Genomic DNA, 110,839 nt, shown 5'->3' with positions numbered 1-110,839 from the left:
CATCACCACCAGCGTTGCCGGGATGATCGTGCCGTCCATCAGCTCGACGCCCTCGACCTTGCCGTTGCCAACAATGGTCTTGGTGTTGGCCTTGGTCATGACCTTGATGCCGCGCGCCTCGACAGCCTTCTGCAAGAGGTAGCCGGCGGCGGGATCGAGCTGGCGTTCCATCAGGGTCGGCATGACGTGGAGCACGGTGACGTCCATGCCGCGCTCCTTCAGCCCGGCAGCGGCTTCGAGCCCGAGCAGGCCGCCGCCGATGACGACCGCTTTGGCGCGCGACTGCGCGGCAAGCAGCATGGCGTTGACGTCGTCGAGGTCGCGGTAGCTGAGCACGCCGGGCAAGTCCTTGCCCGGCACCGGAATGATGAAGGGCACCGAGCCGGTGGCGATGACCAGCCTGTCGTAACTCTCGGTCACGCCGTGGTCCGAGGTGACGGTCTTCGCGTCCCTGTCGATGGCGACGATCCGGTGGCCCTTGTAGAGGGTGATGCCGTGCTTGATGTACCAGCCGTCACCATGGATGACGATTTCCTCGAACTCCTTCTCGCCCGAAAGCACCGGCGACAGCATGATGCGGTCGTAGTTCACGCGCGGCTCGGCGTTGAAGATGGTGACGGCGTAGCGGTCGGGCGCGGCTTCCAGCAGGTGCTCCAGCATCCTGCCTGGCGCCATGCCGTTGCCGATGATGACGAGTTTCTCGGTCATGTCCGGTCTGCTCCGATCTATTCGGCGGCGTAGGATAGGGACGGGCTCTTGACCTCGGCCGCGCGCTCCATCCGGCGGACGGTGACGTGCATCCAGATCAGGCAGGAGACGACGATGAGGAAGAGCAGCATGAAGCAGCTCGACCAGACCCCGGTGAGATCGTTCAGCGCGCCGAAGGCGATCGGCAGAATGAAGCCGCCGAGGCCGCCGATCATGCCGACGACGCCGCCGACCGCGCCGACGCTCTGCGGATAATAGACGGGGATGTGCTTGTAGACGGCGGCCTTGCCGAGGCTCATGAAGAAGCCGAGCACGCAAGCGACGGCGATGAATGCGAGCGGGCCGATCTCGACATGGAACGGGATCGGCCCGCTGATGCCGCGCACGACATAGTCTGCCGAGGGGAGAGACAGAGTGAGTGTCGCGACGGCACAAACGCTGAAGGTCCAATAGAGCACGGCGCGGGCGCCGATGCGGTCGGAAAGCACGCCGCCATAGGCGCGAAAGATGCTGGCGGGGATCGAATAGGCGGCGCCGATCATGCCGGCGGTAGCGATGCCGAAGCCGTAGACGCCGATGAGGTAGCGCGGCAGCCAGAGCGACAGCGCCACGAATGCCCCGAAGGAGAAGAAATAGTAGAAGGCGAAGCGCCAGACCTGCAGGTTCTTCAACGGCGCGAATTCCTGCCAGAAGCTTCTTGCGGGCATCGCCTTGCCGGCGCGGCGCTCGCGGATGACCGGATCGTCGCCCGTGGTGAACCAGAAGATGACTGCCATGACGACGAGCGCCGCCGCCCAGACCAGCGCCACCGACTGCCAGCCCCAGGCGAGCAGCACGAGTGGCGCAAGGAACTTGGTGACCGCAGCGCCGACATTGCCGACACCGAAAATGCCGAGCGCCGTGCCCTGCTTTCCGGCCGGGAAGAAGCGCGAGACATAGGCGACACCGACGGCGAAAGAGCCACCGGCAAGGCCAACGCCAAGCGCGGCGATCAGCATCTGCTCATAGGTGTGCGCAAAAGCGAGCAGGAAGGTGGCGACCGCCGCCGCGAGCATCGTCATGGTGTAGACTAGGCGTCCGCCATAGCGGTCTGTCCAGACGCCGAGCACCATGCGCACGAGTGAGCCGGTGAGGATCGGCGTGCCGACGAGTAGGCCGAACTCGGTCTCGTTCAGCCCAAGCTCCTGCTTGATGCGTACGCCGATGATGGAAAAGATCGTCCACACCGCGAAACAGACGGTGAAGGCGATGGTGGACATCACAAGTGCCTGCCTGGGAGCATTATCCTGGCTGGGCGCGGCTGGGAGGTTTGCGGTCATGGTCGGCTCCGGTTTGCGGCGTGGGAGGCACCGCGTGTTGTCTTGATCAGAGGCGCGGCATCGGTCAGCGCCGCGAGACCGGGACTTGCGCGGTCACCTGCGGGCTTTTGCCTTCGGTTTCGTGATTGGCGGGAAAGAGCAGGAGCGCGGCAGTGAAGAGAGCTGCGGTCAGCGCGCTGCTCGCCAGGAAATCGCGACGGGTGAAATCCTTGAGCAATGTCGTTGCGATCCGTTTGGTCATCGTCGTCTCCGGTCCAAAACGAAAAAGCCGCCGTCCAGGCCTCGCGCGTCCGTATATCCGGGATCGCGTATTGACCTGAGCGGCAGCTTTGCCTGTGGCGCCCGCCATTGGACGCCTGTTCCATTGCCCGCGAACGGGCTCGATTATTTCAAAGCACGAAGCGTGCCAGTTTCGCTCGGAAGCTGAATTTCAAGGAAAATCAACGCAGTGGGAGCTTTGGCCTTCGGCCGGGCCGAGCGGCGGCGCGGTCAAACATTGATCAATGGCATAAACATGCAGCATAAATTTTGTGCAATGCACAAGATTGGCGCGCAAATGATCAGGCGCGTTTCTGGCCGGCGACGTAGGCGTCAATCCGGTCCGGATCGAAGATCTGGCCGTCGAAAAATCCGTCCGGGCCAAGGACAAGACTCGCGCCGGCCGAGCCGACCGGCGTCGCCGCCTTCAAGGCCCCTTCGACTTTGGCATTGGCGCCGGGCAGCGCCACGCCGAGCGGCTTCAGCGCCGAGCGATAGAGGTCGGGCCGGTAACAATCGCGCGCGATGGCGAGGTTTTGCGGCGTATGCGGCAACTGACCCCAGCGCACCATCTGCGTGTAGAACCACAGCGCATGGCTCTTCCAGGGAAAATTCGCCGCCTTGTCGAAGGGCAGGAAGAAATCCTCGACGTTCCGTTCCACGCCTCCACCGAGTTGAAGGCGTCCGGTGAGTGCCGGCATCTGGATCGCCTCCGGCTGGCCGAGAAACTCAGGCCTCGCCATCAGCGCCGCAAGGTCGCCGCGGTTTGCCGGATCCTGGCACCAGCGTGCGGAGTGATGCAGTGCCCTCAGCAGTGCTGCCAGCGCGTCCGGGTTTTCTTCCGCCCAGACTTTGCGCACGCCGATCACCTTTTCCGGACTGTTGCGCCAAAGCAGCGCCTTGACCGTGACGATGCGGCCGATGCCTGCCGCGACGGCCGCGCTGTTCCAAGGCTCGCCTACGCAATAGCCGTCGATGCGGCCGGCCGCCAATGCATCGGCCATGAAGGGCGGCGGCACAATGACGATCTCGATGTCACGGTCGGGATCGATGCCGCAGGCGGCGAGCCAATAGCGCAGCTCGTAATTGTGCCCGGAATGCGGATGCACGACGGCGAAGCGCAGCGGCTCGCGGCCAGCGCTCGCTCGCTCGTGGATCAAAGCGCCGAGCGCCTGCCCGGCACGCGCCGGGTCGAGATCAGGCGACGCGCCATGCGCCGCCATGCCCTCCCATACGGCGTTGGAGACGGTGACGCAATTGCCGCCGAGGCCGAGCGAGAAGGGCACAATGGTTTCGGAAGCGAGCGGCGTGAGGCCGAGGCTGCAGGCGAGCGGCATCGGCCCAAGCATATGGGCGACATCGAAGTGGCCGATGGCGATGCGGTCGCGGATATTGGCCCAGGAGGTCTCGCGCTGCAGCTTCAGATCGATGCCCTCACGCGCGGCAAAGCCCATCTCACCGGCCGCGACCATGACGGCGCTGTCGAAGAGCGGCATGAAGCCGGCGGTGATTTCGTGCGCCATGCTCATTCGCCCTCCTGCGGCCCCAGCAATCCCGCCGCCGTCACCAGGCTCTGGGCGATATCGGCGATCTTGCGGTTCTGGTTCATGGCGGTCTTGCGCAGCAGCACGTAGGCCGCCTCTTCGTTCAGGCCGCGCGACCTCATCAATATGCCCTTGGCCCGGTCGATGACCTTGCGGTTCTCGAGCTCGCTGCGCGCCTCCTCCAATTCGCGCGCCATGCGCGAGAAGGCGTTGAAGCGGCTGATCGCCATGTCGAGGATCGGCTTGATGCGTTCCTTCTTCAGCCCGTCGACCACATAGGCAGACACGCCGGCATCCACGGCCGCCTCGATCGAAGCCTGGTCGGAGCGATCGACGAACATGGCGATTGGACGTTTTACCGCGCGCGACAGCTGGAACATGTTCTCCAGCATATCGCGGTTGGGATTTTCGAGATCGATGACAATGACGTCCGGCTCGATCTCGGCGATGCGCTTGGCGATGCCGGCCACGTCATGGACCACCGTGACTTCGCGATGGCCGGCGTCCCGCAATCCGGCCTCGATGATCGAGGCGCGGATGCGGTTCTCGTCGATAACAAGGATGGTCAACGAACCGGCGGACATGCGTCTATTGTGCAGCCGGATGGAGATTGTGCAATGCGGTAATCCACAGGGATGGTTTCCGGCCGCTCTCAGGGCGGGGCTGCGACGCTACCGCGCCCAACCCTGCGTTGCCGCTATGGGCCGGGACACTATAGGTGTCCCATCGTGCGCCGCTTCGCGATATCGCACAATCGAACTGCAGCCGTGATCACGCCCCCAGCCTGTCCTGCTCCGCAGCATTCGGATCGCCCGGCGCCGTCGCCCAGGCGAGCTCGACAAGCGTCACCGTTCGCCGGCCGACGCCGTCGACCTGGCAGACGATGAGCCCCTGCTCCTCGATATAGTCGAGCAGCCGGCGCGCACGGCGCAGAGAATGCGAGCCATAGGCGCGGGCAATCGCGGCATCGCTGGGACAAGGCCAGCCCTCCTTAGCGGCGCGGGCGATCATCATGAACACGCCTTGCATGTCCTCGGGCAACAGCGATGCGCGCACCGAGACGTCCCGCCATGCATCGTCCTCGGCCATGTCGGAGCCGACGCCCGCGCGGGCGCGCGTCAGCATGCGGCGGAATTCCGATAGGTCGGGCACGACCGAAGCGAGGCCCTCGATGCGGCAGCGGACCACGAATTCCTGGTAGAGCACGCCAATGACCCGAAAACCCGCATCGGGCTCGGCCAGGATGGCGCGCAGAATGCGATCCATCCGTTCGCGCCGCTCCGCCAGGTCCTCGGCGCTTGGCTGCGGCTCCATCGGCTCGGGGCGGATGTCCAGCGGCGCGGCCTTGGCCGCCATCAGCTGGTCGAGCAGGTCGGGCGAAGGCCGGCGTTGCGGCCGTACCGTCTCCGGCGGCGGCGCGGCAAGAATGATCGCGCGCGCATCTTCGAGCGCGGCTCCCGGCATCGGCATCAGCCGCGGCGTGCCGTTGCGCGGGCTGGTTTCGGTCTGGCCGATGCGCAGGCCGAGCGGGCGGCGGGACAGCGCCGGGCCGAGCGCCATGAAATGCCCGCGCTCCAAGTCGCGGAAAGCTTCGGCCTGGCGCCGCTCCATGCCGAGCAGGTCGGCCGCGCGCGCCATGTCGATGTCGAGGAAGGTGCGGCCCATCAGGAAGTTGGACGCTTCCGCCGCGACGTTCTTGGCAAGCTTCGCCAGCCGCTGCGTGGCGATGATGCCGGCAAGCCCGCGCTTGCGGCCGCGGCACATCAAATTGGTCATGGCCCCCAGCGAAAGCTTGCGCGCCTCGTCCGAAACCTCGCCGGCGGCGGCGGGCGCGAAGAGCTGCGCCTCGTCGACCACCACCAGCATCGGGTACCAATGGTCGCGCGCGACCTCGAACAGCCCGCCGAGGAAGGCCGCGGCGCGCCGCATCTGGTTTTCGGCGTCGAGCCCTTCGAGGTTGAGGACTGTCGAGACGCGATGGATGCGCGCCCGCTCGCCGGCCGCCTGCAGGCCGCGCTCGGTATGCTCCTCGGCGTCGATCACCAGATGTCCAAAGCGTTCGCCAAGCGACACGAAGTCGCCTTCGGGGTCGATGATGGTCTGCTGAACCCAAGGCGCGCTCTGTTCGAGCAGCCGGCGCAGCAGATGCGACTTGCCGGAGCCCGAATTGCCCTGCACCAGCAGGCGGGTAGCCAGCAATTCCTCAAGGTCGAGGGCCGCCGGCGCGCCTGCCGTCGTCTGCCCCATCTCGATTGCAACGGTCATATTTCGACTCGGATCGTCTCCCTGCGCGCGACGGGCTTATCAACCTGAGCGCGGTGCGTCGAGCTTGCCGGCCGTCGGCCAACCGATGTCCACATCTAAGGGCGGGTCAGCCCGTCCCTAAGGGCGGAGCCCGTCCCTACGGGCGCACCCCGTCCCTAAGGGCCGAACTGGCGGCAGGCTGTCGGCAATCGCACTGGTCGGACCACCATTTTGCTGGCGCAATCCAACCATTGGCGTATCATCCTTTCAGAGAGGGTTCATGGCAGGAGGAGGCCAATGAACATCGCTGCGGAAGTGCCGGTCCCGGACCTGACGGTGCAAGACCTTGTTTCGTCTGCTCTTTCGAACTTTCGCGCCGGCGACACCGTGTCCACACGCGCCATGCTCGATGCCATACGCCACGCCGACCCCGCCTGCGTGGACAGCGACGACCATCTGGTCGAGCTGATCGTGATGGCCGCCGTTGGTAAGACCATGGGCGTGGTCTTCGACCACCGCTCGCCCGATGAGCGGTTACCACGGCTGTCCTAGCGAGCCCCGTCGGCTGAAAGCTCGCTGACATCGTCAATGACGAACTAAACGGGCGTTTCGGCTACGCTCACAATGGTCGATTTTGCCAACACAGGCGGCGTCCGATAACCTCTCCTAGCTTCCCAGCGGATGCGGCATGTAGCCGACGAAGCCCGCGATCTTCCAGCGGCCGCCGACCTTACGGCAGAAGTAGAGCGTTTGCCACTTCAGCCGATCGACGCCGCCATCCGCCTTGGCGACCGAGCCGTCGAACTTCTTGTGCAGCACCGCGCGGTCGCCGTCCACGTCGATGTCGCGCATGTTGGTGACGCGAAACAGCGCTTCGCGCAACGGCTCGGCGAATTTCGTCGCCGCGGTTTCCTTGGCCTGCCGCAGCCATTCGTCGCGATAGACTTCGAGCCTTGGGAATTGAAGTCGCCAGGCGTCGGCGTTGCTGAGGAAATGCGCATGCATGCCGAAGAAACTTTCGGCGATGAAATCGTCCTCGACCATCGACCAGTCCTGTCCAAGGAAGGCATCGATGTCGCGCCGCACCAGCATTTCCCAAAGCGCGTGGCGGTCGGCATCGCCCTCGGGAAACGGATTCTTGTCGAAGGTCATGCTGGATCTCCCCTCACAATGCCGCAACCGACCGGAAACGGCGTCGAGCGCAACATGCTCAGGCTTCTGTAATAAAGCAACATGGATTTCGAAAAGATGTTGCTTTCCGACATCGGCTCTATGAGGATCATGCCGACCAGCGTAGACGGCTCTATAGCAGTCCCGCTCAATCGCAAAAAGGAGGCTCAGTTGCCCAAGCAGTGTTTTGGAAAATCGCATGTCCCACTCTCGCCGGCCGTGCGCGCCGGCGATTTCGTCTATGTCTCCGGCCAGGTGCCGGTGGGCAGCGACGGGCTGGTGGTGAAGGGCGGTATCGCCGAGCAGACCGAGCAGGTGCTGCAGAACGTCAAGGCGGCGCTGGCGCTCGCCGGCTGCACCATGGACGATGTGGTGAAGACCACAGTGTGGCTGGAGGACGCGCGCGATTTCGGCACATTCAACACCGTCTACGCAAAGCATTTCTCGAAGGATCCGCCGGCGCGAACGACGGTCGAGTCACGCCTGATGATCGACATCAAGATCGAGGTCGAGGCCGTCGCTTACCGGCCGGTCTGATCGCCCGGTCGGATCGCTTGCAGCAATTCCAGGAAAAGTGTCTAGCGGTTAGGTTCGGCGACTTCGCCGTAGCCTTCCGTCCGGAATTGCGTGAAACAAACAAAGGGAGGGCACCGATGCAGTTCGATCTCCTGATCAAAGGCGGCCGCGTCATCGATCCCGCATCGGGCCTGGACGCGCAACGCGACGTCGCCATCGCCGATGGTCGCATCGCCGCGATCGACGCCGCGATCGACGCCGAGCATGTCACGCAGGTGGTCGACGCCAGAGACTGCATCGTCGCGCCCGGTCTCATCGACCTGCACAGCCACGTCTATTGGGGCGGTACCTCGCTCGGTGTCGACGCCGACCGGCTCGCCGCCAAGAGCGGCACCACCACCTTCATCGACGCCGGCAGCGCCGGCGCGGGCAATTTCTTGGGTTTTCGCCGCCATGTCATGGAGCATTCGAAGGTTCGCATCCTAGCTTACATCAACATCTCCTTCGCCGGCATTTTCGGCTTTTCCAACACCGTATCCGTCGGCGAATGCAGCGATCTCAGGCTCTGCGAGCCGCGCGAAACGGTGGCGGCGGTGCGCGAGCATGCCGACGTCGTCGTCGGCGTCAAAGTCCGCTCCGGCAAGCATGCCGGCGGCTGGAGCGGCATCGCGCCGGTCGACCTCGCGCTGGAAGCCGCCGACAAGGCCGGCCTGCCGCTGATGGCGCATATCGACGAGCCGCCGCCCGGCCGCTCGGAAGTGCTGCCCAGGCTGCGGGGCGGCGACGTCCTCACCCATTGCTTCCGGCCGTTCCCCAATGCGCCGGTCTTCGCCTCCGGCGCGGTGCGGCCGGATATGCGGCTGGCGCGCGAGCGCGGCGTCATCTTCGACATCGGCCACGGCATGGGTTCCTTCGACTTCGAGGTGGCGAAGGCGATGCTCGCCGAAGGACTGGCGCCCGACGTCATCTCCAGCGACGTGCATCTCTACTGCGTCGACGGCCCGGCCTTCGACATCCTGGTTTGCATGTCGAAGCTCATGGCGCTCGGCATGCCGCTGATCGAGGTGCTGCGCGCAGCGACGCAGCGGCCGGCGGAGGCGATCGCCAGACCGGAACTAGGCGCGCTGAAGGTCGGCGGCACCGGCGATGTCGCGGTGCTGAAGCTCCAACCCGGCCGCTTCACCTTCGTCGACGCCGTCGGGGCGTCATTGGTCGCGGATCAGCGGCTGGTCTCCAACGGCATCGTCATCGGCGGCAAATGGTGGCCGAACGAAGCGCCCGACCACAACGAGACGGAGCGCTTCGAAGCGCATGCGAATCACACGCATGTGGATGTGGCGGCGAGGCATTTCGGGCGGGGGTGATCTCCCCCCTCGAGGGGGAGATGTCGCCGAAGGCGACAGAGGGGGTCGCCGCGCGTGAAGCGCCAACGCCGTCCGCGACAGACAAGAGAGGAAGTCGGCGTTCTACGTGAGACGACCCCCTCTGTCCTGCCGGACATCTCCCCCTCGAGGGGGGAGATTGCAGTTTCACCGCCTTGCGTTGCTCGGCTCCCCATACACCGGCGTCGCTATTCCCTCCATGCGCGCCTTGAGCTGCAGCGCAACGAACTTCGAGTAGAACCTCGACAGCGCCAGATTGCCGCCGTGGAACCACAGCGCTTCCTGCGCCGTCGGCTTCCACATATTGCGCAATTCGCCCTGCCAGGGACCGGGATCGCCCTTCACGCCGGAGCCGAGGCCCCAGCACGGGCCGACCTTGTCGGCGACCTCGCGCGAGACGATTCCCGCAACCGTCTCGTTCATCGACTGGTAGCCGGTGCAGCAGACGATTGCGTCGACGGCGAGTTCGCTGCCGTCTTCGAACAGGATGCCGTCCGGCCTCAGCGACTTGATGCCGGCGCCGCTTTTGACCTTGATCTCGCCGTTCAGGATCAGCTCGCAGGCGCCGACATCGATGTAATAGCCCGAGCCTGTCCGATAGGCCTTCATCAACAGCCCTGTCTCGTCCTCGCCGAAGTCGATGGCGAAGCCGCTGTCGCTGAGACGCCGGTAGAAATCGGCGTCGCGCGCCCGGATCACATCGTAGAGTGCGCGCTGGCCCTTCGGGACCAGCGCGAAGGGCGTCGAGGCGACGATCATGTCGGCCTTGTCGGTGGTGATGCCGCGCGCCAGCGCCTTCTCCGAGAAGATCTCGAAGCCGACATCCATCAGCGTATCGGATTTCACAACCGTCGTCGGCGAGCGCTGCACCATGGTGACCTTCGCGCCCGCTTCCCACAGATCGACGCTGACATCGTGGCCTGAGCTTGCAGCGCCGATCACCGCGACGCGCTTGCCGCGGAATTTCTCGCCGGTGGAATATTGGCTGGAATGCAGCAGCTCGCCCTTGAAGTTATCGGCCCCCGGCAACTCGATCTGCCGCGGCGGCCCATAAGCCCCGGTAGCGAAGACGATGTGCTTCGGCTTCAGCGTGACACGCTGGCCGACGCGGTCGACCACCACGGTCCAGACTTTTTCGGCCTCATCATAGGCGGCGCTGACGCATTTGGTGGCGACCCAATAGTTCAGCTCCATGACGCGGGTATACATCTCCAGCCAATCGCCCATCTTGTCCTTGGGCGTGAAGACCGGCCAGTTTTCCGGGAACGGAATGTAGGGCAGATGATCGTACCAGACCGGATCGTGCAGCACGAGCGAGCGGTAGCGGTTGCGCCAGGAATCGCCGGCGCGCGCATTCTTCTCGATGACGAGCGCCGGCACGCCGAGCTGCCGCAGCCGGGCGCCGAGCATGATGCCGCCCTGACCGCCGCCGATCACCAAGCAGTAGGGCTGCTCGTGGACGCCGAGATCGCGCGCCTCGCGCGCCCGTGCTTCCGCCCAGGTCTCGCGCTTCGGGTCGGCCTTGTGGCGGATGCCGAGCGGCCGCGCCGGGCCTTTCCGCTCCTCGAACCCCTTGAGCTCGCTCATCGCCGTGAACAGCGTGCGGCAGCGGCCGTCTTTGAGCCGCATGATGCCCTCGCCGCGCGCCACCGCCGTCTCGAATGTGAACCAGGCTTCGACTGTGCCGTCATCGACACTGGGCTCCCCAGACATCCGCCAGTGCGATGGCTGCGCCGATGGCAGCGTGGCCTTCAGCATGTCGCGGATGGCGGCCTGTCCTTCCATGGTCTTGATGTTCCATGTGAAGGTCAAAAGATCACGCCAGTAGCAATCCTCGACGAAAAGGCCGGTCGCCGACTCGATATCGCCGGCCTCCAGCGCCCGGCCGAATGAGCCGAGCCAGGTTGCCGCCTGTTGCGATGGTGCGATGTCGAGCATTCTTCTTCGTTCCCTTCTTCAGTTCGAATTCCTTGGCGGCGGCGCCTCCCCCTTCTCCCCTTGTGGGAGAAGGTGTCGCCGAAGGCGACGGATGAGGGGTGCTCCAGGGAAAGCCAGCGTCTCACTCCGCTGGAACACCCCTCATCCGTCTCGGCGCTGCGCGCCGATCCACCTTCTCCCACAGGGGGAGAAGGGACTCTGCTAATCTCCCAATGGCTCCATCTCCTTGCCTGTCCGATGGATCTGGGCGTTGTACTTGATGCGGCGCACCGTCTCGCGCGCCGGGCCGTCGATCCTGTAAGCGGTCGCCACCGCCAGCAGGTCGATGGCGGCCAGGAAAGCGTAGCGCGACGCTGTCGGCTTCAGCGTGTCGGGGTATTCGGGAACCGCCATCGTCAGCCGCACGTCGCAGACCCGCGTCAGCTCGGTGTCGGGCGCCGTCACGCAGATCGCGTTGGCGCGGTAATGCTTGGCGAGCTCCACCGCTTCGATCACCTCGCGCGTGCGACCCGTTGCCGAGATCGCGATGACCAGATCGCCGGGCTTCAGCGTCGAGGCGGTCATGCGCATCAGATACGGATCGCATTGCGCGCTGATGGTGATGCCGTAGCGGAACAGCCGGTATTGCGTTTCCTGGGCCAGCGCCGACGAACTGCCGCCGAGGCCGAACACCGTCACCTGCCGCGCCTTGGCGATCAGTTCCGCCGCCTTCTGCAGCTGGCCCGGATCGATCTGCCGCTCCGCCTCCTGCAGCGCGCGCCGTGCCTCGCCAAACACCGCGTTCCAGAACGGCATGCCGCTGTCGCTGTTCGCGGGTTGCGGCTTGGTGGCGAGATAGAGCGCGCCGACGACCAGGCTCTGCGCCAGCTTCAGCTTGAAATCGCGCACGCCCTCGCAGCCGATGGCGCGGCAGAAGCGGGTGACCGTCGGCTCGCTGACCCCGGCGCGCTGGGCGAGCGCGGCGTTGGAAGCGTCGACCGCATATTTGACGTCGTCCAGCACGACATCGGCGACGCGGCGCTCGGCCGGCCGCAGCTCCGCATAGCTGTCCTTCACCTGCGAGATGATATCGGGAATGCGCCTGACATGGTCGTGCCGATCGCCGTCCTCGTCCGCCGTTCGCAACGCCTGGCTGTCAGCTTCGGTCATTGGCCAGTCCTCCCCCGCCCGCTTCGGGCCCTATCATTCTCGCGATTATCCGCCTGCTAACCATAGGCAATCAACCGAGACGAGTATGTAGGAAAGTAACACGCACCGCAAGCGATCATAAAACTGATAGAAATCAGACGATTACATAGGATCCGATTGAACCTGATTGCTTCCGCCATCTGTCGCCGCTTGACAGTAAAGTAGGATAGTTACAGACTGATTTTCGCGGACAGATGGGCCTCCGGCAACGCATCGCGCAGTCTCCGAGGGGGAGCATGAGTACGGCAAGCGCAAAAACGCCGAAGCTCGGCGTACAGGCAGCGACGAAGGTCTACCAGACGGGCTCCGGCGATCTTCTGGCGCTGGATCGCTGCAGCCTGGATGTTCAATCCAACGAGATCGTTTCGATCGTCGGTCCCTCCGGCTGCGGCAAGACCACGCTATTGTGGTCGATGTCGGGCCTGCATCGGCTGACCGCGGGCGCGATCCTGCTCGACGGCAAGGAGATCACCGGACCGCGCCCCGAGATCGGCATCGTTTTCCAGGAAGCGAACCTTTTGCCCTGGCGCAATCTCGACGCCAACATCAACTTCCCTTTCGAGATCAAGGGCGAGAAGCCGGATCGCGCATGGATCGCGCATCTGCTCAACCGGGTCGGCCTCGACGGGTTCGGCGGCAAGTTCCCGCGCGAGCTTTCCGGCGGCATGCAGCAGCGCGCCGCGATCGTGCGCGCGCTGGCGCTGAAGCCGTCCGTGCTTTTGATGGACGAGCCCTTCGGCGCGCTCGACAGCTTCACTCGCGAAGAGATGAACCGCCTCGTCGAGGAGATCTGGCTCGACACCAAGACCACCATCGTCTTCATCACCCACAGCATCGAGGAGGCGATCTTCCTGTCGGACCGTGTCGTGGTGTTGACGACACGGCCCGGCCGCGTCGCCAAGATCTACGACGTGCCGTTTCCGCGGCCGCGTTCGCTGGAGATCATGGCGACAAAAGAGGTCTTCGACCTCACCAACAAGATCAAGATGGATATCGTCGGCGAGCGCGTGCGGCCAAAGACGCCGGAACGACCATCGGCTGAGATCGTGAGGATCAGGCCGTGAGTGGAGGCGACGCCATTCCGGAATTCTCCAAGGCCAAATCGGGAGATGGGCAGGACGTCAGCCTGACCAATCTTTCGGCCTTCGCCAGCGGTCCCGGCATCAAATCCGGCGCCGAGGTGGCGGCGATCCTTGCCGTGGCGGTGGTGATCATCGGCGGCATCGAGCTGGCGCTGCGCATCTTCCATGTGCCGCAATATATCATGCCGCCGCCGAGCTCGATCGTTTACGCCTTATTCGACGAGTTTCCGCTGATCGCGCCGCATCTCGGATACACGCTGGTCGAGCTTGTCTCGGGCTTCGCCATCGGCGCCGTCGTCGGCTTGGTGATGGCGGCGGTGATCACCCAGTTTCCCTTCGCCGAGAAGATCGTCGCGCCCTATATCCTGATCCTCGTCACCACGCCCATGCTGGCGCTGGTACCGTTGCTCATCCTGCGCTTCGGTTTCGGCTACACGCCGCGCATCATCGCGGTGGCTTTGGCAGCCGGCCCGATGGTAATGATCAACGCTGCTACCGGCTTCCGCCGCGTCGACAGCGCCAAGATCGCTTTAGCCCGCTCCTATGGCGCCAGCACGCTCCAGATCTTCTGGAAGATCCGCGCGCCGATGGCGCTGCCGATGATTCTGGTCGGTCTGATGATCGGCGCGATCTTCGGCCTGCTCACCGCCGTCGGCGCCGAGATGGTCGGCGGCGGCTTCGGTCTCGGCAACCGGCTTACCTCCTATTCCTCGATGATCCAGATGCCGCAATTCTTCGCGGTGGTGCTGATCCTGTCGACGCTCGGCATCCTGATCTACGCGCTGTTCTTCCTGATCGGCAAGAAATGGGCGAGCTGGGAGACATGAAGACGACCAAATGAACGCCCGGGAGGCGGGCAAAGGCAAGGCAGCGATCGATAGAAGGCAATCAACAAAAGGGGAATGCCATGACCAATGAAAGCTCATTCGACACAAGAGCAGGCATCAGCCGCCGCTATTTCCTGCAGGTGACGGCGGCCGGCGTCGTGACCGCCACCGCGCTCGGCGCATCGGGCCTTAGAGCCAGGGCGGCAGCCTATGAAAAATTCACCTGGATCTCGCCGCGCGGCACGCTGGAAGTGCTGGACGACTATCCCTACTGGTCGGCGAAGAAGGCAGGCTATTTCGGCGACCTCAACACTGACATGCAGCCGGGCCCGTCGGACGGCACCGCGACGGTGAAGTTCGTCGATGTCGGCCAGGCCGACATGGGCTTCCCCTCGCCCGGCGTCTTCTCCTTCGCCATCCAGAACGGCATGAAGCTGAAGTCCGTCTTCCACATGGGCGCGCGCGACACGTTCAGCATCGCCTTCCGCAAGGGCCAGGGAACCAAGAACCTCAAGGACCTCGAAGGCAAGACCATCCTGCTCGGCTCCGCCGCCTGGCAGTCGATCGTCGATCCGCTGCTTGCCGCGCAAGGCGTCGACATCAAGAAAGTGAAATATGTCGAGGCCGGCTGGCCGACCTGGGGCACCGCGCTCGCCGGCGGCCAGGGCGACGCGGCGCTGTCATGGGAAGGCTTGCGCGCCGAATGGATCGCCAAGGGGCTCGACTTCGAATACTGGCTGGGTGTGCAGAACTCGAAGCTGCCGGCCAACACCTTCGTCGTGCGCGCCGCCGACCTCGAAGACGCTGACAAGAAGGCCTTCCTGGAGAAATATCTGCGCGGCTGGGCGATGGGCCTCGAATTCGGCTACCAGAACCCGCGCGCCGCGGTCGAAGCCGTGTTCGAGCAGTTCCCGACCTTGGCCAAAAACCTTGGGCCGGAACTCGGCACCACCTCGATCCTGCAGCAGATCAACGTCTTTCGCGGCGACATGGACAAGCGCGGCGGCTGGGGCTCGCACGACATGGCGAGCTGGCAGGGCTTCTTCGACGAGATTCTGAAAATCGGCCAGATCACCGCGCCGGTGAAGGCGGAAGACGTCTGCACCAACGACCTGATCAAGCCAGCCAACGACTTCGACAAGGCCAAGGTCAAGGCCGATGCCGACGGCGTGAAACTGTCGGAAGGCTTTGCTGCGCTCGATGTCGACAAGATCAAGGCGCACCTGTTCGACTCCGCCGTCAAATAGGGCAGACCGACCGACCAACGGGCGGCGTGATGCGCCGCCCGAATTAACGTTCAAGCATCGAGGAGGCTTCGATGGCCGGCAAAGTGAGAATCCTGGTGGTTGGTCTGGGCAATATGGGCGCCTCCCATGCCAGCGCCTATCACCGCTCCGACGGCTTCGAGATCGTCGGCATCATGAGCCGCTCGATCAACAGCAACAAGAAGATCCCGAAGGAGCTCGCCGGCTACCCTCTCTACGAGGATTTCGACCTGGCGCTGAAGGAGACGAAGCCGGACGCCGTCTCCATCAACAGCTGGCCCAACACACATGCCGAATATGCGCTGAAGGCGATCGCCGCCAACTGCCATGTGTTCATGGAAAAGCCCTTGGCCACCAACATCGCGGATGCCGAGAAGGTTGTGGCCGCCGCGCGCTCGAAGAACCGCAAGCTGGTGCTGGGCTACATCCTGCGGGTACACCCGTCCTGGATCAAATTCATCGAGGTCGGCAAGACGCTCGGCAAGCCGCTGGTGATGCGCCTCAACCTCAACCAGCAGAGCAGCGGCAGTGCCTGGCACTGGCACAAGAACCTGATCGACTCGCTGATCCCGATCGTCGACTGCGGCGTGCACTATGTCGACGTCATGTGCCAGCTGACCGGCGCCAAGCCGGTGCGTGTGCACGGCATCGGCGCAAAACTCTGGGCCGAGGCCGACAAGCAGAATTACGGCCATCTCCACGTCACCTTCGATGACGGCTCGGTCGGCTGGTACGAGGCGGGCTGGGGTCCGATGATGAGCGAGACCGCCTATTTCGTGAAGGACGTGGTCGGTCCGAAAGGCGCCGTCTCGATCGTCGCCGGCCAGTCGGGGAGCAGCGCCAAGGAGGCGGAGGAAGTCTCGGACTCCGCCGACATCGACCGCCACACCAAGACCGACGCGTTGAAGATCCATTATGCGCAGGTCGACGGCGACAAGAATTTTACCAAACCCGACGAGATCGTCAGCATGGAGGATGAACCCGGCCACCAGGAGCTCTGCGACCGCGAGCAGGCTTTCTTCCTGCGCGCCATCCGCGAGGACCTTGATCTCAGCGAGCAGATGGATGCCGCGGTCAACAGCCTGCGCATCGTGCTGGCGGCCGAGCAGAGCATCGCGGAGAAGCGGACCGTCGAGCTGACCTAGAGCAACTCCAGGAAAAGTGCGTAGCGGTTTTCCGCCAAAAACAAAGACGCCGCGCCAGCCCTCTCATCCGGCCGCTTCGCGGCCACCTTCTCCCGGTGGGGAGAAGAGGTTGGAGCCGACGCTGACGATCTCCTGTCCCCGCCGGGGAGAGGTCAGCCGAGCGAAGCGGAGGCTGGGTGAGGGGAGCCGCCGGGCCATTCTCAGCCTCCGGCAAGAACCTGACGGGAGGAACACATGGCTGCGATTTCGGAGAGCCTGCTCGATACCTACACCAACTCCGATGCCCTGGGCCTGGCCGACCTGGTGAAGCGCGGCGAGGTTTCTGGCATCATCACCGAGACCGGCGTCGGCTATCGGTTGCGCGAAGTCGATTGGAACGAAGGGGGCGACAGGCATCCGCCGGTCGCCCTGAGCCATTCCAGGAAAGGTATGTAGCGGTTATCCGTCCGGAATTGCGTAGAACAGCTCTAAGACGAATACGCTTGGTTCGCCGGTCAGTCCGCAGACAGGTCCGCCGTCCGCGCCAGGGCGCTGCCGAAGCCGTTGAGCGAGATGGTGAAGGAGATCGGCTGCGTCGTGTCGGCCGCCGTGGCGTTGACCTTCAGCGTGGTGCCATTCTGCAGCAACGGCGTGATATTGGCATCGAACGTCACCGGCACCAGGCAACCTACCGCCTGGCAAGTGTTGAACTGCAACGTGCCATCCAGCTTCTTGTCGTCGATTTCGAACGAGATTCCGTTGGCCAAGGCAAGCCCGAAGGGCAGCGCCAGCGTGCCGGCGGCGTCCTGGCCGGTCTTGGTCGTCAATTCGATCGCCAGCAGCCGCTGGCCGCTCTGTTTGTTGAACTGCTGGTGCGACAGGCTGCAGACCTTGTTGGTGCCGGTGACCTGGCAGTTGACCGTCCAGTCGCCATGCGTTTCCGATAGCGCCGAGGCGCCGCCCGGCAGTTGCGGCTTGGCCGCCGCGTCGGTGGGCTGGGCCGCTGGAGCCATTTTGTCGGTCTTGTTCTGCGCGGCAAGTCCCGCCGCCGGCACACCGGCAATGCAGGCGGCTGCCAGCATCGCTGCGAGATACGCGTACTTCGTCCTCATAAGATCCCTTCTTGGCCGTCGCCCCCGCGTCAGCTGGAAGCTGACCTTCAGAGGCGCGCTGACCGCGTTCTGCTTGATCGTTTGTCCGAAAGCGCCGTTGTACCTGACAGCCAACCCGGACGCCGTTAACGCCATTGAGCTCCAGCCCGGCGCCGACCGGATAGAGCGGCGAATCGATGGCTTCCGTCAAGTGCAATGCCGGATTGCCGGGCAGATTCTCGGCGGCGGCGGGATGTCGGCCCCGACCTCCAGCGCCGGCGTCACGGCCTAGTCGAGCGCGCAGCTTCCCTGAGCGGCATCACGTTTCGCAGTTGCCCATAGCGTTATTGGCCGTCCGCACTATATGAGGCGCATGGTTTTTCGTATGGGAGCCTTGCGAATGCTTCGTCTGGCTGTTCTATCAGGCGCCGTGCTGGCGGCCTCGGTTTTTGTGATTGCGCCCTCTTATGCGCAAATCGTCATCCCGACGAACCGCAACGCATTGGTGCAGCAGAATGAGCTGCAGCAGTTGCAGAACCGGTTGCAGCGGCAGCAATACCAGCAGCAGCAGCAAATCTATCGCGAGCTCGACCGGCCAGCCCTGCCCAGGAGCCAGCCCGATGTGCCGGTATTTGACAAGACGTGCCGGATGGAAGCAGTCGGCAACACGATTTCCAGGGTTTGCCGCTGACATTTTTGTTTTTTCAGTTTATTAGCCGACTTACTTGCTGGCGAAATGCCGGATTGCAAGGGCGGTGGTTCTAGAGCAATTCCAGGAAAAGTGTGACACGGTTCTCCGTCAGGAACTGCGTCAAAACTAAAGAGATAGAGCGTTTCGCCGTTTCCGTGAAACGGCGAAACGCTCTAGGGTTTGCAGGAGGACAGGTTTTTTGCGACGCGGATAGCATGCGGCAAGACGCTGCTCTCACCGAAACTTGGGATGACAACGATCAAGAAGAAAGCAGTTCGCAAAGCCAGGAAAGGCCAACGGATTCGCCAGGTGGCGGCCATTCCGTATCGGCTGCGAGAGGACGGCAGCCCCGAAGTGTTGCTGGTCACCTCACGCACCACGCGGCGCTTCATCGTGCCGAAGGGTTGGCCGATGAAGGGCAAGAGCGGGCGCAAGGCGGCAACGATCGAAGCCCAGGAAGAAGCCGGCGTTCTGGGCAAGGCGCTGAAGCAGCCTGCCGGCACCTATTCCTATTGGAAACGCATGACCGACGGGTTCATTCCCGTCGACGTTGTGGTCTATCTGCTCGAGGTCACCGAGGAGCTTGCCGACTGGCAGGAAGCCGCGAACCGGCAGCGCGCGTGGCTGCCGGCGGGAGACGCCGCATTGCTCATCGACGAGCCTGAGCTTTCGACGCTGCTGAGGGATCTGACGGTACCGACGGCGGCATAAGCCATCTCCTGTTCAGTGTCGTTCGGAAGGGTTCGCGGCGTGCCGGCCAGCGCCCAGAGCCACTCCCCCGGCAGCGGCTCGTGTTTCATTCGCTTTCCGCGATTGTTCCGAGGCGGACGCATCTTAGGCGTTGCGATTCGAGTGGGCCCCCATTCGCTGCTTGACTCATACATATCCCAGTGGTTATACGCTAATCAATAGCCAACGGGTTATTGATAAGAATGACGACCGCTCATGACATGCTGTTCAGGACGCTTGCCGATCCGACGCGGCGCGCCATCTTCGAACGTCTGTGCCGTCAGGGCGAGCAGACGGTCGGAGCCCTCACCGCGCAGGCCGGCGTATCGCAGCCGGCGGTGTCGAAGCATCTGGGCGTGCTCAAGGAGGCGGGTCTGGTGCGTGACCGTCATGAAGGGCGCCAGACCCATTACAGCGCGCAACTCAAGGCGCTTGCGCCCTTGATGGACTGGACGCGCGACATGGCGGGGTTTTGGGAAAGCCGGTTCGACGATCTGGAAGACCTGCTCAAAAGGATGGATCAATGAATGAAGCCGCAACGCGCTCCGTCATCGTCGAGCGCGAGATACCTTTTCCGCCGGAAAAGATCTGGCGTGCGCTCACCCAACCGCATCTCATCGAGGAGTGGTTGATGAAGAACAGCTTCAAGCCGGTCGTGGACCATCGCTTCAGCCTGAGCGCGGAATGGGGAGGCGTCGACTGCCAGGTGCGGACGGTCGAGCCAAACAGGACGCTGTCCTACAGCTGGGACACCAAGGATCTCGAGAGCGTCGTCACCTGGACGCTCACCCCGACGGGCAGGGGCACGCGTCTGCGCATGGAGCAGGTCGGTTTCCGCACCGACCAGGAGCCGTACTACCGCGGCGCCACGGTGGGCTGGAAGCGCAACTTCACGGCCCTGGAGCAGCTGCTTTCGCGGATCGATTGACGTCCGCCGAAGCTTCAAAAGACAGACACGGCCCTGGCGGGGCGGCAAACCGCAGGCGTAAGCAGTGGAGGCACCAAAATGAAGATCAAGCTGACCAGCATCTATGTCGACGACCAGGAAAAGGCCCTCGGCTTCTATACCGACGTGCTGGGCTTCACCAAGAAGGCCGACTTCACCAACGGGCCGTTTCGCTGGCTGACTGTCGTCTCGCCGGACGATCCTGACGGCACCGAGCTGCAGCTGGCCCTGAACGACAATCCGGCGGCAAAGACCTATCAGCAGGCCATCTTCAAGCAGGGGCAGCCGGCGCTGATGCTGTTCACCGACGACATCAAGGCAGATCATGAGCGCATCAAGGCCAATGGCGGCAGCTTTGCCATGGCGCCGACAGCAGTGACCGGCGCGACCATCGCACAGCTCAACGACACCTGCGGCAACCTCATTCAGCTTTCGCAGTTGGCGCGCTGGTAGGCCGCTCGATCCGTCTCGTCATTTGCAAGGGAGGTTGGAATTGAACTGGAGCAAATGGATCAGGCAGCTTCACCGCTGGCTTTCGATCATCTTCACCGTCACCGTCATTGCCAATTTCGCCGCCATGGCCATGGGCCCGCCGCCCGCCTGGATCGTCTATTCGCCGTTGATCCCGCTTTTCCTGCTGCTGTTCAGCGGCCTCTATATGTTCGTGCTGCCCCTATGCCGTCAAATGGCGCGGGGAGCCGGCGGGCGAGCGCACGGGATCGGTCTGATGGCGCAGGCGAAATCGAAGGCCGCCGCGTCTCCGGACACGAAGCCCGTCCTGCTTTCCGGCGGCAACCCGCAGATCGCCAAGGGCTACGGCGATGCTCCCGTGCAGGCTTATATCGCGGCGATGCCGGGCTGGAAGAGCGAAGTCGGGCGCCGGCTCGACCGGCTCATTGTGCAGACCGTTCCTGGTGTGCAAAAGGCCGTCAAATGGAACTCTCCCTTCTACGGCATGGAAGGCGAGGGCTGGTTCCTCGGCATCCATTGCTTCGCCAAATACATCAAGATGGCGTTCTTTCGTGGCCTGTCGCTGAAGCCCGTGCCGCCTGTTGAATCCAGGAGCAAGGACACACGCTATTTCCGCATCCATGAGAACGACCGGCTCGACGAGGAGCAATTCGTTTCTTGGGTGAAGCAGGCGAGCCAGCTGCCCGGCGAACGGATGTAAGCGCACGAAAAATTAAGCGCCGTCTCCCGAAAGGGCCATGGTGGCGATCTCTTATCCAGCATCGAGGAGAACCGGACATGCAACAAGGCGACGTACAGGATGGCAAGTCTGCGTCCGAGCTGATCGACGGACGGATCAAGGAGCTGGGCGACTGGCGGGGCGAGACGCTCGCCCGGCTCCGCGCTCTTATCAGGGAGGCTGCCCCCGAAGCCGTCGAGACGTGGAAATGGCGCGGCGTGCCCGTCTGGGAGGATGCCGGCATGATCTGCACGGGCGAGACCTACAAGGCCGTCGTCAAGCTGACTTTCGCCAGGGGCGCGGCGCTGCCCGATCCCAAGAAGCTCTTCAACTCCAGCCTCGAAGGTAATACGAGGCGCGCCATCGATTTCAAGGACGGCGACACGATTGACGCCGATGCCCTGAAGGCGCTCGTCCGCGAGGCCGTGGCCCTCAACAAATCCAAGACCAAGCGCTGAGGCGCGGCTGCCCGGGTTCTATCGGATTGATGTTGCCGGCTTTTCTTCCCCGCCCTCGCACTGTGGATCGATACTATGCGCCAAATGTCGCGATCACGCGACGTAAGCATCCTTCTGTTGCTTAGCAATAAGTCATGAAACAAATACTGGACAAATTTATCGGCCGTTAAGCCAGGCGCGCTATCTGGATCGATGTCGCCAGTAACCGCGCGACATGCGGGGAAGACTATCGTCTCAACCGACGGATGAGCCGGTCGGACAGACACTGAGGGAGCCAGCGCTAGCTCGATGGGAATGGGATGAAGCTCTCATCGACCGACGCCGCCCCGCGTCTCATCGGACTGGTCTGGCCTTTCGTCGCGGTCGTCCTGATCCAGGCGCTGGTTGCGACGCTCAGCCTCCACACGCTGTCTGCCGTCCGCGCCTATGTCGGCGGCGAAAGCCAATGGTCGAAGGGGCAGAAGCACGCCATCTATTTCCTCAGCCTTTATGCCGACACCGGTCGGGAAGAGTATTTCAACGAATATCGTCAGGCCATCGCCGTGCCGCTCGCCGATCGCGCGGCGCGGCTTGCGCTCGAACAGGCCGAGCCCGACGCGAACGCGGCCAGGCTTGGCTTTCTTGGCGGCAACAACCACCCAGACGATGTCGCCGGCCTGATCTGGCTGTTTCGGAATTTCCGCGGCGTCAGCTATCTCGACACCGCGATCCGGCACTGGACGGATGCCGACGAGATGATCCTCGCCATCGAAAGACTTGGCGACGACATGCATCGCAGGCTCGAGAACGGGCCGGCCTCGCCGACCGAGACCGGTCTCTGGAAAGCGGAAATCCACCAGCTCGACCGCCGGATCGGGCCGCTCGCCAAGGCCTTTTCCGACAGCCTCGGCGAGGGATCGCGCGTCATCAAGATGGCGCTAACGGCGGCCAATCTCGCCACCGCTGCCCTGCTTATCCTGCTCGCCGTCTGGCGCACGCGCAAGCTGATGAAACAGCGCCAGGCATTTCAGACGGCCCTCAATGCCGAGCGCGAGCGTGCTCAGATCACATTGGCCTCGATCGGCCAGGCGGTGATCAGCACCGATGCCGAGGGGCGGCTGGACTATATGAATGCCGGGGCGGAAAGGCTGCTCGCCTGCCCGCTTGCCGCAGCCAGGGGCAGACCGGTCGCCTCGTTGTTCCGGCTCGTCGACAAGGACAGCGGCGTCGAGGAGACCGATCTGATCACGCGCCTGCTCGCAGGCGAGCCGCGCCGCTCCAACGTGCGCCCGCAGCTTCTGGAGCGTTCCGACGGCTCGGTCGTGCCGGTGGCGCTGAATGGCGCGCCGCTGATCGTTTCCGGCAAGGTCCTCGGTTGCGTCCTGGCCCTGCACGACATGACGCGCGAGCAGGACTATATCGAGCGCCTGTCGTGGCAGGCATCGCATGATGCGCTGACCGGTCTCGTCAACCGTCGCGACTTCGAGAACCGGCTGGCGGACGCGATCTCCGGAGCGCCGGAAAGGCCGCGCCGGCACGCGCTGATGTATCTCGACCTCGATCAGTTCAAGCTGGTCAACGACACATGTGGCCATGCCGCCGGCGACCAGTTGCTGCGCCAGATCTCGGTGCTGCTCGCCAACGAGCTGCCGCCCGGCGACATCCTGGCGAGACTGGGCGGCGACGAGTTCGGCGTGCTGCTCTTCGATTGCGATGCCGACTGTGCCGCCGCGACCGCCGAACGGTTGCGCGCCACGGTCCAGGATCTGCATTTCTCCTGGGATGGACGTCCCTTCAACATCAGCGTCAGCATCGGCATGGTCGAGGTCGCCAATGCCGGCATGACGCTGGAAGAGGTACTGCGCGCCGCCGACGTCGCCTGTTACATGGCGAAGGAAAAGGGCCGCAACCGCGTCCAGCTCCACAGCGACGGGGACACCGCACTTCGCGAGCGCTTCGGCGAGATGGCCTGGGTGCAGCGCCTGCATGCCGCGCTGGATGAGGACCGCTTCAGACTGCACGCGCAGGAGATCGCGCCGTTGCGCGACGATATTGCCGAGGCAGGCGCACATATCGAAATCCTGCTCAGGCTGACCGATGTGGACGGCAGCTTCGTCACCCCGCAGAGCTTCATTCCGGCGGCGGAGCGCTACGGATTGATGCCGGCGATCGACCGCTGGGTAGTGCGCAACACCTTCGCCACATTGGCGGCGAGGCTCGCCGATCCGCGCGCTGTGCCGATATCCACCTGCGCGATCAATCTTTCCGGTGCAACTTTCGGCGACGAGACATTTCTCGGCTTCCTGCGCGAGCAATTCGCCGAGCACGCCATCGCGCCCGAAACAATCTGCCTGGAGATCACCGAGACCAGCGCCATCGCCAATCTGACCGAGGCGATGCGCTTCATCGCCGACCTGCGCGGGCTGGGCTGCCGCTTCGCGCTCGACGATTTCGGCTCCGGCATGTCGTCCTTCGCCTATCTGAAGCATCTGCCGGTCGACTACCTCAAGATCGACGGCGGCTTCGTCAAGGACATGCTCGACGACCGCATCGACCGCGCCATGGTCGAGATGATCCATCACATCGGCAAGGTGACGGGAAAACGCACCATCGCCGAATTCGTCGAAAGCGACGGCATCGTCGAAGCCTTGATGGCGATCGGCGTCGACTATGCGCAGGGCTATGCCATCGCGAGACCCCAGCCATTCGACGCGACGACGGTTCTGCGCAGCCGGCCGGGTGCAAGGGCGGACGCGTGGGAAGGCGTGGCGGGGCCCTTGCGCCGTAAGACGGGTTAAGCGTTTCCCTTTCCGGATCCGGCCTGCCGCTCCAACAGGATCGTCGGCTTCTCGTGATAGGTGGTCCGCAAAATCTCTCTATAGCCGTTCCTTTCGGCCACCTTCTGAGAAGCGCCGTTTTCCGGATCGATGATGCAGACGGTTCTCGCCTGTCCGAACGTCTCGTCACTCCAGGCGACGATCCGCCCGACGACCTCGCTCGCAAGCCCTCGGCCGTGCGCCTCCGAGGCCAAGGCCCAGCCGGCTTCCGGCACGCCTTCGATCGACGGTTCGATCTCACGCTTCAGGTCATGGAAGCCGGCCTCGCCGATGAAGCGCCCCGTCGCCTTGTCCTCGATCGCCCAGAACCCATAGCCGATCAGCGACCACAGGCCGGCATGGCGCAGGAAGCGCATCCAGCTCTCCTCGCGCGTGCGCGGCTTGCCGCCGATGAAACGGGTGACGGCGGGCTCCGCCCACATGGCGGCATAGGTCTCGAAATCGTCCAGCCTGTGCGGCCGCAAAACGGTGCGCGCCGTTTCGAGGATCGGCACGCCGGCTTCCGTTTTGATGCTCATGGCATTGCCCTCCATTGACGCGTCAGTGCTTAGCAAACCAGGGGGCTCGATCAAGGGCCAGGACAATGCGTTGGCTCTTCCAGCCATGACAGCCATGGCAGGGCTGCATCGCTATGGGCTTTTCGCCTGGCGATGCTAGTTTGCGCCCGAAGCCGACCCGGAAATGCAAGTCTACCGAAGGAAGAACCATGGACACCACAGACCTGTTGCTGGCGATCGCGCATCACCTTCTGGTGTTCTCGCTGGCCGCCATCATTGGTGCCGAGTTCGTGCTGGTGCGCGGCGATCTGGGCGCGGCGACCCTGAAGCGCCTTGCCGGCATCGACCGTCACTATGGCATCATTGCAGCGCTGATCGTCATCGTCGGCATCTGCCGGGTGTTCTTCGGGCTGAAGGGCTGGGAATTCTACGTCTACAATTGGGTGTTCTGGGCAAAGATGGTGGCCTTCATCATCGTCGGCCTGCTGTCGATCGTGCCGACCATGCGCTTCCTCTCCTGGAACAGGCAAGCGAGCGGCAATCCGTCTTTCGCCGTGCCGGCGGCGGAACTGGCATCGGTGAAGAACTATGTCCGCGCCGAGGGCTTCATCTTCCTGCTCATTCCGGTTCTTGCCGCGGCGATGGCGCGCGGCTACGGCTATTAGAACACCACTCTAGGCCTCGACCGGAAACGTCTCATCCAGCGGCGCGATCGGTACCAGCGCGGCCGGCACGTCGGTGGTCTTTTCCTTCGACTTGCAGATATCGGCGATGACGCAGACCGGGCAATCGGGCTTGCGCGCCTTACAGACATAGCGGCCATGCAGGATCAGCCAGTGATGCGCGTGGCGCATATATTCGGCCGGAATGACCTTGAGCAGCCCTTGTTCGACCTGTTCCGGCGTCTTGCCGGGCGCCAGCCCGATCCGGTTGCCGATGCGGAAGATATGCGTGTCGACCGCCATGGTATGCTGGCCGAAGGCGACGTTGAGCACGACGTTGGCGGTCTTGCGCCCGACGCCCGGCAGCTTCACCAGCTCGTCGCGATCCTGCGGGACCTGGCCTGCATAATCGTCGATCAGCGTCTTCGACAGCGCGATCACGTTCTTGGCCTTGTTGCGCCACAGACCGATGGTGCGGATATAGTCGCCGAGCTTGGCCTCGCCCAATGCCAGCATCTTGGCCGGCGTGTCGGCCGCCGCGAACAGCGCCTTCGTCGCCTTGTTGACGCCGGCGTCCGTCGCTTGCGCGGACAGCACCACCGCGACCAGCAGGGTGAAGGCGTTGACATAGTCGAGCTCGCCTTCCGGCTCCGGCCGCTGCACGGAAAAACGCCTGAAGATCTCGCGCACCTCGGCGGGGCTGTAGAGCGATCGGGAAGCGGCTTTTCGTGGCCGCGCACCGGCCGCCCGGCCGCTGCCGGCAAGGGCGGGATAAGGTCTTTCGACAGCTGCGGATTTTTTCGACTTGGGGGGCGCCATTTCCTTCCTATAATATTCCCTCATGAGCGACACAAACGCCTCGTTCCGGGCCGACGAGCCATTTTTCCAGGCCTTGCTGACGCCGCACCGCTCGCTCGGCCGCACCGGCTTCCTGATCCTGATGGGAGCGCTTCTGTTCGGCTGGGCGGTCACCGGCGCGTTCTTCCTGGCGCATGGCGCCTGGCCGGTGTTCGGCTTCTTCGGCCTCGACGTGATCGCCGTCTACATCGCCTTCCGCGCCAATTACCGCGCCGCGCGCGCCCGCGAGGAAATCTCGGTCTCGCGCACCAGCCTCGACATCCTCAAGACCGCACCGTCCGGGCGATCCGAAGCGCATCATTTCAATCCGTTCTGGACGCGGTTTTCGATCGCCCGCCATGCTGAGATCGGCATCACCAAAATGGCGGTGGAAGCGCAGGACAGGAGCGTGGCGATCGGCGGTTTCCTCAACCCCGACGACCGCGAAAGTTTCGCCACCGCCTTTTCGCGCGCGCTGGCGACCGCCAAGACACGCTGACACACAGTTCCTCAGAACCGGTAGCGCAGCAGCCTGCCGACCTTGCGCATGGCGGGATGAGCTTCCAGAGGCCAACGAACAACCGCGCGGACCAGCCCAGGCGCGCCCCTTGCTCCGGCTTGTAGGACGGAACCTCGCTGATGAAGCGAAGTTTCGGGATGGCTCGCTCCAGTTCGCGCGGATCCTCAATGGCCCAATGAACGTCGGCGCCCATCGCCTTCAAGGCCGGACTGAGGCGCATCAGCTTCAGCCCGAAACGGCTATAGGCATCGAACATCAGCTCGCCGCCAGCCAGATGCTCGACAAGCCGCGCAAGCAGCAGCGGTCCCTCGTCGGCAGCGAGATACGGCGTCAGCCCCTCGGCCACGACCATCGCCGGGCAATTGCGCGGCACCTCGGCCAGCCAGCCCGGTTCGGTCACCGACGAAGCAATCAGATGATACTGGTCCCTGGGCGGATAGAGCCTGCGCCTGAGCGCGACGACGTCAGGATAATCGACATCGAACCAGTCGACGCCTGGCAGTGGGTCGACCCGGAAGATCCGAGTGTCGAGCCCGCATCCCAGATGCAGCACGATCGCGTCCGGATATCGCGCAAGGAAATCCCGGATGCTGACGTCCAGCGTTTTCGCCCTGATCGCAAATCCCAACCCGAGATTGCCGTCGACCTTGAGCCTTGAGAAATCATAGTCGATCTTGCGCACCGCCTCGTCGGCGAAGCGATCCTGGAGCAGCGAATTGGGCAGCCGGCTCTCCAGCGCCTTGCCATAAAGCGTCATCGCAAGGTTTCCTTGGCCCCGGTCAGATCGACCTTTTCGCCGGCCATGATTGTCCTCTTCGTTCCGAAGCTGACTCTATCTGGGTGCCGACGTCAGGAAGGCAAGTTTCGGGTGGTTGCAAAGCTCTGGAAGACCGATATTCGCGACCAAGGAGATATTGCTATGAACGCTCAGATGACCATGAATACGCGGATGAAACCGACCGCGGTCCTTGAGAACGACATCACGCCGGAAGGCAGCGACTATGACGTCGTGCGCCGCGCCATCGAGAAGATCAGCCTCGACTATCGCGACCAGCCCTCGCTGGAGGTGCTGGCCGAGGAAGTCGGCGAGACGCCGACCGGCCTGCAGAAGCTGTTCACGCGCTGGGCCGGCCTGTCGCCCAAGGCCTTCCTGCAGGCGGTGACGCTCGACCATGCGCGCAGGCTGCTCGATTCGGGCATGCCGCTCCTGGAGACCTCGTTCGAGCTCGGCATGTCCGGCCCCGGCCGGCTGCACGACCTCTTCGTCACCCATGAGGCGATGTCGCCCGGCGACTACAAGACCCGAGGCGCGGGTCTCACGATCCGCTACGGCTATCACATCTCGCCTTTCGGCATCGCGCTCATCATGGTCACGGACCGCGGTCTCGCGGGCCTCGCATTCTGTGACGCCGGCGGCGAGCGGACTGCCTTCGCCGACATGTCAGGCCGCTGGCCGAACGCGACTTATGTCGAGGACATGTCCGCCACCCAGGCTTACGCCGCGCGGGTCTTCGACCCGACGAAGTGGCGCGCCGACCAGCCGCTGCGCGTGGTGATGATCGGCACCGATTTCCAGCTTCGCGTTTGGGAAGCGTTGCTGCGCATCCCGATGGGCAGGGCCTGCACCTATTCCTCGATCGCGGCAAGCATCGGCGCGCCCAGCGCCAGCCGGGCCGTTGGCGCGGCGGTGGGCGCCAACCCGATGTCCTTCGTGGTGCCCTGCCATCGGGCGCTGGGCAAGTCCGGCGCGCTCACCGGCTATCACTGGGGCCTGACGCGCAAACGCGCCATCCTCGGCTGGGAAGCGGGACAGGTGGCTTCCTGAAATCGGTAGTCTGCTCTAACTATTTGTAGTCACGCAGCTTCCGTACGAAAAACGCCTTTCCCGGAATTGCCCAAGGCAGGCTTGCACCGCCGCTATTGCCCGCGCTGACGGCGCAAGGTGCCTGCCTTGGCGGCAAATCTGCCAACCTCATTCGCATATGCCTCGATCGGATGAGGACGTCCGATCAGATATCCCTGAAGCGCGTGACAGCCCTCGTCGCTGAGAAAGCTCAACTGCTCGAGCGTCTCGACGCCTTCAGCGATGATATCCATCGACAAGCCCCTGCCCAGTCCGACGATGGCGCGGATTATGGCGGCCGTCTGCGGATTCTTCTGGATCATTCCGACAAAGGACTTGTCGATCTTGATCTTGTCGAAAGGAAAAGACTGGAGATAGGAAAGCGATGAGTAGCCGGTCCCGAAATCGTCCAAGGCGACCTTCACGCCGAGCGATTTCAGCCGCCTAAGGATCGAACTTGCCCGCGAAAGGTCGTCGAGCAGGACGCTCTCGGTTATTTCAAGTTCAAGCCTTTTCGGATCGAGTCCCGATTCGAGCAGGATTTGGTGCAGCAGACTCGGAAGATCGCCCTGGCGAAATTGTACCGGAGACAGGTTGACGCCAACCTGAACCGGGTTGGGCCAAGACGCTGCCTCGCGGCATGCCTGCCGCAGCACCCATTCTCCCAAGGATATGATCAGTCCGCTCTCTTCGGCCACCGGAATGAACTCGGCAGGCGGGATTATTCCTCGTTCCTTGTGGGACCAGCGGACCAAAGCTTCGAAGCCGACAATCTCGCCGGATACGTTCGCCTGCGGTTGGTAATGCAGGAGCAACTCGCCGCTTGCCAGTGCCGAGCGCAAGTCTTGCTCGAGGACACGGCGTTCGCGCAGCTTGCGATCCATGTCGGCCTCAAACATCCGGAAAACGCCGCGGCCGTCGGCTCTTGCGCGATCAAGCGCCGCACGAGCATTGCTCAAGAGCGCCGCAACGTCTGTCGCATCATCGGGGAAGAACGTGATGCCGATGCTGAGCCCAACCCGCAGCGCACGGCCCTCGACATCGAAAGCGTCGGCGATTGTCGCCAGCAGACGGTCTGCCAATTCGATGGCTGTTGCTGGATGCGGGCCCTCGCTGACGATTATGGTGAACCCGCTGCCGCCTGTCCGCGCAAGGAAGTGCTTGCCAGCAACTCCTGCAAGGCGCTTCGCTGCCTTGCCAAGCAGAGTGTCCGCGACCACCGGGCCGTAGACGTCGTTGACCTCCTTGAAACCATCGATGTCAACACGCATGACGGCGAAAGACTCACGCCCGGACGTCGCCCGCTCGAGCGTGAATTCGAGGCGCTCGACAAGCATCGTTCGGTTAGGAAGATCGGTCAACGCATCATGGGTGGCCATGTGGGCGATCCGCGCGGCATCTCGCTTGCGGTCCGTGATGTCCTCGGCGACTGCAAGCACATATTTCGATTTGCCGTCGTGGCTCTCTACGGCCAATCGCCGGGTAATGAGATCGCGTACGCCCTTGTGCCGCGTGGGGATCTTCTCTTCCGCCGCGATCTGTACGGTATCGCAACGCAAGGCCTCCTGATCACGTGCCAGAAAGGACTCCGCATCCTCTGGCGGAAACAGCTCGGCATCGGTCTTTCCGATCAGTTCCTCTCGAGGGATGCCGAGCAGCCCCTCGCCCGCCCGATTCATCAAAACGTAGCGCCCGGCCTCTTTGGCGAAGAGCATGACCGGAATGTTCTCTATCACCGTGTCCAGGAACTCCCTCGCGCGGCGCATGCCGTCTTCCGCGAGCTTTCGCTCCGTCACATCTATGATGGCAGTCATGAAGGAGGCACGGCCATCATATTCGATAGGCTTGGAGTAGGCGACGATGTGGATCACGCTGCCGTCTGCCTTTATGTGACGCCAGCTGCGTCCGCTTCTGTCCGAGCCCTCGCCGGCATCCACGATCCGGCGGAACGCCTCGACGTCTTCCGGGGGCCTGATGTCGAGTATCGATTTTGAAAGGAACTGCTCGCGCGAGTAACCATAGCGCTCGACGGCGGCATGGTTGACGGCCAAAAAACGCAGACTATCCCGGTCAAACACCCACATCGGAACCGGGTTCTCCTCGAACAGCAACCGAAGCGAGGCCTCGTGCTGTTTGAGCGGCGTGATGTCCGAAATGCAACCGACGACGAAGCGAGCGCCGTTCGGCAGCAATGCGCGGGCTTGCGTGTCATCAACGTGCGGACTTTGCCGTCGGGGCCCCGAATGATCTCCTCATTCTCGTTGACTTCGCCGGTGTCCAGCACCAGCCGGTCGATCCGGCCGAACACATCTGCATGTTCCTTGGGGACGAAATCATAGTCGGTGCGGCCGGCCAGTTCCTCGAAGGATCGGCCCATGAAATCGCACATGCTTCGGTTCACCACGAGGAAGCGGGATTGGCTGTCCTTCACGAATATTGGGTGCGGAACCGCGTCCAGCACGAGCCGCACGGCGTCGGCATCATCGGTGGAAAATGACTTTGCGAGTTGGTCGAGCGGAGACTCTGAGCTGGGCATTCTTGTCTCGCGTTGCAGCCAGGAACCCAGCGGAAACGTTTACAGCTATAACTCTTACTTATTAGTAATCATCAAAACACTGTTCGTAACCAGAATTTAGGCCTCGTACAGACCGTCATCGGAACACTGGTAACCGCGTGCCTTCCGGAGTAGCTTCCCGCGCATCAGCAGGAGGCCCTTCTTGATTATCGTCGTCGGCTCGATCAACCTCGACCTCATCGCCAATGTCGACCGCCTGCCGGAACCCGGCGAGACGGTGCGCGGCTCCGGCTTCGCCACCGCGCCCGGAGGCAAGGGCGCCAACCAGGCGCTGGCCGCGGCGCGCGCCGGCGCGCAAGTGCGCATGGTGGGCGCGGTCGGCAAGGATAGCTTTGCCGCCGAGGCGCTCGCCCTTCTCAAGGCCGGCACTGTCGATCTGTCCGGTGTCGGGGAGAGCTTCGCCTCCACCGGCACGGCCTTGATCCTGGTCGGCGCCGACGGAGAAAACGTCATCGCCGTCGTGCCGGGCGCCAATGATTCGGTGGTGCCGGGCGATGTCGCCAAGACCTATCTCAAAAAGGGCGACGTCGTGCTCTTGCAGCATGAGATCCCGCTGCAGACGGTCGAGGCTACGCTTGACGCGGCGCGCGCGGCGGGCGCCGTCAGCGTGCTCAATACCGCACCCTTCCGTGCCGAAGCTGCCGGCTTCATCGGCAAGGCCGACTATGCCGTCGCCAACGAAACCGAGTTCGATCTCTATGGCGAGGCGCTGGCGCTTTCCGGGCGCGACCGCCCGGCCCGCATGCGCGACTATGCCCAAAAGACGGGCCACGCCATCGTCGTCACGCTCGGCGGCGACGGCGTGCTTGCCGCCACGCCCCACGATTTCCTCACCGTTCCGGCGCTGAAGATCACGCCGGTCGACACGGTCGGCGCCGGCGACACATTCTGCGGCTATTTCGGCGCCGGCCTCTCGTCCGGTCTCCCGCTTCAGGATGCGCTCAGCCGCGCCGCCGCGGCCGGGTCGCTCGCCTGCCTGAAGCCAGGCGCGCAACCGGCGATCCCGCTGGCCAAGGATGTCGACGCGGCTTTGGCGGGCACCCGTTAAGCGATGCGACCCGTCACAAAACATGCCGTGCCGCCGGCCGGCGATATCTGCCGCCTCTCCGCCGTCGAGCTCAATGAGGGGATCAGAAGGCGTCGCTTTTCGGTTCGCGAGGTGGTCGGCGCGTTCCTCGACCGCATCGAGGCCGTGAACCCGCGGGTCAACGCCATCGTCTCGCTACGCGAGCGCGCCGACATCCTGGCCGAGGCCGACAGGGCCGATGCTCATCTCGCCCGCGGCGGCGAGGCCGGATCGCTGTTCGGCCTGCCTATCGCCATCAAAGATCTTGCCCTGACCAAGGGGCTCAGAACCACCTTCGGCTCGCCGATCTTTGCCGATTTCATTCCAGACACGGACGACTTCTTCGTCGAGCGTATCCGCAAGGCCGGCGCTATCATCATCGGCAAGAGCAACACCCCGGAATTCGGGCTGGGTTCCAACACCTATAATCCGGTCTTCGGGCCGACGCTCAACGCCTTCGACCCCGCACTCACCGCCGGCGGCTCGAGCGGCGGCGCGGCCGTGGCGCTGGCGCTCGACATGATGCCGCTCGCCGACGGCAGCGACTTCGGTGGCTCGCTGCGCAATCCGGCGGCCTACAACAATGTCTACGGCTTCCGCCCGTCGCAGGGGCTGGTGCCTGCGGGCCCGGACGTCGACGCCTTCCATTCGCAGATGGGCGTCGAGGGCCCGATGGGCCGCAGCGTGCGCGACATCGCGCTGCTGCTCGATGAACAGGCCGGCTATCACCCGCACGCGCCGCTGTCATATGTCAAGGAGGGGTCGTTCCTCGACGGTTTAGGGGCGAAAGCGTCCGGCGGCCACATTGCCTGGCTGGGCGATCTCGGCGGCCACCTGCCGACGGAGCCGGGCGTGCTCGACCTCTGCGAGGCTGCGCTTGCCCGCTTCGCCGATGCTTTCTTCCACAGCGAAGCCTTGGTTCCGGATGTCGATTTCGAGGCGCTGTGGCAGGCTTTCGTCACCTTGCGCCAGGCAAGCAGCGGCTGCGGGCTTAAGGCGCATTACGACGATCCGGCAAAACGCAGCCTTCTGAAGCCCGAGGCTGTCTGGGAAGTGGAGCAGGCGATGCGCCTGACCGCGCCGCAGATCCATGCCGCGAGCGTCCGGCGCACCTCGTGGCACCGCACGCTGCTGTCGCTGTTCGAGCGCTTCGACCTGATCGCGCTGCCCACCGCGCAGATCTTCCCGTTCGACGTGACCACCCATTGGCCGCGCGAGGTCGCGGGGCGGGCCATGGACAGCTATCACCGCTGGATGCAGGTCTCCGCTTTCGCCACGCTGGGCGGCTGCCCGGCGCTCAACGTGCCGGCCGGCTTCGACGAGAGGGGCCGGCCGATGGGCATGCAATTGATCGGCCGCCCGCGCGGCGACCTCGCCGTGCTCAAGGCCGGCGCAGCCTATGAGGCGACACTGCCATGGGCGGTGGGGGCTGCGTGACGGGCCGCCCTGCCCGACTAGCTTGCGCCGGCGTCAATCCCGTGCATTGATCGCGGTCCGCCCAAGTCGGCGCTGTCCTGTTCGAGGGAAATGATGTCGCTGGAACTCTACGCCACCTATGTCGTCGCCTGCATCGTCATCATCCTGGTGCCGGGACCCACGGTCACGCTGATCATCGCCAACAGCATCCGCCATGGTTCGCGCGCGGGCTTGGCCAACGTCGCCGGCACCCAGGCCGGCCTTGCCATCATGATCGCCATCGTCGGCATCGGCCTCAACACGCTGATCGCCGGCATGGGCCACTGGTTCGAATGGGTGCGGCTGATCGGCGCCGCTTACCTGATCTGGATGGGCGTGCAGATGTTCCGCGCCAAGGGCGCGCTGAACCCCGACGGGTCGGCGAAGAAGCCGCGCGGCGGCTTCTTCCTGCAAGGGTTCCTGGTCGCCGTCAGCAATCCGAAGACCTTGGTGTTCTTCGGCGCCTTCTTCCCGCAGTTCATTTCACCGCAAGGCAATTATACGCTGCAGATCGTCGTCATGGGCCTGACCGCGATGATCTTCGCCGCCATGTCGGACTCGACCTATGCCTTTGCCGCCGGCCGAGCCGGCCGGCTGCTGTCGGCCAGCCGCGTCAGGCTGATGTCGCGCATCAGCGGCAGCTTCCTGGTCGGCGGCGGGCTGTGGCTGGCGTTCTCGAAGGCGAAGTAGAGGCGCCGGAACGGAAAGCATGAACGGCAATCTGCTGGGGTGAGCGGACGGGTTGAAAGTTTCCCTTCTGTCCGCCACATGAATCTATAAGTGGGGACTCATGCCAGTGTCCTGGACCTTTGAGGGTGTGAAAAGGAACGCACCCGGCGTCACCCTGATCATTGCTTTGTTCGCGTCGATCTTCGCTCTTGATCCGCATAAATGGGCGAATGACGCCAGCCCGATCCGTTTGGTCGAGCCAACGAACGCGACGGTCAAAAGCGCGCACTGGGACAAAGGCAGTCCGAGCACCTACATGCTTGTACTGGACGACGGCTCGTCTGTTTTCATCGACGATAACCGGCCGCACCTGATCGGTTCGCGCGTGACTCTAGAGCGCGTCACGCGCGACAACGGTTTTATCTTCTACCGGTTTCCGGAGTGAGTTGGGTGGATCGAACAGGCAGGCGGGTTGGAATATAGGAGCCTGCCGTCAAATGAGCTATAGCCGCCCGAGCCGCTCCACCAGCAGCGCGAAGAAGCCGTCATGGTCGATGTCGCGCATCACCATGGCGTTCTTTTCCCGCTTGGTGACCGCCCACCAGTCGATGACCGTCATGCCCATGGTGAGCTCGGACGCGGTCTCGACGCTGACATTGCAGTGGCGGCCCTTGAACAGCTCCGGCTTGATGAGATAGGCGATCACGCACGGGTCGTGCAGCGGCCCGCCATCGGTGCCGTATTTTCCCTCGTCATAGCGCTCGAAGAATTCCAGCATCTCGGCGGTCGCTGTGCCGACCTTGGTGCCGAGCTGGCGGAAAGCCTGGATGCGCTTGGAGGTGGTCAGCGCCTTGTGGGTGACGTCGAGCGGCATCATCACAATCGGAATGCCCGATTTGAACACCAGATCGGCGGCCTGCGGGTCGACGTAGATGTTGAATTCGGCGGCCGGCGTGACATTGCCGCCCTCGAAGAAGCCGCCGCCCATCAAGACGATTTGCTTGATGCGCGGCGCGATCCTGGGCTCGCGGATCAGCGCCAGCGCGATGTTGGTGAGCGGTCCGAGCGGGCAGAGCGTGATCGTGCCGCTTTCCTCGCGCATCAGCGTCTCGACGATGAAATCGACGGCGTATTGTTCCTGCAACGACATGGTCGGCTCCGGCAACTGCGGGCCGTTCAGGCCGGTCTTGCCGTGCACTTCTTCGGCGGTGACGAGTTCGCGCGCCAGCGGCCGGACGGCGCCGGCATAGACCTTGATGTCGGGCCGGCCGGCCAGTTCGCAGATCTTGCGGGCGTTGTTCTGGGTCAGTTTCAGCGGCACGTTGCCGGCGACCGCAGTGATGCCGACGATCTCCAGCTCGGAACTGCCGAGCGCCAGCAATATGGCGACGGCATCGTCCTGGCCGGGATCCGTGTCGATGATGATCTTTCTGGACTGGGGCATTTCAATTCCTTTTGGGAAGTCTTTTTGGGCGGGTTTTAGAGCATGGTTCCCGAAAAGTGGGAACCGATTTTCGGACGAAATCATGCTCCAATGAAAGGCTGGATGAAGGTGACGGTTCGACGAAACGTCATCCTGATTTGGCGGCTTGAACTTGATCGCGCGACGGACCATATCAAGACCATCGGGAAAAATGCCATCCGGGTTTTTCCAGTTTGTGTCGCTCTTCAGAGGACAGTGTAACAATGAGTCGAATGACGCCCTTCTCCAGCCCGCTTCTCCTGGGTTTTGATGCCATGGAAAAGACGCTCGAACGTCTGGCGAAGTCCGGCGACAGCTATCCTCCGTACAATATCGAGCGCCTCAGCGCCGCCGACGGCAAGGCCGAGAGGCTGCGCATCACATTGGCCGTTGCCGGTTTCGCAGAAAGCGACCTCGATGTGACCACGGAGGAAAACCAACTGATCGTGCGCGGTCGTCAGACCGACGATACCGAGCGCGAATTCCTGCACCGCGGCATCGCTGCGCGCCAGTTCCAGCGCTGCTTCGTGCTGGCCGACGGCATGCGAGTGATCGCGGCGGAACTGAAGAACGGTCTGCTGTCGATCGATCTCGACCGGCCGGAGTCCGAGCGGATGGTACGGAAAATAAACATATCGGTGAAAGACTGACCTTTGCCGATGGCTCTATGCGAGGCGGCCGATCCTGGCGTCCTCGCGCCAAGGAGGCTTGAAATGACCAGACCTGACGAAACGATCACCATGACCAGCGGCGAACTCGCCCATCTCGGCGAAGGTTCTGTCGCCTATCTCAGGAAAGTGTCGAGCGACGACCTGCGCGGCCGCTTCCCCGGCCTTCAGGAAATCGCGCCCGGCCTGGAGCTGTGGGCGCTGTTTGCCGCCAACGGCCAGCCGATCCTGCTTTCGGATGCCCGTGACCGGGCGCTGGCGGGTGCGTTGGAGAACGATCTGACCACCGTCGCGATCCACTAAGATTATGATCGACTAAAATAGCGATTGTGACGTCTTGAATCGAAAGGGCCGCCACGCGGCGGCCCCTGAAGGTTTTAATCCAAAGACAGGTCTTGATCCAAAAAACTTCAGGCCGCGTGCGAGGCCTGCGTATCGGACAAGAGCGCGTGGATCGCCACCGCGTCGCGCGTACCTCTGATCTTGGCCACCGTGTCGGCATCGCGCAGCACGCGCGCGATGCGAGACAGCGCCTTGAGATGGTCGGCGCCCGCCCCTTCCGGCGCCAGCAGCAGAAACACCAGGTCCACCGGCTGGTCGTCCAGCGCCTCGAAATCGATCGGCGTTTCCAGCCGGGCGAAGACGCCGGCGATCCGCTTCACGCCGGCGAGCTTGCCATGCGGAATGGCGATGCCGTTGCCGACGCCGGTCGAGCCCAGCCGTTCGCGCTGCAGGATGGTATCGAACACCTCCCGTTCCGGAATCCCCGAAATCGCCGCCGCCCTCTCCGACAGCAATTGCAGAAGCTGCTTTTTGGAATTCGCCTTCAACGCCGGCATGATCGCCGGAACGCTGATGAGATCGCTGAGATCCATGCTTGAAAAATCCCTTGCTCGCCTGCCGCGCCAGTCGTCGCCCCCTTGCGCGGCTGGCTTTTTATCCTTGCGCGACTTTGGTCGTCGACGGATCGATCCAGCCGATATTACCATCCGGCCGGCGGTAGACGATATTGAGATGGTCGGTTCCGGCGTTGCGGAACAGGAAGACCGGGCTGTCGCTGTTGTCGAGTTCGATGACCGCCGAAGCCACCGACATGGTCCGCAGCGTCACGCTTGATTCGGCGACGATAACCGGAGCGAAGTCCTCCGGAATGTCTTCCTCGTCGTCGGTGAGGGGAGCCATCACGGTGTAGGCGACGTCGGTCGGCGCTTCGCCATTGCCGTTGCCGGTATTGCGGGATTTCAGCCGGCGCTTGTAGCGCCGCAGCCGTGTTTCCAGGCGGTCGGCGGCCGCTTCGAAGGCGAGCGTCGGGTCCTGGGCGTCGCCGGTCGCCTGCAGCGAAGCGCCGGAATCGAGCCGGACCATGCAGTCGGCAGAGAAGCGCGATCCCGATTTGATGACCGTGACATGTCCTGAAAAACCCCGATCGAAATATTTCTCGATCGCCTCGCCGACCCGGTCGTTGATGCGCGTACGGAACGCATCGCCGATGTCCATGTGTTTTCCCGAAATGCGTAGATTCATCTGAAAACTGACCTTCCTTGCTCAGGCTTCAAACTGTTCCCGAGTTTATACCCGTGGCGCGCGCGCACAAGCTTCGCAGCGGCATGCGCGCCGATTTTAGACCCGAACTTTCCGGTTGATCACAAGTCGCCTTCTTGGCCGTCCATGGCCATGTCTGACAGACCCATTCGCAAGCGGGCATTACGCCCTGCTCCATGCGGGCGGGCTTCTAGACACTTCATTGCGGCTTGTCAATCAAGCTTGGGAATTGTGGGAAAGCAGCCTGTCTCGCATTGGCCAAGGCTGTCGGGATTCCGGGCCGGGCCTAGCGGCCGACGTTCGCGAGCGCCCGCTTTTCCCGCCGCCGCTGCACCGACGATGGGATATTCATGCCTTCGCGGTATTTCGCGACGGTGCGGCGGGCGATATCGACACCGCTCTCCTTGAGCATGTCGACGATGGCGTCGTCGGAAAGCACGTCGGCGGGTTTTTCCTCGTCGATCATCTGCTTGATGCGGTCGCGCACGGCCTCGGACGAATGCGCCTCGCCGCCTCCGGCCGAAGCGATCGACGCCGTGAAGAAATAGCGCAGTTCGAAGACGCCGCGCGGCGTCAGCATGTATTTGTTGGCGGTGACGCGGCTGACGGTCGATTCATGCATGCCGATGGCATCTGCCACAGTGCGCAGGTTGAGCGGCTTGAGGTGGCGCACGCCGTGGACGAGGAAGGCATCCTGCTGCCGCACGATCTCGGACGCCACCTTGAGAATGGTCTTGGCCCTCTGGTCGAGGCTGCGCGTCAGCCAGTTGGCGTTCTGCAGGCATTCGGCGAGAAAATCCTTTTCCGCCTGGTCCTTGGTGTGGCTTGAAACGCGCGCGAAGTAGACATTGTCCACCAGCACGCGCGGCAGCGTGTCGGCGTTGAGCTCCACCGCCCAGCTGCCGTCATTGGCCGCGCGCACCTCGACATCGGCGACGATCGCATCGCTCGCGCCGCCTGAAAATGCCAGGCCGGGACGCGGATCGAGCGCGCGGATCTCGGCCAGCATGTCGAGGAGATCCTCCTCGTCGACGCCGCAGATGCGTTTCAGCGTCTGGAAATCCCGCCGCGCCAGAAGCTCGAGGTTGGCGACCAGCGCTTTCATCGCCGGATCGAGCCGGTCGCGCACCGCCAGTTGCAGAGACAGGCACTCCGCAAGGTCGCGCGCGAAAAGTCCTGAAGGCTCGAAGGTCTGGCAGAGGCCAAGCACGCGCGCCACCGCCGCTTCGTCGGCACCGAGCCGGGCCGCGATCTCCACAAGGTCGGTGCGCAAATAACCGGCTTCGTCGAGCCCGTCGGCGAGCTCACCCGCGATCAGGCGTTCGCCAGGGCTGAGGGACGCAAGCGCGATCTGCTCGCCGACATGCTCACGCAGCGTGGCGACGGCCGCCGCCATGTCGCCGACGTCGAAACCTTCCGATGACGCCGTGCCGGCGCTGCCGGCGGCCGATTTCCACTGCGCCGTGAGATCAGGCCCCAGCCTCTCATGGGTACCGGGATCGTCGGGAAACAGATTCTCCAAGGAGGAATCGAGCTTTTGCGAGATCGCTTCGGCGCTCCATTCGGTCTCGCCTTCGAACCAGTCGCCTTCAGGATCCCGCTCCGGCGCCGCCTCGCTTTTCTGGGCTTGGTCGCCGGCGGCATCGTCTTGCGGTTCGGCCCGCTCCAACAGCGGGTTGCGCTCGATCTCCTCGTCGATGAAGCGCTCGAGCTCGACATGGGTGAGCTGCAGCAGGCGGATCGACTGCATCAGTTGCGGCGTCATCACCAGCGACTGGGACTGTCTGAGCTGCAGTTTGGCTGCCAGCGCCATGGTGGGATTCAAACGCCTCGTCTACGCGTCGTACAGTTGCTTTCGGTCGGGCATTGAAACTGGCCCGGCTTTTGCCTGTCAAGGAAAACGCTAGCAGCTGCGGCTTACCGGAGCGTTATCGAGCGCTAAAAAGCGAAAAACCGCCACGCGATGTTCGAAGATCGCGCCACGACCCGAAAACCGGGGATCAGAGTGTGAAGCCCTCGCCGAGATAAAGACGCCGCACATCGGCATTGGCGACGATCTCGTCGGCCCGGCCATGCGTCAGCACCTGGCCGGCATGGATAATATAGGCGCGGTCGATCAGGCCAAGCGTCTCGCGCACATTGTGATCGGTGATCAAGACGCCGATACCGCGGGCCGTGAGGTGCCGGACGAGCTGCTGGATGTCGGCGACGGCGATCGGGTCGATACCGGCGAAGGGCTCGTCGAGCAGCATATAGGCCGGCCGCGTCGCCAGCGCCCGCGCGATTTCGAGGCGACGCCGTTCACCGCCCGACAGCGACATCGACGGCGCCTTGCGCAGATGGCTGATGTGGAATTCCTCGAGCAGCTCATCGAGATTGCGTTCACGCGCCTTGCGATCCTTTTCGACCACTTCCAGCACGGCGCGGATGTTCTGTTCGACGTTGAGGCCGCGGAAGATCGACGCTTCCTGCGGCAGATAGCCGATACCGAGGCGGGCACGCCGGTACATCGGCATTGACGTGACATCGAAGCCGTCGATCTCGATCGAGCCTTCGTCGACCGGCACAAGGCCCGTGACCATGTAGAAGCAGGTGGTCTTGCCTGCGCCATTGGGCCCGAGCAGGCCGACGGCCTCGCCGGCGCGCACGCCAAGCGTCACCCCGCTCACCACCTTGCGGCCCTTGTAGCTCTTGGTCAGGCCCTTGGCGATCAGGGTGCCCTTGAACTTCGCCTTGTCGGTGCCGACTGTCGCCGGCGCAGCCGGTTTTGCGGCCGCCAGTCCCGGAAGACGGGCCAGCAGCGAGGTTACGCCGGCCATTACTTGCCCGACGCTCCCTGCTGCTGCGCGCCCTGCTTCTGGGGCGTGAACGACATCATCACGCGGCCGCCGCAGCCGTCGACATTGGCGAGGCCGCTCTTCATCTGCACGGTGAGCTTGCAGCCCTTGAGCACATTGTCGCCTTGCGACAACACCACTTCCTTGCCCTTAAGCACCAGCACCTGCGTCTTCATGTCGAATGTGCCGCTGTCGCCCGTAGCGACTTGGTCGTTTGATTTGACGTAGACTTTGTTCTCGACCTCCAGGTGGTCGATGTTGGCCGACCCGGTCATTGCCGACGCGCCGGCCGCGGCGCTTTTGCCGGCGTTGGCATCCTTGACGTAGTAGACCGTCATCTTGCCGGCCTTGAGCAGGGTCGGCCCCTGATTGACGGTGACGTTGCCGCTGAACACGGCCATGCTCTCGGCCTGGCGGACCTCAAGCTTGTCGCTTTCGATCTGGATCGGCTGGTCGCCCGACAGTTTCAGCCCCGGAATCTGGCTGGTCGCGCTCGATTGCGCGAAGGAATGCGCCGTTGCCAAAAGCAGCAATGCGGAAGCAGCGCCCGGAAGCCATGCCGATTTACTGCGACGCATTCTGTTCTCCACCGTTTACCCCCGCCGCCTTCAGCGCGGTTGGATCTATGTTGACGCGAACCCGGTTCTCGAAGACCACGAGCCTGCCATTGTCCTCGACCGCCATCGAGTCCGCGGTAATGCGCGACCCGCCGCGGCTGACGTCGACCGGATTGCTCGTCTTCATAGAGCCTTTGCTCATGTCTAGGAAGATCGATTTGAACTTCGCCATCAGACCGTCTGTCGTCGTCACGCTGACCTCGCTGGTCAGGTCCATCGTGTTGGCGTCGCGATTGTAGATACCGTGCGCGGCATCGACCGACACGATGTTGTCGTTGGCGACGGGCAGTTTGGCGTTGATGCCCTCGAGATTAATGACGGCCTGCTGGCCGACATCCTGCGTCGCCCTGGTCGCCGTCAGCGAGTATGGCAGCTTCTGCTTGGTGAAGCCGTTGAGCTTCGGATTGGCCATCACCAGCTTTCCGTTGGAAAACGCCGTGCCGTCGGCCTGCACCGAGACGGACAGCGGCGCCTTGAGGTAGGAATAGACAGGAAAGGCGACGGCGATCACGACCGCGAGCAGCGGCACCGCGAATTTCAGCACGCGCACGCGGCGCGAGTGCCGCTGCGCGCGGTTGAAAGCATCGCCACGCGTGCCGCCTTGGGCCGCGGGAGCCGATGCCTCGCCGGCATGGCTCGTTTCGTCAGATCGCGCCAACATGACTTTCTAATGGACCTTTGCCCGCCCAAACACCGCCTATAGGTGGTATGCCGGCACCTACAAGCAAGCACAAGCCGAGGAAAACTGCAAAAATGTGACAACTGGCCGCCCGCAAAATCGAGAGGAATCCGGCGCGACGACCTATACTTTATAGCAGATAGGGACTTGGTTGCGTTAATTTTTCGTGAGGTCGGCGTCAACGCTTCACGGCGGAGCATTTTCAGGAAACGGTAGCCGTGTGCCGAGGCTTGCTTTAAAAGCGGGCTTCCCACCGATCCATGAGGCTGATGATGGCAATGAGAGCCGACGACCTGATCGACCGCCGACGCTTGCGCCGCAAGCTGACCTTCTGGCGCGTGGTCGCGTTTCTGGTTCTGGCAGCGGCAATTATCGCCTTCTCGACGTGGGTCTATGACGACAACTTTACCGGCAAGGCGGTCCCCCATATCGCCAAGGTCAAGATCGAAGGCACCATCACCGAGGATGAGGACCTGCTCAAAAGGCTGGACTCGATCCGCAAGTCGCCGGAGGTGAAGGGCGTCATCCTGTCGATCGATTCGCCCGGAGGCACCACGGTCGGTGGCGAGTCGACGTTCGACGCCGTGCGCAAGCTTGCCGGCGACAAGCCAGTGGTAGCCGAAGTCGGCACGCTGGCCGCATCGGCCGGCTATATGATCGCCAGCGCTGCCGACCACATCGTCGCCCGCAAAACCTCGATCGTCGGTTCGATCGGTGTGCTGATCCAATACCCTGATGTCAGCGGCCTCATGGACAAGCTCGGCATCAAGCTGGAAGAAGTGAAATCCTCGCCGCTCAAGGCTTCGCCCTCGCCCTTCAAGCCGACCAACGACGATGAGCGCGCCATGGTGCGCAAGCTGATCCTCGACAGTTACGACTGGTTCGTCGGCACTGTCGCGGAGCGCCGCAAAATGACGCATGAGCAGGCGCTGGCGCTGGCTGACGGTTCGATCTTTACCGGCCGCCAGGCTTTGGCCAACCATCTGGTCGACGCCGTCGGCGGCGAGCAGGAGGCGATCGACTGGCTGGCGACGAAGGGCGTGGACGCCAAGCTCAAGGTCGTCGAGTGGAAGGACAGGGACAGGCGTGGCGGTTTCCTGTTTTCCCAGTCCATGGCAAAACTGGCGGCCAAGGCGCTCGGCCTGCCGGATGCCGGCGGCGATGTCATTCACGAGCTCGGCGCCGACCGCTTGTTTCTTGACGGTCTCGTTTCGGTCTGGCACCCTTGACATCTCGCTGGGGCGAGCCAAAAAAGCAGTAAAATCATCCTGATAATCGACTGCAGTGGTTTACGGGGAACGTTCTATGATCAAATCCGAGCTTGTGCAGATCATTGCCGCGCGCAACCCGCACCTTTTCCTGCGCGATGTCGAAAACATCGTCGGCGCGATCTTTGACGAGATCACCGATGCGCTTGCCGAGGGCAACCGGGTCGAGTTGCGCGGTTTCGGCGCCTTTTCGGTGAAAAACCGTCCTGCCCGCACCGGCCGCAATCCGCGCACCGGCGAATCCGTCGAGGTCGAGGAAAAGTGGGTGCCGTTCTTCAAGACCGGCAAGGAGTTGCGCGAGAGACTGAACGGCGGCAAATAGGCGCCGCGCCGGCGGGTTGAATCGGCATCTTGGCGCTTAAAAGCATGTCTCCGAAAGTGAAGACCGGTTTTCGGGACAAGGACATGCGCGCTTCAAGAAGTCTCTCCATGGAGATCTGATGTTCAATCGCTTCATCCTCGTCGTGGTCTTCGTGCCGCTGGCTATCATCCTGATCGCGCTCGCCGTCGCCAATCGCGGCCCTGTAGCCTTCACGCTCGATCCATTCCATCCCGGCAATCCCGCGCTGACGCTGACCCTGCCGCTTTTCATCTTCCTGTTCCTTGCCTTGGCCGTCGGCATGGTCGTCGGCAGCATGGCGACCTGGGTGAAGCAGGGGCGCTACCGCAAGCTCGCGCGCCAGCGCGGTCTGGAAGCCGAAAACCTGCGCCAGGCTGTGAGCCGCCCGCCAGCAGCGCCCAAGGGTCCGGCGCTGCCCAAGCCTACGGACTAGAGAATGATGTCGAAACATGTGAAGCGGTTTTCGGGCGACATCACGCTCTGTCTCTGAGCAACAATTTACGGAGCCTCCGATGCTGACCATTTCGGCCGCCGATGTCGACCGCGCGTTGACCTTTCCCGGCCTTGTCGAGACATTGCGCACGGCTTTTCGCGATGGCGCCGTGCAGCCGGTTCGCCATCATCATGGCGTCGAACGGCCGGACGGCGCCGCGTCGACCCTGCTTTTGATGCCGGCCTGGACTGATTTGAACGCCGCCGGCACCTCGGCGGGCGGCCATATCGGCGTCAAGATCGTCACCGTATCGCCGGACAACAACGCCATCGGCAAGCCGGCAGTGATGGGTCTCTATCTGTTGCTCGACGGCGTCACCGGCGAGCCGCAGGCGCTGATCGACGGCCAACGGTTGACGCAGTGGCGCACGACCTGCGCCTCCGCGCTCGCCGCCTCCTATCTCGCGCGCAAGGATGCCTCGCGGCTTCTGGTGATCGGCGCCGGCGCGCTGTCGCCGTTCCTTGCCAAGGCGCATTCGGCGGTCAGGCCGATCACCTCAATCCGCATCTGGAACCGCACGCCGGCCAATGCCGAAAAAGTGGCGGCCGGCTTGCGCGTAGAAGGCCTTCCGGCAAGTGCCGCCGGCGATCTCGATACGGAGCTTGCCGAGGCCGACATCGTCGCCTCGGCGACCATCTCGAACACGCCGCTGGTCAAGGGCGCGCTGCTGAAGCCGGGCGCCCATGTCGATCTCGTCGGCGGCTTCACGCCGACGATGCGCGAAAGCGATGACGACGCGATCAAGCGCGCCCGCGTCTATGTCGACACCCGCGCCGGCGCCACCAAGGAAGCCGGCGACATCGTCCAGCCGCTGGCCTCAGGCGTACTGAAGCCGGACGCCATCGTCGCCGACCTGCAGGAGCTTGCGCGCGGCGAGAAGCAGGGACGGCAAAGCGACAGCGAGATCACGCTTTTCAAGTCGGTCGGCGCGGCGCTCGAGGACCTCGCCGCAGGCATCGCCGTCTACAAGGCGCTCCAATAGGCAGTAGGGATTGGGCAGTAGGCAATTAGGGAAGGTAAACCTAGTGCCTACTGCCTACTGCCTACTGCCCACTGCCTACTGCCCATCCGGCCAATAGACGCGCAGGCGATGATTGTCCGGATCGAGCGCCACGAAGGTGCGGCCGAAATCCATATCGGTCGGCGCCTGCAGGATATTCAGGCCGCGCCCCGCCCAGTCCGTATGCGTCGCATCAACGTCGCCCGCATCCGCGGCCGCGATCACGAGCTCGCTGCCACCGCCCGCTGCCGCCGCAGCCGGTTCCACCGTGTGGCGCGACCAGAGGCCGAGCTTGAAGCCCTTGTCGAGCACGAACATGACGAACGTCGGCGAGGATTCGACCGGCTCGCGTCCGAGCAGCGAAGCGTAGAACGCGCCGCTCTTTTCCGGACTGTCGACATAGAGGATGACGAAATTCGGCGTGGTCATATCTGATCTCCAAAGTGTCTGGACCTTGGAGACCATACGCGGACCTGCTGTCAGATTCTGGCAGCAGCGATCAGCCGGAAGCGTCTTTCGCGCCGTTCCGGTCGGGCGCGTCAAGGCCCGCCCGCCACTCCTTCAGCATCGCCTGTCGGCGTCGCGGATAACGGATGCCGGTCGTTGTCAGGCCGGACATCCGGTCGGCGCGGAAATGGCGGAAATCCTGGCGCGTTTCGCACCACGCCACCATCACCCGCACCTTGTCGAAGAAGGCGAGCGCGAACGGCCAAACCAGGCGCTTCGATGCCGCTCCCCCGGCGTCACGGTAGAGGAAGCCAAGCTTGCGCTCGTCGCGGATCGCCTGCCGCACGATGCCGAGGTCGATCGCTTCGGCATTTTCCGAGCGCGGTCCGACAAGCAGCGTCGTGGCGTCGAGATCGTCGCGCAGGTCATCCGGCAGCACCGCCGCGATCTTGGCCAGCGCATCAGCCGCGGCGGCCGCCAGCCTTTTGTCCGGCTGCTTCGCCACCCAGCGCGAGCCGAGCACGATGGCCTCGATCTCCTCGTCGGTGAACATCAGCGGCGGCAGCATGAAGCCGGGCTTCAGCACATAGCCAAGCCCCGCCTCGCCTTCGATCGGCGCGCCCTGCCCCTGCAGCGTCGCGATGTCGCGATAAAGGGTGCGGATCGACACGCCGATTGCATCCGCAAGCGTGCGGCCGCTCACCGGCCGGCGATGGCGGCGCAGGATCTGGACGAGGTCAAGCAGGCGGGCTGAACGGGACATGAATGGCTAACCGGCGTGCCGGACAATAGGGCTGGCCTGCACATCACGGCAAGCAGTCCGATGCCAGGAACGCCGGCTGACCATTGCCGTTTTCTCCACAATGGAGATGCGCGGAACCCTGTTCTGGTCGGTGCTGACCGTTTTCATTGCGGCGCTCAGCCTTGGGCCCTCCTTTGCCCATGTGCTGGAATCGCTGCCGAGGCTGACGAAATGGTCGCCGGTGCTGTGGCGAGAGGCGACGGTCTTCAACGGTCAGTTCCTGCTTTTTGCCGTCATCGGAGCGCCGCTCGATATCGCAGCGATCCTCTGTCCGGCGTTGCTTGCCTGGATACTGCGTGCGGACCCGTTTGCCGTCCGGTTCGTGCTCGTCGCCGCATTGCTTTATGCGGTCTCGCTGGCGCTTTGGTTCGGCCTCGTCAGACCGGCAAATGCTATCCTCGCGACCTGGACGCCGGGGCCAATTCCAGAAAACTTCGAAGCCGTCCGACTGCGTTGGGAAACCGGCCACATGGCGGTGACGGCGGCGAAGGCGCTTGGCTTCATTTCGCTTTGTTTCGGCCTGCTCGGCGTCAGGCATGGTTGATGACCCCACCATTGAATGAGCCGGGCTTTGTTGCGCCGGTGGGCTTAGCTGTGGCAGAAGCGGGCCGAACCGCCGGAGATGATCCTTCTTGAAATCTTTTCGGGACAAACGCCGCGATGGCCGCCCGCATCCCGCAAGGGCGGAACAGCCCCGCCCGCGTGAGGCGTTAGCGGCCGGACGGCAGCAGGCCGCGCCCGCCGAGCGCCGCGAAACCAAACCGGCGGACCGGCAGGAAGCCAGGCCGGCGCCGCGCGTGCTTGCGCGCCGCGAGGGCACGTTGCCCGCCGAGCGCCTGCCATTGATCCTCGAAGTCGCGCCCAATGCCGATTACGCCCTGCTGGACAGCGGCGCCGGCGAGAAGCTCGAGCAATACGGCCCCTACCGCATCGTGCGGCCCGAAGGCCAGGCGATCTGGCAGCGGGCCCTTCCGGCGAAGGAGTGGGAGCGCGCCGACGCCATCTTCACCGGCGACACCGACGAGGAAGGCATCGGCCGCTGGCGCTTTCCGAAGGCGCCGCTCGGCGAAACCTGGCCGATGAAGCATGACGGCATCGACTATCTCGGCCGCTTCACATCCTTCCGCCATGTCGGCGTCTTTCCGGAACAGGCCTCGCATTGGGATCATATGGCCGGCCTGATCGCGGCGGCGAAGCGTCCGGTCAAGGTGCTGAACCTTTTCGGCTATACGGGTCTCGCCTCGCTGGTGGCGGCCCGCGCCGGCGCCGAGGTCACCCATGTCGATGCCTCGAAGAAGGCGATCGGCTGGGCGCGCGAGAACCAGGAGATGGCCGGGCTTGCCGACAAGCCGGTCCGCTGGATCGTCGAGGACGCGGTGAAATTCGCGGAACGCGAGGAACGCCGCGGCAGCCGCTACGACATCGTGCTGTTCGATCCGCCGGCCTATGGCCGCGGGCCCAAGGGCGAGGTCTGGCAATTGTTCGAGGATCTGCCGGGCCTAACGGACCTCTGCCGCTCGATCCTGACGCCGAAACCGCTCGCCGTCGTTCTCACCGCCTATTCGATCCGCGCCTCCTTCTTCGCCATCCATGCGCTGATGCGCGATACCTTTGCGGGCATGGGCGGCACGGTCGAATCCGGCGAACTGATCATTCGCGAGAAATCGGCCGGCCGCGCGCTGTCGACCTCGCTGTTCTCGCGCTGGGTGGCCTGAATGACTGCACATGACGGCGTACGCCTGGTCGGGCAGGTTAAGGAAGTCACCAGCGTTGCCAATCCGCTGGTCAAAGACATCAAGGCGCTGGCGCTCAAGAAATTCCGCGACCAGCAGAACGCCTTCATGGCCGAGGGCCTGAAGCTGGTCATCGACGCGCTCGACCTCGGCTGGTCGATCAGGACCTTGGTCTTCGCCAAGGCCGGCCGTGGCAACGCGGCCATCGAAAAGGTCGCCGCGCGAACCGTCGCCGCCGGCGGCACGGTTCTGGAGGTTTCGGAAAAGGTGCTCGCGGCCATCACCCGCCGCGAAAACCCGCAAATGGTGGTCGGTGTCTTTGCCCAGCAGACCGTGCCGCTGAAGGACATCCGCGCCAGGGACGGCGATGTTTGGGTCGCGCTCGACCGGGTCCGCGATCCCGGCAATCTCGGCACCGTGATCCGCACCGTCGATGCCGTCGGCGCCAAGGGCGTCATCCTGGTCGGCGACACCACCGATCCGTTCTCGCTGGAGACGGTGCGCGCCACCATGGGCTCGATCTTCGCCGTGCCGGTCGCCAAAGCGACCGAGCAGGCCTTCCTCGCCTGGCGGCGTGATTTTTCCGGTCTGGTCGTTGGAACGCACCTTAAGGGCGCGGTCGATTATCGCTCGGTCGATTTCTCCAGGGGACCGGTCCTGCTGCTGATGGGCAATGAGCAGCAGGGACTGCCCGACAACCTGGCCGAAAGCTGCGATCGGCTGCTTCGAATCCCCCAGGCCGGCCGCGCCGACTCGCTCAACCTGGCGGTCGCCACCGGCGTGATGCTGTTCGAGATAAGGCGCGGCGCGTTGAAGCTCGAGCCTGCCACCGACATGCGATGAGGACTGCCCGATGAGGACTGCCAAGTGAAATCCTGGTCCCCTTACGTCGTGCTGGTCGTCATTGCCATTGCGCTCGACCAGTGGATCAAGCAACTGGTCGAGAACGGGCTCGCCTTTCAGGAGAAGATCGACCTCCTGCCCTTCCTGGCGCTGTTCCGCACTTATAACACCGGCATCGCTTTCTCGATGTTCCAGTCCTTCGGCGATACCGGCCTGGTGGTCATCGCCGTGCTGGTCGTTGCCTTCGTGCTCTATCTCGCCACGCGCACGCCGGCCGGCCATGTCGTCGCCCGTATCGGCTTTGCACTCATCGTCGGCGGCGCGCTCGGCAACCTCATCGACCGCGCCGTCTACGGCCACGTCATCGACTATATCCTGTTCCACACGCCCGTCTGGTCCTTCGCGGTCTTCAATCTGGCCGACGCCTTCATTTCCGTCGGCGCGGCACTTGTCGTCTTCGACGAGCTGATCGGCTGGCGGCGCGAAGCCAAGTCCCAGGATCTTGGCAATTGACCTCACGCTGTTGAAGCCGCAGATTTCTCAACAGCCAGAACCGAGGAGAAAAACGTGACCGACACCTTCAAAGCCATCCTCGTTTCGCGCGATGCGGACAAGAAGCAGTCGGTCGATGTCGTCGACCTCACCGAGGCCGACCTGATGGAAGGCGACGTCACCGTCGCCGTCGAGGCGACGACGGTGAACTACAAGGACGGGCTCGCCATCACCGGCAAGGCACCGGTCGTGCGCCGCTGGCCGCTGGTTCCAGGCATCGATTTCGCCGGCACCGTGATCTCCTCCTCGCATGCCGACTGGCGCAAGGGCGATAAGGTGATCCTCAACGGCTGGGGCGTCGGCGAGACGCATTACGGCGCCTATGCCGGCCGCGCCCGCGTCAAGGGCGACTGGCTGGTGCCGCTGCCCGAGGGCATGAGCGCGCATCATGCGATGGCCGTCGGCACGGCGGGCTACACGGCAATGCTCTGCGTCATGGCGCTGGAGCGTCACGGTATCGTGCCGGACCGCGGTCCGGTGGTTGTGACGGGTGCTGCCGGCGGCGTCGGCTCGGTCGCCATCTCGATCCTGTCGAGCCTTGGCTACCATGTCATCGCCTCGACCGGCCGCAGCGCCGAAAGCCCCTATCTGATCGATCTCGGCGCGGCCGAGGTGATCTCGCGCGAGGAGCTCGGCCAGCCGGCGAAGCCGCTCGCCAAGGAGCGCTGGGCTGGCGGCGTCGACTCGGTCGGCAGCCATACCTTGGCCAACGTGCTGTCGATGACCTCCTATGGCGGCGCGATCGCCGCCTGCGGCCTCGCCGGCGGCATGGACCTGCCGGGAAGCGTCGCGCCCTTCATCCTGCGCGGCGTCTCGCTGCTCGGCATCGATTCGGTGATGGCGCCGAAGGAAGTCCGCCTGGAGGCGTGGCGCCGCATCGGCGCCGATCTCGACTTGAAGAAGCTGTCGACATTGGCGCGCACGATCGGTTTCGACGGCATTGTCGCCGCCGCGCGCGACATCGTCGAAGGTAAGATCAGGGGCCGAGTCGTCGTCGATATGTAGCTGGAGATCGCCGTCTCGCCCGCACATGCGGGCGGCCGGAATCCGCGCAATCGCTAAAATTCGAACGATACCTCCCAGTCTTCCATAATTTCTGTCTGGCATGGTTTGCGCATGGTCGCGGACTCCGACATCAGACAGGACAGCAAAGCCGCGGGCGCTGACAGGCTCATCCCCGATGCGCCGAAGCGGCAGGTGCTTGTCGCGCCGCCGCTGGCTCCCGAATTGCCCACGGCCAGCCACGAAGGCTTGCCGTTCCTGACGATCGTCGCCATCGCCTTCATGGCGGGGCTCGCGCATCTCACCGGAGCGCCGCTCATAGTCACCGCCGGCCTCGCCGCCATAGCCTTTGCGGGCCTGGTCATGCATCTGCGCAGCCGTCGCGACGAGCGTCGCACCGCAGCACTGCTCGACGAGACCGCCGCCCGCAGCCGCGCCGAGATCGAAACCCTCGCCGACCGCATGTGGGAGATGCAGGAAAGCGAGGAGCGCTTCCGCGGCCTGATCGATGCGCTTGGCGACCTCGTCGTCCATCGCGACCGCGACGGCCATATCGTTTATGCCAACAGCGTCTTTGCCTCGCTTGTCGAGCTCGATGCGCGCGATCTTGCCGGCAAGACCTTGTCCGAGCTTGGCATCGATGTCGGCGTCGTTCCCGACGCCGCCTTCTCCGATCATGAATGCCTGAGTTCCACCGATGTCGCGATCCGCACCCCGAACGGGCCGCGCTGGTTCTCCTGGATCGAATTGTCGGTGCGCGACAAGGACACGGGCGCGGTCTCGCATCGGGCGATCGCCCGCGACATCACCGCCCGCAAGCGCGCCGAATCCTCGCTGATCACCGCGCGCGAGCGGGCCGAATATGCCAGCCAGGCCAAGTCGCGCTTCCTCGCCACCGTCAGCCATGAGATCCGCACGCCCATGAACGGCATCATGGGCATGGCGAAGCTGCTTGCCGATACCGACCTTTCGCCCGAACAGCGCACCTATGTGGGCGCCGTTTCCACCTCGGCCAGCGCGCTGCTCGCGCTCATCGAGGACCTGCTCGACTATTCCAAAATCGAGGCCGGCCGCTTCGAGCCCGAGCCGCAGCCGACCTCGCTGCGCGAAATCGCCGACAACATCATCGAACTTCTGGCCGCAAAAGCCTTCGCCAAGAACATCGGCCTTGGCTGCCATGTCGAGCCGGACGTGCCGCAGATGATCACCGCCGACCCCGGCCGCGTGCGCCAGGTGCTGCTCAACCTCATCGGCAATGCGGTGAAGTTCACTGATACGGGCGGCGTGCTGCTCACCGTGGCGCGCGCCCGCACCGAAACCACCGACCGCATCTGCTTCACCGTCGCCGACACCGGCCCGGGCCTGCGCGAAGAGGACATGGAGCGCATTTTCGAGGAGTTCGAGCAGTCCGACGGCACCTCGACGAGGGTGCATGGCGGCGCCGGCCTCGGACTTGCCATCTCGAAGCGGCTGGCGACGGCGATGGGCGGCACGATCTCGGTCTCGAGCCGGCTCGGCGAAGGATCCGAATTCGTCCTCGAGCTTCCGGCGGTCGCGGCAACCGAGCCGCCGCCGCATCGGCACAACATCCTTGCCGACCGGCGGGCGGTGATCGTGTCGAAAAACGCCACCGAGGCCGATGCCATCGCCCGCGCGATCAGAGCCCATGGCGGCATTGTCGAGATCGCGGCGACGCCAAGCCAGGCCGCTGCCCTCGCCGCCGGCTGCAACGTGCTCCTGATCGACGCCGCACTTGAAAACAGCGACGGCAGACTGCTCAAGCGGTTGCGTGACTCGGGCTTTGTCGACTGCGAGGCCATCACCCTGATTGCGCCGACCGACCGCGGCATGCTTGGGGAATTCCGCGCCAGCGGCTACGCCACCTTCCTTGCGAGACCCGTGCGCGGCGAGACCCTGCTGCGGGTGCTGTTGACCAGCCATGGCTCCGCGCTCGCCCAGCCACGGCCGGCGCCGCGCGAGACTTCCTCGGCGCGCAAGCGCAATCAGGGCCTGTCGGTGCTGATCGCAGAAGACAATGACATCAACGCCATGCTGGCCCGCGCGACGCTGCTCAAGGCCGGGCATCGCGTCAAGATCGTCGGCAACGGCAAGGCCGCGGTCGATGCCGTTACCGATGCCGGCCTCAAGTTCCGCTTTGATGTGGTGCTGATGGACCTGCATATGCCTGTCATGGACGGGCTCGACGCGATCGCCGCCATCCGTCGCCACGAAGAGTCGCTGGCCATGCCGCCTATTCCGATCATGGTGCTTTCGGCCGACAGCCAGGAAAAGACCCGGCATGCCGTCCTCGCCCATGGCGCCAGCGGTTTCGTGACCAAGCCGCTCGACCCGGCCGCGCTCGTCCAGGCGGTCGAGGGCCAGGTTGCCGCCTGAGGAAATTTTTAACCCTTGAACGCCTTGGCTTACCTGGCTTTCGCGGCCACAAGATAGCCGGTTGAGAGTATTGCCCAGCCGACAAAGTATTGCCCGCCACGCCGTATCACGGTACTGTCACAATCCTGTTGCACCTACACCGTATCCCCGTGCCAAGAGGGATGGCTCGAAGGAGAATCACTCGTGCATACAGTCGTGCCTGAATGTGACACTCGGCCGAATGCTGGCGGCGCCTTGCTCGCTGCCCGTAGCGCCGACGCCGTCGCAAGCGGTGCTCCGCTGGGCCGCATCGGCAATCTCGAAGTGCGGCTTGCCCGCAACGAGGCCGAGATCGCCGCCGCCCAGGAAGTCCGCTATCGGGTATTCTATGACGAACTTGGCGCGAGGAAGGATCTGTTCCAGGACCGGCGCGACGCCGACCGTTTCGATCCGCTCTGCGATCACCTTCTTGTGTTCGATACCTCCCTTCCCGGTCCCGAGCATCGCCGCATCGTCGGCACCTACCGTTTGCTGCGGCAGGAGATCGCCACCGCCGCCGGCGGCTTCTATTCCGAGGGCGAGTTTGAGCTCACCAAGCTGATCGCGCGGCATCCCGGCCAGCGCTTCCTCGAGCTCGGCCGTTCCTGCGTTTTGCCGGAATACCGCTCCAAGCGCACCATCGAGGCGCTCTGGCAAGGCATCTGGGCCTATATCAATCACTACGGCATCGGCGTGATGACCGGCTGTGCTTCCTTCCATGGCATCGTGCCGGCTGCGCATGCCGAGGCGCTGACCTATCTCGCTCATCATTGCCGCACCAACTCCGCTTGGGATGTTCGCGCGGTTCCGGGACGCTACTGCTCCATGGATCTGATGCCGATCGAGGCGGTGAACACCAAGGCGGCGATCGCCGCCATGCCGCCGCTGGTCAAGGGTTACCTGCGCGTCGGCGCCCGCATCGGCGACGGCTGCGTCATCGACCACGAATTCTCCACCGTCGACGTCTTCGTCGTCATGCCGGTCAAGGAGATCGGCGCCCGGTACGTCAACTACTATGGCGGTGAAGGGCAGCGCTTCGCGGCGTGATTCCAGTGAATGGTGAATGGTGAATGGTGAATGGTAGTAGCCAGCGAAGCTGGTTCACCGCACCGATATGTATTCACTATTCACTATTCACCACTCGCTCCCTCAGGGAATATCTTCCGGCCTTCGCCCCGGCCGGCTCTTATAGGCCGGAAACGACCAGCCGAACCTGAGCGCGCCGCCCCGCACCAGGAACGCAGCCGCAAATCCGAGCAGGCTGGACGCCACGGCCGGCAGACCGGCAAGATCGCCTAGGGTGAAGATCGTCGCGCCGGCAAGGGCGGCCGTGACATAGATCTCGGGCCTGAGCAGCACCGAAGGCTCGCCGGCAAGCAGGTCGCGCAAGATGCCGCCGAAGGTCGCCGTGAGCACGCCCATGACGACCGACACGACAGGAGAGCCGGTGATCGCCAGCCCCTTCGCCGCGCCCATCACCGAGAACGCGGCAAGGCCGATGGCATCGAGCCAAAGCAGCAGCTTGTAGCGGGATTCGAAGCGATGGGCGCTGAAGAACACCAGCACCGCGACCACGGCGCAGATCAGCACATAGCCGCTGTTGGCGACCCAGAACACCGGCAGGTTGAGGATGACGTCGCGCAGCGTCCCGCCGCCGATGCCGGTGACGCTGGCCAGGAACAGGAACCCGATAATGTCGAGCTCCTTACGCGATGCGGCAAGCGCGCCCGTCGCCGCAAAGACGGCGACGCCGGCATAGTCGAGCAACGCGATGGGATTCATGGCTGAGCGAGTAGTGAGTAGCGAATATGAGTAGGGAAATAGCACGAAGCCGCAGATAAATATCAGCCCCTACTCACTATTCCCTATTCGCTACTCACTCTCACGCATCCTTCTCGGCCTGCTCGTTCACCGGGCCCGGCTCGACCTTCGCCTCGGCGGCCGCCTTCGGACCGCCCTTGGCGACGCCGACCATCGCCGGCCGCAGCACGCGTTCGCCGATCGAATAACCCGGCTGCACCACCTGGACGACGGTCCCGGCCGGAACTTCCGGATTGGGTACCTCAAACATCGCCTGGTGGAAGTTCGGATCGAACTTCTCGCCTTCCGGCGCAAGTTTCTTCACGCCGTGGCGCTCCAGCGCCGAAAGCATGGCGCGTTCGGTAAGATCGACACCTTCGATCAGCGCCTTGAACCCGGCGTCGCCGCTGGCTTTCGCCTCGGCAGGGATCGCATCGAGCGCGCGGCGCAGATTGTCGGAAACCGACAGCATGTCGCGCGCGAAATTGGCGACGGCGTAGGCGCGGGCGTCCTGAACGTCGCGCGCGGTGCGCCTCCGCAAATTCTCCATTTCGGCCGCCACGCGCAGCGCACGGTCCTTCAGTTCCTCGTTTTCCTTCAGCAGCCGCACGAGCGCCTCGTAGTCGCCGTCGACGCCACCTTCCGCACGCTCGCCGGAAGGCTGGGCGGTGGCTTCCATATCTTCGGGCGTGCGTTCGTCTTTTGCCTGGTCGCTCATCGCGTTTCCCGTCATTCGGATTGGTGTGGATTTGCGCCCGATATCGAGGTTTGGAGGGCAAAAATCAAGGGGTAAGCGCTGGCCGAGGATGTCCGGCCATCGTTCTAAATTAATTCAAATTTTACCGTATCACGCGGCTTTGCTTGCCCTCAGATGCGCTTGCGGGAACCATAGGCGGGCTGGAAGAGTTTCGAAGCCGACACAGGATTTTGGGACGATGAACGGCAACAACGGCCACAGGCACGCCGAATTGGCCAACGACATCAGGCGACAGGCGGGCAGCGAAGCGACCAAGCGCTTTCTGCGCACCTTGCCGGCATTTCGCCTGGAAAAGGACATGCCCCGGCGGCTGAGCGACTTGCTGGACCGCCTCGACGATGCCGAGGCCGAGAATGCGGGCGGCGGGCGGCCTCAATAGCCGCACGCCGCAATTGACGAGTTTCAGGCCGCGTTGCGGTCGTCACGCATCAGCGCTTCGCCGTGGCGGATCTCAGTGCCAAGCACCTTCAGGCATTCCCGCATGAAGGCGGCAAGGCCCGGCCACCCCTTGGCTGAAACCAGATTGCCATCGACATGCGCGCCGGTCGGGGCGACATCGATATAGGTGCCGCCGGCAAGCGTCACTTCCGGCTCGCAATAATGCAGCGCCGCCACTTCCTTGCCGCGCACAACGCCGTCGACCGCGATCAGGATCTGCACGCCGTGGCAAATCGTGAAGATCGGCTTGCCGGTCTCATGGAAATGCCTGACCAGCGCCTGCACGCGCTTGTCGATGCGGATATATTCAGGTCCGCGCCCGCCCGCCGCATAGACCGCATCGTAGTCGGCAGGGTTCACTTCGGCGAAGGTCTTGTTGAGGATGTAGTCGTGGCCGAGTTTTTCGGTATAGGTCTGGTGGCCCTCGAAGTCATGCAATGAGGTCTTGAGGACGTCACCGGCCTTCTTGTCCGGGCACACGACATGGACGGTGTGCCCGACCGCGTGCATGGCCTGTTCGAAGACGAAAATCTCGTACTCCTCGCTGAACTCGCCAACGAGCATCAATATCTTCTTGCCTGCCATGCTTTCCTCCCTTAGCTGCCGATTATTCACGACCGGAAATAACGTGCCCCATCCTAAGGGCAGGTCGGCAGAAGGGAAAGCTTGAACCGCCAAAGTGGTCTGACCAGAACGAGGCAGCATGCGTTCCAGCCCTATTCTGGGCCGAGTTGACCGGCAAAATACGCGATGCTGGTCGGACCAAGGCGATACTCTTGCGGGGGGTCAGCCGGGGCGCTTGCGCCGCCAGGAATATTTCGGCCCCTTGGGCTCCGCCTCCACTGCTGGCTGATAGTACACCGGCAGTCCGCCGGTCCGCCCTTCCTCCAGGCGCTTCAACAGCACCGGATTGGAGACCTCGAATTCGTCGAAACCGAGCCGCAGCATGTGCGGCAGCTGGTCGACGAGAACCTGGCCGGTGGCGCGAACCGCGCCCTTGAAATGATGCCGGGTCCGCAGCAATTCGCCCTTGGAAAAAGAACGGCCGTCATTGAAGGCCGGGAAGGCGAGCGCCACCAGCGACAATTGATCCAGCAGGCCGGTTATCTTGTCGAGTTCGTCGCCGGGCTGCAGCAACACCCCGAGGCGCTCCTTGGCGGATTTGCGGACTTCTTCATCCAGCCCGAGAAAAGCCTGCAGCGGCAGGATGAAACGGCCATTGCCGGCAAGCGCCTCGGCGCTTTCGGCGTGCGTCCACTCGTCCTCGCGAAAACCGCCCGGGGTCCAGAGGCGGGTCCCCGCCGTCGTCGATCCAGTCATCAAAATTCCTAAGTCCCAAAGATTTCGAGGCGAAGCGGCAGGGCCGCCAGCAACCGAAAGCCGCTTGCGGACCGGCATACCGTGAATAGCGATATACCCTAAAGTGAGGCGTCGGTCAGCGACTTCTCTAACCCCGACAAATGAATGCCGCACTCGGTCTTGGCGTGCCCCGCCCAGCGGCCGCTGCGCGCGTCCTCGCCGGGCTGCACCGGCTGCGTGCAAGGGAAGCAGCCGATCGAGAGATAGCCATAGGCGACCAGCGGATTTTCGCGCAGCGCATGCGCGCGCATATAGTCTGCCTGGTCCGGTGTCGTCCAATGCGCCAGCGGATTGATGCGGATGCGCGAGCCAACGGCCTCGAAGACGGGCAGTGCCGCGCGCGTCGAAGCCTGGAAGCGCTTGCGCCCGGTCAACCAGGCGCGGAACGGCTCGACGCCGCGCGCCAGCGGCTCGACCTTGCGCACATTGCAGCAGGAATCGGTGTCGGTCTCGTGCAGCCGGCCGGTCGGATCGACACGGTCGAGCGCAGCCTCCTCAGGCTTGATCACCCTTATGTCGGTCAGGCCGAAATCGGCCACCAGCGCATCACGATAGCCGAGCGTCTCCTCGAAATGCTTGCCGGTATCGAGGAAGATGACAGGGAGCGAACGGTCGATCTCCGAAATCATGTGCAGAAGCACCGCCGAATCCGCGCCGAAGGACGACACGGCAGCGACCTCGCCGCGAAACAGATCACGCGCCGCGCGCTCGATGATCTCGATCGGCTTTAGATGGCCGTGCAGCGCGTCGAGCCCCGCCGCTTCCGCGGCGACGCCCGTCTCCACGCTGCCGGTGCGGTCAAGCGGCCTTGGTTTCGCCGGCATAGAGCGCCTCCTTGAACGGCGCGGGACCGACACGGCGGTAGGCGTCGATAAAACGTTCGTCGGGATTGAGCCGAAGGCCGAGATAGGTATCGACGATCTGCTCGATGGCATCGGTGATTTCTTCCGAGGAGAAGCCGCGGCCGATGATCTCGCCGACGGACGTATTTTCGTCGGCCGAACCGCCAAGCGTCACCTGGTAGAGCTCGGTGCCTTTCTTCTCGACGCCAAGAATGCCGATATGGCCGACATGGTGGTGGCCGCAGGCATTGATGCAGCCGGAGATCTTCAGCTTCAATTCGCCGATCTCGCGCTGGCGCTCCAGCGAGGCGAAGCGGCGCGAGATTTCCTGCGCCACCGGAATCGAGCGCGCCGTCGCCAGAGCGCAATAATCCAGGCCCGGGCAGGAGATGATGTCGCTGATCAGATTGGAATTGGCGGTTGCCAGGCCGATCTCGACCAGCGCGTCATAGACTGCCTTGAGATCGGCGCGCGCCACATGCGGCAGGATAAGGTTCTGCTCATGGCTGACGCGCAGCTCGTCGAAGGCGTATCTCTCGGCGATGTCGGCCACCGCTTCCATCTGGCTGTCGGTGGCGTCGCCGGGCACCTCGCCGATGCCCTTGAGCGAGATCGTCACCGCCGCGTAGTCGGGGTGGCGATGCGTCACGACATTCTGGTCGAGCCATTCCGAAAAACTCTTGGAATCGAGCCTTGCCTGTTTCACCGCATCATCGCCTTCCGGATGGGAAACCAGCGCCGGCGGCGCGAAATAGGCGTTGATGGCCTGGATGTCAGCCTCAGGCAGCTTGAGCTCGGCATCCTTCAGCGCCTGCCACTCAGCTTCGACCTGACGGGTGATCTCCTCCACGCCGGTTTCGTGCACCAGGATCTTGATGCGTGCCTTGAACTTGTTGTCGCGGCGGCCATAGAGATTGTAAACGCGCAGGATAGCCGTGCAGTAGGACAGCAACTCGGCCTCCGGCAGGAAGTCGCGGATTTTCCTCGCCACCATCGGCGTGCGGCCCTGGCCGCCGCCGACATACACGGCGAACCCAAGCTCGCCGGCGGCATTCTTCTTCAGATGCAGGCCGATGTCGTGCGTCTGGATGGCGGCGCGGTCGCGCTCGGCGCCGGTGACAGCGATCTTGAATTTGCGCGGCAGATACGAGAACTCCGGATGCACGGACGACCACTGGCGCAGGATTTCGGCATAGGGCCGCGGATCGGCGACCTCGTCGGCTGCGGCGCCCGCGAAATGGTCGGCGGTGACGTTGCGGATGCAGTTGCCGCTGGTCTGGATCGCATGCATCTCGACGCTCGCCAGATCGGCCAGGATAGCCGGAATATCCGATAGCGCCGGCCAGTTGAACTGGATGTTCTGGCGCGTGGTGAAGTGGCCGTAGCCCTTGTCATATTTGCGGGCGATATGGGCCAGCATGCGCAATTGCCGGCTGTTCAACGTGCCGTAAGGCACCGCGATGCGCAGCATATAGGCATGCAGCTGCAGATAGACGCCATTCATCAGCCGGAGCGGCCGGAACTGGTCCTCGGTGATTTCGCCGGCAAGCCGGCGCTGCACCTGGTCGCTGAACTCGGCGACACGGGCGTGTACGAAATCCTGGTCGAACTCGTCGTAACGGTACATGCTTCGTCTTTCCGGGCGCGTCCGCCCGTTGCTTTCCTTGGGTTTAAGCCGCCCGTGCCGGTTGCGGGCTCGCCTGCTTGCCTAGATCGGTGCGGATGGTCGGGCCCGCGGCGCGTATCTTTTCGCGCAGCCGCACCGGTTCGACCAATCCGTCGACGATCGCAACGTCGATGATGTTGACGTCGACCACCTCATTGTTGGCGGCGGCCGCGGCGCCGATCGATTCCAGCCGGTCCTCCGCCGTCTTGTCATACGCGATATCAGCATGGCCGACCGTTTCCGCCCAGCCGCCGGCGGCGTACCAGACGGCGATGCCGTCGGAGAGCCTGTTCGCGGTGAGAACCTTCATTGCTCAACTCCTTCGGCCACGGCTGAAGCCGCGCCCCCATGCCTATGTGCCGCGAGCGGCTCGGATTGTTCGAAATTGGCGCCGGCGACGGCGTCGCCGATGATCGTCATCACCGGTCCGGTGAGATCGGCGCGCGCCTCCAACGACGGCAGGTCGGCAAGCGTGCCGTGGAAACGGCGGCGGCCGGCGAGGCTGGCGTTCTCGACGACGGCGACCGCGGTGTCCGGCGACAGCCCCGCCTCGATCAGCCGGCCCGCGACTTCCGCCGCGACTGAACGGCCCATATAGACGGCGACCGTCGCGCCGGAGATGGCAAGCTTTGCCCAGTCGGGCAGCGAGTTGCCCTTGAGGTCGTGGCCTGTGGTGAACACCATCGAGGACGAAACGCCGCGCAGCGTCAGCGGCAGTTCGAAATCGGCGGCGGCGGCGAAGGCGGCGGTGACGCCCGGAACCACCTCATAGGCGATCCCGGCCTCGCGCAGCGCCGCCATTTCCTCGCCGGCGCGTCCGAACACCAGCGGGTCGCCGGACTTCAGCCGCACCACGCGCTTGCCGGCGCGGCCAAGTTCGATGAGCAGCGCGTTGATCTCTTCCTGGCTCTTGGAATGACAGCCCTTGCGTTTTCCCACCGGCAGGCGCTCGGCATCGCGGCGGCCCATGGCGACGATCGCCTCCGGCACCAGCGCGTCGTAGACGATGGCATCGGCGTCCATCAGCAGGCGATGCGCGCGCAAAGTCAAAAGATCCTCCGCGCCCGGACCGGCACCGACCAGCGCGATATGTCCCTCGACCGGAGCATCCTGGGCCAAGAGGTCGAGCGCCGCGCCATGCGCCTCGGCGAGGTCGCCTGCTTCGATGGCCTTGGCCGGCGCGCCGGCGAAGAAATCGCTCCAGAAGCGGCGGCGGCGATTGCCTTTCGGCAGCCTCTCGGCAGCGGCCCGGAACGACGCGGCAAGTGCCGCCAGCCGGCCGAGCGATGGCGACAGCATGCGGTCGATGCGCCCGCGCAGCATCTGCGCCAGAACCGGTCCGGCGCCATCGGTACCGATGGCAATCGCCACCGGCGCGCGGTTGACCAAGGCCGGGGTGAAGAAATCGCAGAGGTCCGGACGGTCGACGGCGTTGACCGGAATGCCCAGCCGGCGCGCGTCTTCGGCTACGCGGCGATCGAGTGCCTCGTCGCCGCTCGCAGCGAACACCAGGGCGGCGCCTTGGAGATGCACGGCCTTATAGGCTGCGTTGATGTGAACGGCGCCGACCGATGCGATGAAATCCAGCAGCCCGCCACTTGCATTGTCGGCGACGATGCGCAGCACCGCGCTCGATTGCGCAAGGAGCCTGGCCTTGGCAAGCGCTTCCTCTCCATTGCCGACAATGGCTACGGCTTCGCCGTCGACCCGCATGAAGACGGGAAAGGCATTGAGCTTGGTATTGGCTTGCGACATGGCGACGAGCAATATTGGAACAGTTTGGCAGTTTTACGCGGGCTGGCCAAAAACCAGAAGGCAAGCACTCGCGCACTGCCGAACGGCAGGCAATCGCTTTTTCGCAGCCGCGAAGAGCAAGAGAAAAAAATTCTAGTTTGAGAACAACACCGCCAGAGCGGCATGGGAAACGGCTTTGATCCGTCGCAATTTTTAGCGCCTCGCACGGAAGGCCGCAAAACAGTTTTTTCTAAATTCTACTAACTTAGTAGATTAAAGCCGACCTTGCTGGTCGGCGCCCCGGCTTCGCCTGACGGGAGCAGTCGAGGACGCCATCCCGGATCGGAACCATCATGCTGCGCGGCTCGTTTGCCTAGCGATCATCCTGTCGATCCCAAGCTCCATCGATCGACAACAATGCAAGCAAGGAGGAACGCCATGAGCGTCAAGCTGAAACACGGAGTGTGGGTCGTCGTGGCTGATGGCGAAAAGGCGCTCTTCCTGCGCAACCAGGGCGACAGCAAGTTCCCGAACCTGGAGGTGGTGCAGGAGATGGAGCAGGAGAACCCCCCGACGCGCGAGCAAGGCAGCGACAAGCCGGGCCGCCAGAGCAACGAGGGTCCCCGCAGCGCCGTCGAAGAAACCGATTGGCACCGTCTCGGCAAGGAGCGCTTCGCCGTCGAGATCGCCGAGCGGCTCTACAAGCTTGCGCATCGCGGCGCGTTCGACGCGGTCGTGCTGATTGCGCCGCCGCAGGTGCTTGGCGAGATGCGCCAGAAACTGCACAAGGAGGTGGGCGAGAAGGTGCAGGCGGAAATCCCCAAAACGCTCACCAACCACACGATTTCCGACATCGAGAACCTGTTGCAAGCCGCATAAGGCGGCGAAAAGAAAGCGGCTTCGAGGCTGGATCGGCCCGAAGCCGTCTCTTTGTCGGCGCGGCGCCGATTTTCCGGTGCGCTGCCTCCAGCGCTGAATTCTGCGCGGCGGCGGTTGCATCATCGCCGCTCCGTCCACCATATTGCCGAAGGCGACGGCCTCGGCGGGCGCCCATCCGACATTCGTGAATTTTCGAAAAGGCGCTCCATAGACAATGCCGCATGACACGCCCCTTATCGCCACCATCGTCGCCGGTCTGGGGCTTGCATTCGTCTTCGGGGCGTTAGCCAACCGGTTCCGCATCCCGCCGCTCGTCGGCTATCTTGTCGCCGGCGTCCTCGTCGGTCCGAACACGCCCGGCTTCGTCGCCGACGCCAGCCTCGCCAACGAGCTCGCGGAAATCGGCGTCATCCTTTTGATGTTCGGTGTCGGCCTGCATTTTTCGCTGAAGGACCTTCTGTCCGTCCGCGCCATCGCCGTGCCGGGCGCCATCGTACAGATCGGCTTTGCGACCTTGCTCGGCGTGGGACTTGCCTGGCTGCTCGGCTGGTCGCTTGGCGCCGGCCTGGTCTTTGGCCTGGCGCTTTCGGTCGCCTCGACCGTGGTGCTTTTGCGCGCCATGCAGGAGCGGCGGCTGATCGAGACCGAGCGCGGCCGCATTGCCGTCGGCTGGCTGATCGTCGAGGATCTGGCTATGGTGCTGGCGCTGGTGCTATTGCCGGCGCTCGCCGGCGTGCTTGGCGGGCAGCCGCAGGTCGACGACCATGCGAGCCTGCTTTCGCTGCCCGCCAGCTACGGCATTTGGGGCGTGGTCGGCGTCACGCTTGCCAAGGTCGCCGCCTTCGTCGTCGTCATGCTGGTGGTCGGCCGCAGGGTCATTCCGTGGATCCTGCATTACGTCGCCCACACCGGCTCCCGGGAGTTGTTCCGACTCGCGGTGCTGGCCATTGCGCTCGGCGTCGCCTTCGGCGCGGCGAAGCTGTTCGGCGTCTCGCTGGCGCTCGGCGCCTTTTTCGCCGGCATGATCATGAGCGAATCCGAGCTCAGCCACCGCGCGGCGGAAGAATCGCTGCCGCTGCGCGACGCCTTCTCGGTGCTGTTCTTCGTCTCGGTCGGCATGCTGTTCGACCCTTTCAGCCTGATCAGCAACGGCCTGCCGATCCTCGCCACCTTGGCCATCATCATCATCGGCAAGTCGATCGCGGCTTTCGTCATCGTGGTCGCCTTCCGCTATCCGATCGCCACCGCGCTGATGACTTCGGCGAGCCTTGCCCAGATCGGCGAATTTTCCTTCATCCTGGCCGAGCTTGGCGTCGGCCTGAAACTGTTGCCCGAGCAGGGCCGCGACCTGATCCTCGCCGGCGCGATCCTCTCGATCCTGCTCAATCCGCTGATGTTCCTCATTGTCGACTGGATGAAGCCGTGCCTGGAAAGGCGCGCCGGCAAGGCCACGCCGGTCGAAGAGCAAAGGCCGGTCGGCCCGGCGACCGAGCCGGGCCAGGTCGCGTCGCTCCAGGCGGCTCCTGGCAAGGAAGATGGCCCGCCGCCCAAGACCGCGCTTGCCGGCCATTCCATCCTGATCGGCTACGGCCGCGTCGGCAACCTGGTGGGCGCGGCGTTGAAAGAAGCCGCCCTGCCCTTTCTGGTCATCGAGGATGCCGACAAGACGCTGGCCAAGCTGCGTGACGACGGCTTCGAGACCATCGCCGGCAATGCCGCCAATGTGGAGGTCTTCGCAGCGGCCAATCCGGAGGGCGCCAAGCGGCTGATCCTCGCTATCCCCAACGCTTTCGAGGCGGGGCAGGTTGTGCTCAGGGCTCGCGCGGCCAATCCGGCGATCGATGTCATTGCTCGCGCCCATTCCGACGCCGAGGTCGAGCACCTCAAAGGGCTCGGCGCCGACATCGTGATCATGGGCGAGCGCGAGATCGCCCGCGCCATCGTCGAGGTGGTAACCGGCACGGCCACGGATCCGGCCGGGCCTGCCATGGAGATCAACCCGCAGCCCGCTTGATGGAAGTCAGGCCAGGAACGCGGAACCGCCATTCTGCGCGATGTCGCTGAGATATTTCGCCGGCGGCTTGCCCAGCGCCTTCTTGAACATGGTGATGAAGGCGGTGACCGATTCATAGCCGAGATCGCCCGACACCTGCTGCACGCTGGCGCCGGAAGACAGCTCCCTGAGTGCCACGATCAGATGCAGCTGCTGGCGCCAGCGCCCGAAACTTAAGCCCGTCTCCTTCACGACGAGGCGCGCCAGGCTGCTCTCGCTGAGCGCCAGGCGGTCCGCCCACTCCGCCAGCGTGCTGCGATCGGCAGGGTCGTCGGCCAGCGCTTCGGCGATCCGCCGCAACCGCGGCTCGGCCGAGATCGGCAAATGCAATTGCTGCACAGGCATACGCGGCAGTTCGGCGAGCAGCACGCTTCCCAGGAAGTTGCCGCGCGCATCGTCCGGCGCGCAGTCCGACAGTTCGATGATCAGCTCGCGCAGCAGCGGCGAGATCGAAAGCGTGCAGCACCGATCCGGCAGGTCGGCGGCGCCCGGCTCGATATAGACGAAGAAAATCCGGGCATTGACCGTTGCGATGTTGCTGTGTTCCATGCGGCTCGGCACCCACACGCCGCAATGCGGCGGCACCATCCAAAGCCCGCTCGGAATGCGACAGGTGACGCCGCCGCCGAGCGCGAAGACGAGCTGCCCCTTGCGATGCCAATGCTCGCGCACCTCGGCCCTGGTCTCTGTGACATCGACGCCAACGGCGATCGCCGGCGCGGCCACGTCGTCGACGTCAAAATCCAGCCAGGGCCAGCGAAGCGGCTGTCTCATCCTTGATGTCTTTTAGCGATCATCTGGCTTTATCTCTAAATTTTTCAAGCGCGAAAGTCGATAGGCTCCAGCCGTTTCGTCAATCGACTCCCAAAGCCAATTTCGAAAGGAGGGGCCTGTGCTCGCTCTCGCCATTTCTTCCGACAGCCCTACCCGGCTGAAGCTCACCGGAGCCGAGGAGCCAAGCTGCAATGGAAATGAAGCATTGGTGGCTGTTCATGCAACTTCGCTGAATCGTGGTGAGCTGCGCCTGCTCGGCATACGTCCCGACGGCTGGATACCTGGCCAGGACATCATCGGCATTGTCGAGCGCGCGGCCGCCGATGGTTCAGGCCCGGCCGCGGGCACGCGCGTTGCGGCCTTGGTCGACCAGGCCGGCTGGGCTGAACGGGTGGCCGTTCCGACCGATCGTCTCGCCGTCGTGCCGGACGCGGTCAGCTTCGCCGACGCAGCCACGCTTCCCGTGGCGGGTACGACGGCGCTCAGGATGTTGCGCCATGGCGGCGATCTCACCGGACAGCGGGTCTTGATCACCGGCGCGAGCGGCGCGGTCGGCCGCTTCCAGATTCAAATCGCCCGCGAGCAAGGCGCTTCGGTGACAGCGATCGCTTCGGCCCGGCACCACGATGATCTTCGCGAACTGGGCGCCGAGCAGGTCGTCGAGTCGATCGAACTCACCGAGGGAGCGTTTTCATTGATCACCGAGTCGGTCGGCGGGAAAAGCCTCGCCGACGCGATCGAACACGTCGCGCCCGGCGGGACAATCGTTATGTTCGGCTCGAGCAGCGGCGAGCTCACGCCGATCGGATTCCGCCAGTTCGTTCCAGGCCACGAAGGCGCGCGGCTTCAGACCTTCGCCTATTACACGTCCGGTTCAGCCATCGGCGCCGACATCGCCGCGCTGCTCGATCTCGTCGCGGCCGGCAGGCTCGAAACGCGCGTGGCCATGACCGTGCCGTGGACGGACATCGGCCAGGCCCTGGACGCTCTGCGGCAACGCAGCTTCAGCGGCAAGGCTGTTGTCACCATGGCTTGACGTCAGCCAATCACACGTGCTGGCCGCCATTGATGTGGATTTCCGAGCCGGTCACGTAGGACGCCTGGCCCGAACACAGGAAGAAGATGATGTCGGCGACTTCCGAGGTGGCACCGAGGCGCCTGAGCGGGATTGTTTCGACGATCTTGTCGGTGCCGGGCGACAGGATCGCCGTGTCGATCTCGCCCGGCGCGATGGCGTTGACGCGGATGCCATGCGGGCCGAAGTCATGCGCCATCTCGCGCGTCAGCGAGCCGAGCGCCGCCTTGGATGTGGCATAGGCCGTGCCGGCGAAGGGATGCACGCGGGTGCCGGCGATCGAGGTGACGTTGACGATCGAGCCCTTGGCGGCGGCGAGTTCCTTGAACAGACCTCTCGCCAACATGATCGGCGCGAAGAAATTGACCTGGAACACGTCGCGCCAGACATGCATAGGCGTGTCGATCGAATTCATGCGGCTGCCGTCTTTCAGCTTCGGCGAGATGCCGGCATTGTTGACCAGCGCGTGCAGCTGTCCGCCATGCGCCTCCAGCCGGTGACGGATTTCCGAAACGGCGATACCGACATCCTCCTGGTCGGCGAGGTCGACCTTGATGTGGTCCTCGGGACCGGCCGGCCATGGACAGTCCTCGGCAAAGGCCTGGCGCGAGCAGGTGATGACGCGCCAGCCCTCGCGCGAAAAGCGCTTCACCGTTGCATGGCCGATGCCTCGGCTGGCGCCGGTGAGCACGATGGTTTTTCTGCTGTCGGTCTCGGCCATGTCGCGGTCTCCGGCGCGTGATCTAGCCGAATATGGTTACAATGGCGAGAGGCCGCTAGGAGATCGCAAGATCGGCCGGCAATTGCCATTCAATAGCAAGTCGGGCGCGCCGCACGCAGGCCGAGATTGAGAAGAAAAACCAGACCCGACAACGTCCAGAGCACCACTAGAAAAGTTCCCCGCGACCGTCTGGCTAGGCGCGCAATGCCCCAGGCCAACCCGTAAGGCAGCCCAGGATGACGGAGCCGTATATCGCCCCGACTCTTTCCTGATCGAGGTATCGAGGATCGGGGTAATAGAGATATGGCAGGTGTCGAATGGCCACGACACTGACCGTCATCCCGGCCAGCAAGAGCCACTGCCACGTGCTTAGACGCTTGTATCCTATCCCATCAGTCGACTCGGCCGGTTCGCCTGCCATTGTCTAACCGCCGCCCAGAATATCGAGGATCGAGGTCTGGCGCCTTTTCTTCGGACCGCCGACGTCGCCGGGCGGCACCGGATGTCCGACCGATGCGGTGGTGCCGCCATCGCTCGGCATGCCGAAGCCGTCGGCATCGACCGTCTGGGCCGGACGCGCCTGCCGTGCGGGCGCAGGGGCCTGGGCGACGGGCGCCGACTGGCCGACGGCGGCCGGCGGCGCAGGCGGCGGCTGCGTGGCATCCGCCGACGGGATCTCGTCCGGCACGATCGTATCGGACGGCGTCGATTTCCAGGTGCCGGGCAGCGGCCTGACAGGCACGCCCTCATGCGCGGCCACCATGAATTCATGCCAGGCCTGCGCCGGCAAGGCGCCGCCGGTGACCTTCTTCATCGGGCTGCCGTCGTCATTGCCGAACCACACGCCGGTGGTGAGATTGGCGGTGTAGCCGACGAACCAGGCATCGCGCGAATTCTGGCTGGTGCCGGTCTTGCCGGCCGAAGGCCAGTTGAACGCCGCCTTCTTGGCGGTGCCGACCTCGACGGTCCCGGTCATCATCGAGTTCATCATGCCGACGATATCGGCCTTGATGACGCGCGGCGCGCTGCCGGTGCTGCCCTCGTAGAGCACCTTGCCGTTGGCTGTCGTGATGCGCTGGATGAAATGAATATCCGGCTTGTAGCCGCCATTGGCGAAAGGCACATAGGCCGACGTCAATTCCAGCGGCGTCACTTCCGATGTGCCGAGCGCGATCGAGGTGTTGGCCTGCAGGTCCGACTGGATGCCCATGCGATGCGCGGCTTCGACCACCGCGTCGGGCCCGACCTCCATGGTGAGCTGTGCCGCGACCGAATTGAGCGACTTGGCCAGTGCCGTGGCCAGCGTGACCTTGCCGTAATATTTGCCGCCGTAATTGTCGGGTGTCCATTTGCCGATTTTGATCGGCGCGTCGTTGCGGACGCTGTCCGGCGTGCGGCCGGCCTCAAGCGCCGCCATGTAGACGAAGGGCTTGAAGGCCGAGCCAGGCTGGCGGCGCGCTTCCGAGGCGCGGTCGAACTGGCTGGTCGAATAATCATAGCCGCCGACCATGGCGCGCACCGCGCCCGAATCGTCGATCGACACCAGCGCGCCTTGCGTGACGTTGAGCTTCTTGCCGCTCTCATCGATCAGCCGGCGGATCGACTGTTCGGCAATCTTCTGCAGGTTGAGGTCGACGGTGGTGTTGATGACGATGTCGCCGCGCACGTCGCCGACGAGGTCGGGAAGCTCGTCCATCACCGTGTCGGCGACATAGTTCTCAGAGCCGGTCCAGTAGGACGGCGCACGCGTCGCCGGCGCGCTCAGCGCGGTCTTGTATTCCTTGTCGCTGATCTTGCCTGTCTCGCGCATGGCGGCGAGCACGAGCTGCGCCCGCTCCTCGGCCGCTTTGGGATCGCGCGCCGGCGACAGCTTGGACGGCGCCTTGAGCAGACCCGCAAGGAGCGCGGCCTCCGAAAGCGTCACGTCGCGCGCGCTCTTGCCGAAATAGCGCCGCGAGGCCGCCTCGACGCCATAGGCGCCCGAGCCGAAATAGACCCGGTTGAGGTACATTTCGAGGATCTGGTCCTTGCTATGCTTGTGCTCGAGCCAGAGCGCGAGCAGCACTTCCTGCACCTTGCGCTCCAGCGTGCGGTCCGGGGTCAGGAACAGGTTCTTCGCTAGCTGCTGCGTCAGCGTCGAGCCGCCTTGCGAAAAATGCCCGCCAAGCAAATTGGTGACCATGGCGCGCGACAGGCCGATCGGGTCGATGCCGAAATGCGAATAGAAGCGGCGGTCCTCGATGGCGACGACGGCCTCCGGGATATAGGGCGACATTTCGTGCAGGCCGACGGCCTCGCCGCCCGACGCGCCGCGATTGGCGATCAGCGCGCCATCGACCGACACGATCTTGATGTTGGGCGCGCGGTCCGGGACCGACCATGTCGTCGCCGCCGGCATCTTGGCGCCGTAATAGATGACGATGCCCGCCGCCGCGATGCCGCCCCAGATGCACAGCACGAAGCACCAGTAGACCAGCCGGGTGGCAATGCCGAGCAAGCCCCGCCGGTTGCGATCGCGGCCGCGACCGCGTGATTTCGCCTTTGCGGAACTTCCCTTCGCAGCGGATTTACGGGTGCGCGGCACGACGCGATCCTCCTCGCTGACCGAAAAGCCCTCGGAAGATTTCGCGCGCGGCGATCCCTCGAAGCTCGGTTCGATGCGACTGTCCCTGCGGTTCGCCATGCGCTCTTGCTTGTCTGTCCCCGGTGCCGATGGCGTTCGGGTTGCAGAGTAGATGCGGCGGTTTAAAGGCGGGTTAAAGCAGGGTTTATGCAGCCTTTTGAAAACCCTTAGGATTTTCTAGATCCAACGGCATCGCACTATCCTTCGCTGTCGAATCGATCGCCTGCGGGACGCCGTATCATCGCGGGTGGACGGTTGCTCCCGCGGCTTTTGCCAGATAAGGCGCCAGCGCCAGCGCATAGGTTGCCGTGAGATGATGGCTACGGCAAGCCCGCGCAGCCCCTGTATCTCCGGCCGAAATCCCCCGGCGCAATGTCGTCTCGCAAAGCCGGTCTAGCCCCTCACGGCGCCGGTCTCCCGGCTGGCCACCATGGTCAATTCTGCTGGATCGAAATGCCCTTGTCGTCGATCTTGAGCTCGACGCCTTTCGGCCTGGTCTGCTCGCGATAGACATAGATGCCGAGCGCGATGATCGCCGCAACCAGGGCCCCGATGATGAGATAGAGCGTGTTCTGCCTCATTGCGTCCCCTTGTTTCGGTCGAGGCCCGCTTTGAAGCCTGCAGGCAGCCTACTGGTCGCCGTCATCTGATGCTGGGCGCCAGCTCGTCGGATCGACCTTCTTTTGCGTGTCGCTGTCGGTGTAGACCCACCAGCCGCCGTCGCGATACTGGCCGATGGATTCATTGACGACGCCGTCGCTGTCTTTCCACAGGATGGTGACCTTCGAGCCGTCCTTCGGCGCGCTTTCTATCGGTTTGCGCTCTGCCATCTCACTCCCTCCACCAACCGGCCCCAACGTCCTTTCGATGCGCCGGGTTCCGTCAGCTATGCGCGAAGATGTCTTCCTCCGCCCAGCCCATAAGGTCGAGCTTGGCGCGCGTCGGCAGGAAACGGAAGCAGGCGTCCGCCTCCTTGGTGCGGTTCTCGCGCGCCAGGCGCGCGCCCAGCACCTCGTGCAGCCTGTGCAGGTAGAGCACGTCCGAGGCGGCATATTCGAGCTGTTCGGGCGAGAGCGTTTCGGCCGCCCAGTCGGAGGATTGCTGCGCCTTGGACAGGCCGATGCCGAGCAGTTCGCTGCAGAGATCCTTCAACCCGTGACGATCGGTATAGGTGCGGGTGAGCCGCGAGGCGATCTTGGTGCAGAACACCGGCTCGGCCATCACGCCGAAGGTGTGGTAGAGCACGGCGATGTCGAAGCGGCCGTAGTGAAACAGCTTGGTAATGGTGTTGTTTCTCAACAGGCTGGCGAGGTTCGGCGCCTCTTTCTGGCCCGGAGCGATCTGGATGACATCGGCGCTGCCGTCGCCGGGCGAAATCTGCACCACGCAGAGCCGGTCGCGATGCGGGTTGAGCCCCAGCGTCTCCGTGTCGATGGCGACCGCCCCGACACTATAGCGCGACAGGTCAGGCAGATCGTTTTTGTGGAAACGGATATCGGTCATTCTCTTCTCCGGATCGCGGCCGCAATACCGCGCATCGCCTGGGATGCGCCAGCAGGCGGCGCGTTGCGCTGGTCATTCGTCCTCGCCGCGATCCGAAGAAAAATCAACAGAAAGTTGGATTTCAACGTGTCAGCGCGTCGAGGATGCGCGCCCAGGACCGCTGACCCTTGTGGAACGAAGTCAGCTCATATTTCTCGTTCGGCGAATGGATGCGGTCGTCGTCGAGGCCGAAGCCGACCAGCAACGATTCCATGCCGAGATAAGTCTGGAAATCGCCGACCACAGGAATGGAGCCGCCGCCGCCGGTGGTGACCGCCTGCTTCTCCCATTCGTCGGACAGCGCATCCTTGGCCTTGGCCAGGAACGGCGAGTCGTAGGAAAGCTGGATCGCCGGCGAACCGCCATGCGGGTGGAATTCGACCGAGCAGTCGCCGGGAATGCGTTCGCGCACGAAGGCCTGGAAGGCGGCGCGGATCTTCTTCGGATCCTGCTTGTGCACGAGCCGGAACGACACTTTCGCCGAGGCCTCCGCCGCGATCACCGTCTTGAAGCCCTTGCCGGTATAGCCGCCGATGATGCCGTTGAATTCCGCGGTCGGCCGCGCCCAGGTGAGCTCGAGCACCGAGCGCCCCTTTTCGCCGGCGGGAATGGAGAGGCCGACCGGTCCGAGGAAGGTCTCGGCCGTCTCGCCAAGTCCCTCCCAGGATTTCAGCACCTGCGAAGGCGTCTCCTCGACGCCGTCATAGAAGCCCGGAATGGTGACGCGGCCGTCCTTGTCGTGAACGTCGGCCAGCACTTTGGCCAGGATGCGGATCGGATTGGCGGCCGGGCCGCCATAGAGGCCCGAATGCAGGTCGCGGTTGGCCGCCTTGACGGTGACCTCCTCGCCGACCATGCCGCGCAGCGACACGCAGATCGACGGCGTCTCGCGGTTCCACATGCTGGTGTCGCAGACCAGCGCGAAATCCGCCTTCAGCTCGGCCGCGTTGGCTTCCAGGAATGGCTTGAGCGACGGCGAGCCGGATTCCTCCTCGCCTTCGAACAGGATGGTGACGCGGCAGGGCAGGTTGCCATGCACCTGCTTCCACGCGCGGCAGGCCTCAACGAAGGTCATCAGCTGGCCCTTGTCGTCGGCCGAGCCGCGGCCGGTGATCACCTTGCGGCCGGGCTCGATCTCCTTGATCGAAGGCGCGAACGGATCGGTTTCCCACAATTCGATCGGATCGACGGGCTGTACATCGTAGTGGCCGTAGAACAGCACATGCGGCGCGCCCGCCGGTCCCTCGTGATGCGCCACCACCATCGGGTGTCCGGGCGTCCCGCGCACACTCGCGTCGAAGCCGATCAGCTTGAGCTCGGCGACTAGCCATTCGGCACCCTTGCGGCAGTCGGCGGCAAAGGCCGGATCGGTGGAAATCGACTTGATAGCGAGCAGGCCGAACAGCCGCTCCAGGCTCTGGTCGAGATTCTGATCGAGACGCTCAAGGACGGGGGCAATTCTGGACATGCGGGAGCCTTTCAAGTTTTCGGCAGACCCTAATGGGCCGCGCCGAAAACGAAAAGCCCGCGATCGTTAGACCAGGATGCGATCGCTGTCGCCAAATAAAAGAAGACCGCCGTGGTGGAGGGGGAACCACGGCGGTCTCTACTCGAAACGTTGCGGCAGCCCGGAGAGGGGGGATAGGCTGCCGCAGTTTGCCCGGGATAGGCGGGGGACGGGCCTTACTCCGGACTTCGGCGAAAAACTGCCGATGACGTGTATTTGGGTCTGTGAACATGGCGATTCAAGGGCACGAAAATTACACTTTTGTAACATGCCCGTGAGCGACAAATTTCCGGGCTAAATTTCCAGCCGGACAGGATCTGTCAGGGGTGTTGCCCGAACCGGTGGGTTCCCCAGCCTTTGGCATGGACCGCGGAGCCCGGCCGCGCTATCCCTGCCGGCATGAAAAAAGGCGATCACCTCTTCCTCGTCGACGGCTCGGGCTACATTTTCCGCGCCTACCACGCGCTGCCGCCACTCAACCGCAAGTCCGACGGCCTGCCGACCAGCGCCGTGCTCGGTTTCTGCAACATGGTATGGAAGCTGATGCAGGACGCCCGCAACACCGATGTCGGCGTGGTGCCGACGCATTTCGCCGTCATCTTCGATTATTCGTCGAAAACCTTCCGCAGCGATCTCTACCCCGAATACAAGGCCAACCGCTCTGCGCCGCCGGAAGACCTGATCCCGCAATTCGGCCTGATCCGCCAGGCGACCGCGGCCTTCAATGTCCCTTGCATAGAGACGGAGGGTTTTGAAGCCGACGACATCATCGCCACTTATTGCCGGCTGGCTTGCGAAGCCGGCGCCGACACCACCATCATCTCTTCCGACAAGGATCTGATGCAGCTGGTCGGTCCGACCGTCGGCATGTACGACCCGATGAAGGATCGCCAGATCGGCATTCCCGAGGTGATCGAGAAATGGGGCGTGCCGCCGGAAAAGATGATCGACCTTCAGGCGCTCACCGGCGATTCGGTTGACAACGTGCCAGGCGTGCCGGGCATCGGCCCGAAGACCGCGGCGCAATTGCTCGAACAGTTCGGCGACCTTGACGGGCTGCTGGCGCGCGCTTCCGAGATCAAGCAGGAGAAACGGCGCGAGACCATCATCGCCAACGCCGACAAGGCGCGCATCTCGCGCCAACTGGTGACGCTCAAGAACGACGTGCCGCTGAAGGAAGGCCTGGACGACCTTGTCCTGCATGCGCCGGATGGCCCGAAGCTGATCGGGTTCCTGAAGACGATGGAGTTCACCACGCTGACCCGACGCGTCGCCGAAGCGACCGGAACGGACATTGGCGACGTCCAGGCCTCAGCCGTGACCATCGAGCGCGCCGATACCGCGCATGGCCCCGATGTCGGCGCCGGCGCGCCGCCGGCGCCAAGGCCGACCGCCGCGTCGAGCGAGGCCGCAAAGCCGGCTGCGCCGGTCAGGGGCGAGGACGCGCCGCCGCAAGGCGATACCCCGTCGCTCCTCTCGGCGCTGCGGCTGGAACAGGCGTCGGCGCGCAAGATCGACACGTCGGCCTATGCACCCATCCGCGACACGGCCGCGCTCGAGGCCTGGATAGCCGAAGCCCGCGACGCCGGCATCCTTGCTTTCGACGCCGAGACCACCTCGTCCGACCCGATGCAGGCCGATCTCATCGGCCTGTCCATGGCGCTCGCGCCGGGCCGCGCCACCTATGTGCCGCTCGCCCACAAGAGCGGCAATGGCGACCTGCTCGGCGGCGGCCTTGTGGAGAACCAGATCCCGGTCCGCAAGGCGCTGGCGCTGCTCAAGCCGCTGCTTGAGGACCGATCGGTCCTCAAGATCGTGCAGGACATGAAATACGATATCGTCGTGATGAGCCGGCACGGCATCGAGGTCACTCCGTTCGACGACACGATGCTGATCTCCTACGTGCTCGATGCAGGCACCTCCGGCGGTCACGATCTCGCTTCGCTGTCGGAAAAATGGCTGGGCCACGCGCCGGCTACGAAAAAGGAGCTTGCAGGCTCGGGCAAGAGCGCCATCGGCTTCGATCAGGTCGATATCGAGCGCGCGACCGCCTATGCCGGCGAGCAGGCCGACCTGGCCCTCCGGCTCTGGCAGGTGCTGAAGCCGAGGCTTGCCGCCAAGGGCCTCGTTTCCGTTTATGAGCGGCTGGAAAGGCCGCTGGTGCCCGTGCTTGCGCGCATGGAGCAGCGCGGCATCTCCGTCGACCGCCAGATCCTGTCGCGATTGTCGGGGGAACTGGCGCAGGGTGCTGCCCGCGTCGAGGAGGAAATCTACGGGATTGTCGGCGAGCGCATCAACATCGGTTCGCCAAAGCAGCTCGGCGACATATTGTTCGGCAAGATGGGCCTGCCGGGCGGCTCCAAGACCAAGACCGGCCAATGGTCGACCTCGGCGCAACTGCTGGAAGATCTCGCCGCCGAAGGCCACGAGCTGCCGCGCAAGATCGTCGACTGGCGCCAGCTCACCAAGCTGAAATCGACCTATACCGACGCGCTGCCCGGCTTCATCAACCCGGGCACCAACCGCGTGCACACCTCATATGCGCTGGCAGCGACCACCACCGGGCGGCTGTCGTCCTCCGATCCCAATCTGCAGAACATCCCGGTGCGCACGGCCGAAGGGCGCAAGATCAGGACCGCCTTCATCGCCGAAAAGGGCCACAAGCTGGTCTCGGCCGACTACAGCCAGATCGAGCTGCGCGTGCTTGCCCATGTGGCCGAAATCCCGCAGCTCAAGCAGGCCTTCGCCGACGGCGCCGACATCCACGCTATCACCGCGTCGGAAATGTTCAACGTGCCAGTCGAGGGCATGCCTTCGGAAGTGCGCCGGCGCGCCAAGGCGATCAATTTCGGCATCATCTACGGCATCTCGGCCTTCGGTCTCGCCAACCAGCTGTCGATCCCGCGCGAGGAGGCGGGCGCCTATATCAAGCGCTATTTCGAGCGCTTCCCGGGCATCCGCGACTATATCGAGGAGACCAAGGCTTATGCGCGGGAGAACGGCTTCGTCGAGACCATCTTCGGCCGCCGCATCCATTATCCGGAGATACGATCCTCCAATCCGTCGATCCGCGCCTTCAATGAGCGCGCCTCGATCAACGCCAGGCTCCAGGGCACCGCCGCCGACATCATCCGCCGCGCCATGGTGCATATGGAAGAAGCGCTGGAGAAGGCGAAGCTGTCGGCCCGCATGCTGTTGCAGGTGCATGACGAGCTGATCTTCGAAACGGTGGAAGCAGAGGTCGAGGCGACGATCCCCGTGGTGCGCAAGGTGATGGAGAACGCGCCGATGCCGGCCGTCTCGATGTCGGTACCGCTGCATGTCGACGCCCGCGCCGCCAACAACTGGGACGAGGCGCATTAGGCGCTACCCCACGCTGTAAGAGCGTCGAGATTCAGGTCAGGTCGAGTCGAAAGTGGTGGGTCCCGACAACCGGAGCGGAGCGTACTAAAATACGTGAGCACCGGAAGCGCAGGGAGCCGCCATTTGCAGGCCGACCTCACCTGAATATCAGCGTTCTTACGCCGCTTCGGCCCTACACTTTGCGCAAACACCGCGAAACTCGATCACCGCCTTCTTGGCAGCGAATCCCGTCGAGCGCACCCATTCGTCCAGCCGGTGGTCCACATCATGGTCGGACATCTCGGTCACCTGGCCGCAATTGTCGCAGATGGCGAAGGCCGTCATCGAATGGCTGTGGTCGTGCGGCTCGGCGCAGGCGACAAAGGAGTTGAGGCTTTCGAGCCGATGCACAAAGCCGGACTTCACCAGCGTATCGAGCGCCCGGTAGACCTGCAGCGGCGCGCGGAAGCCGCGCTCGCGCAGCTGGTCGAGCAGCGTATAGGCGCTGAGCGGCCCGCTTGACGCCTCGAGCTTCTCGAGCACGCAGAGCTGGTTCTTGGTCAGCGCATCTCTTGCCGTCATCTTGTTCGCCCAATCGACGTCCGCACGCGATCTCGCATACGCACGACCTCAATTTCCCTGAGATAGCGACGAACGAACGATTTTGCCACCGTTTCCGCTGCGCCTCCCTTTAGGCACGGGCGGACCGAAATGGCTCACCGGCCAATCGCTACTTGCGCGGCGGTCCCTTGCGTTCGGCCGAAGCCGCCCAGAGGTTGATGTCGGACTCGCGCGCGTAAGTGTCGATCTCGGCGAGCTCGGCATCGGAGAACTCGAGCGCCTTGAGCGCGCCGACGCAATCCTCGACCTGTTCCGGCCGGCTGGCGCCGATCAGCGCCGTGGTCACCCGGCCTTTGCGCAGCACCCAGGCCAGCGCCATCTGCGCCAGTGTCTGGCCGCGCCGTGCGGCAATGGCGTTGAGCGCCCTGATGTTGGCGATCGACTTGTCGTTGATGAAGGCCGCTCGCAAAGACTTGCCCTGGCTGGCGCGGCTGCCTTCTGGGATGCCACCGAGATATTTGTCGGTCAGCATGCCTTGCGCCAGCGGCGAGAACACGATCGAGCCGATGCCCTGCCCCTCCAGCGTGTCGAGCAGCCCGTCTTCCTCGACCCAGCGGTTGAGCATGGAATAGCTCGGCTGATGGATCAGGCAGGGCGTGCCGAGCCGCCTTAATATGTCGGCTGCTTCCCGCGTGCGCTGCGAATTGTAAGACGAGATGCCGACATAGAGCGCCTTGCCCGAGCGCACCGCATGGTCGAGCGCGCCCATGGTTTCCTCCAGCGGCGTCTCCGGATCGAAACGGTGCGAATAGAAGATGTCGACATAGTCGAGCCCCATGCGCTTGAGGCTCTGGTCGAGGCTGGCCAGCACATATTTGCGGCTGCCCCATTCGCCGTACGGGCCAGCACATCTCGTAGCCGGCCTTGGTCGAGATGATCAGCTCGTCGCGATAGGCGGCGAAATCGCTGCGCAGGATCTCGCCGAACGCGGTTTCCGCCGAGCCGGGCGGCGGGCCGTAATTGTTGGCGAGGTCGAAATGCGTGATGCCGAGGTCGAAGGCCTTGCGCACGATCGCCTGCTTAGTCCGGTGCGGCGTGTCGTTGCCGAAATTGTGCCACAGCCCGAGCGAGATCGCCGGCAGCTTCAGGCCGGAGCGCCCGCAGCGGTTATAGATCATCTTCTCGTAGCGGTTCTCGGCGGCGACATAGGGCATGGGAATCCTCGGGATTGAAACAGCGCGGCGATCACCGCCAACCTGAATTGAATCGATGCTTGCCCCTAACCTTTTACCCTCTCCCCGCCGAAACGGGGAGAGGGGTTGCCACCTAAAGCGCGTCGCGATCTTTCAGATCGCTCCCTGCGCTTTAGGCTTTTGATTTGCGCATGTCGTTGCCCCGAAACCGGTTCCCACTTTCGGGAGACATGCTTTAGTTTTTCTTGGCCAGCAGCGCCTTCGCGTCCTTGACGCCGAGTGCGGCCGGCCGTTCGCAGGTCGTCTGCATAGCGACATATTTGCCGCTCTCGCCGGAGCGCAGGATGCCGGTCATCACGTCGACAGCGTGCAGCGCCAGCTCCATCGAGCAGCGATGCGGCCGCCCTTCGGCGATCGCGATTGCCATGTCGGCCAAGCCTGCGGTGCGATAGTTCGCCATCATGCCTTGGCTGTGCATCTCGTTCGGCACGCCGAACGGATGGTTCCATTTGGGCAGTTTCTTCACCGGCTTGGCGCCGTCCGTGAAGCGCACCTCGCCGCCGAAGAAATTCGGGTCCGGCACGAAGACGGTGCCCAATTCGCCGTAGAGCTCCATCGGCGCGTGCCCATGGCTCCAGACGTCCCAGGAGGTGTTGAGCGTGATCACCGCACCATTCGCGAATTCGAGCAGCGCATGGATTGTGGTCGGCGTGTTCACCGGGATCTTTTCGCCCGCGCGCGGCTTCGATGAGATCGTCCGCTCTTTGGCCGGCGTCGTCGCGAAGGCCGCCACCTGTTTTACCGGTCCGATCAGTTGGATCAGGTTGGTGACATAATACGGTCCGATGTCGAGCACCGGACCGGCGCCCGGCTGGAAGAAGAAATCCGGATTGGGGTGCCAGTGCTCCATGCCATGGCCCATCACATGGCAGGTGCCGCTGGTGATCGCGCCGAGCTTGCCGCTGTCGATGAGATCGCGGACCAGCTGATGCGCGCCGCCGAGGAAAGTATCCGGCGCCGAGCCGATGCGCAGGCCCTTCTTCTCGGCCCGCTTCTTCAGGTCCAGCCCTTCCTCGATCGACAGCACGAACGGCTTTTCCGAATAGACATGCTTGCCGGCGTCGAGCACCGCCTTCGACACTTCATAGTGCACCGCCGGGATCGTCAGGTTGACGATGATATCGATCTCTTCGTCCCTGAGCAGGTCGTTGACCGTCTCGGCGCGCAGCTTGAACTCCTTCGCCCGCGCCTTCGCGGCCTCCATGTTGATGTCCGCGCAGGCGCGCATCTTGATGCCGCGGAACAGCGGCGCCAGCGAGAAATACGCCTTCGAGATGTTGCCGCAGCCGATGACGCCGACGCCAAGCTTCTTTGCCATTTTCGATTACTCCTGCCAGCTCTTGGCTGCCGCGATCGAGCGGCGGGCATAGCGCTCGATGTCATTGGGGTTGTCCTGTTCCATGATGAAGTACTGAGCCGCGCTCTTGGCGCGCAATGTCTTGAACAGGCCCGCCCAGTCGATCGTGCCGTGACCGACATCGGACCAGCCGTCCTCGTCGAGCCCCTCGCCCGGCTTGGCTATATCCTTGACGTGGACGGCGCTGATGCGCCTGCCGTGTTTTTCGATCCAGGGCAGCGGATCGGCGCCGCCGCGGATCACCCAGGCCACGTCCATTTCCCAGCCGATGTCGGGCGCCGCGGACAGGATGTGGTCCTGCGGCAGCGAGCCGTCGGCAAGCGCCTTGAACTCGAAATCATGGTTGTGCCAGGCAAAACCGTAGCCGGCCTTTTTCGCCACCTCGCCAACCTTGGCCAAGCGCTCGCCGAAGCCGCGCCAGCCGGCGGCGTCGGACGGGCGCTGATCGGGCATCAGATAGGGGCAGATCAGCAGCGTTATGCCGAGCGCGTCGGCGATGTTGCGCACACCGTCGAAATCGTTCTCCAGCGCATCTATCGAGAAATGCCCGGTGGGCATCGCAAGCCCGTTCTTGTCGAGCTCGGCGCGGAACGCCTTCGGGTCGTCATAGACGCCGCCGAAGCCCTCGACTTGGGCATAGCCGAGTTGCCCAAGCATTTTGACCACGCCGTTCCATGGCTGGAAATTGCGGGCGCTGTAGAGTTGGAATGACCAGTTCATCTGTCCTGTCCGTTCATTGGCTTGGGAGGTTAAAGGCGGTTGCCGGTTTGAGCGTCGAAGAGCGAGGCGCGCATCGGATCGAAACCGACGGTCACCGCCTCATCATTCCCGGGCGTACGCTCCGAGGTAACCCGGACGCTGAATTTCTGTTGGGCGAGCTGCAGCCAGACCAGCGTGTCGGAGCCCATCGGTTCCACCACTTCGACTTTGCTGGCCGCCGAGAACGGCCAGCCGGCGCCGCTGTTCAGACTCACATGTTCGGGCCTGATGCCGAACACGGCTGGTCCGGGTTCGGGCTGCCGATCGAAATTATAGGTACTGAGTGGAATCTTCAGACCATGGGCGAGAAAATGCCAGCCGCCATCCGCGTTTTCCAAATGGCCGTCGACAAAGTTCATCGCCGGCGAGCCGAGGAAGCCGGCGACGAAGCGATTGACCGGACGGTTGTAGATCGTCTGCGGCGCGTCCAGCTGCTGTATCACGCCGCCCTTCATCACCGCGATGCGGTCGGCCAGGGTCATCGCCTCGATCTGGTCGTGGGTGACGTAGATCATGGTGTTCTGAAGCCTGCGGTGCAGAAGTTTGATCTCCACGCGCAGCTCCGAACGCAGCTTGGCATCGAGATTGGAAAGCGGCTCGTCGAACAGGAAGACGTCGACGTCGCGCACTAGCGCGCGCCCGATCGCCACGCGCTGGCGCTGGCCGCCGGACAGCGCGGAGGGCTTCCTCTGCAACAGCGGCTCGATTTGCAGGATCTCGGCGGCGCGTGCGATGCGCTTGGCGATCTCGTCCTTCGGCACGCCTGCGACGCGCAGGCCGAAAGAGAGGTTCCTCTCCACCGTCATCTGCGGATAGAGCGCATAGGACTGGAACACCATGCCGATGCCGCGGTCCTTCGGCTCTTCCCAGGTGACGTTCTTGCCTTTGATGAAGATGCGGCCTTCCGAAATGTCGAGCAGTCCGGCGATGCAGTTGAGCAAGGTCGACTTGCCGCAGCCGGAGGGGCCGAGCAGCACGATGAATTCGCCGTTGGCGACATCCAGGTTGAGCGTCTGCAGCACCGAGACGGCGCCGAAATTGAGCGACAGGTCCTGGATCGAAACGCTGGGATTGGCGCTTTCAGCTGCCATCATCATCCTTTCACCGCGCCGGCGGCGATGCCGCGCACGAAGAGCTTGCCGGAAACGAAATAGACGATGAGCGGAACGAGGCCGGTGAGGATGGTCGCCGCCATGTTGACGTTGTATTCCTTCACACCCTGGACCGAATTGACGATGTTGTTGAGCTGCACCGTCATCGGATAGGTGTCGGGTCGCGTGTAGACGACGCCGAACAGGAAATCATTCCAGATGCCGGTCACCTGCAGGATGATGGCGACGACGAAGATCGGCAGCGACATCGGCAGCATGATGCGCAGATAGATGCCCCAGAAGCCTGCGCCATCGACGCGCGCGGCGCGGAACAGCTCCTCCGGCATCGAGGTGAAATAGTTGCGGAACAAGAGCGTCAGGATCGGCATGCCGAAGATCGAATGCACGATCACCAGCCCGGTCAGCGTGCCGTATATGCCGATCTCGCGCAGGATAATCACGATCGGATAGATCATCACCTGATAGGGAATAAAGGCGCCGACGATCAGGATGATGAAGAAGGTGTCGGCGCCCTTGAACCGCCAGTTGGCCAAGGCATAGCCGTTCACCGAGGCGATCGCGATCGACAGGATCACCGATGGCACGGTGATACGCACCGAATTCCAGAAGCCGCGCGAGAGCCCGTCGCAGTTGAGGCCGGTACAGGCGGTCGCCCAGGCTTTCACCCAGGGTTCGAAGGTGATCTCCACCGGCGGCGAGAAGATGTTGCCAAGCCGGATTTCCGGCATGCCCTTCAGCGACGTGACGATCATCACGTAGAGTGGCAAGAGGTAATAGAGCGCCACGACGATCAGCGTGCCGTAGAGAAAGATGTTGCGGCGCGACAGCACATGCCGAGGCTTCGGACCGCTCGGGCCGGCGGCATTGCGCTTGAGCGCTTCCGCACCGGTGGACAGAGAGGCGCCGTCAGCCACGCTTCTTGCCTCCGAATTCGAGGTAGGCCCATGGCACGATGACGATCACCACCGACAACAGCATCATGGTCGAGGCGGCGAAACCCTGGCCGAGATTCTGCGCGAAGAACATGTAGTCATAGACATATTTCGCCGGCACTTCCGAGGCGATGCCTGGGCCGCCGCTGGTCTGCGCCACGACCAGGTCATAGACCTTGACGATGCCGGCCGCGATGATCACCAGCGTGGTGATGAAGACCGGCCGCATCATCGGGATGACGATGAAGAGATACGTCTTCCACATAGGTATCCCGTCCACCCTTGCCGCCTTCCAGATATCTTCGTCGATGCCGCGCAGGCCGGCGAGCATCAGGCACATGACCAGACCCGTGCCCTGCCAGAGCGCCGCGATCGAGATGCCGTAGATGACGAGGCTGGAATTATAAAGCGGGTCGAAGCTGAAGCTCGTCCAGCCGAGGTCGCGCACGACGCGCTGCACCCCGAAATCCGGATTGAGCAGCCATTGCCAGACCAGCCCGGTGACGATGAAGGACAGCGCGAAGGGATAGAGGAAAATGGTGCGAAAGGTATCCTCGAAGCGGATCTTCTGGTCGAGAAGGGCTGCAAGCAGGAAGCCGATGACCAGCGAGAACACCAGCGAAATCGCGCCATAGATCAAGAGGTTCTCGATCGACACCAGCCAGCGCGACGTCGACCAGAGCCGGTGATACTGGTCGAGCCCGACGAAGTTGAGCCGCGGCAAAAGCTTCGAATTGGTGAAGGAATAGAGCACCGTCCAGGCCGTGCCGCCGACGAACACCACAAGCGCCGTCAGGATCATCGGGATCGATGCGACCTTGGCATTCAGGTTGCGGAAAAGCTTACTGGGGCGTTTGCTGCTGCTCATCTCGGCCGGCTGGGCAATGAGGACATCGAGCTTCCGACCCCCGATAGGCTGGGGCCGGAAGCCGGCGGGGGCGCCGGTCGTCAATCCGCCGAGGCGATGATGTCGGCGAAGCGCTTCTGCGCCTCTTCGAGCGTCATGTCGGGCTTGGCGAAGAATTCGGAGAACAGGTCCTCCTTCTGCTTCTGGGTGTCCTGCGAAAGCAGCTGGTCCGTCCACGGCATAACCGCGCCCTTGGCGAGGATGGCGAGACCCTTCTTCATGCAGTCGTTCGCCGTGTTGAGGTCGACGTCGCCGCGCACCGGCAGCGAGCCCTTCTTGAGATTGAAGGCGACCTGGGTCTTAGGATCGAGCAGCGTCTCCGCCAGCACCACCTGCGCCTTGGACTTCGCTTCGTCCTTGAGCAGCGGGAAGTAGAAGGCGTCGCCGCCGGTGGCGATGACTTCGTTGAGCCCAAGGCCGGGCAGGCAGGTATAGTCCTTGCCGGCGGTCTTGCCGGCGACCTGGAACTCGCCTTGGGCCCAGTCGCCCATGATCTGGCCGGCGGCCTTGCCGGTGATGACCAGGTTGGTGGCCTGATTCCAGTCCTGCACATTGGTGTTCTTGGCCATCTTGCGGGCGTCGTCGGCGGCCTTGAACACCTTGGCGATCTCGGGGCCGGCGGCAAACTTGGCGTCCTTGTCCTTGTAGACCTTGAGGAACGTGTCCGTGCCCCCGGTCGCGGCCATCAGCACGTCGAAGGCGCCCGAGGCTTGCCAGGCCTGTCCGCCGACCGCGAGCGGAATGATGCCCGCCTTTTCCAGCGCCGGCGCATCCGCCACGAATTCATTCCAGTCCTTCGGCACAGGCAGGCCGGCCTTCTGGAAGGCCTCGTTGGACAGCCACAGCCACTGCCAGGAATGGATATTGACCGGCACGCAATAGATCTTGCCGTCGATGGTGCAACTATCGAGCAGGCTCTTCGGCCGCACGATCTCCGTCCACTTGTCCTTGGTGGCGATATCGGTGAGGTCGCGCATCAGCCCGGCCTGCACCAGTTCCTCCGCCTGGCGGCCGTGGTTGAACTGGGTGGCGCCCATTGGATCGCCGCCGGTGATGCGGCTGATCATGATCGGCCGCGCCGTGCCGCCGGAGCCTGCAATGGCGCCGTCGACCCAGTGGTTGCCCGTCGCGTCGAATGCCTTGGCAAGCTCGGCCACCGCTGCCGCCTCGCCGCCGGAAGTCCACCAATGGGTGACTTCCAGGTCGGTCGCGGCCGCCGGACCGGCGAAATTGAGCGCAACTGTCGCGGCAAGGGCAGCAGTCAGGAATTTGTATCGCATTTCGGCTCCTCCCAGAATCTGAAACGTTACAGATTTTCGATACGGCAAATGATCCGCCTAGGCAACCCCTCGCCTTGAGGTCGGCCAAGATTTTTTCGCGACGCGAACAAAATCTTTCTCCCGAGGCGGCAACGCCGGTATCAGATTAGTTGATTGGTGCCAAAAGCAGGCCCAGACCGATATTTCTTTGTGATTCCAGCGACTTTCGGCTCCTCTCCGCATCCGCGATGCCGGCGGCGCGACCTTGCCGGTTGATCACGAAGATTGGCAATCTGTAACGTTTCAGTATATTGAGCCGAGCCGCAAACTGAAGGTCGCGCAAATGTCACCGCCGCACGATTGCCGGTCGGCCCCGCGACTGCTATGCGCCTGACGGGCGGGACGATGGATAGACGGATAACGAAGAAGGGCGACGACGACACGTCGGGCAAGGAACGGCCGACGCTGAAGACGCTTGCCTTCATGACCGGGCTGGGCGTCACGACGGTCTCGCGCGCGCTGAAGGATGCGCCCGAGATCGGCGCCGAGACCAGGCGTCGCGTCCAGCTCGTCGCCAAGCAGATCGGCTATCGCCCCAACCGCGCCGGCGTACGTTTGCGGACCGGCAAGACCAACGTCATCTCGCTCGTGCTGAACACCGAGCACGAGCTGATGAGCTTCGTCTCGGACATCATCTACGGCGTCACCGAGGTGATCGCAGACACGCCCTACCATCTGATCGTCACGCCCTATTCGCGCTCGCAGGACCCGCTGGACCCGGTGCGCTATCTGGTCGAGACGGGCTCGGCCGATGGCGTCATCATCTCACGCACCCAACCCAACGATCCGCGGGCGCGCTATATGCTGGAGCGCGGCATTCCCTTCGCCACGCATGGCCGCACCGACATGGGGCTGGTGCATCCCTATCACGACTTCGACAATTACACCTTTGCCGGCGAAGCCGTGCGCTATCTCGCCGGCAGGGGCCGCAACCGGCTTGCGCTTGTGACGCCGCCGGTTGGCCTCACCTATTACGGCCATACGATCGCCGGCTTTGCCGATGCGCTGAGCGAGGTGGGCGCCAGCGAAGTGCCGTTCAACACCGTCTCCATCGACCAGTCGATCGAGCAGATCAGGATGCGCACAGCGCAATTGATGCGGCGCAAGGACCGGCCGGACGGCTTCGTCAGCAGCGCTGCCGCCGCGACGCTCGCCATCGTGGCCGGCATCGAGGACGCCGGGCTGAAGCTAGGCCGTGACGTCGACGTGGTGTCGAAACAATCGTCGGAGCTGCTGCATCTGTTCCGGCGAGAGCTGCTCGTCGTCAACGAGAATTTCCGGCTGGCCGGCTCCGAACTCGCCCGCGCGGTGCTCGGCTGGATCGGCGGCGCCGACCCCGGCTCGCTGCAATCTCTCAGTACGCCGAGCGAGGTTTTGCCCTATCGCGGTTGATTGGCGCGACTTGAGGGGCAGGTCAGGCCGAGTCGAAAATGGTGGCTTCCGAGAACCGGAGCGGAGCGTACTTAAAGTACGTGAGCACCGGAAGCGCAGGAAGCCGCCATTTGCAGGCCGGCCTCACCTGGCCCTAGGCGGCCCCACTGCCCCATGGGCCATGAAACGCCCCCTCTTCCCCGACGCGCTCGAAGCCGTGCGCGCCGAAGAAGTCGCGCTGCGCCTGGATCAGGTTCGAGGTGCCGCGTCCTTGGCGGTAGCTGTCGAAATAGGCGAGCGCCGACGACAGCGCCGGCACCGGCGAGCCGGCTTCGGAGGCGCGCGCCACGATGCGCCTCAGCGACGGATGCGCCTCCTTCATCATGGCAATGAAGGCCGGCGCCATCAGCAGATTGGTGGAAGCGCTGCCTGAACCGAACGCCTCGGCCATCGTGTCCAGCATCTGCGAGCGGATGATGCAGCCGGCGCGCCAGATCCTGGCGATGGTCGGCATCGGCAAGTTCCAGTTGAATTCCTTGGAGGCGCCGCTCATCACCGCGAAGCCTTGCGCGTAAGCCGCGATCTTGCCGGCGAACAAGGCGAGCTCCAGGTCCTTGAGCAGCGCGCCCCTGTCGCCGGAAATCTTTTCGACGCCGATATTGCCATAGGCCTTTTCCGCCGCCTGCCGCTCATTCTTGATCGACGACAGCACGCGCGCCGCGACCGCCGCCTCGATCGCCGTCGCCGGAATGCCGAGCTGCTGCGCTTCGATGACCGACCATTTGCCGGTGCCCTTCTGCCCGGCGCGGTCGAGGATAATGTCGGCAACCGGCTTACCGGTCTTGGGATCGTCGGCGGCGAGAACTTTTGCGGTGATCTCGATCAGGTAGGAGTTGAGCCGGCCCTTGTTCCATTCTTCGAAGACCTTGCCGATCTCCTTCGGCGCCATGCCCAGGCCGTCGCGCAAGATGCCGTAGATCTCGGCGATCATCTGCATGTCGGCATATTCGATGCCGTTGTGGATGGTCTTGACGAAATGGCCGGCGCCGTCGGTGCCGAGCCAGGCGGCGCAGGGCTCGTCCTTGAACTTGGCCGAGATCGCGGTCAGCACCTTCTCGACCCGCTTCCAGGACTCTTCGGTGCCGCCGACCATGATCGACGGACCGTGGCGCGCGCCCTCCTCGCCCCCCGACACGCCCATGCCGATGAAGGTCAGGCCCGAGCCGGACAGCTCCGAGAAGCGCCGCATCGTATCGCGGAAATTGGCGTTGCCGGCATCGATGACGATGTCGTTGTCGGAAAGCACGCCGCGCAGCGCCGCGATCTGCTCGTCGACCGGCTTGCCGGCCAGCACCATGATGATGATCGGCCGCGGCGGGCGGATCGCCGCGGCGAGTTCCTCCAGGCTGTAGCAGGCAACGACCATGTCCTTCAGCGAACCGGCGCTCTCGACGAACGCATCGATGCGCGACGGTGTGCGGTTGAAGACGGCAATGCGATGCCCATGCTCGGCGATGTTGAGCGCTAGGTTGGAACCCATCGTGCCAAGGCCGATCAGGCCGATTTCGGCTTTTTCCATCGTTTCTTCCCTGCGTTCGGATGCTTATTATGGGTTGCGTCCTGGAGAACGCCTTTCCCAGATGAATGACGGGCCTTGGCGGCTGCGTCAACCGTCTCGCAGGCCGGCCTCACCTGAATATCACTCACCGCGGATATCGATCGGCGCCTCGATCTTCACCATCTCGAAGTCCGAAACGAGGATATCGAGCCGGGCGTTCCAGCGGCCGGGGAGCGGGATAGCGAGATTGTCGATACGCCAGGTGCCGTCGCCGGGTTTTCTCGCCGGCCGCTTGATCGGCTCGATGCCGGAATCCGGCTTCGACAGCACCAGCGTCACCGCCTTGGCGTCGAGAGGCCCGAAATCGCCGGTCATGATCATAATCGAAGCGGCGACCTCGCCGGCATGGCCTGGCGTGATGCTGAGATCGGCCATCGCCTTCAGCGCATGGACGTGGATCGACACCGGCTGCGCGGCGGCAATCGCCAGCGCGCGCGGCGGCGGGGTGAAGCGCCAGCCGTCGGCGACGCCGAAGATGGCGAGCACGATCAGCATCTCGATACCGATCGAGCGCACCATCCGCCGCTGCACCTCGGTGTCGCCGGCCTCGGCGGGCGCTGTCAACGTCCAGCGGTTGATGGCGGCCAACGTGAACAGGAAGAGTAGCAGGGTGAGCTTGAGCAGCAGCAGCCGGCCATAAGCAGTATGGATCAACGCCTCCGGCTGCTGCACCTGGATGATCGCCAGCACGATACCGCTGGCGGCAAGGACAGCCACGACCGGCAGGATCGCGCGGGAGAAGCGCCGCAGAAAGACCTTCCCTTCCGCCGGCTGCTGCCGCAACGCCAGCCCGAGCGGCGCCAGCGAACCGGCCCAGAACGCGATTGCGGTGCCGTGCAGGAACACCAGTGGCCGCGTCAGCCATTGCGGTTCGGCGGCGCTGGCATGGCCGCTGACCGCAAGGGCGGCGCCGACAGCGAGCAGTGCTGCGCTTGCCGACAGCTTGCGAAGACCTGATGGACCGGCAAGCGAAACCAGCGCGAGACCGAGCGCGATCAGACCGATCACCACCGTCCAGACGAAGCTCGTTTCCAGCGCGGTCTTCCAGACTGTCGGCGCAGCAAACTGGGCGAGCGGCGCGCCAAGCCCATCCAGCCCTTGCAACCCGAGCGACAACGGCGCGCTGGCGAGGCCGAAAAGCAGTGCCGCGGCGACAAAGCGCTGGCCGCAGCGCCGGCCCTCGGCCAACCAGGCAAGCGCGAATGCGCCGCCGACGCCGAGAAAGAGGCCGGCATAGAGAAACAACCTGGCCACCCAGACCATCGCGCGCAGCGTCCAGTCTACGGCTTCGCCCGCCACCGGCGCGGCACTTGGCGCTCCGATGGAAAAAAGCGCTGAACCGCCGACCGGATGGCCGTCGACCGACACCACCCGCCAGCTCAGCACATGCGTGCCGGATTTGAGCGTTTCGGGATTGTCGATCTCGACCGTCTGGTCCTTGAGACGAAAGGATGTCAGCGCAAGCTGCGAGCCGTCCGGCCGCACAAGCGTCAGCACCAGCGGCGAGACAGGCTCGCTGAAGGTCAGTGAGAATTGGCCGGGACCTTGCGTCAGCACGGCGCCGTCAGCCGGGTCGGTCGCGACGAGCGCCGCATGCGCCAAGGCGCGGCCGGGCATTGCCAACACCACCATCGCCACGAGCATTGCCACCAGCCAGGCAAGCGAGCCGGCAAGCATGCGGTTCATCGAGGAAGGCAGTGCTGCGTTCATGCCGTCATAACAGGAAATGGTGGCGCGCCCCGAGGAAGCGCGCCAACAGAGATCATTTCTTCGGCAGCAATTTGATGCCGGGCGCCGGCGTTTCCAAGGCGTCCTCATCCTGGCCGGCCGCCGGAGTCTCGATCCAGCGCTCGGCGGCGTCGCCGCATTCCTGCACCACCGGGAAATAGAGCATCTGGCCGGCCGGCAGATCGGCCGCCAGCGAGGCGCGGAAGACGAACTCGTCATAGAATTCGTCGGACAGATTGCCGCCGCTCCAGTCGACTTCCTTCACGCCGGTGGTCAACGTCTCGCCATAGAGCTGGTAGGATTTCTCGTATTTGCCCTTCTTGACCTGCAGCGTCCAGCCGGGCTTGGGCATCGGCTTTACCGCGATGATGCCTTCGGGTATCTGCACGCGCACGGCGGTCGTTGCCTTGCCCTCGCAGCCATGCGGCACGCGCAAGACGGCCTTGTAGGTCGAGCCGACCGCTGCTTCCTGCGTTTCGAGCGTGATGTGGGCGAGCGCGGCATTGGTCCCGAGCGCGCAAAGCGCGCCCGCCGCCAAAACATACTTCTTCATGAATTGTGCCTCTGATTTCGAATTGGCGGGTTATTCGGCGTGATCCATGTCCCCCATGTCGCCACTGCCCGTCTCGCCCATGCCTTCGACGGCGAACTCGACGGCGACGCTGCCGGCCTTCTCGAAGGTCAGCGTCGCGGGGAATTTCTCGCCCTGCTTCGGCTGCCGCTTCAGGCCGGTGAACATCAGGTGATAAGCGCCCGGCTTCAGCGCGACCTTGCCGCCGGCCGGGATCTCCAGCCCGCCCTCGACCGGCCGCATGGTCATGACGCCGTCCTTGACGCCCATCTCATGCAGTTCGGCCTTTTCGGAGATGTCGGAGGAGATCGACAGCAGCCGGTCCGGCGCGCTGCCCTTGTTGATCACGGTGAAATAGCCGCCGGCCACCTTGGCACCCGGCGGCGTCGCCCGCGACCAGGGATGCTCGATCTCGAGATCGCCGACCTTGAACTCATGCGCCAAGGCGGCGGGAATGCAGGCCAAGAGAAGAAAAAGGCTGAGCACGGCAAGGCCAACGCGCAGTTGGAGGTGAAACGGCGGCGCGCCGCGAAGGGCGAAGGCTTGCGCCTTGGGAAGAAGATTGGACATGGTTGCTCCATGAGTACGGGATCGCGCCGGAATGCGGCCGCGAACAGTCTGATCTTTGGATGAATAGGCCTGCGGAAGGTTCCGCGGATCAGACCATCGCCGGCGGCGCGCGCGGATTGGCCGGAGAGCGGTCGCGGGCGAAATCCTGGTGCCGGAAGGCCGGAAGCTGGAAGGCGACGGCCTCGAAAAGCTGGGTCCTGGCCAGGGCGACGGCCTCTGGCGGCGGCATATGCGCCGCCGAAACCATGTTGCAGCCGACCGAGCAGCAGGCCGGCAGATGTTGTTGGTGGGAATCGCCGCCGGGGAGTTTTACAGCGCCTTCATGCGTGCAGATGACGTTGGCGTCGACCTGCGAAGGCGCGCCGAAGGCGAAAGGGCCGAGAGAGGTCTGAAGCAATAGAAGCAGCGCCGCGACGAACGCGGCCGGCATGCTCCATCGTCTCAGCCGGATATCCAACGCAAAGCCTCTCCCGGAAACGCGTCGACGGTAGCACGGGGAATGCGCGCGGGAAATCGGCAAAACCGCGCTGCGGCAACGCGGCGCGACAGGTCGTCGTGGATCGCGGCCCGCCTGTCAGGCGGGCTGCATCTGCCGCCCTTCAGGAATGGAGGTCAGCAGCGTCTGGCGCGCCGACTTCAGGTGCTTGCGACAGGCGGCGTCCACCTTGCCGGGATCGCGGGATTTCAGCGCCGCGATGTAGGCGAGATGCTCCTGGATAGCGACCTCGTTGCGCTGGCGCTCCTCAGCCTTGTTCCACTGATAGTGGTAGTGGAAGATCATAGCGATGACATCGTAGAAGTCGACGATGAAGCGATTGTGCGAGGCGCGGTGGATCAGCCGGTGGAAGCGCTCGTCGAGCTCGGAGAATTCGTTGAAGCGCGTGGCGATCTCGCTGGCGAGCTGGCGATGCTCGAGCTCCAGCCGGTCAAGATCGGCCCATACCGCGCTATCTTCCGGCAGCGCGGCGAAAGCCGCCGCCGAACGCAGCTCGAAAATCTCGCGGATCTCGGTCAGCTCCAGCGCGAAGGCGCGTGTGAAACCCTTCAGCACCCAGTGGCTGTTGCGCCGCTTCTCGATCAGCCCGAAGCGCGAGAAGCGGATCAGGAATTCGCGCACGCTGGTGGTGCCAACGCCGATCTCGCGCGCCAACTCCAGCTCGTTGATCTGCATGCCGGCTTCCGCGCCGCCCGCAAGCAGGCGACGCATGAAGGAGCGCTCGATGATCTCGGCCAGCGAGTCGGTCTCCTCCTCGGGGAAGAAATCCTCCGGCCGCGGCGCCCTGAGCACCGTCTTGTTGCGCTTGTTCCAGTCGATCAGCCCGGTTTCTTCCATGCGCGCAAGGATGCTGCGCACCGTGGTACGGCTGACGCCGAGCAGCGTGCCGAGCTCCGGTTCCGACGGCAGGCTCTTGGTCTCGTCGAGCAGCCGCAGACAGCGGTTATAGGCGTCCTTGTAGACGTTGTTGCTCTTCGACATGCCCCGTATCCCCAGCGCTTGCGGCGGCCTGCCGGAAGCGCGATATGATCGGTGTACCTAGCGCAAGCTTCCGAAAAGCGGAACGCCTTTCGCCGGCTTGCCGGAAAGACAATCATGCGCGTCCCAACGATGCGCATTGCCCGCGACGAAAAAACAATTGACGCAAAAATGTTTTTTCCCGATAAAAGACATTACCTTTAAACGGGCGCAAGTCAATCCGCCCGCATTCCCAGGATCACCCAGGACAGCCGCCCGTGAACGTTGCAAACACCATTCTCCTTTCTCCCGCCGACAATGTCGCCGTCGCCAATGGCCGTCTCGAGATCGGCGCCGCATTGCCGGGCGGCGCAAAGGCTATTGCGGTGATCGAGCCGGGTCACAAGGTCGCGATCAAGCCCATCGCCGCGGGCGAAGCGGTGGTGAAGTACGCGCAGGCGATCGGTCGCGCCACGCAAGACATCGCGCCCGGCGAGCATGTCCATTCGCACAATCTGGTTTTCGAGAGCGGCCGCCTGCCGGTGGTGCCGCCGAGCGAGGCCGAGCACGCCACCGAGGCCGACCGCAAGCGCACCTTCATGGGCTATCGGCGCGCCGATGGCCGCGCCGGCACGCGCAATTTCATCGGCATCATCGCCAGCGTCAATTGCTCGTCTACCGTCTGCCACGCCATTGCGGACGAAGCCAACCGCACGCTGCTGCCGAAATATCCCGGCATCGACGGTTTCGTGCCGATCGTGCACGGCCAGGGTTGCGGCATGAGCGCCACCGGCGACGGTATGATGGTGCTGCACCGCACGCTGGCCGGCTATGCCCGCCATCCGAATTTCGGCGGCGTGCTGATGGTCGGGCTCGGCTGCGAAGTCAACCAGCTCACGCTGTATGGTCAGAAGGGCGCGGCTGCAGGAAAGCGGCATTTCAACATCCAGGAGGCCGGCGGCTCGCGCAAGTCGGTCGAGAAGGCGATGGGCGTGCTGGCCGAGATTGCCGAGGAGGTCGGCCACCTGCAACGCGAGCCGATCCCGGTCTCGGAGATCGTCGTCGGCCTGCAATGCGGCGGCTCTGACGGCATGTCCGGCATCACCGCAAACCCGGCGCTGGGCGCCGCCGTCGATATCCTGGCCGGCTGCGGCGGCATCGGCATCCTGTCGGAAACGACCGAGATCTACGGCGCCGAACATCTGCTCGCCTATCGCGCCGCCTCGCCTGAGATCGCCGCCAAGCTCGACGGCTTTGTGAAATGGTGGGAGGACCACACCGCCAAACACGGCGCCTCGATCGACAACAACCCCTCGCCCGGCAACAAGCGCGGCGGCCTGACCACGATCCTCGAGAAATCGCTGGGCGCGGTCGCCAAGGGCGGCCAGACACCGCTCAACGGCGTCTTCGGCTATGCCGAGAAGGTGTCCGGCAGTGGCCTGGTGTTCATGGACACGCCCGGTTACGACCCGGTCTCGGCGACCGGACAGGTGGCCGGCGGCGCCAACGTCATCGTCTTCACCACCGGCCGCGGCTCCTGCTTCGGCTGCCGCCCGACGCCGTCAATCAAGGTCGCCACCAATTCGACCATGTATCACCAGATGGAAGAGGACATGGACGTCAATTGCGGCGTCATCGCCTCGGGCGAGAAGACGATCGCCGGCATGGGCCGCGAGATCTTCGAGCTGATCATCGAGACCGCGTCCGGCCGAAAAACCAAGAGCGAGGCGTTCGGCTACGGCGACAACGAATTCGTGCCCTGGCATCTCGGCGCAACGCTTTAGCGCCTGATCCCGAAAAGTGGGAACGAAACGTCATCCTGATCCAGTCCCCAGGCCGGTCGTCGCGACGGAAGCGCTACCGACAGCAAGGACGCCGGCTTCACAATTGCGCGACTTCGTGATGGAATGAATATTCCACATTGACAGTACCGTGAAATTATCGTTCCATAGCGACAAGGAGGAACGGAAGCGCCGATATGTATTAGGGAGGAGCAAACCTCGTCCCGGATCACATGAACGGCACCAGACACCGCTTGCATCGGTCATGGCGATGCATTATCAACAAAAGGCAATCTGTTTTTTATTGATAAAGTTCTGTTTTTGGACTCGCCTATCCAGACGGAGCTTCCGCAACCTTCACCAGGCGACCTTAGGGAGGAACCTAATGAAATTCGTGACCAGCCTTCTGAACCGCCGCGCCTTCGTGGCCTTGGCCGCAGCGTCGATGCTTGCCGGCGCAATGCATTCCGCGCCCGCTTCGGCAGCCGACGTGACCATTCCGATCATCGTCAAGGACACCACCTCTTTCTACTGGCAGATTGTGCTGGCCGGCGCGCGCAAGGCTGGCAAGGATCTCGGCGTCAACGTGCCGGAGCTCGGCGCGCAGGCCGAAACCGACGTCAACGGCCAGATCTCCATTCTCGAGAACGCCGTCGCCAGCAACCCGGCGGCAATCGTCATCTCTCCGACCGAGTTCAAGGCGCTCGGCAAGCCGATCGACGAGGCAGCTTCCAAGGTCAAGGTCATCGGCATCGACTCCGGCGCCGACTCCAAGGCCTTCACCTCCTTCCTGACGACCGACAACGTGCAGGGCGGCCGCGTCGCTGCTGACGGCCTCGCCGCCGCCATCGGCGCCGCCAATGGCGGCAAGGTGGAAGGCAAGGTCGCGCTGATCACCGCGCTTCCCGGCGCCGGCTCGCTCGAGCAGCGCAAGCAAGGCTTCATCGAACAGATCAAGGCCAAGTATCCGGGCCTCCAGCTTGTCGCCGACAAATATGCCGACGGCCAGGCCACCACGGGCTTGAATATCGCCACCGACCTGATCACCGCCAATCCTGACCTCAAGGGCATCTTCGCCTCGAACCTGATCATGGCGCAGGGCGTCGGCCAGGCGATCGCCGAAAACAATCTCGGCGGCAAGGTGGCGCTGATCGGCTTCGACAGCGACGAAAAGCTGATCAAGTTCCTCAATGACGGCGTCATCTCGGGTCTGGTCGTCCAGGATCCGTACCGGATGGGTTATGACGGTATCAAGACCGCTCTGGCCGCCTCGAAGGGCGAGAAGGTCGAGGCCAACGTCGACACCGGCGCGAACCTCGTCACCAAGGATAACATGAAGGATCCGAAGATCGACGCTCTGCTCAACCCGAAGCTCAAGTGAGCAGCGTTGCGACAGTCGTTTCCGGGGCCTTGCGCCCCGGAAACATCCATCGGGGCGATTTGGAATTCGCCGGCCTGATTTAGGCTCCGACTTCAAGATGCGCGCCAGACGCATCGCTGCGGACCCAACGGTTGAGACCAATCTGGGAGGATTGTCATGACGTCGACGGCGCAGGACCTGCACCCCGCCCCCACGCTGGCCCCGGGCAGGACAATCCTCGAGCTCAACGGCCTGGAAAAGCGCTATCCCGGCACACATGCGCTGAAGCCCGTGCACCTTGCCTTCAAGGCGGGCGAGATCCACGCCATCGTCGGCGAGAACGGCGCCGGCAAATCGACCCTCATCAAGCTCCTGACCGGCGTCATGCCGCGCACTTCCGGCGAGGTGATCTGGGAAGGCAAGCCGACCGCCTTGGCCACGCCGCATGAGGCGATGGCGCTGGGCATCAACGCCGTCCACCAGGAGGTGGTGCTGTGCCGCCATCTCACCGTCGCCGCCAACATGTTCCTCGGCGAGGAGGAGTCACGCTTCGGCCTGCTGCAGCAGCGCGCCATGGTGAAGGACGCGCAAAAGATCATTGACGGGCTGGGCTTCGACCTGCCGGCGCATGTCATGCTCGGCGATCTCACCATCGGCCAGCAGCAGCTGATCGCCGCGGCGCGGGCCACCGTGCGCGGTACGAAGTTTCTGATCTTCGACGAACCGACCGCTTACCTCACCCGCAAAGAGGCCGACCAGCTCTTCAAGCTGATTCGCCGCCTCAAAGGCGAAGGCGTCACCATCATTTATATCAGCCACCGCATGGAGGAAGTGTTCGAGCTCGCCGACCGCGTTTCCGTGCTGCGCGACGGCACTCTGGTCGGCACCCGCAACATCGCCGAGACGGACGAGCCCGAGCTGGTCAAGCTGATGATCAACCGCTCGATCGAACAGATCTACCACAAGGAGCATTTCACCCCCGGCGCGACCATCGTCGAGACGAAGAACCTCTCCGGCAAAGGCTTCGAGAATGTCTCGGTGACCGTCCGCGCCGGTGAGATCGTCGGCCTCTACGGACTGATCGGCGCCGGGCGCAGCGAGTTCGTCACCACGCTCTATGGCCGCCACAGGAAATCGGCCGGCCAGATCCTGTGGCAAGGCAAGGAAGTCCAGGTCAATTCCGAGCATGACGCGATCCGGCTCGGCATGGCGCTGGCCCCGGAAAGCCGCCGCGACCAGGGCCTGTGCCTCAATTTGCCGGTTGGCATGAACCTCAACCTGCCGATCTACAAACGCATCTCCAGCAATTTTCTGATCTCCGGCGCCAAAGAAAAGGCCGAGGCCGACCGCCAGATCGCCGATCTCAGGATCAAGACACCGACGCGCCATGCGCTGGCTTCAAGCCTCTCAGGCGGCAACCAGCAGAAGATCGTCATCGGCAAATGGCTGGCGCATGGCGCCAAGCTGTTCATCTTCGACGAGCCGACGGTGGGCGTCGATGTCGGCACCAAGGCCGAGATCTACCGCCTGTTCTCGACGCTCCTGTCCAAGGGCGCCGGCATCATCCTGATCTCGTCCTATCTGCCGGAAGTCTATGAGCTTGCCGACACGCTGCACGTGTTCCGGCGCGGCAAGCTGGTCGCGACCCATGGTTTCCGCACCGCCAGCCACGAGGACATTTTAGGTCAGGCACTGGCCGAGAAACAAGAAAAGTCGGGAGGACAAAAATGAGCACCGAGGCGATCGCCGCCGAAAAACCCAAGCGCAATTTCAACGCCCTCTTCGGCCTGACGCTGCTTGGCCTTTTGCTCCTGATGTGGATCGTGCTGGCAGTCGCCACGCCGTCCTTCGCCACGACGCTCAACATCACCAACCTTCTGCGTCAGGGCTCGCTGATCGCCATCCTCGCCGTCGGCCAGACCTTCGTCATCATCACCGGCGGCATCGATCTGTCGGTCGGCGCGGTGGTCGGCTTCACCACCGTCATTGTCGCGCTTTTGATCAACGCCGGCTGGCCGATCTGGGCGGCGGTGCTGGCCACCCTGCTGGTCGGTATCGCCATCGGCCTCTTCCACGGCTTCGGCATCGTCAAGATGGGACTGCCGCCTTTCATCATAACCCTGGCTACAATGACCTCGCTGCGCGGCATCGGCCTTCTGATGACGAACGGCAACTCGATCTCGATCAACAGCGACTCGTTCCAGGCTTTCTCGCGCGGCTCGCTCGCGGGCATCCCCTATCTGTTCTGGATGGTGATCCTGGTCGCCATCCCCTCCTACATCTTCCTGCATCACACGCGCTGGGGCCGTTACCTGTTCTCGGTCGGCTCCAACGCCGAGGCCGCGCGCCTGTCCGGCGTCAACGTGCCGCGCACCATCTTCATGGCCTACGTCCTGTCCGGCCTTCTGGCGGCCATTGTCGGCGTGCTCCTGGCCTCGCGCATCGGCATCGGCAACCCGACGCAGGGCGATACTTACGAGCTGCAGGCTATCGCCTCGTCGGTGATCGGCGGCACCTCGCTCTTCGGCGCCATCGGCTCCGTGCACGGGCCGCTGATCGGCTCCTTCATCCTTTCGACGATCAACAACGGCGCCAACCTGCTCAACGTCAACACGTTCTGGCAGCGCGTCATCACCGGCCTGCTGATCATCGTCATCGTCTACTTCGACGGCCTGCGCCGTCGCGGCAAATGACTCCTCCCTGAAACTAACGCGCCGGCCCCGCTCGAGCGAGGCCGGCGCTCTTTTGCTTGGATTTGCGACATGAAAGCCGTTGTCTGCCGTTCGCCCGGCGAGCTTGTCCTCGAAGATCGCGCCGACCCAGGCGCGCCGCCGCCCGGCTGGGCGCGCGTCGCGGTCAGCCATGTCGGCATCTGCGGCACCGACTATCATATCTTCGAAGGCAAGCACCCGTTCCTGGCCTATCCGCGCGTCATGGGCCACGAGGTCTCGGGCACGATCGTCGAGACGGGCGAAGGCGTCGATCTGGCCGTGGGCGAGCCGGTGATCATCAACCCTTATCTTTCATGCGGTAAATGCATCGCCTGCCGGCACGGCAAGCCGAATTGCTGCGTGAAGATCGAGGTGCTGGGCGTCCACCGCGACGGCGCCATGTGCGACGAGATCCTTGTGCCGGCCCAGAACCTTTATCCGACAAACGGCCTGTCGCTCGCCGATGCCGCGGCAGTCGAATTCCTGGCGATCGGCGCGCATGCCGTGCGCAGATCGCTCGGGCTGCCCGGCCAGCGCACGCTGGTCATCGGCGCCGGGCCGATCGGCCTCGGCACGGCGATCTTCGCGCGCATCGCCGGGCTCGACGTCAGCCTGCTCGACATGAGCGCCGAGCGGCTCGATTTCGCCGAAAAGCAACTCGGCTTTGCCGCGCTGGACGGCTCGAAGGCAGCGGCCGACGAACTGGTGCGGCAGGCAACTGCCGGTGAAGGGTTCGACCTTGTGTTCGACGCGACCGGCAACACGCAATCGGTGCAGTCGGCCTTCGCCCATGTCGCGCATGGCGGCACGCTGGTGCTGGTCAGCGTGGTCAAAGACGATATCGCTTTCTCCGATCCTGAATTCCACAAGCGCGAGATGACGCTGGTCGGCAGCCGCAATGCCCTCAAAGCCGATTTCGAGCATGTGGCCGCCTCGATCCGCAACGGCGCCGTGCCCTTGAACAAGCTGGTCACCCACCGCACCACGCTCGCCGGCACGCCGCGCGACCTGGCCAGATGGACGCATGAGAAGTCGGGCCTGATCAAGGCGGTTATAGAGGTGGGGTGAGACGCCGGTTCGCCGACACGAAAACTCCGTGGGTGACAGCACTGGATTTGGCAGAGCATGCCTTTGCGATTAGCCGAAACCTCTGTCACATCGTCATCCACGGGCGGAGCAAGGAGCGTAGCGACGCAGCGCAGACCCGAGGATCCATTCCGTGACGCCAACGCGTTGCAACGATCCAGAATTCTGCTCCGCTGCGCTCTACGGTCGAGGTTACGGAATGGATCCTCGGGTCTGCGCTCCGCTTCGCGTCGCTACGCCCGTGGATGACGACCTCTGGGTTTATCGCCTTCAGTGACGACGCGGAAACTAATCGCCGGCCGAGAGCCTAAGCTCCACCCGCTCCGCCGGAAAGCGCGACTCCGCGAACTGGATCGGCTCACCGTCGAGCGTCACGTTGACGGCAATGGTGACCAGCACGATGGCGCCGGGCTGCAGATCGAGGGCTGCAAGATCGTCGGCGTCGGCGTGTCGCGCCGACAGCACGGTCGAATGCCGCAGATAGTCGATGATGCCGAAGCGCTTCAGCGAGGCGGTGATCGACCCCGTCTCGGCCATCGCCGCCTCGATGCCGGCGAAGCGTTTGGCGTCGAACCATGTCGTTGCGCGCGAGACCGCATGACCGTCCGCCTCGCCGCGCGTCTCCAGGCGGATGACGGCCGCGCCCTTGGCGATGCCCAGCGCCTCGGCGATGCGCCGGCTGGCCGGCTCCGTCGACGACGACAAGAGCGCGATATGCCGCTCGCTCGTCTGCCCCTGCAGTCCGGTCGAGAAGCGGGTGCGCGCGCCGATCGGATAGGACAGCCGCTTGCGCGACAAGACGAAGGTGCCGCGTCCCTGCTCGGCCTTCAGCACGCCTTCCTGCACAAGCGCTGCAATGGCGCTGCGCACCGTGTGGCGGTTGACGCCGTAGCGCTCGGCCAGCACGATCTCGGGCGGCAGCGCCGCATTCTGGGCGAAATCACCATTGGCAATCGCCTGCAGGATCCTGTCGGCGATCTGCCGCCATAGCGACACGCCGTTGCGTCTCTCGATGCTGCTTGCCAGCCCGGTCATTTTCCCACCCCCAACGTCATCACCCTGAACTTTTGCACCCGTTGTCATCCACGCGTCATGGACTCCCGATACTAAGTGAGTATAATTTGTATAGTTGCCTATATCAATAGACAAATTCTCTATGCAAGGAGCGGTGCGATGCGAGGACGGGAAGCACGCGAGCAGGCCGGGCGGAAAGCCTTGATGGCGACGCTGGCGCACGCCGAAGCCGATGAGATTGCCCGCCTGTGGAACGAGTCGGGCCTGCCCTCCGAAGCTGAGCTTTTGCGCGGCCCCGAAACCGGATTGGTGACGGTGCGCGGACGGATCGGCGGCGGCGGCGCGCCCTTCAATGTCGGCGAGGCGACGGTCACCCGGGCCACGGTGCGGCTGCCGTCCGGGCAAGTCGGCCATTCCTATGCGCTCGGCCGCGACAAGGGAAAGGCCAGGCTCGCGGCGATCGCCGACGCGCTCTGGCAGGACCCGGTGCACCGCGAAACGGTCGAGACAAAGCTCGCCGCGCCTTTGCGCGCGGCGCTCGATGCGGCGCGCGAGACAAAGCGTGTCGAAACGGCGGCCACGAAAGTGGATTTCTTCACCATGGTGCGCGGAGAGGACTGATGGATATCGCCACGCAATCGATCGACGGCGGCTTCGCCGAGCCGGTCTTCAACGCCCAGGCGGTGTTCCGCGCCATCATGGACGCGATGGCCCGCCCCGGCACGGTCCAGCCGTTGCCGCAGCTCGCTCGCCCGCCGGCGCCGTTGTCGGCGACGGCCGGCGCCGTGGCGCTCGCGCTCTGCGACAACGACACGCCGGTCTGGCTCGACCCGCCGCTGCAGGCCGAAGCCCCGGTCAAGGCCTGGCTCGGCTTTCACACCGGCGCGCCCTTGGCCAACACGCCCGCCGACGCGCATTTCGCCTTGATCGCCAATCCGAAGGAGATGGCGGCGCTCGACGGTTTTGCGCAAGGCACGCAGGAATATCCCGACCGCTCGACCACGCTGATCCTCTTGGTCGACGACCTTGCCTCGGGCCCGTCGCTGCTGCTCGAAGGTCCAGGGATCGAAAAGACATCGATGATCGCGCCTCCAGGCATGCCGCGCCATTTCGTCGAGCAGTGGAAGCAGAACAACCAGCGTTTCCCGCGCGGCGTCGACATTATCCTGGCGGCGCCCGGCAGCCTCGCCTGCCTGCCGCGCACCACCCGCATCAAGACGATGGAGGCATGACATGTATGTCGCGGTGAAGGGCGGCGAAGCCGCCATTGCCAACGCGCACCGCCTGCTTGCCGATCGCCGCCGCGGCGACCGCTCGGTTCCGGCGCTGCGCCTCGACCAGATCGTCGAGCAGCTGGCGCTGGGCGTCGACCGGGTGATGAGCGAAGGCTCGCTCTATGATCGCGAGCTTGCGGCTCTCGCCGTCGTCCAGGCGCGCGGCGACATGATCGAGGCGATCTTCCTGGTGCGCGCCTACCGCACCACGCTGCCGCGCTTCGGCTACACCAATCCGGTCGATACCGGCGCCATGCAGGTAGAGCGTCGTGTCTCGGCCACCTATAAGGACCTGCCCGGCGGCCAGGTGCTCGGCCCGACTTTCGACTACACCCACCGCCTGCTCGATCCCGAGCTTGCCGCCGGCGCTGAGGTCGAGACGCCGGCGCAGCGTCCGGTCGAGCCGGAAGCCATGCCGCGCGTTTCCGCGATCCTCGCCCATGAAGGCCTGATCGAGGCCGATGGCGAGATGCCGCTTGACCACGTGCCTGGCGACATCACGCGCGAGCCGCTGCAATTCCCGATGGCGCGCGACATCCGCCTGCAGGCGCTGTCGCGCGGCGACGAGGGCTTTCTCCTGGCGCTCGGCTATTCGACGCAGCGCGGCTACGCCCGCAACCATCCCTTCGTCGGCGAGATACGCATCGGCGAGGTCGAGCTGGAACTCGACGTGCCGGAGCTGCCCTTCGCCGTGCCGCTTGGCTCCATCCGCGTCACCGAATGCCAGATGGTCAACCAGTTCAAGGGCTCGGCCAAAGCGCCGCCGCAGTTCACTCGCGGCTACGGCCTGGTCTTCGGCCAGAGCGAGCGCAAGGCGATGGCGATGGCGCTATGCGACCGGGCGCTGCGCGCCAGCGAGCTTGGCGAGGACGTCGTCGCCGCGGCGCAGGACGAGGAATTCGTTATCTCGCACTCCGACAATGTCCAGGCGACCGGTTTCGTCGAGCATCTGAAGCTGCCGCACTATGTCGACTTCCAGGCCGAGCTCGGCCTCGTGCGCCGCATGCGCGCCGAATACGAGGCGCGGGAAAACGAGGACAAGGCTGAAGACAAGAGGGAGGCCGCGGAATGACCGCGCAACCGACAGAGATCGCCACCTACAACTTCGCCTATCTCGACGAACAGACCAAAAGGATGATCCGCCGCGCCATCCTGAAGGGCATCGCCATTCCCGGCTACCAGGTGCCGTTCGCCTCGCGCGAGATGCCCATGCCTTATGGCTGGGGCACCGGCGGCGTCCAGGTCACCGCCTCGATCATCGGTCCCGATGACGTGCTGAAGGTCATCGACCAGGGCGCCGACGACACCACCAACGCCGTCTCGATCCGCGCCTTCTTCAAGAAGGTCGCCAAGGTCGCCGTCACCACCGAGACGGCGAATGCGACGATCATCCAGACCCGCCACCGCATCCCGGAGCATCCGCTCAACGCGGGCCAGGTGCTGGTCTTCCAGGTGCCGATCCCCGAGCCGCTGCGCTTCCTCGAGCCACGCGAGACCGAGACGCGAAAAATGCATGCACTGGAGGAATACGGCCTCATGCATGTGAAGCTCTATGAGGACATCGCCAAGCACGGCCGCATCGCCACTACCTACGCCTATCCGGTCAAGGTCGAGGGCCGTTACGTGATGGATCCTTCGCCGACGCCGAAATTCGACAATCCGAAGATGCACCGCTCGCCGGCCTTGCAGTTGTTCGGCGCCGGCCGCGAGAAGCGCATCTACGCGGTGCCGCCCTTCACTGACGTCGTCAGCCTCGACTTCGAGGACCATCCCTTCGAGGTGCAGACCTTCGACCACCCTTGCGCGCTCTGCGGCGCCGAGAACGTCTATCTCGACGAGGTCATTCTCGATGACCATGGCGGTCACATGTTCGTCTGCTCCGACACCGACCACTGCGAGAAGCGGCGGGCCGGCGGCCATCACGGCCACCTTGCTCCCGAGACCCACCTCGCCTCTGAGAAAACGGAGCCGGCCAAATGACCGACGAACCGCTGCTGCGCGTTTCAGCGCTGTCCAAATTCTACGGCTCGCGCGTCGGCTGCGAGAACGTCACCTTCGACTTGTGGCCAGGCGAGGTCCTGGCGGTGGTCGGCGAGTCCGGTTCCGGCAAGACGACGCTGCTCAACTGCCTGTCGACCAGGCTGCTGCCCTCCTCCGGCACCGCCAGCTACCGCATGCGCGACGGCCAATGGCGTGAGCTTTACCGCATGAGCGAGGCCGAGCGCCGCTTCCTGATGCGCACCGACTGGGGTTTCGTCCACCAGAACCCGGCGGACGGGCTGCGCATGACTGTGTCGGCCGGCGCCAATGTCGGCGAGCGGCTGATGGCGGTCGGCGACCGCCACTACGGCAGGATCCGCGCCACCGCCGTCGACTGGCTGTCGCGCGTCGAGATCGACGAGGACCGCATCGATGACGAGCCCCGCGCCTTTTCCGGTGGCATGCGCCAGCGGCTGCAGATCGCCCGAAACCTCGTGACTGGGCCGCGGCTCGTCTTCATGGACGAGCCGACCGGCGGTCTCGATGTCTCGGTGCAGGCGCGCCTGCTCGACCTCCTGCGCGGGCTGGTCACCGATCTCGGGCTGGCGGCGGTCGTCGTCACCCACGACCTCGCCGTGGCCAGGCTCCTGTCGCAGCGCATGATGGTGATGAAGGACGGCCGCGTCGTCGAAAGCGGCCTTACCGACCGCGTGCTCGACGATCCGCGCGCGCCTTATACGCAGTTGCTGGTTTCTTCGATTTTGCAGGTGTGACGATGGCGCTTGAACACCCCCCTCTGGCCTGCCGGCCATCTCCCCGTCAAGGGGGGAGATCAGCAGCTTTCATGTCCCACTTGTTCTGCAACGCGGGAGAGTGGCGAAACCGAATGCGACAGGCGATCTCCCCCCTTGAGGGGGAGATGCCTGGCAAGGCAGAGGGGGGTGCTTTCCCGCCAACGACTGACGATTGGAGAATGTTCTGATGGCCACTCCTCTCGTTCTCTCGGACGTCGCCAAAAGCTTCACCATGCATCTGCGTGACGGCGTCACGCTGCCGGTGGTGAGGGGTGTCTCCTTCTCGATCCGCGCCGGCGAATGCGCCGTGCTCGGCGGCCCGTCGGGCGCGGGAAAAAGCTCGATCCTGAAGATGCTCTACGGCAACTACGCCGTCGATGAAGGTCAAATCATCGTCCAGCATGGCGGCGGATTGATCGACCTCGCCTCCGCCAGCCCGCGCACTGTGCTTTCCGTGCGCCGCCATATTATCGGCTATGTCAGCCAGTTCCTGCGCACCGTGCCGCGCGTTTCCGCGCTCGACGTGGTCGCCGAGCCGCTGGTCGAGCGCGGCGAGGATCGCGAAGGCGCGCGGGAAAAAGCACGCAGCTTGCTTGCGCAGCTCAATCTTCCCGAAAAGCTCTGGGCGCTGCCGCCCGCGACCTTCTCGGGCGGCGAGCAGCAGCGCGTCAACATCGCGCGCGGTTTCATAACCGAGCATCCGATCCTGCTGCTCGATGAACCGACCGCCTCGCTCGACGCGAAGAACCGCGATGTCGTGGTCGAGATCATCGCCGCCAAGAAGACTGCGGGCGTCGCCCTGCTCGGTATCTTCCACGACCTCGACGTTCGTGAGGCTGTGGCCGACCGCGTCATCGACGTCACGGCCTTTGCCGCCGGAAAGATCGCCGCATGAAGAAGCTTTCGGAGGCGCCGCTGATCCATCCGACGGCGCAGGTCGAAAACTCGACGCTCGGCCGCTGGACCGAGATCGCCGAGCGCAGCCGCGTCGCCGAATGCGAGCTCGGCGACTATTCCTATATGATGCAGGACTGCGCCGTGTGGTGCGCGACCATCGGCAAGTTCTCCAACATCGCGGCAAGCGTGCGCCTCAACGCCACCAACCACCCGACCTGGCGGCCGACGCTGCACCACTTCACCTACCGCGCCTCCGACTATTGGGACGACGCCGAGCATGAGAGCGCGTTCTTCGCCGAGCGCCGCGCCAGGCGTGTCACCATCGGCCACGACACCTGGCTCGGCCATGGCTCGACCATCCTGCCCGGCGTCACCGTCGGCGATGGCGCGGCCGTCGGCGCGGGCGCCGTGGTGTCGAAGGATGTCGCGCCTTACACAATCGTCGGCGGCGTGCCGGCGAAGCCGATCCGCGAGCGCTTCGACCGCCGCACCGCCGAGCGCTACCAGGCTTTAGCCTGGTGGGATTGGGATCATGCAAGGCTGCGCGCTGCGCTCGACGATTTCCGCGAGCTGTCGGCGGAGGCGTTCCTGGAGAAGCATGGCGGCTAGGCGCGGTGAATGGTGAATGGTCAATAGTGAATGCAACGAAGCCCTTCTTTCTCACCACTCACCATTCACCATTCACACCGTTGACACATGACTCGGACAGGACGCCATCTCCCCAAGGAGATCGCGATGCTCGCCACAGCCAGACCCTCGCTCGCCCGATTTCTCGAAGGTACCAACCCGACAGCGCCGGTGCATCTCGGCACCCGTTACGACACCTCGGGCAACTTCCTCCCCGAACCCGGCAACACGGTCGTCAGTCACCTCACCAGCGACTCGCCTTCGCAAGCCGCGATCATCGAGGTGCGCGAGCGCATCCGCGCCATGCCGGACGCGGACCGCCTCGCCTTCACGCCGATCTCCAGCCTGCACATGACGCTGTTCCAGGGCATCATCGAATATCGGCGCCGGCTCCCCTACTGGCCCTCCGACGTGCCGCTCGACACCAGCATCGACGACATGACCCGCCTCTATCTGCAGCGCCTGGAGGGCTTTGAGGCCTGCCCTCCGTTTCGTATCAAGACCATCGGCGTTACGCCAAACGGCCTTACGGTTGCCGGTGCTTCCGCTGAGGACGAGCGCATCCTGCGCCTGTGGCGCGACGGGCTGTCGGTGCCGTTCGGCTACCGCCATCCGGACCACGACGCTTACGTCTTCCACATCACCTTCGCCTATCAGATCCGCCGTCTAGCCGACGAGCGAGCCACGGCCTGGCAGGATCTGTTCGATGACTGCCTGTCGTTCCTCGAACGCGAGGCTCCTGTGATCGAGCTCAAGCCTCCGGCCTTCTGCAGCTTCAAGGACATGAAGCATTTCGAGGAATTGCTGGTGCTTGGTTGAATCTCTAAGCCTGTGGGACGTAACAAAACTGACATCAATCCGACACCCCAGCTTCATCGGCCTGCGCTAGCGAAGGTTAACAGACCTGCAAAAGCGCGACGGACTGGAGTTTTGGTATGTCAGCATCATCGGCCACGCTTGAGATCCGCGGCGTAACCCGACGATTTGGCAAGAACACCGCCGTCAGCGATATCAACATCTCGATCCCGCGCGGCCAGATGGTCGGCATCATCGGCCGTTCCGGCGCTGGCAAGTCGACGCTTTTGCGCATGATCAATCGTCTCATCGATCCGAGCCAAGGATCGATTTTTTTTGAGGGCGCGGAGGTTTCCAGCCTGCAGGGATCGCCGCTGCGGCGCTGGCAGCGCGACTGCGCCATGATCTTCCAGCAGTTCAACCTCGTGCCGCGCCTCGACGTGCTGACCAACGTGCTGCTCGGCCGCCTCAACCATCGCTCGACGGTTTCCAACCTGCTCGGCATGTTCACGCGTACCGAATGCGCCGAGGCCGTGGCCGCGCTCGAGCGCCTCGACATCGCCCGCACCGCGCTGCAGCCGGCCGGCACGCTGTCCGGCGGCCAGCAGCAGCGTGTGGCGATCGCCCGCGCCATGATGCAGCAGCCGAAGGTGATTCTGGCAGATGAGCCGATCGCCTCGCTCGACCCGCTCAACGCCAAGGTGGTGATGGATTCGCTGCGCGACATCAATCTGCGCGAAGGCATCACCGTCGTCACCAACCTGCACACGCTGGACACGGCGCGCGCCTATTGCACCCGTATCATCGGCATGGCCGCCGGCAAGGTCGTCTTCGACGGCGCTCCGGAAGACCTCGACCGCGACGCCGTGCGCACCGTCTACGGCGCCGACGCCAGCGGCGCCGAGATCTCCGAGGCGATCACGTCGACCAGCGTGACCGTCAAGCCGAAGATCGTCGCATCCGCCGGACCGCTCGAACCAGCCTTGCCTGGCTACTGACTCCGCCGCCCGGCCCAGCGGTCCGGGCAAATCGTGGATTTCAGCAGAGCAACCCGGATCGCCCGCCCGCGTCAAAGGCAAGACTTGAAAAATCAGAACGCCGCCGGCGCGCAGCCGGAGCAACAGGAGAGAGATCAAAATGTTCAGAAAGATGGTTTTTGGGGCGGTTTCGCTGCTCGCCATGGCGGCCAGCGCCGCGCACGCCGCTGACATCAAGGAATTCCGCGTCGGCATCCTCGGCGGTGAGAACGAGACCGACCGTCTGCGCAACTACCAGTGCCTCGCCGATCACCTGAAGTCGGAATTCGGCTTCGAAAAGGTGTCGCTGTTCCCGGCCGCCGACTATGACGGCGTTATCCAGGGCCTGCTCGGCGGCACGCTCGACTTCGCCGAGCTCGGCGCTTCCGGCTACGCCAGCGTCTATCTCAAGGACCCGAAGGCGGTCACGCCAATCCTCACCACCAAACAGACCGACGGCTCGACCGGCTACTACTCCATCGGCCTGGCACTGAAGACCTCGGGGATCACCGACATCAAGTCGGCCAAGGGCAAGAAGCTCGGCTATGCCGATCCGGATTCGACCTCCGGCTATCTGATTCCGCTGACCCAGATTCCGAAGGACACCGGCGCTTCCAACGAAACCTACTTCGCCTCGACCCAGTTCAACGGCGGCCATGAGAACAACGTGCTGGCCGTGCGCGACGGCAAGGTCGACGTGGCGGTGGACGATTCCTCCGGCATCGGCGACTTCAAGAACGGCTACACCTCCGGCACCTTCTACAAGGAAGTCGCCAAGGGCGCCGTCGACCCGAACGACTTTGTCGAAGTGTGGCGCTCGGGCCTGATCCCGAACGGCCCGCTGGTTGTCCGCACCGCGCTCGGCGACGAGATGACCGCCAAGCTCACCGCTTTCTTCACCGCGCTGCCGGCCAAGGACAAGGCTTGCTTCGAAGGCGTCGAGGGTGGCGATTTCACCGGCTACGTCCCGGTGAAGCCTGACTTCTACAGCGTCATCGTCGAAGCCCGCAAAGCTGCCATCGGCGGTTAAAGGCATCAGGAAAAAGGGCGGCGTTCGAAACGCCGCCCTTTTGCATGTCCCGATCATGACATCAGCGACACTCCATTCCGATGCCACCCGCCAGCAGGCCGATGCCTGGCGGCGCCAGACCTCGCTGCGCCGCTTCTACACCGCGCTGGGCGTCGGCCTGCTGCTTGTCGCCATGTGCGCCACCATGTGGTTCGCCGACGAAGCCAATGCCGGGCATTTCTTCGAGCGGCTGCCGCACATTCTTGATTTCCTGAGCTGGCTGGTCCCGAAGGACTGGAACGACGTCTGGCGGGCGCTGCTCGACATCGCCTCGCCCAACGACAGGGGCACGCTGGAATTCAACTTCCCGCTTGGCCGCGTCTACATCTGGGGCGGCTTCTACATCCCCGAATATTTCGAGCTGATGCTGACCACGGTGAACGTGGCGCTGGTCTCGACCTTCATCGGCTTCGTCTTCGCCGTTCCCTTCTCCTTCATCGCTGCGCGCAACCTGACGCCGAGCCCGATCCTGCGGCTCGTCGTCAAGCGCTTCATGGAACTGTTGCGCGCCTTCCCCGAGATCGTCATTGCCGGCCTGTTCGCGGCGATCGTCTCGATCGGCCCCGTGGCCGCCATCATCGCCATCGGCCTGCATTCGATCGGCGCGCTGGGCAAGCTGTTCTACGAGATCAACGAGAACATCGATATGCGTCCGGAAGAGGGCCTGCGCGCCGTCGGCGCCAACTGGTTCGAGCGCGTGCGCTTCGCCGACCTGCCGCAGGTGTTGCCCAATTTCATATCCTATACGCTGCTTCGGATCGAGATCAACGTGCGCATCTCGACCATCATGGGCGCGGTCGGCGGCGGCGGCATCGGCGAGGAGCTGAAGCTTTCCATTTCACGCGGCTTCGGCGCCAAGACCCTGGCGCTGGTGCTCCTGCTCTTCGTCACCATCTTCCTCGTCGACCAGTTCTCCGCCTGGCTGCGCCGCAAGCTCGTCGGTGAGCAAGCATTTTTGATGAGCGCTTGAAATGGCTATGGCTGTCGACGAAATAACCACGATTGAGCAACGCCATCCGCAGATATTCCAGCAGCCGGCCTACAAGCGCTTCTGGCCGCTGCTGCTGATCGCGGGCACCGTGCTCTATCTTGGCTATGCCTTGTGGTTCTTCAGCCTGCCGCAAGTGCTGCGCGAGTCGCATTGGGAGCGCCTGCCGCTCTTCCTGTCGCAATGGATCAGTTACGACCTGCAGCCGGAATTCCGGCTCGACCGGCCCGAAATCACGCCGAAATATCCGCGCTTCTCGGCGCTCGGCGAGAACCCCGATCCCGACTGGGTGATCAAGAACCCAGACGGCACCTTCACGGTTCAGATCGACGGCGATGCGAAATCCGTGACCTTCGACAAGACAAGGGCAACGATCACGGCCAATGGCGTGACCGTCCCGATATCGCTGACCGGCGGCAAGCCGGTGGTCACAGGTCCGGTGCCCGACTGGGTGACCGTCCATGACGACGAGAGCGTCGCCAAGATGGGCTTTGTCGGCGAGGTGCGCATCACCGTCGACCGCGTCAAGGTGCGCAAGCGCTTTCTCGGCTGGGCCAATTTCGTCTTCGACACGCGCTCGCCCTTCTTCGGCAAGTCGGCCGGCGAGGTGATCTCGCTCATCGCCTCCGGGCCAGAGCTCAAGCCGGGCACCTCGAACCTCGCTTTGGCCGCCGACAACATCTGGAACAATGCGCAGTGGCAGCATGGGGACGTCTGGACGAAGCTCCTGCAGACCATCGTCATGGCCTTCCTCGGCACGCTGCTCGGCGGTATCGTCGCCTTCCCGCTCGCCTTCTTCGCCGCCCGCAACATCACGCCGAGCGGGCTGCTCAGCCAGGTGCTGAAACGCTTCTTCGACTTCATGCGCTCGGTCGACATGCTGATCTGGGCGCTGTTCTTCACCCGCGCCTTCGGCCCCGGACCGCTGGCCGGCAGCGCCGCGATCTTCTTCACCGAGATCGGCACATTGGGCAAAACCTATTCCGAGGCGCTGGAAAACATCGACGACAAGCCGCGCGAGGGCGTGCTTTCGACCGGCGCCCACGGCCTGCTGGTGCAGCGCTACGGCGTGCTGCCGGAAGTGGTGCCGGTCTTCATCAGCCAGACGCTCTACCAGTGGGAATCGAACACCCGCGGCGCAACCATTATCGGCGCCGTCGGCGCCGGCGGCATCGGCCTGAAGCTTTGGGAAGCGATGCGCACCAATTCGAACTGGGCCAACGTCTTCTACATGGTGCTGCTGACGCTGCTCGTCGTCTTCATCTTCGACAACATCTCGAACTTGCTGCGCCGAAGGCTGAGCCGCACGCTGCATGATTACAACCGGCTGCAGGCTGGGCGAGGATAACCTTGTGGCGCAGTGCGCAAGCATCGTCTCGCCTGCGCCAAAGGTCGACCCCCACTCCGTCGAGCTTCGCTCGACACCTCTCCCCCGATCGACCATAGGCGCTAAGATAGGTATTGCGGCGCGGAATCGGTTGTGATTCTACGCTGGAGATGACACACGAATCGCTTGTT

112 protein-coding genes and 2 pseudogenes (1 of these 114 cut by a window edge) are annotated in these 110,839 nt (G+C 63.9%); 60 read left to right on the top strand and 54 right to left on the bottom strand.

The features are described from left to right. From nirB to LB528_RS15370, 6 genes are all read right to left on the bottom strand, one after another. On the bottom strand, positions 1 to 708 hold the beginning of the coding sequence (gene nirB / locus LB528_RS15395; RefSeq protein ID WP_224715407.1) for a nitrite reductase large subunit NirB. Its footprint begins 1,743 nt before the window's first position; only the first 708 of its 2,451 coding nucleotides appear in the window; its start codon is at positions 706 to 708; its stop codon lies beyond the left edge, outside the window. Between the two features lie 17 nt (positions 709 to 725). After that, positions 726 to 2,027 carry an MFS transporter gene (locus LB528_RS15390; RefSeq protein ID WP_224715404.1) on the bottom strand — a complete coding sequence of 434 codons (1,302 nt, stop codon included), beginning with the start codon at positions 2,025 to 2,027 and terminating at the stop codon, positions 726 to 728. A gap of 64 nt (positions 2,028 to 2,091) precedes the next feature. Continuing rightward, positions 2,092 to 2,268, bottom strand: a complete 177-nt coding sequence (locus LB528_RS15385; protein ID WP_224513895.1) for a twin-arginine translocation signal domain-containing protein — start codon at positions 2,266 to 2,268, stop codon at positions 2,092 to 2,094. 319 nt (positions 2,269 to 2,587) lie between these two features. Further along, positions 2,588 to 3,814: a CmpA/NrtA family ABC transporter substrate-binding protein gene (locus tag LB528_RS15380; protein WP_224513894.1), complete on the bottom strand. Its 1,227-nt coding sequence runs from the start codon at positions 3,812 to 3,814 to the stop codon at positions 2,588 to 2,590. Further along, positions 3,811 to 4,413 (bottom strand): ANTAR domain-containing response regulator, encoded by a 603-nt coding sequence (locus tag LB528_RS15375; protein WP_224513893.1) that lies wholly within the window; start codon positions 4,411 to 4,413, stop codon positions 3,811 to 3,813. The genes LB528_RS15380 and LB528_RS15375 overlap by 4 nt, the downstream gene beginning before the upstream one ends. A gap of 187 nt (positions 4,414 to 4,600) precedes the next feature. Further along, positions 4,601 to 6,094, bottom strand: a complete 1,494-nt coding sequence (locus LB528_RS15370) for an ATP-binding protein (RefSeq protein ID WP_224513892.1) — start codon at positions 6,092 to 6,094, stop codon at positions 4,601 to 4,603. A 276-nt stretch (positions 6,095 to 6,370) separates the two neighbouring features. Here LB528_RS15370 and LB528_RS15365 point away from each other — a divergent pair, with 276 nt between their 5' ends. Further along, a complete protein-coding gene (locus LB528_RS15365; protein WP_224513891.1) occupies positions 6,371 to 6,625 on the top strand; it encodes a hypothetical protein in 255 nt (84 codons plus the stop codon). A gap of 114 nt (positions 6,626 to 6,739) precedes the next feature. Here the strand turns inward: LB528_RS15365 and LB528_RS15360 are convergent, their stop codons facing one another. Next, positions 6,740 to 7,225, bottom strand: coding sequence for a hypothetical protein (locus tag LB528_RS15360; protein WP_224513890.1), 486 nt, complete (start codon positions 7,223 to 7,225; stop codon positions 6,740 to 6,742). Between the two features lie 189 nt (positions 7,226 to 7,414). Between LB528_RS15360 and LB528_RS15355 the strand changes: the two genes are divergently transcribed. Together LB528_RS15355 and LB528_RS15350 are read left to right on the top strand one after the other, a co-directional pair. Further along, a complete protein-coding gene (locus LB528_RS15355; protein ID WP_224513888.1) occupies positions 7,415 to 7,780 on the top strand; it encodes a RidA family protein in 366 nt (121 codons plus the stop codon). A 116-nt stretch (positions 7,781 to 7,896) separates the two neighbouring features. After that, positions 7,897 to 9,123, top strand: a complete 1,227-nt coding sequence (locus LB528_RS15350) for an amidohydrolase/deacetylase family metallohydrolase (RefSeq protein ID WP_224513885.1) — start codon at positions 7,897 to 7,899, stop codon at positions 9,121 to 9,123. Between the two features lie 165 nt (positions 9,124 to 9,288). Here the strand turns inward: LB528_RS15350 and LB528_RS15345 are convergent, their stop codons facing one another. Then, on the bottom strand, positions 9,289 to 11,079 hold the full coding sequence (locus tag LB528_RS15345) for an NAD(P)/FAD-dependent oxidoreductase (protein WP_224715403.1): 1,791 nt from the start codon (positions 11,077 to 11,079) through the stop codon (positions 9,289 to 9,291). 201 nt (positions 11,080 to 11,280) lie between these two features. Further along, positions 11,281 to 12,228 (bottom strand): MurR/RpiR family transcriptional regulator, encoded by a 948-nt coding sequence (locus LB528_RS15340; RefSeq protein ID WP_224513882.1) that lies wholly within the window; start codon positions 12,226 to 12,228, stop codon positions 11,281 to 11,283. Between the two features lie 275 nt (positions 12,229 to 12,503). On the opposite strand from LB528_RS15340, the gene LB528_RS15335 reads away from it, so the two are divergent. From LB528_RS15335 to LB528_RS15315, 5 genes are all read left to right on the top strand, one after another. Beyond that, positions 12,504 to 13,331 carry an ABC transporter ATP-binding protein gene (locus LB528_RS15335; protein ID WP_224715402.1) on the top strand — a complete coding sequence of 276 codons (828 nt, stop codon included), beginning with the start codon at positions 12,504 to 12,506 and terminating at the stop codon, positions 13,329 to 13,331. Next, positions 13,328 to 14,176 carry an ABC transporter permease gene (locus LB528_RS15330; protein ID WP_224513880.1) on the top strand — a complete coding sequence of 283 codons (849 nt, stop codon included), beginning with the start codon at positions 13,328 to 13,330 and terminating at the stop codon, positions 14,174 to 14,176. The genes LB528_RS15335 and LB528_RS15330 overlap by 4 nt, the downstream gene beginning before the upstream one ends. Positions 14,177 to 14,256: 80 nt before the next feature. Then, positions 14,257 to 15,423: an ABC transporter substrate-binding protein gene (locus LB528_RS15325; RefSeq protein ID WP_224513879.1), complete on the top strand. Its 1,167-nt coding sequence runs from the start codon at positions 14,257 to 14,259 to the stop codon at positions 15,421 to 15,423. A 71-nt stretch (positions 15,424 to 15,494) separates the two neighbouring features. Next, positions 15,495 to 16,586, top strand: coding sequence for a Gfo/Idh/MocA family protein (locus LB528_RS15320; protein WP_224715401.1), 1,092 nt, complete (start codon positions 15,495 to 15,497; stop codon positions 16,584 to 16,586). A gap of 234 nt (positions 16,587 to 16,820) precedes the next feature. Continuing rightward, on the top strand, positions 16,821 to 17,021 hold the full coding sequence (locus LB528_RS15315; protein ID WP_224715400.1) for a hypothetical protein: 201 nt from the start codon (positions 16,821 to 16,823) through the stop codon (positions 17,019 to 17,021). A 59-nt stretch (positions 17,022 to 17,080) separates the two neighbouring features. Here the strand turns inward: LB528_RS15315 and LB528_RS15310 are convergent, their stop codons facing one another. Beyond that, on the bottom strand, positions 17,081 to 17,677 hold the full coding sequence (locus LB528_RS15310; protein WP_224513876.1) for an invasion associated locus B family protein: 597 nt from the start codon (positions 17,675 to 17,677) through the stop codon (positions 17,081 to 17,083). A 97-nt stretch (positions 17,678 to 17,774) separates the two neighbouring features. Between LB528_RS15310 and LB528_RS15305 the strand changes: the two genes are divergently transcribed. The 9 genes from LB528_RS15305 to LB528_RS15265 all read left to right on the top strand — a co-directional run bounded on the left by LB528_RS15305 (position 17,775) and on the right by LB528_RS15265 (position 24,446). Beyond that, positions 17,775 to 17,948, top strand: a complete 174-nt coding sequence (locus LB528_RS15305; protein WP_224513875.1) for a hypothetical protein — start codon at positions 17,775 to 17,777, stop codon at positions 17,946 to 17,948. Between the two features lie 108 nt (positions 17,949 to 18,056). Then, the gene (locus LB528_RS15300) at positions 18,057 to 18,347 is read left to right on the top strand and encodes a hypothetical protein (protein ID WP_224715399.1); all 291 of its coding nucleotides are present in this window, start codon (positions 18,057 to 18,059) and stop codon (positions 18,345 to 18,347) included. A gap of 249 nt (positions 18,348 to 18,596) precedes the next feature. After that, the gene (locus tag LB528_RS15295; protein ID WP_224715398.1) at positions 18,597 to 19,058 is read left to right on the top strand and encodes an NUDIX hydrolase; all 462 of its coding nucleotides are present in this window, start codon (positions 18,597 to 18,599) and stop codon (positions 19,056 to 19,058) included. 221 nt (positions 19,059 to 19,279) lie between these two features. Continuing rightward, positions 19,280 to 19,603 (top strand): ArsR/SmtB family transcription factor, encoded by a 324-nt coding sequence (locus tag LB528_RS15290; RefSeq protein ID WP_040990288.1) that lies wholly within the window; start codon positions 19,280 to 19,282, stop codon positions 19,601 to 19,603. Next, positions 19,600 to 20,004, top strand: coding sequence for an SRPBCC domain-containing protein (locus tag LB528_RS15285; protein ID WP_224513869.1), 405 nt, complete (start codon positions 19,600 to 19,602; stop codon positions 20,002 to 20,004). Before LB528_RS15290 ends, LB528_RS15285 begins: the two co-directional genes overlap by 4 nt. A gap of 78 nt (positions 20,005 to 20,082) precedes the next feature. Further along, positions 20,083 to 20,475: a VOC family protein gene (locus LB528_RS15280; protein ID WP_224513868.1), complete on the top strand. Its 393-nt coding sequence runs from the start codon at positions 20,083 to 20,085 to the stop codon at positions 20,473 to 20,475. A gap of 274 nt (positions 20,476 to 20,749) precedes the next feature. After that, positions 20,750 to 21,193 (top strand): DUF1801 domain-containing protein, encoded by a 444-nt coding sequence (locus tag LB528_RS15275; protein ID WP_224513866.1) that lies wholly within the window; start codon positions 20,750 to 20,752, stop codon positions 21,191 to 21,193. A 77-nt stretch (positions 21,194 to 21,270) separates the two neighbouring features. Further along, entirely contained in the window at positions 21,271 to 21,669 is a 399-nt protein-coding gene (locus tag LB528_RS15270; RefSeq protein ID WP_224513865.1) for a DUF1801 domain-containing protein, read from the top strand. A 299-nt stretch (positions 21,670 to 21,968) separates the two neighbouring features. Beyond that, positions 21,969 to 24,446 carry an EAL domain-containing protein gene (locus LB528_RS15265; RefSeq protein ID WP_224715397.1) on the top strand — a complete coding sequence of 826 codons (2,478 nt, stop codon included), beginning with the start codon at positions 21,969 to 21,971 and terminating at the stop codon, positions 24,444 to 24,446. Here the strand turns inward: LB528_RS15265 and LB528_RS15260 are convergent. Beyond that, a complete protein-coding gene (locus tag LB528_RS15260; protein ID WP_224513863.1) occupies positions 24,443 to 25,003 on the bottom strand; it encodes a GNAT family N-acetyltransferase in 561 nt (186 codons plus the stop codon). The genes LB528_RS15265 and LB528_RS15260 overlap by 4 nt on opposite strands. A gap of 188 nt (positions 25,004 to 25,191) precedes the next feature. On the opposite strand from LB528_RS15260, the gene LB528_RS15255 reads away from it, so the two are divergent. Then, the gene (locus LB528_RS15255; RefSeq protein ID WP_224715396.1) at positions 25,192 to 25,647 is read left to right on the top strand and encodes a DUF2214 family protein; all 456 of its coding nucleotides are present in this window, start codon (positions 25,192 to 25,194) and stop codon (positions 25,645 to 25,647) included. Positions 25,648 to 25,656: 9 nt separating this feature from the next. On the opposite strand, the gene nth is transcribed toward LB528_RS15255, so the two are convergent. Next, positions 25,657 to 26,463 (bottom strand): endonuclease III, encoded by an 807-nt coding sequence (gene nth / locus LB528_RS15250; RefSeq protein ID WP_224513861.1) that lies wholly within the window; start codon positions 26,461 to 26,463, stop codon positions 25,657 to 25,659. 22 nt (positions 26,464 to 26,485) lie between these two features. Between nth and LB528_RS15245 the strand changes: the two genes are divergently transcribed. Further along, positions 26,486 to 26,980 (top strand): DUF2244 domain-containing protein, encoded by a 495-nt coding sequence (locus LB528_RS15245; protein ID WP_224513859.1) that lies wholly within the window; start codon positions 26,486 to 26,488, stop codon positions 26,978 to 26,980. Here the strand turns inward: LB528_RS15245 and LB528_RS15240 are convergent. Continuing rightward, positions 26,910 to 27,758 carry a class I SAM-dependent methyltransferase gene (locus tag LB528_RS15240; RefSeq protein WP_224715395.1) on the bottom strand — a complete coding sequence of 283 codons (849 nt, stop codon included), beginning with the start codon at positions 27,756 to 27,758 and terminating at the stop codon, positions 26,910 to 26,912. The genes LB528_RS15245 and LB528_RS15240 overlap by 71 nt on opposite strands. A gap of 162 nt (positions 27,759 to 27,920) precedes the next feature. Between LB528_RS15240 and LB528_RS15235 the strand changes: the two genes are divergently transcribed. Continuing rightward, positions 27,921 to 28,826 carry a methylated-DNA--[protein]-cysteine S-methyltransferase gene (locus LB528_RS15235; protein ID WP_224513855.1) on the top strand — a complete coding sequence of 302 codons (906 nt, stop codon included), beginning with the start codon at positions 27,921 to 27,923 and terminating at the stop codon, positions 28,824 to 28,826. A 92-nt stretch (positions 28,827 to 28,918) separates the two neighbouring features. Here LB528_RS15235 and LB528_RS15230 read toward each other — a convergent pair whose 3' ends face one another. Both LB528_RS15230 and LB528_RS15225 read right to left on the bottom strand, forming a co-directional pair. Then, a complete protein-coding gene (locus tag LB528_RS15230) occupies positions 28,919 to 31,036 on the bottom strand; it encodes a putative bifunctional diguanylate cyclase/phosphodiesterase (RefSeq protein WP_224715394.1) in 2,118 nt (705 codons plus the stop codon). 71 nt (positions 31,037 to 31,107) lie between these two features. Next, a pseudogene (locus tag LB528_RS15225) lies at positions 31,108 to 31,380 on the bottom strand (PAS domain-containing protein); the annotation flags it as partial. Positions 31,381 to 31,561: 181 nt separating this feature from the next. Here LB528_RS15225 and LB528_RS15220 point away from each other — a divergent pair. From LB528_RS15220 to LB528_RS15205, 4 genes are all read left to right on the top strand, one after another. Further along, positions 31,562 to 32,467, top strand: a complete 906-nt coding sequence (locus LB528_RS15220) for a ribokinase (protein WP_224715393.1) — start codon at positions 31,562 to 31,564, stop codon at positions 32,465 to 32,467. A gap of 3 nt (positions 32,468 to 32,470) precedes the next feature. Continuing rightward, a complete protein-coding gene (locus tag LB528_RS15215; protein ID WP_224715392.1) occupies positions 32,471 to 33,922 on the top strand; it encodes an amidase in 1,452 nt (483 codons plus the stop codon). 93 nt (positions 33,923 to 34,015) lie between these two features. Beyond that, positions 34,016 to 34,630, top strand: a complete 615-nt coding sequence (locus LB528_RS15210; protein WP_224715391.1) for a LysE family translocator — start codon at positions 34,016 to 34,018, stop codon at positions 34,628 to 34,630. Positions 34,631 to 34,730: 100 nt separating this feature from the next. Next, entirely contained in the window at positions 34,731 to 35,054 is a 324-nt protein-coding gene (locus tag LB528_RS15205) for a hypothetical protein (RefSeq protein WP_224715390.1), read from the top strand. A 57-nt stretch (positions 35,055 to 35,111) separates the two neighbouring features. Here LB528_RS15205 and LB528_RS15200 read toward each other — a convergent pair whose 3' ends face one another. Continuing rightward, positions 35,112 to 36,053, bottom strand: a complete 942-nt coding sequence (locus LB528_RS15200; protein ID WP_224715389.1) for a nucleoside hydrolase — start codon at positions 36,051 to 36,053, stop codon at positions 35,112 to 35,114. A 242-nt stretch (positions 36,054 to 36,295) separates the two neighbouring features. Between LB528_RS15200 and LB528_RS15195 the strand changes: the two genes are divergently transcribed. Continuing rightward, entirely contained in the window at positions 36,296 to 36,721 is a 426-nt protein-coding gene (locus LB528_RS15195; RefSeq protein WP_224513842.1) for an Hsp20 family protein, read from the top strand. A 63-nt stretch (positions 36,722 to 36,784) separates the two neighbouring features. After that, positions 36,785 to 37,042 carry a DUF1150 family protein gene (locus tag LB528_RS15190; RefSeq protein ID WP_224715388.1) on the top strand — a complete coding sequence of 86 codons (258 nt, stop codon included), beginning with the start codon at positions 36,785 to 36,787 and terminating at the stop codon, positions 37,040 to 37,042. Positions 37,043 to 37,149: 107 nt separating this feature from the next. Here the strand turns inward: LB528_RS15190 and ptsN are convergent, their stop codons facing one another. The 6 genes from ptsN to lptC all read right to left on the bottom strand — a co-directional run bounded on the left by ptsN (position 37,150) and on the right by lptC (position 42,396). Beyond that, positions 37,150 to 37,614: a PTS IIA-like nitrogen regulatory protein PtsN gene (gene ptsN / locus LB528_RS15185; RefSeq protein ID WP_224715387.1), complete on the bottom strand. Its 465-nt coding sequence runs from the start codon at positions 37,612 to 37,614 to the stop codon at positions 37,150 to 37,152. A 61-nt stretch (positions 37,615 to 37,675) separates the two neighbouring features. Then, complete coding sequence (hpf, locus tag LB528_RS15180) at positions 37,676 to 38,263, bottom strand: ribosome hibernation-promoting factor, HPF/YfiA family (protein WP_224513838.1); 588 nt, start codon at positions 38,261 to 38,263, stop codon at positions 37,676 to 37,678. A 304-nt stretch (positions 38,264 to 38,567) separates the two neighbouring features. Further along, complete coding sequence (gene rpoN / locus LB528_RS15175; protein WP_224715386.1) at positions 38,568 to 40,094, bottom strand: RNA polymerase factor sigma-54; 1,527 nt, start codon at positions 40,092 to 40,094, stop codon at positions 38,568 to 38,570. Positions 40,095 to 40,281: 187 nt separating this feature from the next. Then, on the bottom strand, positions 40,282 to 41,100 hold the full coding sequence (lptB, locus tag LB528_RS15170; protein WP_224585583.1) for an LPS export ABC transporter ATP-binding protein: 819 nt from the start codon (positions 41,098 to 41,100) through the stop codon (positions 40,282 to 40,284). Continuing rightward, a complete protein-coding gene (locus LB528_RS15165) occupies positions 41,100 to 41,696 on the bottom strand; it encodes an LptA/OstA family protein (protein ID WP_224715385.1) in 597 nt (198 codons plus the stop codon). Before LB528_RS15165 ends, lptB begins: the two co-directional genes overlap by 1 nt. After that, positions 41,683 to 42,396, bottom strand: coding sequence for an LPS export ABC transporter periplasmic protein LptC (gene lptC, locus LB528_RS15160; protein WP_224513830.1), 714 nt, complete (start codon positions 42,394 to 42,396; stop codon positions 41,683 to 41,685). The genes LB528_RS15165 and lptC overlap by 14 nt, the downstream gene beginning before the upstream one ends. Positions 42,397 to 42,686: 290 nt before the next feature. On the opposite strand from lptC, the gene sppA reads away from it, so the two are divergent. The 4 genes from sppA to LB528_RS15140 all read left to right on the top strand — a co-directional run bounded on the left by sppA (position 42,687) and on the right by LB528_RS15140 (position 45,497). Next, positions 42,687 to 43,643 (top strand): signal peptide peptidase SppA, encoded by a 957-nt coding sequence (gene sppA, locus LB528_RS15155; protein ID WP_224715384.1) that lies wholly within the window; start codon positions 42,687 to 42,689, stop codon positions 43,641 to 43,643. A gap of 76 nt (positions 43,644 to 43,719) precedes the next feature. Then, entirely contained in the window at positions 43,720 to 44,004 is a 285-nt protein-coding gene (locus tag LB528_RS15150; protein ID WP_027165368.1) for an integration host factor subunit beta, read from the top strand. Between the two features lie 118 nt (positions 44,005 to 44,122). Then, positions 44,123 to 44,455 (top strand): DUF1049 domain-containing protein, encoded by a 333-nt coding sequence (locus tag LB528_RS15145; protein WP_224513826.1) that lies wholly within the window; start codon positions 44,123 to 44,125, stop codon positions 44,453 to 44,455. Positions 44,456 to 44,534: 79 nt separating this feature from the next. Next, positions 44,535 to 45,497 carry an ornithine cyclodeaminase family protein gene (locus tag LB528_RS15140; protein ID WP_224715383.1) on the top strand — a complete coding sequence of 321 codons (963 nt, stop codon included), beginning with the start codon at positions 44,535 to 44,537 and terminating at the stop codon, positions 45,495 to 45,497. A gap of 75 nt (positions 45,498 to 45,572) precedes the next feature. Here LB528_RS15140 and LB528_RS15135 read toward each other — a convergent pair whose 3' ends face one another. After that, on the bottom strand, positions 45,573 to 45,944 hold the full coding sequence (locus LB528_RS15135; protein ID WP_224513822.1) for a VOC family protein: 372 nt from the start codon (positions 45,942 to 45,944) through the stop codon (positions 45,573 to 45,575). A 70-nt stretch (positions 45,945 to 46,014) separates the two neighbouring features. Then, positions 46,015 to 46,725: a helix-turn-helix transcriptional regulator gene (locus LB528_RS15130; protein ID WP_224715382.1), complete on the bottom strand. Its 711-nt coding sequence runs from the start codon at positions 46,723 to 46,725 to the stop codon at positions 46,015 to 46,017. A gap of 106 nt (positions 46,726 to 46,831) precedes the next feature. On the opposite strand from LB528_RS15130, the gene LB528_RS15125 reads away from it, so the two are divergent. From LB528_RS15125 to LB528_RS15095, 7 genes are all read left to right on the top strand, one after another. Continuing rightward, positions 46,832 to 47,308 (top strand): DUF1772 domain-containing protein, encoded by a 477-nt coding sequence (locus tag LB528_RS15125; protein WP_411962185.1) that lies wholly within the window; start codon positions 46,832 to 46,834, stop codon positions 47,306 to 47,308. A gap of 88 nt (positions 47,309 to 47,396) precedes the next feature. Then, positions 47,397 to 48,479: a class I SAM-dependent rRNA methyltransferase gene (locus tag LB528_RS15120; RefSeq protein WP_224715380.1), complete on the top strand. Its 1,083-nt coding sequence runs from the start codon at positions 47,397 to 47,399 to the stop codon at positions 48,477 to 48,479. Then, positions 48,480 to 49,340, top strand: coding sequence for a TrmH family RNA methyltransferase (locus LB528_RS15115; RefSeq protein ID WP_224715379.1), 861 nt, complete (start codon positions 48,480 to 48,482; stop codon positions 49,338 to 49,340). Positions 49,341 to 49,364: 24 nt separating this feature from the next. Next, positions 49,365 to 49,853, top strand: a complete 489-nt coding sequence (lspA, locus tag LB528_RS15110; RefSeq protein ID WP_224513812.1) for a signal peptidase II — start codon at positions 49,365 to 49,367, stop codon at positions 49,851 to 49,853. Between the two features lie 54 nt (positions 49,854 to 49,907). After that, the gene (locus tag LB528_RS15105; RefSeq protein WP_224715378.1) at positions 49,908 to 50,897 is read left to right on the top strand and encodes an MDR family oxidoreductase; all 990 of its coding nucleotides are present in this window, start codon (positions 49,908 to 49,910) and stop codon (positions 50,895 to 50,897) included. Between the two features lie 111 nt (positions 50,898 to 51,008). Beyond that, positions 51,009 to 53,288, top strand: a complete 2,280-nt coding sequence (locus LB528_RS15100) for a PAS domain-containing sensor histidine kinase (RefSeq protein ID WP_224715377.1) — start codon at positions 51,009 to 51,011, stop codon at positions 53,286 to 53,288. A 183-nt stretch (positions 53,289 to 53,471) separates the two neighbouring features. Next, complete coding sequence (locus LB528_RS15095; RefSeq protein ID WP_224513806.1) at positions 53,472 to 54,353, top strand: GNAT family N-acetyltransferase; 882 nt, start codon at positions 53,472 to 53,474, stop codon at positions 54,351 to 54,353. Between the two features lie 102 nt (positions 54,354 to 54,455). Here LB528_RS15095 and LB528_RS15090 read toward each other — a convergent pair whose 3' ends face one another. Then, positions 54,456 to 55,088: a trimeric intracellular cation channel family protein gene (locus LB528_RS15090; protein ID WP_224513804.1), complete on the bottom strand. Its 633-nt coding sequence runs from the start codon at positions 55,086 to 55,088 to the stop codon at positions 54,456 to 54,458. 100 nt (positions 55,089 to 55,188) lie between these two features. After that, the gene (gene grpE / locus LB528_RS15085; RefSeq protein ID WP_224715376.1) at positions 55,189 to 55,824 is read right to left on the bottom strand and encodes a nucleotide exchange factor GrpE; all 636 of its coding nucleotides are present in this window, start codon (positions 55,822 to 55,824) and stop codon (positions 55,189 to 55,191) included. Positions 55,825 to 56,041: 217 nt separating this feature from the next. On the opposite strand from grpE, the gene LB528_RS15080 reads away from it, so the two are divergent. Next, positions 56,042 to 56,242 carry a hypothetical protein gene (locus LB528_RS15080; protein ID WP_224715375.1) on the top strand — a complete coding sequence of 67 codons (201 nt, stop codon included), beginning with the start codon at positions 56,042 to 56,044 and terminating at the stop codon, positions 56,240 to 56,242. Between the two features lie 23 nt (positions 56,243 to 56,265). Here LB528_RS15080 and LB528_RS15075 read toward each other — a convergent pair whose 3' ends face one another. From LB528_RS15075 to cysG, 6 genes are all read right to left on the bottom strand, one after another. Further along, complete coding sequence (locus LB528_RS15075) at positions 56,266 to 56,886, bottom strand: DJ-1/PfpI family protein (protein ID WP_224715374.1); 621 nt, start codon at positions 56,884 to 56,886, stop codon at positions 56,266 to 56,268. Positions 56,887 to 57,087: 201 nt separating this feature from the next. Beyond that, on the bottom strand, positions 57,088 to 57,621 hold the full coding sequence (locus tag LB528_RS15070; protein ID WP_224513799.1) for a DUF934 domain-containing protein: 534 nt from the start codon (positions 57,619 to 57,621) through the stop codon (positions 57,088 to 57,090). 98 nt (positions 57,622 to 57,719) lie between these two features. Beyond that, positions 57,720 to 58,484: a phosphoadenylyl-sulfate reductase gene (locus LB528_RS15065; RefSeq protein ID WP_224715373.1), complete on the bottom strand. Its 765-nt coding sequence runs from the start codon at positions 58,482 to 58,484 to the stop codon at positions 57,720 to 57,722. After that, positions 58,459 to 60,129 (bottom strand): nitrite/sulfite reductase, encoded by a 1,671-nt coding sequence (locus tag LB528_RS15060; protein WP_224715372.1) that lies wholly within the window; start codon positions 60,127 to 60,129, stop codon positions 58,459 to 58,461. The genes LB528_RS15065 and LB528_RS15060 overlap by 26 nt, the downstream gene beginning before the upstream one ends. Before the next feature lie 43 nt (positions 60,130 to 60,172). Then, positions 60,173 to 60,478, bottom strand: coding sequence for a DUF2849 domain-containing protein (locus tag LB528_RS15055; protein WP_224715371.1), 306 nt, complete (start codon positions 60,476 to 60,478; stop codon positions 60,173 to 60,175). Further along, positions 60,475 to 61,923, bottom strand: a complete 1,449-nt coding sequence (gene cysG, locus LB528_RS15050; protein WP_224715370.1) for a siroheme synthase CysG — start codon at positions 61,921 to 61,923, stop codon at positions 60,475 to 60,477. Before cysG ends, LB528_RS15055 begins: the two co-directional genes overlap by 4 nt. A gap of 417 nt (positions 61,924 to 62,340) precedes the next feature. Between cysG and LB528_RS15045 the strand changes: the two genes are divergently transcribed. Then, on the top strand, positions 62,341 to 62,781 hold the full coding sequence (locus tag LB528_RS15045) for a host attachment protein (RefSeq protein ID WP_224715369.1): 441 nt from the start codon (positions 62,341 to 62,343) through the stop codon (positions 62,779 to 62,781). 214 nt (positions 62,782 to 62,995) lie between these two features. Further along, positions 62,996 to 64,795: a YbaL family putative K(+) efflux transporter gene (ybaL, locus tag LB528_RS15040; RefSeq protein WP_224513788.1), complete on the top strand. Its 1,800-nt coding sequence runs from the start codon at positions 62,996 to 62,998 to the stop codon at positions 64,793 to 64,795. Between the two features lie 6 nt (positions 64,796 to 64,801). On the opposite strand, the gene LB528_RS15035 is transcribed toward ybaL, so the two are convergent. Next, complete coding sequence (locus LB528_RS15035) at positions 64,802 to 65,608, bottom strand: AraC family transcriptional regulator (protein WP_224715368.1); 807 nt, start codon at positions 65,606 to 65,608, stop codon at positions 64,802 to 64,804. A gap of 118 nt (positions 65,609 to 65,726) precedes the next feature. Here LB528_RS15035 and LB528_RS15030 point away from each other — a divergent pair, with 118 nt between their 5' ends. After that, complete coding sequence (locus tag LB528_RS15030; RefSeq protein WP_224715367.1) at positions 65,727 to 66,644, top strand: zinc-binding dehydrogenase; 918 nt, start codon at positions 65,727 to 65,729, stop codon at positions 66,642 to 66,644. A 10-nt stretch (positions 66,645 to 66,654) separates the two neighbouring features. Here LB528_RS15030 and LB528_RS15025 read toward each other — a convergent pair whose 3' ends face one another. The 6 genes from LB528_RS15025 to LB528_RS15000 all read right to left on the bottom strand — a co-directional run bounded on the left by LB528_RS15025 (position 66,655) and on the right by LB528_RS15000 (position 73,037). Continuing rightward, positions 66,655 to 67,404 carry an SDR family NAD(P)-dependent oxidoreductase gene (locus tag LB528_RS15025; protein WP_224513785.1) on the bottom strand — a complete coding sequence of 250 codons (750 nt, stop codon included), beginning with the start codon at positions 67,402 to 67,404 and terminating at the stop codon, positions 66,655 to 66,657. A 424-nt stretch (positions 67,405 to 67,828) separates the two neighbouring features. Further along, complete coding sequence (locus LB528_RS15020; protein WP_224715366.1) at positions 67,829 to 70,087, bottom strand: transglycosylase domain-containing protein; 2,259 nt, start codon at positions 70,085 to 70,087, stop codon at positions 67,829 to 67,831. Positions 70,088 to 70,461: 374 nt separating this feature from the next. Continuing rightward, complete coding sequence (locus LB528_RS15015; RefSeq protein ID WP_224513783.1) at positions 70,462 to 70,608, bottom strand: hypothetical protein; 147 nt, start codon at positions 70,606 to 70,608, stop codon at positions 70,462 to 70,464. 48 nt (positions 70,609 to 70,656) lie between these two features. Then, a complete protein-coding gene (locus LB528_RS15010) occupies positions 70,657 to 70,857 on the bottom strand; it encodes a hypothetical protein (protein WP_224715365.1) in 201 nt (66 codons plus the stop codon). 52 nt (positions 70,858 to 70,909) lie between these two features. Continuing rightward, positions 70,910 to 71,530: a ribonuclease D gene (locus tag LB528_RS15005; protein ID WP_224513781.1), complete on the bottom strand. Its 621-nt coding sequence runs from the start codon at positions 71,528 to 71,530 to the stop codon at positions 70,910 to 70,912. Positions 71,531 to 71,651: 121 nt separating this feature from the next. Continuing rightward, the gene (locus LB528_RS15000; protein WP_224513780.1) at positions 71,652 to 73,037 is read right to left on the bottom strand and encodes a M20/M25/M40 family metallo-hydrolase; all 1,386 of its coding nucleotides are present in this window, start codon (positions 73,035 to 73,037) and stop codon (positions 71,652 to 71,654) included. A 438-nt stretch (positions 73,038 to 73,475) separates the two neighbouring features. Between LB528_RS15000 and polA the strand changes: the two genes are divergently transcribed. Further along, positions 73,476 to 76,439 carry a DNA polymerase I gene (gene polA / locus LB528_RS14995; RefSeq protein ID WP_224514037.1) on the top strand — a complete coding sequence of 988 codons (2,964 nt, stop codon included), beginning with the start codon at positions 73,476 to 73,478 and terminating at the stop codon, positions 76,437 to 76,439. A gap of 156 nt (positions 76,440 to 76,595) precedes the next feature. Here the strand turns inward: polA and LB528_RS14990 are convergent, their stop codons facing one another. The 8 genes and pseudogenes from LB528_RS14990 to LB528_RS14955 all read right to left on the bottom strand — a co-directional run bounded on the left by LB528_RS14990 (position 76,596) and on the right by LB528_RS14955 (position 84,579). Then, positions 76,596 to 77,000 carry a Fur family transcriptional regulator gene (locus LB528_RS14990; RefSeq protein ID WP_041003614.1) on the bottom strand — a complete coding sequence of 135 codons (405 nt, stop codon included), beginning with the start codon at positions 76,998 to 77,000 and terminating at the stop codon, positions 76,596 to 76,598. Positions 77,001 to 77,148: 148 nt separating this feature from the next. Then, positions 77,149 to 78,193: pseudogene (mgrA, locus tag LB528_RS14985) on the bottom strand (L-glyceraldehyde 3-phosphate reductase). A gap of 214 nt (positions 78,194 to 78,407) precedes the next feature. After that, a complete protein-coding gene (locus LB528_RS14980; RefSeq protein ID WP_224715364.1) occupies positions 78,408 to 79,550 on the bottom strand; it encodes a Gfo/Idh/MocA family protein in 1,143 nt (380 codons plus the stop codon). Positions 79,551 to 79,556: 6 nt separating this feature from the next. Beyond that, positions 79,557 to 80,309 (bottom strand): sugar phosphate isomerase/epimerase family protein, encoded by a 753-nt coding sequence (locus tag LB528_RS14975; protein ID WP_224513774.1) that lies wholly within the window; start codon positions 80,307 to 80,309, stop codon positions 79,557 to 79,559. 29 nt (positions 80,310 to 80,338) lie between these two features. Continuing rightward, positions 80,339 to 81,439 (bottom strand): ABC transporter ATP-binding protein, encoded by a 1,101-nt coding sequence (locus tag LB528_RS14970; RefSeq protein WP_411962184.1) that lies wholly within the window; start codon positions 81,437 to 81,439, stop codon positions 80,339 to 80,341. Between the two features lie 2 nt (positions 81,440 to 81,441). Beyond that, positions 81,442 to 82,374, bottom strand: a complete 933-nt coding sequence (locus tag LB528_RS14965) for a carbohydrate ABC transporter permease (RefSeq protein WP_224715362.1) — start codon at positions 82,372 to 82,374, stop codon at positions 81,442 to 81,444. Then, positions 82,367 to 83,260 carry a carbohydrate ABC transporter permease gene (locus LB528_RS14960; protein WP_224513770.1) on the bottom strand — a complete coding sequence of 298 codons (894 nt, stop codon included), beginning with the start codon at positions 83,258 to 83,260 and terminating at the stop codon, positions 82,367 to 82,369. Before LB528_RS14960 ends, LB528_RS14965 begins: the two co-directional genes overlap by 8 nt. 80 nt (positions 83,261 to 83,340) lie before the next feature. After that, positions 83,341 to 84,579, bottom strand: coding sequence for an ABC transporter substrate-binding protein (locus LB528_RS14955; RefSeq protein ID WP_224715361.1), 1,239 nt, complete (start codon positions 84,577 to 84,579; stop codon positions 83,341 to 83,343). Positions 84,580 to 84,963: 384 nt separating this feature from the next. Here LB528_RS14955 and LB528_RS14950 point away from each other — a divergent pair, with 384 nt between their 5' ends. Then, positions 84,964 to 86,010 carry a LacI family transcriptional regulator gene (locus LB528_RS14950; protein WP_224518368.1) on the top strand — a complete coding sequence of 349 codons (1,047 nt, stop codon included), beginning with the start codon at positions 84,964 to 84,966 and terminating at the stop codon, positions 86,008 to 86,010. Positions 86,011 to 86,143: 133 nt separating this feature from the next. On the opposite strand, the gene gndA is transcribed toward LB528_RS14950, so the two are convergent. The 6 genes from gndA to LB528_RS14920 form a co-directional block, all read right to left on the bottom strand. After that, the gene (gndA, locus tag LB528_RS14945; protein ID WP_224715360.1) at positions 86,144 to 87,568 is read right to left on the bottom strand and encodes an NADP-dependent phosphogluconate dehydrogenase; all 1,425 of its coding nucleotides are present in this window, start codon (positions 87,566 to 87,568) and stop codon (positions 86,144 to 86,146) included. Positions 87,569 to 87,688: 120 nt separating this feature from the next. Beyond that, the gene (locus tag LB528_RS14940) at positions 87,689 to 89,251 is read right to left on the bottom strand and encodes a copper resistance CopC/CopD family protein (RefSeq protein WP_411962187.1); all 1,563 of its coding nucleotides are present in this window, start codon (positions 89,249 to 89,251) and stop codon (positions 87,689 to 87,691) included. Positions 89,252 to 89,369: 118 nt separating this feature from the next. Further along, positions 89,370 to 89,888: a YcnI family protein gene (locus LB528_RS14935; RefSeq protein ID WP_224715358.1), complete on the bottom strand. Its 519-nt coding sequence runs from the start codon at positions 89,886 to 89,888 to the stop codon at positions 89,370 to 89,372. 30 nt (positions 89,889 to 89,918) lie between these two features. After that, positions 89,919 to 90,476: a copper chaperone PCu(A)C gene (locus LB528_RS14930; RefSeq protein WP_224715357.1), complete on the bottom strand. Its 558-nt coding sequence runs from the start codon at positions 90,474 to 90,476 to the stop codon at positions 89,919 to 89,921. Positions 90,477 to 90,564: 88 nt separating this feature from the next. Then, positions 90,565 to 90,906 carry a hypothetical protein gene (locus LB528_RS14925; RefSeq protein WP_224715356.1) on the bottom strand — a complete coding sequence of 114 codons (342 nt, stop codon included), beginning with the start codon at positions 90,904 to 90,906 and terminating at the stop codon, positions 90,565 to 90,567. A gap of 144 nt (positions 90,907 to 91,050) precedes the next feature. Continuing rightward, positions 91,051 to 91,953: a GntR family transcriptional regulator gene (locus LB528_RS14920; protein ID WP_140544539.1), complete on the bottom strand. Its 903-nt coding sequence runs from the start codon at positions 91,951 to 91,953 to the stop codon at positions 91,051 to 91,053. A gap of 254 nt (positions 91,954 to 92,207) precedes the next feature. Here LB528_RS14920 and LB528_RS14915 point away from each other — a divergent pair, with 254 nt between their 5' ends. The 5 genes from LB528_RS14915 to LB528_RS14895 all read left to right on the top strand — a co-directional run bounded on the left by LB528_RS14915 (position 92,208) and on the right by LB528_RS14895 (position 98,849). Beyond that, entirely contained in the window at positions 92,208 to 93,713 is a 1,506-nt protein-coding gene (locus LB528_RS14915; RefSeq protein ID WP_224518362.1) for a UxaA family hydrolase, read from the top strand. Between the two features lie 382 nt (positions 93,714 to 94,095). Beyond that, complete coding sequence (locus LB528_RS14910) at positions 94,096 to 95,091, top strand: ABC transporter substrate-binding protein (protein ID WP_224518361.1); 996 nt, start codon at positions 94,096 to 94,098, stop codon at positions 95,089 to 95,091. Between the two features lie 156 nt (positions 95,092 to 95,247). Continuing rightward, positions 95,248 to 96,801 (top strand): sugar ABC transporter ATP-binding protein, encoded by a 1,554-nt coding sequence (locus LB528_RS14905; RefSeq protein WP_224715355.1) that lies wholly within the window; start codon positions 95,248 to 95,250, stop codon positions 96,799 to 96,801. After that, on the top strand, positions 96,798 to 97,763 hold the full coding sequence (locus tag LB528_RS14900) for an ABC transporter permease (protein ID WP_224518359.1): 966 nt from the start codon (positions 96,798 to 96,800) through the stop codon (positions 97,761 to 97,763). The genes LB528_RS14905 and LB528_RS14900 overlap by 4 nt, the downstream gene beginning before the upstream one ends. 69 nt (positions 97,764 to 97,832) lie before the next feature. Next, entirely contained in the window at positions 97,833 to 98,849 is a 1,017-nt protein-coding gene (locus LB528_RS14895; protein WP_224518358.1) for a zinc-binding alcohol dehydrogenase family protein, read from the top strand. 306 nt (positions 98,850 to 99,155) lie between these two features. Here the strand turns inward: LB528_RS14895 and phnF are convergent, their stop codons facing one another. Next, the gene (gene phnF, locus LB528_RS14890; protein WP_224518357.1) at positions 99,156 to 99,902 is read right to left on the bottom strand and encodes a phosphonate metabolism transcriptional regulator PhnF; all 747 of its coding nucleotides are present in this window, start codon (positions 99,900 to 99,902) and stop codon (positions 99,156 to 99,158) included. Positions 99,903 to 100,040: 138 nt separating this feature from the next. Between phnF and phnG the strand changes: the two genes are divergently transcribed. From phnG to phnE (LB528_RS14830), 12 genes are all read left to right on the top strand, one after another. Beyond that, entirely contained in the window at positions 100,041 to 100,502 is a 462-nt protein-coding gene (gene phnG / locus LB528_RS14885) for a phosphonate C-P lyase system protein PhnG (RefSeq protein ID WP_224518356.1), read from the top strand. After that, positions 100,502 to 101,113, top strand: a complete 612-nt coding sequence (gene phnH / locus LB528_RS14880) for a phosphonate C-P lyase system protein PhnH (protein ID WP_224518355.1) — start codon at positions 100,502 to 100,504, stop codon at positions 101,111 to 101,113. Before phnG ends, phnH begins: the two co-directional genes overlap by 1 nt. 1 nt (position 101,114) lies before the next feature. Then, entirely contained in the window at positions 101,115 to 102,227 is a 1,113-nt protein-coding gene (locus LB528_RS14875) for a carbon-phosphorus lyase complex subunit PhnI (RefSeq protein WP_224518354.1), read from the top strand. Further along, a complete protein-coding gene (locus LB528_RS14870; protein WP_224518353.1) occupies positions 102,224 to 103,135 on the top strand; it encodes an alpha-D-ribose 1-methylphosphonate 5-phosphate C-P-lyase PhnJ in 912 nt (303 codons plus the stop codon). The genes LB528_RS14875 and LB528_RS14870 overlap by 4 nt, the downstream gene beginning before the upstream one ends. Further along, positions 103,132 to 103,908 (top strand): phosphonate C-P lyase system protein PhnK, encoded by a 777-nt coding sequence (gene phnK, locus LB528_RS14865; protein WP_127868328.1) that lies wholly within the window; start codon positions 103,132 to 103,134, stop codon positions 103,906 to 103,908. The genes LB528_RS14870 and phnK overlap by 4 nt, the downstream gene beginning before the upstream one ends. A 208-nt stretch (positions 103,909 to 104,116) precedes the next feature. After that, positions 104,117 to 104,824: a phosphonate C-P lyase system protein PhnL gene (gene phnL, locus LB528_RS14860; protein ID WP_224715354.1), complete on the top strand. Its 708-nt coding sequence runs from the start codon at positions 104,117 to 104,119 to the stop codon at positions 104,822 to 104,824. Continuing rightward, positions 104,821 to 105,435: a DapH/DapD/GlmU-related protein gene (locus LB528_RS14855; protein ID WP_224715353.1), complete on the top strand. Its 615-nt coding sequence runs from the start codon at positions 104,821 to 104,823 to the stop codon at positions 105,433 to 105,435. Before phnL ends, LB528_RS14855 begins: the two co-directional genes overlap by 4 nt. Positions 105,436 to 105,561: 126 nt before the next feature. Then, the gene (locus tag LB528_RS14850) at positions 105,562 to 106,272 is read left to right on the top strand and encodes a DUF1868 domain-containing protein (RefSeq protein ID WP_224715352.1); all 711 of its coding nucleotides are present in this window, start codon (positions 105,562 to 105,564) and stop codon (positions 106,270 to 106,272) included. A 116-nt stretch (positions 106,273 to 106,388) separates the two neighbouring features. After that, a complete protein-coding gene (gene phnC, locus LB528_RS14845; protein WP_224715351.1) occupies positions 106,389 to 107,246 on the top strand; it encodes a phosphonate ABC transporter ATP-binding protein in 858 nt (285 codons plus the stop codon). 139 nt (positions 107,247 to 107,385) lie between these two features. Further along, complete coding sequence (gene phnD / locus LB528_RS14840; RefSeq protein ID WP_224715350.1) at positions 107,386 to 108,294, top strand: phosphonate ABC transporter substrate-binding protein; 909 nt, start codon at positions 107,386 to 107,388, stop codon at positions 108,292 to 108,294. A 55-nt stretch (positions 108,295 to 108,349) separates the two neighbouring features. Then, on the top strand, positions 108,350 to 109,303 hold the full coding sequence (gene phnE / locus LB528_RS14835) for a phosphonate ABC transporter, permease protein PhnE (RefSeq protein ID WP_224715349.1): 954 nt from the start codon (positions 108,350 to 108,352) through the stop codon (positions 109,301 to 109,303). Position 109,304: 1 nt separating this feature from the next. Next, positions 109,305 to 110,669: a phosphonate ABC transporter, permease protein PhnE gene (gene phnE, locus LB528_RS14830; RefSeq protein WP_224715348.1), complete on the top strand. Its 1,365-nt coding sequence runs from the start codon at positions 109,305 to 109,307 to the stop codon at positions 110,667 to 110,669. Positions 110,670 to 110,839: the final 170 nt, after the last annotated feature.

Source organism: Mesorhizobium sp. CA4 (assembly GCF_020165075.1).
Classification (GTDB): domain Bacteria; phylum Pseudomonadota; class Alphaproteobacteria; order Rhizobiales; family Rhizobiaceae; genus Mesorhizobium.
Note: the sequence above shows the minus strand (reverse complement) of the source record. Positions and strands in the feature narration are given on the sequence as shown.

What these genes read in the sequence shown, in the direction of transcription:
- LB528_RS15390 (WP_224715404.1), bottom strand. Translation starts at nt 2,027, where the DNA reads ATGACCGCAAACCTCCCAGCCGCGCCCAGCCAGGATAATGCTCCCAGG.
- LB528_RS15385 (WP_224513895.1), bottom strand. Translation starts at nt 2,268, where the DNA reads ATGACCAAACGGATCGCAACGACATTGCTCAAGGATTTCACCCGTCGC.
- LB528_RS15380 (WP_224513894.1), bottom strand. Translation starts at nt 3,814, where the DNA reads ATGAGCATGGCGCACGAAATCACCGCCGGCTTCATGCCGCTCTTCGAC.
- LB528_RS15375 (WP_224513893.1), bottom strand. Translation starts at nt 4,413, where the DNA reads ATGTCCGCCGGTTCGTTGACCATCCTTGTTATCGACGAGAACCGCATC.
- LB528_RS15370 (WP_224513892.1), bottom strand. Translation starts at nt 6,094, where the DNA reads ATGACCGTTGCAATCGAGATGGGGCAGACGACGGCAGGCGCGCCGGCG.
- LB528_RS15365 (WP_224513891.1), top strand. Translation starts at nt 6,371, where the DNA reads ATGAACATCGCTGCGGAAGTGCCGGTCCCGGACCTGACGGTGCAAGAC.
- LB528_RS15360 (WP_224513890.1), bottom strand. Translation starts at nt 7,225, where the DNA reads ATGACCTTCGACAAGAATCCGTTTCCCGAGGGCGATGCCGACCGCCAC.
- LB528_RS15350 (WP_224513885.1), top strand. Translation starts at nt 7,897, where the DNA reads ATGCAGTTCGATCTCCTGATCAAAGGCGGCCGCGTCATCGATCCCGCA.
- LB528_RS15345 (WP_224715403.1), bottom strand. Translation starts at nt 11,079, where the DNA reads ATGCTCGACATCGCACCATCGCAACAGGCGGCAACCTGGCTCGGCTCA.
- LB528_RS15340 (WP_224513882.1), bottom strand. Translation starts at nt 12,228, where the DNA reads ATGACCGAAGCTGACAGCCAGGCGTTGCGAACGGCGGACGAGGACGGC.
- LB528_RS15335 (WP_224715402.1), top strand. Translation starts at nt 12,504, where the DNA reads ATGAGTACGGCAAGCGCAAAAACGCCGAAGCTCGGCGTACAGGCAGCG.
- LB528_RS15325 (WP_224513879.1), top strand. Translation starts at nt 14,257, where the DNA reads ATGACCAATGAAAGCTCATTCGACACAAGAGCAGGCATCAGCCGCCGC.
- LB528_RS15320 (WP_224715401.1), top strand. Translation starts at nt 15,495, where the DNA reads ATGGCCGGCAAAGTGAGAATCCTGGTGGTTGGTCTGGGCAATATGGGC.
- LB528_RS15315 (WP_224715400.1), top strand. Translation starts at nt 16,821, where the DNA reads ATGGCTGCGATTTCGGAGAGCCTGCTCGATACCTACACCAACTCCGAT.
- LB528_RS15310 (WP_224513876.1), bottom strand. Translation starts at nt 17,677, where the DNA reads ATGAGGACGAAGTACGCGTATCTCGCAGCGATGCTGGCAGCCGCCTGC.
- LB528_RS15300 (WP_224715399.1), top strand. Translation starts at nt 18,057, where the DNA reads ATGCTTCGTCTGGCTGTTCTATCAGGCGCCGTGCTGGCGGCCTCGGTT.
- LB528_RS15295 (WP_224715398.1), top strand. Translation starts at nt 18,597, where the DNA reads ATGACAACGATCAAGAAGAAAGCAGTTCGCAAAGCCAGGAAAGGCCAA.
- LB528_RS15290 (WP_040990288.1), top strand. Translation starts at nt 19,280, where the DNA reads ATGACGACCGCTCATGACATGCTGTTCAGGACGCTTGCCGATCCGACG.
- LB528_RS15285 (WP_224513869.1), top strand. Translation starts at nt 19,600, where the DNA reads ATGAATGAAGCCGCAACGCGCTCCGTCATCGTCGAGCGCGAGATACCT.
- LB528_RS15280 (WP_224513868.1), top strand. Translation starts at nt 20,083, where the DNA reads ATGAAGATCAAGCTGACCAGCATCTATGTCGACGACCAGGAAAAGGCC.
- LB528_RS15275 (WP_224513866.1), top strand. Translation starts at nt 20,750, where the DNA reads ATGGCGCAGGCGAAATCGAAGGCCGCCGCGTCTCCGGACACGAAGCCC.
- LB528_RS15270 (WP_224513865.1), top strand. Translation starts at nt 21,271, where the DNA reads ATGCAACAAGGCGACGTACAGGATGGCAAGTCTGCGTCCGAGCTGATC.
- LB528_RS15265 (WP_224715397.1), top strand. Translation starts at nt 21,969, where the DNA reads ATGAAGCTCTCATCGACCGACGCCGCCCCGCGTCTCATCGGACTGGTC.
- LB528_RS15260 (WP_224513863.1), bottom strand. Translation starts at nt 25,003, where the DNA reads ATGAGCATCAAAACGGAAGCCGGCGTGCCGATCCTCGAAACGGCGCGC.
- LB528_RS15255 (WP_224715396.1), top strand. Translation starts at nt 25,192, where the DNA reads ATGGACACCACAGACCTGTTGCTGGCGATCGCGCATCACCTTCTGGTG.
- nth (WP_224513861.1), bottom strand. Translation starts at nt 26,463, where the DNA reads ATGGCGCCCCCCAAGTCGAAAAAATCCGCAGCTGTCGAAAGACCTTAT.
- LB528_RS15245 (WP_224513859.1), top strand. Translation starts at nt 26,486, where the DNA reads ATGAGCGACACAAACGCCTCGTTCCGGGCCGACGAGCCATTTTTCCAG.
- LB528_RS15240 (WP_224715395.1), bottom strand. Translation starts at nt 27,758, where the DNA reads ATGACGCTTTATGGCAAGGCGCTGGAGAGCCGGCTGCCCAATTCGCTG.
- LB528_RS15235 (WP_224513855.1), top strand. Translation starts at nt 27,921, where the DNA reads ATGAACGCTCAGATGACCATGAATACGCGGATGAAACCGACCGCGGTC.
- LB528_RS15215 (WP_224715392.1), top strand. Translation starts at nt 32,471, where the DNA reads ATGCGACCCGTCACAAAACATGCCGTGCCGCCGGCCGGCGATATCTGC.
- LB528_RS15210 (WP_224715391.1), top strand. Translation starts at nt 34,016, where the DNA reads ATGTCGCTGGAACTCTACGCCACCTATGTCGTCGCCTGCATCGTCATC.
- LB528_RS15205 (WP_224715390.1), top strand. Translation starts at nt 34,731, where the DNA reads ATGCCAGTGTCCTGGACCTTTGAGGGTGTGAAAAGGAACGCACCCGGC.
- LB528_RS15200 (WP_224715389.1), bottom strand. Translation starts at nt 36,053, where the DNA reads ATGCCCCAGTCCAGAAAGATCATCATCGACACGGATCCCGGCCAGGAC.
- LB528_RS15195 (WP_224513842.1), top strand. Translation starts at nt 36,296, where the DNA reads ATGAGTCGAATGACGCCCTTCTCCAGCCCGCTTCTCCTGGGTTTTGAT.
- LB528_RS15190 (WP_224715388.1), top strand. Translation starts at nt 36,785, where the DNA reads ATGACCAGACCTGACGAAACGATCACCATGACCAGCGGCGAACTCGCC.
- ptsN (WP_224715387.1), bottom strand. Translation starts at nt 37,614, where the DNA reads ATGGATCTCAGCGATCTCATCAGCGTTCCGGCGATCATGCCGGCGTTG.
- hpf (WP_224513838.1), bottom strand. Translation starts at nt 38,263, where the DNA reads ATGAATCTACGCATTTCGGGAAAACACATGGACATCGGCGATGCGTTC.
- rpoN (WP_224715386.1), bottom strand. Translation starts at nt 40,094, where the DNA reads ATGGCGCTGGCAGCCAAACTGCAGCTCAGACAGTCCCAGTCGCTGGTG.
- lptB (WP_224585583.1), bottom strand. Translation starts at nt 41,100, where the DNA reads ATGGCCGGCGTAACCTCGCTGCTGGCCCGTCTTCCGGGACTGGCGGCC.
- LB528_RS15165 (WP_224715385.1), bottom strand. Translation starts at nt 41,696, where the DNA reads ATGCGTCGCAGTAAATCGGCATGGCTTCCGGGCGCTGCTTCCGCATTG.
- lptC (WP_224513830.1), bottom strand. Translation starts at nt 42,396, where the DNA reads ATGTTGGCGCGATCTGACGAAACGAGCCATGCCGGCGAGGCATCGGCT.
- sppA (WP_224715384.1), top strand. Translation starts at nt 42,687, where the DNA reads ATGGCAATGAGAGCCGACGACCTGATCGACCGCCGACGCTTGCGCCGC.
- LB528_RS15150 (WP_027165368.1), top strand. Translation starts at nt 43,720, where the DNA reads ATGATCAAATCCGAGCTTGTGCAGATCATTGCCGCGCGCAACCCGCAC.
- LB528_RS15145 (WP_224513826.1), top strand. Translation starts at nt 44,123, where the DNA reads ATGTTCAATCGCTTCATCCTCGTCGTGGTCTTCGTGCCGCTGGCTATC.
- LB528_RS15140 (WP_224715383.1), top strand. Translation starts at nt 44,535, where the DNA reads ATGCTGACCATTTCGGCCGCCGATGTCGACCGCGCGTTGACCTTTCCC.
- LB528_RS15135 (WP_224513822.1), bottom strand. Translation starts at nt 45,944, where the DNA reads ATGACCACGCCGAATTTCGTCATCCTCTATGTCGACAGTCCGGAAAAG.
- LB528_RS15130 (WP_224715382.1), bottom strand. Translation starts at nt 46,725, where the DNA reads ATGTCCCGTTCAGCCCGCCTGCTTGACCTCGTCCAGATCCTGCGCCGC.
- LB528_RS15125 (WP_411962185.1), top strand. Translation starts at nt 46,832, where the DNA reads ATGCGCGGAACCCTGTTCTGGTCGGTGCTGACCGTTTTCATTGCGGCG.
- LB528_RS15115 (WP_224715379.1), top strand. Translation starts at nt 48,480, where the DNA reads ATGACTGCACATGACGGCGTACGCCTGGTCGGGCAGGTTAAGGAAGTC.
- LB528_RS15100 (WP_224715377.1), top strand. Translation starts at nt 51,009, where the DNA reads ATGGTCGCGGACTCCGACATCAGACAGGACAGCAAAGCCGCGGGCGCT.
- LB528_RS15090 (WP_224513804.1), bottom strand. Translation starts at nt 55,088, where the DNA reads ATGAATCCCATCGCGTTGCTCGACTATGCCGGCGTCGCCGTCTTTGCG.
- grpE (WP_224715376.1), bottom strand. Translation starts at nt 55,824, where the DNA reads ATGAGCGACCAGGCAAAAGACGAACGCACGCCCGAAGATATGGAAGCC.
- LB528_RS15080 (WP_224715375.1), top strand. Translation starts at nt 56,042, where the DNA reads ATGAACGGCAACAACGGCCACAGGCACGCCGAATTGGCCAACGACATC.
- LB528_RS15075 (WP_224715374.1), bottom strand. Translation starts at nt 56,886, where the DNA reads ATGGCAGGCAAGAAGATATTGATGCTCGTTGGCGAGTTCAGCGAGGAG.
- LB528_RS15070 (WP_224513799.1), bottom strand. Translation starts at nt 57,621, where the DNA reads ATGACTGGATCGACGACGGCGGGGACCCGCCTCTGGACCCCGGGCGGT.
- LB528_RS15065 (WP_224715373.1), bottom strand. Translation starts at nt 58,484, where the DNA reads ATGCCGGCGAAACCAAGGCCGCTTGACCGCACCGGCAGCGTGGAGACG.
- LB528_RS15060 (WP_224715372.1), bottom strand. Translation starts at nt 60,129, where the DNA reads ATGTACCGTTACGACGAGTTCGACCAGGATTTCGTACACGCCCGTGTC.
- LB528_RS15055 (WP_224715371.1), bottom strand. Translation starts at nt 60,478, where the DNA reads ATGAAGGTTCTCACCGCGAACAGGCTCTCCGACGGCATCGCCGTCTGG.
- cysG (WP_224715370.1), bottom strand. Translation starts at nt 61,923, where the DNA reads ATGTCGCAAGCCAATACCAAGCTCAATGCCTTTCCCGTCTTCATGCGG.
- LB528_RS15045 (WP_224715369.1), top strand. Translation starts at nt 62,341, where the DNA reads ATGAGCGTCAAGCTGAAACACGGAGTGTGGGTCGTCGTGGCTGATGGC.
- ybaL (WP_224513788.1), top strand. Translation starts at nt 62,996, where the DNA reads ATGCCGCATGACACGCCCCTTATCGCCACCATCGTCGCCGGTCTGGGG.
- LB528_RS15035 (WP_224715368.1), bottom strand. Translation starts at nt 65,608, where the DNA reads ATGAGACAGCCGCTTCGCTGGCCCTGGCTGGATTTTGACGTCGACGAC.
- LB528_RS15025 (WP_224513785.1), bottom strand. Translation starts at nt 67,404, where the DNA reads ATGGCCGAGACCGACAGCAGAAAAACCATCGTGCTCACCGGCGCCAGC.
- LB528_RS15020 (WP_224715366.1), bottom strand. Translation starts at nt 70,087, where the DNA reads ATGGCGAACCGCAGGGACAGTCGCATCGAACCGAGCTTCGAGGGATCG.
- LB528_RS15015 (WP_224513783.1), bottom strand. Translation starts at nt 70,608, where the DNA reads ATGAGGCAGAACACGCTCTATCTCATCATCGGGGCCCTGGTTGCGGCG.
- LB528_RS15010 (WP_224715365.1), bottom strand. Translation starts at nt 70,857, where the DNA reads ATGGCAGAGCGCAAACCGATAGAAAGCGCGCCGAAGGACGGCTCGAAG.
- LB528_RS15005 (WP_224513781.1), bottom strand. Translation starts at nt 71,530, where the DNA reads ATGACCGATATCCGTTTCCACAAAAACGATCTGCCTGACCTGTCGCGC.
- LB528_RS15000 (WP_224513780.1), bottom strand. Translation starts at nt 73,037, where the DNA reads ATGTCCAGAATTGCCCCCGTCCTTGAGCGTCTCGATCAGAATCTCGAC.
- polA (WP_224514037.1), top strand. Translation starts at nt 73,476, where the DNA reads ATGAAAAAAGGCGATCACCTCTTCCTCGTCGACGGCTCGGGCTACATT.
- LB528_RS14990 (WP_041003614.1), bottom strand. Translation starts at nt 77,000, where the DNA reads ATGACGGCAAGAGATGCGCTGACCAAGAACCAGCTCTGCGTGCTCGAG.
- LB528_RS14980 (WP_224715364.1), bottom strand. Translation starts at nt 79,550, where the DNA reads ATGGCAAAGAAGCTTGGCGTCGGCGTCATCGGCTGCGGCAACATCTCG.
- LB528_RS14975 (WP_224513774.1), bottom strand. Translation starts at nt 80,309, where the DNA reads ATGAACTGGTCATTCCAACTCTACAGCGCCCGCAATTTCCAGCCATGG.
- LB528_RS14970 (WP_411962184.1), bottom strand. Translation starts at nt 81,439, where the DNA reads ATGGCAGCTGAAAGCGCCAATCCCAGCGTTTCGATCCAGGACCTGTCG.
- LB528_RS14960 (WP_224513770.1), bottom strand. Translation starts at nt 83,260, where the DNA reads ATGAGCAGCAGCAAACGCCCCAGTAAGCTTTTCCGCAACCTGAATGCC.
- LB528_RS14955 (WP_224715361.1), bottom strand. Translation starts at nt 84,579, where the DNA reads ATGCGATACAAATTCCTGACTGCTGCCCTTGCCGCGACAGTTGCGCTC.
- LB528_RS14950 (WP_224518368.1), top strand. Translation starts at nt 84,964, where the DNA reads ATGGATAGACGGATAACGAAGAAGGGCGACGACGACACGTCGGGCAAG.
- gndA (WP_224715360.1), bottom strand. Translation starts at nt 87,568, where the DNA reads ATGGAAAAAGCCGAAATCGGCCTGATCGGCCTTGGCACGATGGGTTCC.
- LB528_RS14940 (WP_411962187.1), bottom strand. Translation starts at nt 89,251, where the DNA reads ATGCTCGTGGCGATGGTGGTGTTGGCAATGCCCGGCCGCGCCTTGGCG.
- LB528_RS14935 (WP_224715358.1), bottom strand. Translation starts at nt 89,888, where the DNA reads ATGAAGAAGTATGTTTTGGCGGCGGGCGCGCTTTGCGCGCTCGGGACC.
- LB528_RS14930 (WP_224715357.1), bottom strand. Translation starts at nt 90,476, where the DNA reads ATGTCCAATCTTCTTCCCAAGGCGCAAGCCTTCGCCCTTCGCGGCGCG.
- LB528_RS14925 (WP_224715356.1), bottom strand. Translation starts at nt 90,906, where the DNA reads ATGCCGGCCGCGTTCGTCGCGGCGCTGCTTCTATTGCTTCAGACCTCT.
- LB528_RS14920 (WP_140544539.1), bottom strand. Translation starts at nt 91,953, where the DNA reads ATGTCGAAGAGCAACAACGTCTACAAGGACGCCTATAACCGCTGTCTG.
- LB528_RS14910 (WP_224518361.1), top strand. Translation starts at nt 94,096, where the DNA reads ATGAAATTCGTGACCAGCCTTCTGAACCGCCGCGCCTTCGTGGCCTTG.
- LB528_RS14905 (WP_224715355.1), top strand. Translation starts at nt 95,248, where the DNA reads ATGACGTCGACGGCGCAGGACCTGCACCCCGCCCCCACGCTGGCCCCG.
- LB528_RS14900 (WP_224518359.1), top strand. Translation starts at nt 96,798, where the DNA reads ATGAGCACCGAGGCGATCGCCGCCGAAAAACCCAAGCGCAATTTCAAC.
- LB528_RS14895 (WP_224518358.1), top strand. Translation starts at nt 97,833, where the DNA reads ATGAAAGCCGTTGTCTGCCGTTCGCCCGGCGAGCTTGTCCTCGAAGAT.
- phnF (WP_224518357.1), bottom strand. Translation starts at nt 99,902, where the DNA reads ATGACCGGGCTGGCAAGCAGCATCGAGAGACGCAACGGCGTGTCGCTA.
- phnG (WP_224518356.1), top strand. Translation starts at nt 100,041, where the DNA reads ATGCGAGGACGGGAAGCACGCGAGCAGGCCGGGCGGAAAGCCTTGATG.
- phnH (WP_224518355.1), top strand. Translation starts at nt 100,502, where the DNA reads ATGGATATCGCCACGCAATCGATCGACGGCGGCTTCGCCGAGCCGGTC.
- LB528_RS14875 (WP_224518354.1), top strand. Translation starts at nt 101,115, where the DNA reads ATGTATGTCGCGGTGAAGGGCGGCGAAGCCGCCATTGCCAACGCGCAC.
- LB528_RS14870 (WP_224518353.1), top strand. Translation starts at nt 102,224, where the DNA reads ATGACCGCGCAACCGACAGAGATCGCCACCTACAACTTCGCCTATCTC.
- phnK (WP_127868328.1), top strand. Translation starts at nt 103,132, where the DNA reads ATGACCGACGAACCGCTGCTGCGCGTTTCAGCGCTGTCCAAATTCTAC.
- phnL (WP_224715354.1), top strand. Translation starts at nt 104,117, where the DNA reads ATGGCCACTCCTCTCGTTCTCTCGGACGTCGCCAAAAGCTTCACCATG.
- LB528_RS14855 (WP_224715353.1), top strand. Translation starts at nt 104,821, where the DNA reads ATGAAGAAGCTTTCGGAGGCGCCGCTGATCCATCCGACGGCGCAGGTC.
- LB528_RS14850 (WP_224715352.1), top strand. Translation starts at nt 105,562, where the DNA reads ATGCTCGCCACAGCCAGACCCTCGCTCGCCCGATTTCTCGAAGGTACC.
- phnC (WP_224715351.1), top strand. Translation starts at nt 106,389, where the DNA reads ATGTCAGCATCATCGGCCACGCTTGAGATCCGCGGCGTAACCCGACGA.
- phnD (WP_224715350.1), top strand. Translation starts at nt 107,386, where the DNA reads ATGTTCAGAAAGATGGTTTTTGGGGCGGTTTCGCTGCTCGCCATGGCG.
- phnE (WP_224715349.1), top strand. Translation starts at nt 108,350, where the DNA reads ATGACATCAGCGACACTCCATTCCGATGCCACCCGCCAGCAGGCCGAT.
- phnE (WP_224715348.1), top strand. Translation starts at nt 109,305, where the DNA reads ATGGCTATGGCTGTCGACGAAATAACCACGATTGAGCAACGCCATCCG.